Here is a 112500-nt window from a genome sequence, read left to right on the forward strand (position 1 = left end):
GGCCCTCGGCGGAGTCGAGCGTGCGGTCGCCGGGGACGGTCGGCCGGGCGCCGCACTTGGTGCTGATCACGACCCGGTCGCGGTTCCCCCGTGCGGCCAGCCAGCGGCCGATGGCCAGCTCGCTCTCGTCGCCGGTCGCCCCCTCGTACCAGAAGGGGTAGTTGTTGGAGGTGTCCAGCAGCGCGCCGCCCGCCTCGGCGAAGCGGTCCATGATCGCGAAAGCCGTGGCGTCGTCGACGGTGGTGCCGAACGGGATGGTGCCCAGGGCGAGGGGGATGTGCGTCATACGGCCCAGGGTGGAAGCTGGAGCGCGCTCCATGTCAAGCCGCCCGCGGCGGCGGCCGGAGAGCTTGACCTGGAGCCCGCTCCAGGTGCCATGCTTCCGGGCATGAGCGTGTACACACCGGGACAGGTCGCCGAGGAGACCGGGTTCAGCCTCGACACCCTGCGGTACTACGAGCGGATCGGGCTGCTGGAGCCGATCGGCCGCAACGCCGCCGGTCAGCGCCGCTTCACGCAGAAGGACATCGGCTGGCTGGGCATGATCAGGTGCCTGCGGGACACCGGCATGCCGATCGCGGAGATGCTCCGTTTCGCGGAGCTGACCCGGCAGGGCGAGCACACGATCCGCGACCGGATCGCGCTGCTGGAGGCCCACGACCGCCGGGTGGAGGCCCAGGTGGACAACCTGCGGGAGAAGCAGACCGCGATCCGCAACAAGATCGGTTACTACCGCGGGGTGGTCGGGGCGGGCCGCGGGCGGCGGTGACGCGGTCTCCCCGCGGTACGGCGGGCTGCGCGCACGGGGGACGCGGGCGGTCGTGACGCGGGCGGTCGTGACGCGGGCCGTACGGGGCTTTTGCCGTGCGGCGGGGGGCCCTTTCCGGGCCGGCTGTTAGACCGGAAGCCGGACCTCGGGGAGGGGACCCGCCATGGCCGCACCGCGCGCGCGACGGATGGACATCCCGCTGAGGCACGTCGCCGCGGCGTGCGGGGTGATGCTGTTCGCGCTGCTCGGGAAGGCGACCTGGATCCAGGTGTTCGACGCCGCCGGGCTGCGGGAGAGCCCGTACAACCAGCGGACGCTGACCGCGCGGTTCGAACGGCCCCGGGGGGAGATCCGGCTGCGCGACGGCACCGTCGTCGCGACCAGCCGCCTGGAGCGCGGGGACGGGGGCCGCCCCCGGTACCGGCGGTTCTATCCCGGCGGCTCCGTCTACGCGCCGGTCACCGGGCACCTGTCGTTCTACGCCGCCACCGGGATCGAGCGGGCCGAGGACGCGCTGCTCTCCGGGACCGACTCCCGGGTGAGGATCCGCTCGATCGTGGACGGGACCGCGGCGGTGGGCGCGGCGGTCGGGCTCACGATCGACGGGCGGGCGCAGCGGGCCGCCTACGAGGGACTGCGCGCCACCGGCCGGCCCGGGGCGGCCGTCGCGATCGACCCGGCCACCGGCGCGATCCTGGCGATGGCCTCCTACCCGTCCTACGACCCGAACCTCTACACCACGTCCGACCTCGCCGTACTCGACCGGACCGACCGGCGGCTGCAGGCCGATCCGGGCCGCCCGCTGCTGAACCGGGCGATCCGGCAGACCTACCCGCCCGGCTCCGCCTTCAAGATCGTGACAGCCGCGGCCGCGCTCGCCTCGGGCGACTACCGGCCGGGAACGCGCGTCGCCGCCCCCGCCGTGTTCCGCCTCCCCGGCGCCTCCGTCCGCCTGCGCAACTACCGGGGGACGGCCTGCGGCGACGGCCTCCCGTCCCTGGCCCACGCGTTCAAGGTGTCCTGCAACACCCCGTTCGCGAGGATCGGGGTCGGTCTCGGTCAGGACGTGCTGCGCGAGCGGGCCGAGGCGTTCGGGTTCAACGACGGCGGCCTCGCGGTGCCGCTGCCCGCGGCCCGGAGCGTCTACCCGGCCGGGATGGACCGGGCGCAGACCGCGATGTCCGCGCTGGGCCAGTTCGACGACCGCGCCACCCCGCTCGTGCTCGCCATGCTCTCGGCGGCGGTCGCGGGCGACGGCTCGCTCATGCGCCCCCACCTGGTGCGGGAGGCGCGGCTCGGGGACGGGACGGTGATCGCCGAGGCGGAGCCGTCCCGCTACCGCCGCGCGCTGAGCATCCGCGACGCCCGGCGGCTCACCGCCATGATGACCGGGGTCACCCGGCAGGGCGGCACCGGCAGCGCCGCCGCCCTGCCGGGTGTCGAGGTGGCGGCCAAGACCGGGACGGCCGAGAACGCCGGCCGGGACCACGCCGTCTTCACCGGCTTCGCCCCGGCGGACTCCCCCCGGGTGGCCGTGGGGGTCGTCGTCGAGGGGGGCGGCTCCGGCGGCCGGGTGGCCGGTCCCGTCGCGAGGGCGATCATGCGGGCCGTACTGCGGTGACCCCCGCCGGCCGGCGCGGGCAAAGGGCGGTTCACGGATCGTCGACGGAACCGCGTATCCGATGGGGCGGCGCGGCGGGGGGAGCCAGGATTCATCCGTGGCGGGCCTGATCGGGTGACGGGGTGAATCGTGGATGCGACGGAGATGCGCCGGGCGGTCCTGCCCGACGACGGGGACCGGGCGGTCCTGCCCGACGACCGGGACCGGTGGGACGACGGGCGGGCGGCGCGGGGTCTCACCTCCGTGGAGATCGTCATCCCCGTCCTGAACGAGGAGCGCGCCCTGCCCGGGTGCATCCGGACCGTGCACCGCTTCCTGACGGACTTCTTCCCGCCGGCCTGGACGGTCACCATCGTCGACAACGGCAGCACCGACGCCACCTGGGAGACGGCCCAGCGGCTCTCCCGGACGATGACGGGGGTGCGGGCCCGCAGGCTGGAGCGGCGCGGCAAGGGGATCGCCGTCAAGGAGGCCTGGAGGGACAGCGGCGCCGACATCGTCGCGTTCATGGACGTCGACCTGTCCACCGGCCTGCACGCTCTGCTCCCCCTGGTCAGCGCGGTCGCCTCGGGGCACTGCGAGATCGCCATCGGCACGCGGCTGGCCGGGGGGTCGCGCATCGAGCGGGGGGTGCGGCGGGAACTGATATCCCGCCTGTACAACGGGATGCTCCGGATCGGCTTCGCGGCGGACTTCACCGACGCGACCTGCGGGTTCAAGGCCGCCCGGACGGACGTCGTCCGGCCGATCCTGGACCGGGTCGAAGACGACGGGTGGTTCTTCGACACGGAGCTGCTGCTGGTCGCCCAGTACAACGGGGCCCGCATCGTGGAGATCCCGGTCGACTGGGTGGAGGACGCCGATTCGCGGGTCGACGTGTGGAGGACGGCCGCGGCCGACTTCCGGGGGCTCGCCCGGGTGTCGCGCGCGATCTCGCGCGGCCGGGCCCGGGTGGAGATCCCGCCGGTCCCCGCGCTGCGCCCGGCGCATCCGGACGCGGTGCTCCGCGCGCCCCGCATGGAGAGGTCCTGGGACGTCCTGCTGTTCTCCGCGGTCGGGCTGGTCTCCACCGCGCTGCACGTGCTCCTCTACCGGGCGCTGCGCGACGTCTTCTCGCCCGAGGCGGCGAACCTGGTCGCGCTGTCGGTCACCTCGCTGGCGAACACCGAGGCGAACCGGCGGTGGACCTTCAACCGGGCCTGCGGGCCGGATCTGCGGACGCACGCGCGGGCCGGGACGCTCTTCGTCCTCACCTACCTGGTGACGACCGCGGCGATCCGCCTCTCCGCGGTCCTGCATCCGGATCTCCACCGCGGCGGGGAGAGCCTCGTCCTGGTGGCGGCGGCCATGACGGTGGTGTTCCTCCGGTTCACGCTGCTGAAGAGGTGGGTGTTCGGGACGGCCCGCGACGGCCGCGACGGAGGGCGGCGGGCGGGATGAGGGGCCCGGACCCGGAAGCGGCCGGCGGCTCCGGCGCACCCGGCCCCCGACCGCCCCGGCCCTGCGCGCCGCCGCTCGCCGTCCGGTCCGTACGGCGGGCGCGGGCCGTCGCCCGGTGGTCCATGCGGCGGGCGCGGGCCGCCGTCCGGCCCGTACAGCGGGCGCGGACGGCCGCCCGGCCCGTAGGGCAGGCGTGGGCCGTCATCCTGCCGATGCTCGGACTGGGCGGCGCGATCGCGTTCCTCGGCTCCCGCGTACGGCCGGCGTCGGACGACTACCGTCTGATCGTCTTCACCCGTGAAGGCGGGATCCCGGGCATCGTGGCCGAGTTCCGCGACCGCCTCACCGGGCGGGTGGGGAACGCGTTCCTGGCCGGGATCGCCTACACCGACCCCGGCCTCGGGATGCGCGTCTGCGGGGCGGCGACCTACGTCCTGCTCTCCGCGGCCGTGGCCCTGGCCTGCCACGGGGCGCTGAGGCGGCTGGGGTTCGCCCCGACGCGGACGGTCCTGCTCCTGACGGGCCCCGGTCTGGCGGGGATCGCCCTGCTGACCCAGCCCCGCGCCTACCAGACGCTCTTCTGGATCCCGGGCGTCGTCTCGCACGTGGTGCCCCCCGCGGTGATCACGGCGCTGGCCGGGATCGCCGTGCGGGCGCGGAGGCGGGGTCAGCGGGTCGCGGTCTGTGCCGCCGCGCTGCCCGTCGGCTGCTTCCTGGGCACGACGAGCGAGGCGGTCACCCTGGTGTGGCTGGCCCTGACCGGTCTCGCCCTGGTGACCGCCGCGGTCCTGCGCGGGAGGGCGGGCTCGGGCCAGGCGGTCTCCTTCGCGCTGGCGCTGGCGGCGGGGCTGCTCGGCGGCCTGGCTCTGCTGGCGCTGTCTCCCGGCGGGAGCCGGCGGCGTCCCCCGGGCGTCGGCGTCCTGGACCCGCGGCTCCTCCAGGACGCCCTCGCGATGTCCGGGGCGGCGCTGTACCGGGCGTTCCTCGGCGCCGCGCCGTTCGCGGCCCTGGCGATCGGGGTGCTGGCGGCCCTGCTGACCGGCGGCGGGCGGCGGTGGGCCCGGCGGCCGCGGTGGTCGTCCCGGTCCCGCGCGGAGCGGGCCTGGATCCTGGCGCTCCCCGCCGCGGCGGCCCTGTCGTCCGTCTTCGCCGTGCAGTACGCGCTCAGGTACGGCTACGGCCCGCCCGGCGCCTGGGTGGCCTACCGGGCCTGGTTCAACGCCAACCTCGTGCTCGTCCTCGCGGCGGCCTGCTACGGGTTCCTCGCCGCCGGACCGCTCTCCGCGGCCCTGCGGCGCCGCGGCCCGCTGCCGCCGGGCGTCCTGGGCACCGGTGCGTGCCTCGTCGCGCTGGCGGTCGTCGCGGCGTGCGCGGCCGACCTCGGGCACCTCGGCCGGCGGATGGCCGAGCGGGCGGTCGCCTGGGACGTGCGGGCCGCGGCGGTCGAGGAGGCGCGGGCACGGGGCGAGACGGTGATCCCCTACCGGCGCCTGCGCATCGCGGGGCTCCGGGAGGTCTCCCGGCATCCGGGCAGCTGGATCAACGTCTCGATCGCCCGCTTCCACCGGGTGGGCGGGGTCGTCGTCCGGCGGGCGGCCGGTCAGCGGGAGTAGGCGCGGGCCTGCAGGCCGTACAGCTCGGCGTAGAGGCCGCCGAGCTCCATCAGCTCGGCGTGGGTGCCCTCCTCGGTGACCTTGCCGTGGTCGAGGACGTAGATCCGGTCGGCGTAGCGGACGCTGGCCAGCCGGTGGGTGATCAGCAGGACGGTACGGCCGTCGGCGTGCTCGCGGACGCGTTCGAAGAGCGCGTGCTCGGCCCGGGCGTCGAGGGCGGCGGTGGGCTCGTCGCAGATCAGCAGCGGGGCGTCCCGGTGGAAGCCCCGGGCGACCGCGATCCGCTGCCACTGCCCGCCCGACAGCTCCTGGCCGTCCTTGAACCGCCGGTCCAGCAGCGTGTCGTAACCGTGCGGCAGGTCGGCCACGACCTGGTCGGCCCCGGCCACCTCGGCCGCCGCGACCAGCGCGGCCTCCCCCTTGTCCGTGCCCATCGTGATGTTCTGCCGGGCGGTCAGCGGCCAGCGGGTGTGGTCCTGGGCGATGACCGCGATGCGCCGCCGGAGCCCGTCGGGGTCCACCTCGGACAGGTCGGTGCCGTCCCAGCGGACGCGCCCGCCGTCGGGCTCGTAGAGACCGGACAGGATCTTCGCCAGGGTGGTCTTGCCGGAGCCGTTCTCGCCCACCAGCGCGACCACCTCGCCCCGGTCGAGGCGGACCGAGACCCCCTGCAGGGCGGGAGAGTCCGACCCCGGGTAGGTGAAGACGACGTCCTCGGCGGTGATCCGCTCGAAGCCCTCCGGGACGGGCCCGGAGGTCCGGGAGGTCAGCCGCGCCTCGGCGTCGGCGCAGAAGCCGAGGAAGTCGGTGAAGTAGAGCCCCTCCTCGTACAGGCGGTTGGTGGCGTACATCAGGTTGGCGAGGTAGGTCTGCCCGGAGCGGATCGCCAGCACGGCGGTGCCCGCCACGGCCAGCGGGACCGCCCCGGCGGCCAGCAGCAGGCCGAGGGCGACGTAGACCAGGGCGGTGCCCACGCCGCTCAGTCCCTCGCCGAGCACCCGCGTGACCGTCTGCCGCCGCGCCAGGTCCAGCAGGACGGCCTGCTCGGCCCGGGAGACCGCGTCGTACATCCGCATCAGGAAGCCGCGCATCGTGAACGAGCGCACCTCGGCCGCCGGCTCGCGGTCCGCCAGGAGCTGGGCGGTGATCCACTTGCGCCGGGCGGCGGGGATCAGCCGGTACATCGTGGTGTAGCGCATGCGGGCCGCCCGGACGGCGGCCCAGGCGTCGGGCAGCACCGCGAGCACCAGCAGCGGCAGCAGCACGGGGTGCAGGACGCCCAGCACGCCCGCGGCCGCGACGATGCCGATCGCCGCGGTCAGCACGTCGATGGCCGTGCGGACCACCTCGTCGGCCATGGACACGCCCCGCGCCCTGGCGCGCTGCAGTGCGTCGTGGAAGTCGGGGTCGTCGAAGGCGGCCAGGCCGACCCGGCTGGTCAGCCCGTAGAGGCGCTCCTCGGCGATCCGGCTGACCTGGGGGTCCAGCCGGGACTGCGCCCAGCCCGCGCCCGCCTGGGCGAGCGTGCGGAAGGTGGCGGCCACGCCCACCAGGACCAGGCCGGGCAGGGCCGCCCTGACCCGCTCCGGGGTGGGGCCCGCCTCGAACAGGGCCGTCAGCACCCCGGTGGTGGCGAGCAGGCCGAACGCGGTGAAGACGCCGCTGAGCAGGCTCAGCGCGATCGTGACGGCGGTGTCGCGGGGGCTGGCCAGCCAGGCCAGCCGTACGGCCTGGGCCACCAGGGCGGGCAGCCGCCGGGCGACGGTCAGGAACCCGACGCCGACCAGCTCGTCCGCGTGGGCGTACCACTCGGTGAGGTTGATCTCACCGAGCTCCGGGGCGCCGGGGCCGGTGCCGTCGGTCTCCTCGGTGCCGTCTCCGGGGGCGTCAGGCTCTGGAGCAGGGGATTCCGGGAGAGGGTCCTGAGAGGTGTCCGCCATGTCCGCAGTCTGAATCGTCGCGAGCGGGGCCGCCATGGTTCGGGGCTGTCCATCATGGGACAGCTCCGGCGGACCGGGGAGAAGATCCGGCGGCCGGGGCGGGCGGATCCGGCGGCCGGGGTGGGCGAGGCCGTCATCCGCTCTCCCGCCGGGGCCCGCCGTGCTCGCCCCGATCCCCGCGGCGGCGGCTTACGTCCTGCCCGCCCGGTCCCGCACGTCCTGCCCGGCCAGCGCGTCACCGAGTGCGGTCCGGTGGTAGAGCACGCTGCGGCCGGTGCGGGCCCGGGCGACCAGCCCGGCCTCGCGCAACGCCGCGAGGTGGCCGCCGACGGTACCCGGTCCCAGGCCGAGCAGGACGGCCAGTCGGCTGGTGGTCGCCGGTACGGCCAGCTCCAGCAGGATGCGGGTCCGGCTCCGGCCGATCAGCCCGGCCAGCCCGGCCGCGCCGCCCCCGGGTTCGGGCGGGATCCCGGTGCCGCGCGCCGGGTAGGAGAGCGCGTACGGCCAGGCGTGCTCGAAGTAGGAGCCGATCCCGACGGGGAAGACCGACGGCAGGAAGAGCACGCCCCGGCCGTCCAGCCGTAGCGTCTCGCCGGAGCCGGAGCCGGAGCCGGAGCCGGAGCCGGAGCCGGAGCCGGATTGGACCTCGATGACGCCGTCCGGCAGCCAGCGGGCCTTGGGCGCCAGGTCGTCGAGGGCCGCGGCCCAGCCGTACGTCGCCAGGCGGCCCGCCCGCTGGACCACGTCCCGCTCCAGGATGGCGTGGAAGCGCGGCCAGACGGGGGCGACGATCTCCTCCCAGGCGTGCCGGAGCGCGTCGGCGAACAGCGTCACCACGTCCGGCGAGAACAGGACCCGGAGGACCTCCTCCGGCGGGCGCGCCATGCCCTCCAGGTTGCGGGCGATCTCCTCGTGCGCCTGGGCGACGGGCGTGGCGCGCACGACCGCGAGCTCCTCCTCGACGGGCGTGTTCACGCCGACCGGCGGAGGGGCGGGGAAGTCGGCGTTGTAGGCGTGGTCGCGAAAGAGCGCGGTCATCGGTCCCAGCCCCGGCTCTGCGGCCAGCAGCCGGCCGTACGGCTCCCGCATCCGGTCGGTCCAGGCCCGCCACGGACCGGCGTCCTTCTTGCCGGACAGGACCCAGAGCGCCTGCTTGGTCGTGACGAGCGGGGAGATCGCGAACCGGCTCGCCACCAGGTCACCGGGGCTGACCTCGATCCGGTAGACCACGGGTGCGCCTCCTGCCGCCGCCCCGGGACACGTCCCGTCGCGGCCTTTCGGGGATATCCGAAACATTAGCCTCCCGGTGGCGCTCCCCCCGATCATCGGGCGCATGACGAGCACACGAGAGCGCGGCGCGACCTACGGCGAGGTCTTCGCCGCGGACGGATTCCGGGTGCTGTTCGGGGGCTTCGCGCTCCTGGTCGTCGGCGACCAGGTCAAGATGCTGGCCCTGGCGGCGCTGGTGCACGCGCGGACCGGTTCCGCGGGGCTGTCGGCGGCGGCGTACATGCTCGGCTTCCTGCCCTACATCGTGGGCGGCACCCTCCTGATCTCGCTGGCCGACCGGATCCGGCCGCGCCCGCTGATGATCGCCGGAGAACTGGTCAGGGCGGCGACCTGCCTGCTGCTGGCCCTCGCCGGGATGCCCGTCTGGGCGATGCTCGCGCTGGTCCTGGCCACCGGCGTGCTCTCCCCGGTGTTCGGGGCGGCCCGCACCGCGCTCCTGCCCGACCTGCTGGTGGGGGACGCGTTCGTGCTCGCCAGGTCGGTGCTGAGCATGACGGCGGCCGGGGCCCAGATCGGCGGGCTCGCCCTGGGCGGCGGGCTGCTCGCCGCCACCGGGTCGGAGGGGGCCCTGCTGGTCACCGCCGGGCTCTCCGCCGTCGCGGCGGTCGTCCTGCGGGCGGGGCTGCCGGACCTGCCCGGCCGGGACCGGGACGGGGGCCGGGGCGGCCGGGGCCGGGGCGGCGCCGTACGGGAGACGCTGCGGGTCAACCGGGCTCTGCTGGCCGACGCGCGGGTGCGCGGACTGCTGCTGGCGCAGTGGCTCCCGGTCTCGTTCGTGACGGGCGCCGAGGCCGTGTTCGTCCCCTACCTGGGCGGCACGGCCGGGATCGGGCTCACCGCCGCGTCCGCGGGCCTGGCGCTCGGCAGCTTCGCCGTCGGCCGGTTCGCCTCCCCGGAGGACCGGGAGCGGCTGGCCCTGCCCCTCGCGGCGGCGGCGGGCGTGCCCCTGCTCGGGTTCGCCCTCGGGCCGGGGCTCGCCGGGACCGCGCTGCTCGCCCTGCTCGCCACGGCGGCCGCCGGCTCCTACGCGCTGGGGCTGCAGCGGCGGTTCGTGGACGCGACGCCGGAGCCGGTCAGGGGCCAGGCCTTCGGCCTGCTCAGCGCGGGTGCGATGACCGGCCAGGCGGCGGGCGCCGCACTGGTGGGTCTGGCCGCGGAGTGGACCGCCCCCCACCTGGCGATCGCCCTCGCCGGAGCCGCGACCATCGCCTGCTCGGCGGCCCTGCACCGGTCCCTGCGGCCGGAGGCCATGGGCGGATGATCGATGCCGTCTGGAATTTTCTCTCATATATGAGATAAAGTCTCTCATGTGAGATACGTGGACCCGCGGCCCGCCCAGGAGGCCGCCCCGGAGACCGGGACGGAGCGGATGGAGGCCCGGCTCGCGGCCCGGCTGGCCGGGCTCCGGACGGAGCGCGGCTGGTCGCTGGAGGAGCTCGCGGGCCGGACCGGGGTGAGCCGCTCGACCCTGTCGCGGCTGGAGCGCGGGGAGATCAGCCCGACGGCGGCCCTGCTCGGCAGGCTGTGCACCGCCTACGAGCGGACGATGTCCAGGCTCCTGGCCGAGGTGGAGTCCGAGCCGCCGCAGCTGGTGCGCGCCGCGGAGCAGCCGGTGTGGCGGGACGAGGCGTCGGGCTTCACCCGCCGGTCGGTCTCCCCGCCCCACGCCGGCCTGCGCGGCGAGGTCGTCGAGGGCGTGCTGCGCCCCGGAGCGGACATCTCCTACGACGGGTCGCCCGTGCCGGGGCTGGAGCAGCACATCTGGGTGCTGGAGGGAGAGCTGGAGGTCACCGCCGACGGTCACGCGCACGAGATCCGGGCGGGGGACTGCCTGCGGTTCCGGCTCTGGGGCCGCTCGCGCTTCCGCTGCACCGGTTCCGGACCGGTCCGCTACGCCCTGATGCTCGTCCTGCCCTGAACCCGTACGGACCGGTCGTACGCCGGACCCGACAGGAGGCCCGCATGACGCACACGATCACGCGCCTGTCCGCCGAGGAGTTCCGCGACAGCGTGCGGGAGCTCGCCGGACTACTCGCCGACGCCGTCGACGGCGGCTCCTCCCTGGGCTTCCTCGCCCCCCTCGACCGGGACGCGGCGGCGGTCTGGTGGCGGGACCGGGAGCCCGCCGTGGCCGACGGCAGCCTCGCCGTCTGGGTCTCCCGCGGCGCCGGAGGCGTCGACGGCACGGTCGGCCTCGCCTTCGAGGGCAGGGCCAACGGCAGGAACCGGGCCGAGGTCGTCAAGCTGATGGTCCACCGCCGCGCCCGGGGCCGAGGGCTGGGCCGCGGGCTGCTCGCCGCCGCCGAGCGGGCCGCCGCCGAGGCGGGAGCCACCCTCCTGCTCCTGGACACCGAGACCGGCAGCGCCGCGGACCACCTGTACGGCGCCGCCGGCTGGACCCGCTACGGCGTCGTCCCCGACTACGCCGCCGACCCGGCCGGCTCCCTGCGGGACTGCAGTTTCTACTACAAGCGGATCGGCTGATCCGGCTCCGGGACCCCGGATCGCCCGGCCGGTGCCCGCCGCGGTCCCCGGGAAGTCTCCTCCTCCGGAGACGGGACCGCCGCGAAGACTGGGTAGGACCGTTGGATGACCGGGAATCCGCGAGAGAGGGGCGGGCCCGGCCGGGGACGGGGGAGTGAGGGGACGGCCCCCGAGAATCGGCGAGCGGTGGAGCGATGACCGGGGAACGGTGGAGCGATGGCCGGGGTTTTGGTCGTGGACGACGATCCGGACGTGAAGTTCGTGGTGAGTCTCGTGCTCAAGCGGTCCGGGCACGACGTCGTGACGGCCGGCACCGGGCAGGCGGCCCTGGAGATCGCCGCCCGGGAGATGCCCGACGCCGTGATCCTGGACTGGGTGATGCCGGGGCTGTTCGGTCCCGAGGTGTGCCGCAGGCTGCGGGCGATGCCCGGAGGCGACCGGGTGGCGGTGATGATGCTGACGGTCCGGGTGGGAGAGGGGGACATGGAGGCCGCCTTCCGGGCCGGGGCCGACGACTACATGATCAAGCCGTTCGGCCACGAGGAGTTCGTGGCGCGGGTCGAGGGCATGCTCGCCCGGGCGGCGCGGCCCGGCTCCGACCCGGACCGATGGCCCTGACCGGTGCGGCTCCGGGGACCGATGGCCCTGACCGGTGCGGCTCCGGGAACCGGCGGCCCTGACCGGTGCGGGTCAGGGCCGCCGCTCCCCGGAGCCACGTGGGACGAGCCGGGCCGGCAGCTCGATGCGCTCGGCGGGACCGGTGTCGCCGGCCAGGCGGCGGAAGAGCAGCTCGGCGGCCGTCCGGCCCAGGTCGGCGGGGTCCTGGGCGACCACGCTCACCCCGGGCGTCAGCAGGTCGGCCAGCTCGAAGTCGTCGAAGCCGACCAGCGGCGGGCGGTGGCCGGAACGCAGCAGCGCCACGGTGATCCGGCCGTTGCCGGTGAACACGGCCGTGGGCGGGTCCGGCTCGGCCAGCATCCGCTCCAGCGCGGCCCCGGCCCGCCCCGGCGGGCCCGTCGCGATCAGCGCCCCGTCGGCGGGCAGGCCCGCGTCGCCGAGCGCCCGGCGGTAGCCGCGCAGGCGCTCGGCGGCGGTGAAGATGGTGGTGCGGTCGCCGAGGAAGGCGATCCGGCGGTGGCCGTGGCGGATCAGATGGGTGACCCCGGCGTGCGCGCCGCCGGCGTTGTCGCAGAGCACGGTGTCGACGTCCAGCCCGCCGGGGCGGTCGGCGAAGACGGCGGCGACGTCCGCGGCCAGCTCGGGCCGCAGGTAGTCGTGATCGGTCCCGGCGGGCACGATGACCAGCCCGTCCACCCGGCGGGCGCAGAAGGCGAGCACGAGTTCCCGCTCGCGCCGCGGATCCTCCCCGGAGGAACCACTGAGCACCAGTGAGCCGTGGCGCAGCGCCACGTCCTCGACCGCCCGGCTGATCTCCGAGTAGAACGGGTCGGCGACGTCCTCGATCACCAGCCCGATGGTCGCGGTCCGGCCCCGCCGGAGCACCCGGGCGCTCTCGTTGCGCCGGTAGCCGAGCCGTTCGATGGCCGCGGCGACCCTCTCGGCGGTGGCGGGGCTGACCCCGGGCTCCGCGTTGACGACCCGGGAGACCGTCTTGAGCGCCACGCCGGCCGTCGCCGCGACGTCCTTCATCGTGGGCCGCCCCCGGATGCTCTCCGTCACGCTCCGATCATCGCCCGGGCCGCACCGGTGGACGACGTCGTCACGGCGTTCCGGTCCCGGGGCCGCCTCCGGCACCTCCCGGCGCCCGTGCTCCCTCTCCCCGCTCTCCACGTCCGGCGTCGCGGTCGGCCGGGCCGCGTCCGTCACCTCGGCGGCGGCCCCGCCCCGTGCGGACATCCCGGAGAGCAGCCCGTCCGGCCCGGACGGACCCGGCGCCCCTGCCGACATCGCGGCCACCTTCCCTCGCCTCCCTCCAGCGTGTCACGGAGCCTGCCGGGCTTCGGGGCCGGGCTTCGGGGCCGGGCGCCGGGCTCCTCGTCGCCGTCCGCGCGGGAGGGGTCCGGCGCAGGCCGCCTCCCGCAGGTGTGCGAAAGTAGAGCGATGTCCGAACGCCGGGTCCGTCTGTCATGGTTCCTGCTGGTCGCCGGGTTCGTGCTCGCCTCGTTCAACCTCCGGCCGGCCCTGGCCGGGATCTCGCCGGTGCTCGACGAGATCATGGAGGATCTCGGGCTGAGCCCGGCCGAGGGCGGCGCGATCACCACCGTGATGGTGGTCTGCCTGGGGGTGCTGGCGCCGCTCGCCCCTCCGCTGGCCCGCCGCTTCGGCCTGGACCGCACGCTGCTGGCCGGGCTGCTGGTGCTGGCCGCCGGACTGCTGCTGCGCAGCGCCGGAAGCGTCCCCGCGCTGTACGCGGGCGCGGCCGTGGCCGGCACCGCCATAGCGATCATGAACGTGGTGATGCCGGGCATCGTCAAGCAGCACTTCCCCGCGCGGGTCGGCCTGTTCACCGGCGTCTACGTCTCCGGCCTGGTCCTCGGCGCCGCCGCGGCCTCCGGGCTGACGGTCCCGCTCGAACGCGTCACCGGCTACGACTGGCGCGGGGCCACCGCACTGGCCGCGCTCCCCGCCGTGGCGGCCGCCCTGCTCTGGCTGCCCCAGGCACTGCGCCGTCCGGCGGGCGGACCGGTGGAGCCCGTACCGTTCCGCGCGCTGCTGCGCTCCCCGGTGACCTGGTCCGTCACGGCGTTCATGGGGGTGCAGTCGCTGACCTTCTACGTCACGCTCGCCTGGCTGCCGACGATCTTCCAGGAGGCCGGGCTCCCCGCCGACCAGGCCGGCTACCTGCTGGGTCTGTCCAACCTCGTCCAGGTGGCGGTCACGCTCGTGGTGCCCGTGCACGCCGGGAGGGCGCGCTCGCAGGCGCCGCACGTGACGGTGGCGACCCTGCTCACCGCCGCCGGGTACGCCGGGGTGCTGGCGGCCCCCGCCACCGTGCCCTGGCTCTGGATGCTCGTCCTCGGAATCGGCCAGGGCGCCGCGATCGCGCTGGCGATGCTGATCATCACCCTGCGCGCCCCCGACCCGGCGGCGGTGACCGCGCTGTCGGCCGTCGCCCAGTCGGCGGGGTACGTCATGGCGGCGCTCGGCCCGTTCCTGTTCGGGCTGCTGAGGGAGGTCTCCGGCGGCTGGACGGTGCCGCTGCTGGCCGGACTCGGCGCGTGCGGGCTCCAACTCGTCGCGGGCCTCCCCGCCGGGCGCCCCGCCCGCGCCGGGTGACGGTCCGGGTGCCGGACCCGTACCGGGTGACGGTCCGGGTGCCGGACCCGTACCGGGTGACGGCCCGGGGTCCGGCCCGCGCCGGATGCCGTTCCCGGCGCCGGGGCGTGGCGCGGCCGTCGTGTCCCGGGCACCCGGCGGCCATCCGGCGGCCATCCGGGATCCCTACGGTCCTTCCATGATCCGTAGGTTCCTCGCCGTGGCGCTGACCGTCCTCGCGACCGGTACCGTCACCGTTGTGCTGCACCGACCCGAACCCGCCGCCGCCGAGCGCCGCGGCGACGAGCCCATCGTCATCGGCCACCGGGGCGCGAGCGCCCACCGGCCCGAGCACACCCTGCTCTCCTACGAGGCCGCGATCGCGCTGGGCGCCGACTACATCGAGCCCGACCTGGTCTCCACCAGGGACGGCGTCCTCGTGGCGCGCCACGAGAACGAGATCTCCGGCACCACGGACGTGGCGGACCACCCGGAGTTCGCGGCCCGCCGTACCACGAAGACCATCGACGGCCGGCCGGTCACCGGCTGGTTCACCGAGGACTTCACGCTCGCCGAGCTGAAGACCCTCCGGGCGGTGGAGCGCGTGCCCGACCTGCGGCCGGGCAACACCGTCTTCAACGGGCTGGCGGAGATCCCGACCTTCGAGGAGGTCCTGCGGCTGGCCGGTGACCACGGGGTCGGCGTCTACCCCGAGACCAAGCACCCGACCTACTTCGACTCCGTCGGCCTCTCCCTGGAGGAGCCGCTGCTGGAGACCCTCCGCAGGAACGGCTGGGACGGGAGGCGCTCCCCCGTCTTCATCCAGTCCTTCGAGACCGCCAACCTGCGCGAGCTGCGGAAGAGGACCCGGCTCCCGCTGATCCAGCTGATCGGCGCGAGCGGCGCGCCGTACGACTGGACCGCCGCGGGGGACGCGCGCACCTACGACGCGATGGTCACCCCCGAGGGCCTGCGCGAGGTCGCGCGGTACGCCGACGGCATCGGCGTGGACACCCGGCGGATCGTGCCGACCGGACCCGACGGCCGCCTGCTCGCGCCCACCGCGCTGATCGGCGACGCGCACCGGGCCCGGCTGAAGGTCCACACCTGGACGGTGCGGAACGAGAACTCCCAGCTCCCGGTGGACTTCCGGCGCGGTGACCCGGCCAACCCGGCCTTCCCGCGGGCCACCGGCGACGTGATGGGCTGGCTGGAGAAGCTCTACCGGCTCGGCCTGGACGGCGTCTTCGCCGACGACCCGGGCATCGCGCGCGCCGTCAGGGAACGGGTCCTCTGAGCCGCGAGCGGTCGCCGGGCGGTGACGCTGCTCCTCCCGCGGTCCCCGTGGTCCCGCGGTCCTACGGCCCCGTGGTCCGCCGGACGACGGGCCGGGCGTCACCGGGAGGCGTTCGCCTGCATCCTCACCGTCGGACGACGTCGTCCAGCGGGCGCAGCTCGTCGGCGTAGCTCACCGAGACGCGGCGCATCACGCCGGTCCCGCTGATGGAGTACTGGCCCAGCCGCCACAGCGGCGGCGAGTAGGCGTGGATCGACACGCTGCCGTGCACCGCGCCGGTCAGCCGGTGGATGTGGTCCGGGCCGAAGGAGAACGACTCACCCGCCGAGACGACGGTCTCCAGGTGTTCGCCGCCGATGCGGGGATTGCACTCCAGGAGCGCCCCGGCCACCACCCGGACGGCTCCGGAGGAGACGTCGTGGTCGTGCCAGCCGGTGTCGTCCTCGGGCCGCCAGCACAGCAGCCAGACGTCGACGTGGGAGTCCCGGTAGAGGGAGGCGTAGTGCCGTCCGCCCTCTTCCGGGAAGAGGACGTGCTCCTGCCACCGGACCGGGTCGGCGGCCAGTCCGTCGACCAGCTCGCGCAGCTCGCGCCGGTCGAGGTCGCGGGCGGGCAGGCTCGCGAAGTCCGCCTCGGGGGACGCCGCCGGGGGCGCTTCCGGGTGGGCCGCCGGGGACGCCGAGGCCATTGCGGGAGGCACCGCGGGAGACGCCGCGGGAGACGCCGCGGGAGGCGCGGTCAGGGCCGCCGAGGTCATGGACGGCCTCCCGCGGGTGTCCGGCGCGCACGGCCCTGGGGCTGGTTCATGGACGAGGCTCCTTCCGGTGGAGCAGACGGGCGGGGTTGGCGACGGAGACCGCGTGCCAGGCGGCGGCGCCGAGGGCGGGGGAGAGGTCCGGGGCGGTGGCGTAGGGCAGGTCGGAACCGCTGACCACGACGTCGACGCCGAGCTCGCGGACGACCGCGTCGACGGCCCGGGGGCCGTAGGAGGAGGTCTCCACGAACATTCCGGTGTCCACCACCCCTCTGGCCCCGCCGCCCCGCCGGGCCAGCCGCTCGGAGTGGAGCGGCGCCAGCCCGGCCAGCAGGGCGAAGCAGACCCGGAGCCGGGGATGTCGGGGGCGGCCGAACGCGGCGAACGCGAACCAGGCGGCGTGCATCTGCTGCACGTACGGCACGACGGCGGACCACCAGCCGGGACCGTCGCCGGAGCCGCTCCCCGATCCGCCGCCCGGTCCTCCGGCGGGCCCGCCCCCGGCGCCTGCGGTGGAGCGGTCACCGGGTCCTCCGACGGGACCGGGGTGGATGAAGAGCGGGAGGCCCCGTTCCGACAGCACGTCCAGCAGCGGGGCCACCGCGCGCAGGCCGTCCGCGGTCCGTACGGCCGTCGCCGGGAGCTGGAGCCCGGCGAGACCGCGGTCGAGGACCGCCGTCAGGCGTACCGGGTCGGGGTCGGTGAGGCAGGTCGCGGCCCAGGCGCCGAAGGGGGCCGGGAGCGCGAGCGCGTCCTCGTGGTAGGCGTCGATGACCGGCCAGGACTCGTCGGGCGGTAGCGACTCGACGCCGAGCGGGCTCGAGAGCGAGACCAGGGCCAGGTCGAGGCCGGCGTTCAGCGCGAGGCGGCCGGCGAGGTCGTGGTCGCGCGGATCCACCTCGTAGGGGGGTTCGCCGTCCAGGTGGAGGGTCCAGCCGTCCAGGAACGGCGGGGCCGTCCGGGACCGGAGGGCGGCGAGGAACGCGGGCGTCCACAGATGCTGGTGCACGTCGACGGCCATCACCCCTCCATTCTTGTATTACCTACCTAGAATACATGCAATAGGCGGCGTGTCGTCACGGGAGGCGTGCGGGTGCGCGCGGACGCCTCCCGTTCGGGCGGTCGGGAGGGTGCCGGTCCGCTGGGGCCGGTCAGGTCGGGGGGTGCCCGGTCCGCTGGGGCCGGTCAGGTCGGGAGGGTGCCGGTCGGCCGGTCGGCCGGTCAGGTCGGGAGGGTGCCGGTCGGCCGGTCGGATCGGCCCGCCGGGTCGAGGGGTGTCGGGTCGGACGGCCTGTCGGCCGCCGCGTCAGTCGTCGCGGCCCAGGACCAGGTCGAGCAGCCAGCTCACCACGCCGATGATGATCGCGCCCCAGAGGGCGGCCCAGAAGCCCGTCACGTTGAACGACAGGTCGAGCCGGTTGGAGATCCAGCTCGTGAGCAGGAGCAGCCCGGCGTTCACGATGAGGGCGAACAGCCCGAGGGTCAGGACGTAGAAGGCGCAGCCGACGGTCTTGATGATCGGCTTGAGGACCGCGTTGACGAGACCGAAGACGAAGGCGACCGCGATCAGCGTGCCGATCTTCTTCGGTGTCGTCTCGCCGGAGACGGTGATCCCGTCCACGAGGAGCTCGGCCACCCACAGGGAGGCCGCCACGATGAGGACCTTGATGATTATCTTCACGTTCGGGGATCCTCGCACGGTCGAACGGACGGCCGGTAGGCCCGAAGGTCGTAGATCTTTGCGCCGACCGGTATACCCCGGCACCGGCCGCTCCGGTGCCGCCCATGACGTGGACCTGGCCCGATCTCCCGGAGCGGGACCCGCGGTGAGGCGCCGTTGACCGGGGTCGGACCGTCCGCTGACCGTTCGATCGACGACGGGCGCGCATGGTCGCCCACATCTGGGGGCAGATGGGGCATAAGGGGGTGGGATCGTTGGAAACGGATGAGCTGGATGCGTTGTCGGCCCGGGAGCTCCACGACCGGGCAGTGGGGTACGCGGTGCACCACGGAGACTTCGGCTTCCTCTGGGAACTGCTCAAGATGATCCCGCCGGCCGAGGCCGCGAGCGGGAACGGCGACGAGACGGCCAACGACCTCACCCGGGTCTCGGCTCTGCTCAGCGACGCCATGGTGGCGGGTGAGGGCGAGCTCGGTGAGGCGCTGCGGCCGTTCTACATCGCCTACCTGTCCAAGCACCCGGACGCCATGGCGGCGCCCGAACCCTGATCCCCGCTCCGCGGTGGAACACGGCCGCCGGGTGCGGCCCGGCGCCTCCGCCCGGCCGCACCGCACCCTTGGATAGGGTGATCGGCAGGCGACCGGGGAGGACGGATCATGGCATCGGTGCATGTGGAGCGGACCGAGGACGGATACATCGCGCGCAACGAGCGCGGAGCCGAGGTGTCCATGGGCGGCGGTGACGAGCCGGGCGTCTTCACCCCGGTCGAGCTGCTGCTGGCCGCCCTCGGCGGCTGCAACATCGTCACGGTGGAGCCGCTCACCGCCAAGCGCGGCCACCGGCTGGTCCGCCTGGCGATGACCGTCGACAGCGAGAAGGTCGAGCCGACCCGGCTCGGACCGATCACCGTGACCTACGACGTCGAACTGCCCGAAGGCGATGAGAAGGCGGCCGAGGTCTTCCGCGCGGTCGCGCACCGCGTCGAGGAGAACCACTGCACGGTGAGCAACGCCCTGCGCAACCGCACCGAGGTCGTCCTCGAACTGCCGGTGTGACGGCCCTCCCGGGATCCGGGGCGTCGGCCCGGGGCAATACCGGGTCACTCTGGGTGTAGAGGCAAAACCAACCTGTGTATGACGTTCCCGTTGCCTTCGCCTCGCTAGTGTGGAAGCAGGTCAAGGAGGTCCGCACAGGCCACCGGGGCCGAACGGAGACTTTTACCGGAAAAGGACGCGGGGGGATCGCGTCCACGAGCGGAGCCGCCGTCGTCTTGGGGGAGGCGACGGCAGAGCCCGCCAGGTGAAGACGGGGCCGGACGGTTGGGGGAACCGTCCGGCCCCGCATCTGTGCGCCGGAGTGCTCCGGGTGGATGCGTGCTCTGTACGGGTGTCTCTGTACGGGTGTGCGTTGTCCTCCGCCGGGCTGCTAGAGTTGGGCCATCGCAAGCGCCGCTAGCTCAGTTGGTTAGAGCAGCTGACTCTTAATCAGCGGGTCCGGGGTTCGAGTCCCTGGCGGCGCACCGAGGTGAAAACCCGGGCCGGTCTCACCGGCCCGGGTTTTCTCGTCCCGGCCCCGCCCCGGCCCTCAGCCCCGGTCGCCCCGGCCTCGCCCCGTTCCGGTCGCCCGGTCGTCTCAGCCCGTGGTCGTCTCAGCCCATGGTCTTCGCGCCGTCGAGCGCCTCGCGGATGATGTCGGCGTGGCCGGCGTGCTGGGAGGTCTCGGCGATGACGTGCAGCAGCACCCGCCGCACCGACCAGGAGGCGCCCTGCTCGAACCACGGCGCCTGCGGGAGCGGGTGGGCGGCGTCCAGGTCGGGCAGGGTCGCCACCAGCTCGTCCGTCCGGCGGGCCACCTGCTCGTAGGCGTCGAGCAGCCCGGCCAGCGTCTCGCCCTCCAGCATGCGGAACTGGCCCTCCCAGTCGACCGGCACGCTCTGCATCGCCTCGGCCCCGCCGACCGCGAACCGCATCCACCCCTCCTCGACCCCGGCCACGTGCTTGATCAGGCCGCCCAGGCAGAGCTCGCTCACCGTGGTGCGCCGCGCGGCCTGCTCGTCGCTCAGCCCCTCGACGGTCTGGTGCAGGAAGCCCCGGTGCCTGGCCAGCGTCTGCAGCAGATCGGCCCGCTCGCCGGTGATGGGCTTCTCGCCGGTGATGGTCTTCTCCTGGGTGGTCATGGGACCTGCCTTCCGTGGCCTTCGCGCGATCCGACGGGTTCACGTTACCGATCGGCACCGACACTTTCCGGGTGCGGAGCCGCCGGTGCGGTCGCCGCGGGAGGGGCGGGTTCGATGGGAGGCAGGGCCGTGCGGATCGGGAGGGCCGCGGCGAGTGCGGGCCGCGGCGAGTGCGGGCCGCGGCGAGTGCGGGCCGTTGTCAGACCATGCGAGATCTTGTAGCTTGCTGGTCGATCCGCTCGTGTCCGTCGACCCGGGGAGCGACCCCATGGGTGTTGCGCCCAGTGATGTGATCACCTCGGTTCCGAGCGTCTGGGGGGCGGCGAACGCCTCCAGCGCCGCGGTCGTCTTCCCGCCCGCCGTCCCCGTCGCGCTCGCGCTGGGCACGCTCGTCTCCGACCCGGCCCAGATCTGGCACGCCGGAGACCGGTACGGGAGCGTCGCCGAGCGCGTCCGGTCCGCGAACGCCCTGGTCGGGGAGGCGGTGAACGGCCGCGCGGACGCCGACCGGTGGACGGAAGGCGGCCGGGACGCCTTCATGGCCGCCCGGGTCCGGCCCTACCAGGAGACCCTCACCCAGGCCGCCGACATGTACGACGGCATGGACGCCGCGTTGAAGGCGACCGCGCTGGCCTACACGTTCGTCGGGCTGTCGTCCGCGGTCGTCGGGGCGGCGCTCGTGCGCTACGTGGCGCCGCTCCTGGCCGCCGCGGTGGTGCCCCCGCTGAAGGCTCAGGCGACCTACGTGGCCAACGCCAGGATGGTGGAGGCGAGGGCGGCCGTGCGGACGCTCATCGCGGGCCTGGCCAAGACGAACGGCTCGGCGGCGGCGCTGCTGTCCGCGGCCGCGGTCCGGCTCGGCGCCTCCCGCGACGTGCTGGCGGGCCTGGGCGTGCTCGGTACGGCCGGGCTGGCCGGTCTGGGCGGCTACCACATCGGGGGGCGCGCCGCCCCGGCGTTGGGTGCGGCCGCGACGCCGCTGGCGTGGCCGAGGCGGATCGAGGGAGGCGCGGCGCCTGACGGGTTCGGGGTGCCCACGGCGGCCCAGCGCGCCGGGATGAGGAGCATCCATCCGGACTCCGTCAAGGCCCTGGGCGAGGACCTCGACACCGGCCCCGGCCGGATCCTCGACGCCGCCTACGAGGACGCGCGCGGCGTCGAGGTGGGGTTCCCCGGGTTCGGGGTGGCCGGGATCCACCTCTTCCACGCCCACGGCGAGATGCGGGACGGCGCGGTCCGGCAGCTCGCCGCCGGGCGCGACGTGCCCGGCGCGTGGCTGCCCGGGCTGAGGACGACCGCCGACAACTGGGCCTTCGCCGAGCGGGCGAACACCGAGGGGAACGGGCGCGGGCCCCGCCGGTGAGACGGCGGGGCCGCGGGAGGGCGCGCGTCCCGCGACCGGAGCCGGGGAGTGCGGGGTCGGTCAGCCCGCGAGGGCCTTGACCAGGTCGTCCAGGACGACCTGGGCGGCGAGCGGCGCGCCGCGGGTGCTCCAGACCGAGCCGTCGACGGACACGACATGGTCGGCCTTGACGGCTTTGAGCTCCTTGAAGGCGGGGGTCTCCTTGACCTCGGCGAGGGCCTTCTCCCCGTCGGAGGTGAGGGTGGACAGGAACAGCCAGTCGCCGTCGATGTCGGACAGCGCCTCCAGGCTCAGCGGCATGGAGTGGGCGGTGCCGTCCTTGTCCTGCGCCTTGGGCCGGGTGAGGCCGAGGTCGGTGGCGACGAAGCCGGCGAACTGCCGCTTCTCCATCCAGCTCGGGCCCTGCGGGTTCCACCGGACGATGCTCACCTCGGCGGGCTTGACCCTGGTCTTCGCCTCGGCGACCTTGGCGTCGTAGTCGGCGAGGACCTTCTTGGCCGCGTCGAGCCTGTTCAGGGTGTTGCCGATGCCCATGAACGACAGTTTCCAGTCGTCGGTGGGGGCCATCGTGACCACCGTCGCAGGGGTGATCTTGCGGAGCTGGTCGAGTATCTGCTGGTCCTGCATGTCCCCGGCGAGGATCAGGTCGGGCTGGACCTCGACGACCTTGTCGATCACCGGCTGGAGCAGGTTCCCGACGACGGGGATGCCCTGGACCTTGTCGGCGAGGTACGCCGGGGGCTTGTCGATGCCCTGGCCGTTGGTGATGCCGACCGGGGTGACGCCGAGGGCGAGGGCGGCGTCGAGGTCCTCCTGGGTGAGGGTGACCACGCGCTTCGGCTCCGCGGGGACCTTGATCAGGGTGCCGGTGGCGTCCTTCACCTCGCGGGTGGCGGCCGAGGCCGGTGCGGCGGCGGAGGCCGAGGCCGCGGGCGCCGCTGACGTGTCCGGGGAGGACGTGCCGCACGCCGCGACGGCCAGGACGGCGAGAGCGGCGGCGAACAGGCCGCCGGCCCTACGGAGGGGGGTCATGCGAACTCCAGACCAGATGAGGTAAGACTTACCTACTTTAGGTTAGCCTTACCTTATGTTTACGCAACCCCGGGCCCCCCTCCCGGTGTTCACCCTCTGCCTGACGGCACTGCTGGGGCTCGCCGCGGCCTCCGTGCTGACCGGCGCCGGCCGGGTCGCGCCGGAACAGGTCCTCGACTACCTGATGGGCGCCCGCGGCGACCACCACCTGGAGATGGTCGTCACCACGCTCCGGCTGCCCCGCACCCTGGCCGCCCTCGTCGTGGGCGCCGCCCTCGGCGTCTCCGGCATGCTGCTGCAGGCGGTCACCCGCAACCCGCTCGCCGAGACCGGCCTGCTCGGGGTCAACTCGGGCGCGGCCCTCGGCGTGGTCGTCGGGATCGTGTACGCGGGCGCGCAGACCGGCGGGGCCTACCTGGTCTGGGCGCTCGGCGGCGCGCTGCTGGCCACCGGGGTCGTGCTGCTGATCGGCTCCCGCTTCTCCCCGCTCAAACTCGTCCTGGCGGGTGCGGCGCTGTCGGCCACGCTCACCGGCATCACCTCGGCCCTGCTGGTCGCCGACCCCGTCACCTTCGACCAGTACCGGTTCTGGGTGCTCGGCTCGCTCGCGGGCGTCCCGCTGGAGCGGGTCCTGTCGGTCTCCCCGGCGATCCTGGCCGGGCTCGGCCTGGCCGCGCTGGCGGCCCGGCCGCTGGCCGCGCTCTCCCTCGGCGACGACATGGCCGTGGCCCTCGGCCACCGGCCCGGCCGTACCCGGGTCGCGGTGACCGTGGCGGTGACGCTGCTCAGCGCCGCCGCGGTCGCGGTCGCCGGGCCGATCGGCTTCCTCGGGCTGCTGGCCGGCTACCTGGCCAGGACCCTGCTCGGCGGCCGGGTCGGCCCGCAGATCGTGCTGTCGGGCCTGGCCGGCGCCCTGGTGCTGCTCGGCGCGGACGTGCTCGCCCGGGTGGTCATGCGGCCGTACGAGGCGCCGGTCTCCCTGCTGATCGCCGTCCTCGGCGGACCCGTGCTGATCGTGGTGGCGCGCTCCCGCGCGGTGGCCGCCGGGGCCGGGGACCTGATCTCGGGCGGGGCCGCGCGCCGCGGGGCCGGTCTCCTCCGGCCTCCGCTGGAGGGGGTCCGCCGGATCCTGCGGCGGCGGGCCGGAGCGGACCGCGCGGGCGGGACGCGGCCGGACGGAGCCCGCGCGGCCGGCCTCTCCGCGCCCGCCGTACGGCGCCGCGCCGCAGGGTCCGGGCCGGGGCGGGGACCGCTGCCGTCCGACACGCTGCCGGTACGGCTCGGCGCCCTGTCGGTCCTGCTCCCCGTGCGCTCCTCCTTCGCCGCCGTGGCGCTGGCCGCGCTCGCGGTGGCGGCGGGGGTGGCCGCGCTGGTGGCCGGGCAGTCCGCGATGTCCGCCGGCCAGGCGCTGGACGCGCTGCGCGGGACCGGGACGGGCGGGCAGATCCTGCTCGTCCAGGAGATCCGGCTGCCCCGGATCGTCGCCGGGCTGGTGGCGGGGGCCGCGCTCGGCCTGTCCGGCTGCCTGACCCAGGCGCTGGCCCGCAACCGGCTGGCCACCCCCGACATGCTCGGCATCAACCAGGGCGCCGTCATCGCCATCATGCTGGCCGGGCTGGTGTCGTCCGCGGAGATGCTCTTCGAGCACTGGTGGACCGGCCCGCTCGGCGCGCTCGCCGCCACCGCCGTGGTCTTCGCGATCTCCGGCGGCGTCGGCACCCAGGGCTACCGGTTCATCGTCACGGGTCTGGCGGTCACCACCCTGGGCGGGGCGCTGACCCAGTCGGCCCTGGCCTGGAACGGGCTCAGCTCGGCCACGGCCATCCACTCCTGGAGCGTCGGCAGCCTCGCCGGACGCGGCTACCCGGTGGCGCTCCCGGTGGCCGCCGGGCTGGCCCTGCTGCTGCCCGCCGCGCTGGCCGTCTCCCGGAGGCTGGACGTGATGCGGTTCAGCGAGGACGTCGGCGCCGGGCTCGGGGCGGACCCCCGCAGGACCCGGTCGGCCGTCCTGGCCCTGGCCGTGGCCCTGGCCGGGCTGGCGATCGGCATCGGCGGGCCCATCGCCTTCGTCGCGCTGGCCGCCCCCGTCATCGCCGCCCGCCTGTCCGGGCCCGCCCGGCTCCCGCTCGTCGGCGCGCCCCTCACCGGGGCCGCGCTCGTCGTGGCCGCCGACACGATCGGCCGCGTCGTCGCCTCCGGGGCGGAGATCCCCGCGGGCGTCGTGACGAGCATCCTGGGCGGCCCCTTCCTGCTGTGGACCCTGCTCTCCGACCGGAGGTCGTGACATGCCGCCGTACTCCCCCGAATCCGGTTCCCCGGGCGTGGCCGCGCCGGACGGCCGGGCCACCCCGCTGGTCGAGCCGTCCGGGACGCCGGGCCGGTACCGGGTGACCTTCCTGTGGCGGGCCCGGTCGGCGGACGAGCGGGCGGTCGTCCTGATCAACACGCTGACCGACCGGGACCGGCACGCGGGCGACATCGGCGGTCACGTGATGACCCGGGAACCGGGCGGCGACCGGCTCCGCCTGACCTACGAGCTCGACGGGGACCTGCGGGCGAGCTACCAGATCCTGCCGTGTACGGAGGTCCCCGGCACCGACCGGGACTCCTGGCTGCGCGTCATGATGACGGCCCTCCCCGACCCGGGCAATCCCCTCCGGATCCCCGGCGGCCACGGCCGCAACGCCTCCTCCCTGCTGGAACTGCCGGAGGCCCCCGCGCAGCCGTACCGGGACCGGCGTCCGGGCGTGCCCGCCGGGCGGGTGCACGAGAGCGCGGTCGCCGGACGGCGGGTCTGGGTCTACACGCCGCCGGGGCACGAGGCCTCCATCGCGGAGGGCTCTGCGCCGGGTTCGCCGGGGGTCTCAGCGCATCCGGCGGCTCCGGAGGCCCCCGCGGCGGAGCGGGACGGCGGGGCGGCGGGGCGCGGGGGCGGCGGGCCGTACCCGGTGCTGGTCCTGCTCGACGGGGACGTGTGGGCCGGGCGGATCGCGCCGACGATGGACAACCTGATCGCCGAGGGCCGGATCCCGCCGACGGTCGTGCTGCTGCCCGACGCGGTGGACCGGCCGACCCGGCTGCGCGAGATGGCCTGCCACGAGCCGTTCGTCCGGCACCTGGCCGGCGAGGTGCTGCCGTGGGCGGAGCGGGCGTGGGGGGTCACCGGCGACCCCGGGCTGACCGTGGTCGCGGGCCAGAGCTTCGGCGGGCTCACCGCCTCCTACGCGGCGTTCACCGCACCCGAACGCTTCGGCAACGTGCTCTCGCAGTCCGGCTCCTACTGGTGGAGCGACGACGACCCCGAATGGCTGACCCGGCGCTACGAGCGGGCGCCCCGGCTCCCGGTCCGCTTCCACGTGGAGGCCGGACGGCTGGAGTGGATGCTGCTGGCCGAGAACCGGCGGTTCGCCGAGGTCCTGGCGGCCAAGGGGTACGAGGTGACGCTCACCGAGTACAACGGCGGCCACGACCCGGCCTGCTGGCTGGGCGGACTCGCCTCCGGGCTCTCCGGCCTGGCCGCGGGGTGGCTGTGACGGGCGCGGAGGACGGAGCGGACGTGATGGGCGCGGAGGGGACGGGAGCGGACGTGATGGGCGCGGAGGGGACGGGTGCGGACGGAGCGGGGGGCGACCCGGTGAAGGCCGCGATCCGGGAACGGGTGCTGGCGCACGCCGAGGCGCTGGTCGGACTGAGCCACCGCATCCACGCGCACCCCGAGACCGCTTTCGCCGAGCACCGGGCGGCGGAGTGGACGGCGCGGGAGCTGCGGGCGGCCGGGTTCGAGGTGACCGCCGGGGCGGGCGGCCTGCCGACCGCCTTCTCCGCGTCGTACGGCTCCGGCCCCGTGACGGTGGCGTTCTGCGCCGAGTACGACGCGCTGCCCGGCCTCGGCCACGCCTGCGGGCACAACGTGATCGCCGCCGCGGCCGTCGGCGCGGGCCTGGCGCTCGCCCCGGCCGCCGCGGCGCTCGGCCTGACCGTGAAGGTGGTGGGCACCCCCGCCGAGGAGCGCGGCGGGGGCAAGGCGCTGCTGCTGGAGGCGGGCGTCTTCGACGGCGTGGACGCGGCCATGATGGTGCATCCGGGGCCGTTCGAGACCGTCAGGTTCCGCTCGTTCGCGCTCGGCACCCTCGACGCCGAGTACCTCGGCCGCCCGGCCCACGCCACCCTGGCCCCGCACGAGGCCCGCAACGCCGCCGACGCGATGACCCTGGCCCAGGTCGCGATCGGGCTGCTGCGCCAGCAGCTCCCGCGCGACTGGCACGTGCACGGCGTGGTGACGGCCGCGGGGGAGGCGCCCAACGTCATCCCGGCCCGCGCCACGGCGAGTTACGAGATCAGGACCGCCAGGGCCGAGGACCTCGCGGCGCTCCGCGCCCGGGTGGAGGACTGCTTCCGGGGAGCCGCCACGGCGGCCGGCTGCGAGCTGCACCTGACCCGCCCGGAACCGGACTACCTGGACTTCCGCGACGACGCGGGCCTGGCGGAGCTGTACGCGGCCAACGCCGCCGCGCTCGGGCGGCCCGCCCCGGTCGAGCGGGAGCCGTTCGCGATGACCGACATGGCCAACGTCTCGCACGCGGTCCGCGCCATCCACCCGATGCTCGACATCGGCGCCGGCGGGGCCGTGCCGCACGACGCCGCCTTCGCCGCCGCCGCCGCGGCCCCGGCCGCCGACCGCGCGCTGCTCGACGCCGCCGTGCTGCTCGCCTGGACGGCGGCCGACCTGGCGCGGCGGTGACGGCCGACGGCGCGGTCGTGACGGGCGGCCGGGTGCTCGGGCTCGGCGGTGGCGGCCGGTCGGGTGCGGTGGCGGCCGTCCGGCGCGGCGGGGGCGGGGGCGGTCCGGCCGTGACGGGCGGCCGGGTGCGGCCTCCGGTCCCGGAACGCCACCCCCGTTCGCTCTTCAGGAAACGTTCAGGCTATGGTAAGCCGGTCCTAAGTTAGGTAAGGCTTACGAGTGGAGGCCACCGTGCTCGCGAGTTACCTCATCGGCCTCCGTGAAGGTCTGGAGGCGGCGCTCGTCGTCTCCATCCTGGTGGCCTTCCTCGTCAAGAGCGACCGCCGCGACCGGCTGCCGCTGGTCTGGGCGGGCGTCGGGGCCGCGGCCGTGCTCTCGATGGTGTTCGGCGCGCTGCTCACCTTCACCGCCGCCCACCTCGACCTGCAGCAGCAGGAGCTGTTCGAGGCGGTCGTCTCGATAGCGGCGACCGTGTTCGTCACGTCCATGATCTTCTGGATGCGGACGGCCGCCCGGCGGATGTCCGGCGAGCTGCGGGAGAAGCTCGGCGAGGCGCTGCGGCTGGGCCCCGTGGCCGTCGTCGTGGTGGCGTTCCTCGCGGTGGCGCGCGAGGGGCTGGAGACCACGCTGCTGTGGTTCGCCGCCGTGCAGGGCGCCACCACCACCGCCAGCCCGCTGATCGGCATCTCCCTCGGCCTGCTGACCGCGGTCGCGCTCGGCTGGGGGCTGTACCGCAGCGCCCTGCGGATCAACCTCACCACGTTCTTCACCTGGACCGGCCTGCTGCTGATCCTCGTCGCCGCCGGCATCCTCAAGTACGGCGTGCACGACCTGCAGGAGGCCGGGTTCCTGCCGGGGCTGAACACCCACGCCTTCGACATCAGCGGCGTCCTCGACCCCGGAGCCTGGTACTCGATGGTGCTGGGCGGCATGTTCAACGTCACCGCCCAGCCGAGCGTCCTGGAGACCGTCGCCTGGGTCGCCTACGCGGTCCCCGTCCTCGTCCTCTTCCTGTGGCCCGGCGGCAGGACGCCCGCGGGTCCCGCCCCCCAGCCGGCCCAGACCGCTTCCTGACCGGAGTCAACGCAATGCGCACCCCCACCGCCCTGCCCGCCGCCGTACCCGCCGTGGCGGCCGCCGTCCTCGCCCTCGCCGGTCTCGCCGGCTGCTCGTCGGCCGATCCCGGCTCCGGCACGGGGGCCACGGCCGCCGCCGGGGCGAAGGACGGCCCGATCGCCGTCGCCGCCACCGACACCGAGTGCAGGGTCGCCGCCGCCGAGGTGGCCGCGGGCACCTCGACGTTCTCCGTGACCAACGGCGGCGCCAAGGTGACGGAGTTCTACGTCTTCGCCGCGGGCGACCGGGTGATGGGCGAGGTGGAGAACATCGTCCCCGGCCTGACCCGCGAGCTCGTCGTGGAGCTTCCGGCGGGCACCTACGAGACGGCCTGCAAGCCCGGGATGACCGGCAAGGGCATCCGCAACGCCCTCAAGGTCACCGGGGAGCACAAGCCGCTGACGGACGACGCGAAGCTCGCCGAGGCCGTCGCCGGCTACAAGCGGTACGTCAAGTCCCAGTCGGACACCCTGCTGGTCAAGACCAAGGAGTTCGTGGACGCCGTCAAGGCCGAGGACATCGACAAGGCCAAGGAGCTGTTCCCCGTCTCCCGCACCTACTGGGAGCGCATCGAGCCGGTGGCGGAGATCTTCGGCGACCTCGACCCGGCGATCGACGCCCGGGAGAACGACGTGGCCGAGGGCGAGGAGTGGACCGGCTTCCACAAGATCGAGAAGGATCTGTGGGTCGCCGAGGACGTCTCGGGCGACGACGAGCTGGCCGACAAGCTGATGACCGACGTCACCACGATCGTGGAGAAGGCCAACGCGGCCGAGCTCTCCCCCGTGCAGCTCGCCAACGGCGCCAAGGAGCTGCTCGACGAGGTGGCCACCGGGAAGATCACTGGCGAGGAGGACCGCTACTCCCACACGGACCTGTGGGACTTCGCCGCCAACCTCCAGGGCTCCAGGGCCGCGGTCCAGGCGCTCCGCCCGGTCCTGGAGGAGCGCGACCCGGCGCTGGTGAAGACCCTGGACGAGAGGTTCGCCGCCGCCGAGGCCGCGCTGGAGGCGCACCGCAGCGGCGACGGCTGGAAGCTGCACACCGAGCTGTCGAAGGAGGACCTGCGCGTGCTGTCGGACGCCATCAACAGCCTCTCCGAGCCGATCAGCAAGGTCGCGGCGGTGGTGGTCCGGTGAGCGGGCTCAGCCGCCGGTCGCTGTTCGGGCTGGGCGCCGCGGGCGTCGCCGCCGTCGGGGCCGGCGCGGTCACCGCCCGGGTGCTCGCGGACGAGCCGCCCGCCGCCCGCACGGTGTCGTCGTCCTCGGCGGCCGACGCGGTGCCGTTCTACGGCGAGCACCAGGCGGGGATCACGACCCCCGCCCAGGACCGGCTGCACTTCGTCGCCTTCGACGTGACCACCACCGAGCGGGCCGAGCTGGTCGACCTGCTGCAGGAGTGGACGGCCGCCGCCGCGCGGATGACCCAGGGCAAGGAGGCCGGCGCGCTCGGCGCGGTCGGCGGGGCCCCGGAGGCCCCGCCGGACGACACCGGCGAGGCCCTCGGCCTGCCCGCCTCCGGCCTCACGCTGACGGTCGGCTTCGGGCCGTCGCTGTTCGACGGGCGGTTCGGGCTGGCCGGCCGGAGGCCGCCCGCGCTCGCCGACCTGCCCGCCTTCCCCGGCGACGGGCTGCTGCCCGAGATCTCCGGGGGGGACGTCTGCGTCCAGGCGTGCGCGCACGACCCGCAGGTGGCCGTGCACGCGATCCGCAACCTCGCGCGGCTCGGGTTCGGCAGGGTGAGCGTGCGCTACTCGCAGCTGGGCTTCGGCCGTACGTCGTCCACCTCCCGGGCGCAGGCCACCCCGCGCAACCTGATGGGCTTCAAGGACGGCACGAACAACCTCAAGCTCGAGGACACCGCGATGCTCCGCGACCACCTGTGGGCGGCCCCGGGCGACGGCCCTGCCTGGATGGACGGCGGCGCCTACCTGGTCACCCGCAAGATCCGGATGCACATCGAGACCTGGGACCGCGCCCCGCTGGCCGAGCAGGAGGCGATCTTCGGCCGGGACAAGGGCGAGGGCGCCCCGCTGTCCGGGAAGGCGGAGTTCGACGAGCCGGACTTCGCCGCGACCGGTTCCGGCGGCGAGCCGGTGATCCCCCGGGACGCCCACATCCGGCTCGCGCACCCCACCGCGCACGGCGGGGCACGCCTGCTGCGCCGCGGCTACAACTACGTCGACGGCTCCGACGGCCTGGGCCGGCTCGACGCGGGCCTGTTCTTCATGGCCTACCAGCGCGACCCGCGCAAGCAGTTCGTCCCGGTGCAGAAGGCGCTGGCCGCCACCGACCCGCTCAACGAGTACATCAAGCACGTCTCCAGCGGCCTGTTCGCCTGCCCGCCCGGCGTGGTGGACGCGGGCGACCACTGGGGCAGGGCGCTCTTCGCCTGAGGGGCCGCGGCCCGGCCGGAGCTGGCGGCCTTGGCGGTCATGGTGCACGGCCGCGAGCGCAAGGTCGTCGAGGCGTTCGCCGCGGCGCTCGCGGAACTGCCCGACGATCACGCTCCGAAGTACTATGAACACGCTTACAGCATGTCCGCACCCGAGGTGCGGCGCCTTCTGGAGGAGATCATGACGTCCACCACCTGGCCGGTCTACAGCCCCTTCGCCCGTGAGCACTACGGCCGCGGCCTGGAAGAGGGCAAGCTCGAAGGCAAGGCGGAGGGCAAGGCGGAGGGCAAGGCGGAGGGCAAGGCGGAGGGCAAGGCGGAAGGCAGAGCCGAGGAGGCGGCCCGGCTGGTGCTGCTGGTGCTGGCCGCCCGCGGTCTGCAGGTGCCGGACGACGTCCGGGCCCGGATCGCCGCCTGCGCCGACCTCGCCCGGCTAGAGTCCTGGGCGACCCGCGCGGTGACCGTCCCGACCGTGCACGACCTGTTCGGCGAGACGGACGAAGCGGACCGCTGACGGGCATCCGTCACATGGCTCCGGTGAGCCGTCTCCGGCCTGCGACCGGCCTGCGACCGGAACGTTCGGGTCCGCCGGTCCACCCCGCCGCGCGAGGACGAGCCTGCGGTGCCGGCGCCGAAGGGGCGGGCGCGGGGCGACGCCCGCCGGTGCCCGGGGGCTCCGGCGGGCGCCTGGACGGCGTCGGCCGTTACGGGGCGTCGTAGCCGAGGGTGTAGTTACCGCTGCCGCTGTAGGAGTGGACGCGGTAGCGGTAGGTGCCGGCGGTGCCGTTGTAGGTCAGGCTCTCATCGGGGCCGTCGGAGGTGCTGCGGGCCACGGTGCTCCAGCCCAGGGAGCCCCGCTTCTGCAGGTACAGGTCGAAGTCGGCGCCGTCGGGGCCGTCGAGGCAGGCGCGGTGCGTCCCGGTGGCGGTGGTCGGGAAGGAGCCGCCGTCGGGCTGGTACTGGCTGGCGCCGGAGCTCAGGGTCCCGGTCCTGGTGGTCTCGAAGCCCTGGCAGGCGCCGCCGCCCGGACCGCCCACGGTCAGCGTGAAGGCGGCGGTGCGGGTGGCGGTGGCGCCGGTGCCGGTGACGGTGACGGGGTAGGTGCCCGCGGGGGTGGTGGCGGAGGTGGCCACGGTCAGTCTCGCGGTGCCGCCGGCCTGTACGGAGGCGGGGGTGAAGGAGGCGGTGGCGCCCGCGGGCAGGCCGGAGGCGGACAGGGCCACGGTCTGCGCGGAGCCACCGGTGACCTGGGTGGAGACGGTCGCCTCGACGGAGCCGCCGGGGTCGGTGGAGGCCGAGGCCGGGGCGACCGCGACCGAGAAGTCGTTCCCGGACGAGCACGGGGCGTCGTTGCCCGCCACGTTGACCGCGGTCCAGGCCGCCTGGACGGTCCGGTACTCGGCCGAGCAGCTGCCGTACAGGTCGGTGGCGGCGCGGAGCGTGTAGGCGCGGGCGGTGTTGGCCGGGTTGCCGCTGTTGACGTAGCGGGTGCTGGAGGTGAAGTAGGAGTCCAGCGCCCGGAACCAGATCTTCTCCGCCTTCGCCCGGCCGATGCCGGTCACCGCCGGGGCCGAGCCGCACACCGGCGAGGTGCCGTACGGGGTCGCCCCGGTCCCCTCGGCGAGGTCGAAGAAGAAGTGGTTGCCGACGCCGGAGGAGTAGTGGACGTCGACGCTCGCGGTGGAGGTCGACCAGCAGGAGTGCGAGCTGCCGTCCAGCGCGGGGTTGTACATGTAGCGGAGCGGGGCGCCGTTGCCCCTGATGTCGATCTTCTCGCCGACCTGGTAGTCGCCGGGGTCGGCGCTGTTGCCGGCGTAGAACTCGACCATGTTCCCGAAGATGTCGCTGGTGGCCTCGTTCAGGCCGCCGGACTCGCCGGAGTAGGTCAGGCCGGCGGTGTTCTCGGTCACGCCGTGGGACATCTCGTGCCCGGCCACGTCGATGGCGACCAGCGGCTTGGCGTTGCCCGAACCGTCGCCGTAGGTCATCTGGGAGCCGTCCCAGAAGGCGTTGACGTAGTTGCTGCCGTAGTGGACCCGGCTCGGCACGCCGCTGCCGTTGCCGAAGATGCCGTTGCGGCCGTGCACGTTCTTGAAGTAGTCGAACGTCGTGGCGGCGCCGTGGTGGGCGTCCACTCCGGCCGACTGGCGGTTGCCGTTGGAACCGGTGCCCCAGGCGTTGTCGGGGTCGCTGAACGTCGTGCACGTGCCGCTGGTGCGGTTGTTCATGTCACACGTTCTGCCGTTGCCGCGGTCCGGGTCGACCATGGTGTACGAGCTCCCGGACTGCGTCGTGGAGATCGTGACGGTGCCGGAGTAGATCGAGTTCCCGGTCCCGTCGACCAGGGTGTTCGCGCTGCCCCCGGTGTGCGCCGGGACGCCCTCGACGGCCGACCGGATCTCGTCGTAGGAGTCGGTGACCTCCCCGGAGGAGGCGTCGACGATCACGTGCAGCCGCGAGGGCGTCTGCCCGTCGGCGGCCCAGCCGCCGACCACGGTCTCCCAGGCCAGGCGCCCCTGTCCGGAGGAGGCGTCGACGAACAGCTCTGGATCGCCGACCTCGGTGATCTTCCCGGTGAACGCGGCCTTGGCCTTCCCCGCGGCGGTGGCGGCCGACGCCTTCGGGGTGGTGCCGAGCGTCAGCGCCTCGGTGAGTCCGACCGAGGCGTCGGTGAAGGCGCCGTCGGACCCGAGGTGGACGACGAAGTCGCCGCCGCGGACCCGCAGGCCCCGGTAGGTGCGGTGGTAGCGGACGTGCGACGCGCCGTCGGCGTCCACCCGGACGTTCTGGACCTTGTAGTCGTCCTGGCCGGCCCCGCGGATCGCGTCGCGGTGCCGCTCGATGGCCTGTTCGGCCCTGGCCACGGCGGCCGCGTCGGCGGGCGCGGGGGGCGGATCCGCCCAGGCGGGTACGGCGAGCACGGTGGCCGCCGTCAGGGCGGTGGCGATACCGACCGGAGTCAGTACCCGGAGGAACCCTCTCATGCTGTTCTCGCTCTCTGGCGATGTGGGGGGACCGCGGTGGCGGCGTACGGCCGCCGCCGCGGACATCGACGCGAGACCTGCCATGGCGGGCGGGGCCCGTCAGGATCTGCCGGCAGGGATCGCCGCGAACAACGCGGACGAACGGTCCCACTCCGGACGGAAATGGGTCAATATTTTCAACTCCTGCTGCAAACTTCTGTCGATCGACTGCCGGGGTGATCGCTCAGTGCGCCGGGTTCTGCACGGAGAGCGAGGGAAGGCGCTTGCTGCGCCGGGAACCGGCAAGCGGATCGGCAAGTGCGTCGTCGGGCGGGATCGCGGGTGGCCGGTGGGCGGGGAGCGCCCATGGGCCGATGGGTCGCTGGGCGGAGGGGCCTGGCTCCGCCGGAAGGCGCTCGGTGGGCGGGAGCGCCCATGGGCCGATGGGTCGCTGGGCGGAGGGCGGCGGGCGGGCGGAGGGGCCTGGCTCCGCCGGAAGGCGCCCGGTGGGGGACCGGGCGGTCCGCTCGCGGTCAGGGGAGGTCGCGGCCGAACCGGTCGGTGAAATCGCGCACATCCGGCCGGCCGCTCCAGCGGGCCGCCAGCCTGCCGCGCAGCCCGCGCAGTTCCCTGCCGATCAGCGCACTCGGTACGGAGACCGCCTCCGCCAGCACCGGGGCGGCGACGGCCAGCGCCGCTTCCGGATCCCCGGCGCACGCGTGGCAGTCGGCCAGCCGCAGCGTGAGCAGCAGCCGGGCGGGACGCATCCGCTCCGCGAGACCGCCCAGCGACCGCTCCATCGCCTCGGCCGCCAGGCAGGCCACCGACCGGTCCGCCGTCAGGGCGGCGATGTCGCGCAGGGCACCACCCGTCCCCGACTCCAGATGGACCTCTCCGGAGGCCCCGCACAGCCACGGTGCCTCGGTCAGATCGCGTTCCCCCAGGCGGGACAGGCCCGTCCGGGCCCGCACCAGGTGCCGCCGGGACTCCAGCGCGTCACCGCCGAGGGCGTGCGCCCGCGCCTCGCAGAGATCGGCCGCGACGGCCGTCCAGCGCAGGCCGGGATCGGCGGTTCTGATCGCGCGTGCGTATGCCAGGGCCGAGGGAGCGTCGTTCTCCAGGCGGGCGACCGTGCTCATGTCGTAGAGGATGGTGGCGCACGCCCCGATGTCGTCGGATGCGGCGGCCCAGCCCAGCCCTTTGTGGAGCCAGGCCATCGCCATCCCGTTCTGGCCGCGCTGCATCCGCAGCTCGCCGGCGAGCTGCGCGTAACCGGTGGCGAGCCGCCAGAGCACCCGCCGGGCCGGCCCCGCGAGCCCCTCCACGCGTCGCGCGATCGCGTGGAGCGCCTGTTCGACCACCGTGATCGTCTCCGGCGACGTCCGCTCGGTGCCGGCGCGCCAGCAGGCCACCAGGAGCCCGGAGAGCACGTGGACGGTGTCGGAACCGGTATCCGCCGGGAGATCGGAGGCGCAGAACGCGAGATACGCCGGGAGCGCGTCCACCGGCGCGGGAACCGTACAGCCCGCGTCGTCGTGGAGGGGGCACTCGAAGCCGCGGCCGGGCAGGCGGCACGGCCAGCCGAACACGTCCGGGAAGACCAGGCCGGCGGCTCCGGCGTCCCTGCCGTCTCCGCTGCCCGCGCCGTCCCCGCCGTCGCCGGGCAGTGGGCCGAATCTGCTTCCGGCGGCCCCGGGCGGTGGGCCGAGTCCGCTTCTGCCGATGGCCCCGGGCGCACCTTCCGTCTCCTCGTGCCGGGATGCCGTATAGACCGCCAGCAGCTCCCCGCCGGCTCCGAGGACCTCGTCGAGGCGGCGGGCCAACTGCGGCGACGGCTCGCGCCTGCCGCCCTCCAGCTTGCTGATGGCGCTGTGATCGTAACCGACCCTGGTACCGACCTGTGCCTGGGTGAGACCGGCCCGCTGCCGCCAACGGCGGAGCTGACGGCCGAACTCGGCCCAAGGCGTCAGCGCTCCGGGTGCGTCCGCCCGAGTGTCGACGACGTCCACCAGACCTCCCGCGCGCACGGAGCACACCGCGTGGCGCGATATGTCACCACTCGGTCACCGAGGTGCCGGGATCGTAACACCCGCCGTCCGCCACTGATATAAGCCTTCCGCGCAGACCGGCCATCCGGCTTTGAGGGAATGTGATCCCCTCAAGCTCCTGGCTCATGTCCGGTGTCCAGTGAATGATCTGGTTCTGTGGGAAGTTCTGGGAAGTCCGCGGTTCGGCAGCGGATCGTCGGTCCATCACCGATGTGATTACTCAATGTGATTCATGTGTGACAATAAGCGACGTGCCATCTCCCCGACATGACTCTCTGATCAACCTCTTCCGCGACCGCCCCGAGCTGGCCGTGGAGATCCTGCGCGACCTGCTGGGGCAGGACCTGCCCGTCACCCCGCTGGTCCGGCTGGAGAACACGACGTTCAACACCCGGCCCTCCGACGACATCGAGGCCGACCTGGTCCTCGCCCTGGGGCCGCCGGCCGCTCCGGCGCACGCGATCATCGTCGAGATCCAGCAGGACAAATCCAAGAATCCCCGGCAGCTCGCCCGCTACGCCGCCGCGCTCTGGCTGCTGCTGGGCTGCGACGTCACGGTCCTGGTGGTCTGCCCCGACGCCAGGACCGCCGAGTACTACGCCCGGCCGATCGATTCGGGCCTGTCCGGTTACCGGCTGCAGGCCTGCGTGCTGGGGCCGGACGGCATCCCCGCCATCACCGACCCGCAGCAGGCCGCGGCCCGGCCGGAGCTGGCGGCGATGGCGGTCATGGTGCACGGCCGCCAGCGCAAGGTCGTCGAGGCGTTCGCCGCGGCGCTCGCGGAACTGCCCGACGATCACGCTCCGAAGTACTATGAACACGCATACAGCATGTCCGCACCCGAGGTGCGGCGCCTCCTGGAGGAGATCATGACGTCCACCACCTGGCCGGTCTACAGCCCCTTCGCCCGTGAGCACTACAGCCGCGGCCTGGAGGAAGGGAAGGCCAAGGGCAGAGCGGAAGGGAAAGCGGAGGGCAAGGCGGAGGGCAAGGCGGAGGGTAAGGCGGAGGGCAAGGCGGAGGGCAAGGCGGAGGGCAAGGCGGAGGAGGCGGCCCGGCTGGTGCTGCTGGTGCTGGCCGCCCGCGGTCTGGAAGTGCCGGACGACGTCCGCGCCCGGATCGCCTCCTGCGCCGACCTCGGTCGGCTGGAATCCTGGGCGACCCGCGCGGTGACCGTCCCGACCGTGCACGACCTGTTCGGCGAGACGGACGAAGCGGACCGCTGACGGGCATCCGTCACATGGCTCCGGTGAGCCGTCTCCGCCTTCGGCGTGGCCGGGGGCGGAGACGGACCGGTCATCCGGCTCGGGCCACGACCGCCGCCGGTGTCAGGAGCACCGCGGCCAGGAACGCCGCCGCGAGGAAGGCGGCGGAGACCAGCAGCGCGGCCGGGTAGCCGGCGGCGACCGCGAGGGCGCAGACGCCCACGCCCAGCGCGCCGCCGAGCATGCGCAGCGACTGGAACAGGGTCATGGCCCGGCCCATCACCTCCGGGCCGACGCCGTCGAACGCCGAGATCTGGACCGCCGTCACCGCGTGCCCGAGCACCAGGCCCACCGAGAACATGATCGCTCTCAGGGCCCAGGGGCCGGGGGCGGCCAGGGCGAGCACCGTGAACAGCGCCGCACCGCCGAGCAGGCCGAGCGCCGTCACCCGCCGTTCGCCCCACCGGGCGCAGACCCGGTCGACGGCGAACCCGGCGGCCATCAGTCCCAGCGCCTCGGGGAAGACCACCAGCCCGGCCTCCGAGGCCGAGGCGCCCAGCGCGTCCTGGTACATCAGCGGGAAGACGAAGAGCATGCCCATCAGGCCCGCCGCCGCCAGGGACGCCGCCGCGGCGCCGCGCAGGAAGCCGCGGTCGGCGAGCGGCCGCAGGTCCAGCAGCGGAGAGGCGGCCGTCCGCTCGGCCGGGACCAGCAGGGCGGTGAGCACCGCCCCGGCCGCCAGCGCCGCGATCACCCACGGGGATGCCCAGCCGCCCGCGGCGGCCTCGCCCAGCCCGTACATCAGCAGGCCGAAGCCGGAGGCGGCCAGCAGCAGGCCGCGCAGGTCGAACCGGCCCGCCGCCCCCGCTCCGGGGGAGGGGACACGGACGGCCGCGAGTCCGAGGAGCACCGCGGCGACGCCGAAGGGCACGTTGAGATGGAACGCCCACCGCCAGGAGAGGTGGTCGGCCAGCAGCCCGCCGAGGACCGGGCCCAGCGCGGGGGCCAGCGCCGTCGGCACGACGATGTACCGCGACAGCCGCATCCGCTCCTCGGGGGCGTAGGCGGTGAACAGCATCGTCATGCCGGCCGGGGTCAGCACCCCGCCGCCGACGCCCTGCAGCACCCGGAAGCCCACCAGGGAGTCCAGGTTCCAGGCCAGCCCGCACAGCGCCGACGCCGCGGTGAACAGCGCCAGCGCGGCGAGGAACACCCGCGCCGCGCCGTACCGGTCGCACAGCCACCCGGCGACCGGCATGGACACCGCCAGGCTGGCCAGGAAGGAGCCCTCCACCAGGTTCGCGGCGGCCGGGCCCACGCCGAGGTCGGCGGCGATGGAGAACAGCGCCGGGTTGACGATCGTCGCGTCCAGGCCGTTCATGCACATGGCCGTCACGTAGACGGTCAGTACGGCCCCGCGCGCGGCCCGGCCCGCCTCCGCCGGACGGTCCCGCGCCGGGGTGGACGATCCACTCACCGGGTCAGGCTCCGGGGACGCAGGTCGGTCCAGTGCGCGGCGACGTAGGCCAGGCAGGCGGCGCGCGCCTCGGGGCCGAAGCGGACCGCCCAGCCGTCGGGGACGGCGGCGAAGGACGGCCAGATGGAGTGCTGCTCCTCGCCGTTGGCCAGGACGAGGAACTCGCCGTCGGGGTCGTCGAAGGGGTTCATCGGTTCCGCTCCCGGAGTCGGGCCGCGACGATCGCGCCGATCTCGGCGATCGGTCCCGGCCGGGTCATGTCCTTGTGGCTGCAGGCCACGTCGTGGGCGTCGATCATGCCGCTGACGTGGGGCCGCCAGGTGTTCGGGGTGAGGGTGTCGTCGATGGTGTCGACGGTGGCGCGGAAGAACAGCACGTCGCCGTCGAACACCCGGGTGTCGAGCCCCCGCACCAGGCGGTTGGTGTTCAGGTAGAGGTCCCGCAGCGAGCGGAGCGTCTCCACCGGCAGGCCCGCCAGCGGACTGCCCTCCCGGCGCAGCACCGCGATCGCGCCCTCCAGGGTGGACGCGGCGTCCGGCGCGAAGCCGCCCATGGTGAGCAGCGCCTCCAGCGCCTCGGCCTCGTCGGAGGGCGGCAGGTCCCGCATGCCCTCGGCCGGGTAGGCGTCCAGGATCGCCAGCGGCGCGACGCCGTGGCCGGCCAGCCGGAGCTGCACGGCCATCTCCTGGGCGATGATGCCGCCGGTGGACCAGCCCAGCAGGTGGTAGGGCCCCTCCGGCTGGACCGTGCGGATCTGCGCCACGTAGTCGGCCGCGAGGTCCCGCAGCGAACCGGGCAGCGGGTCCCGGCGGGCCTGCAGGCCGTAGATCGGCCGGTCCGGCAGGTGCCGGATCAGACCGCTGTAGCACCAGCTCAGCCCGCCCGCCGGATGGACGCAGAACAGCGGCGGGGCCGAGCCCGTCTCGCGCAGCGGCAGCAGCACCGCCAGCGGGTCGACGCCGCCGTCCCCTCCGCCCTGGACGAGGGCGGCGAGCCCGGCCGGGGTGGGCGCCTCGAAGAGCGCGCCGATGGTCACCTCGGTGCCGAGGACCTCCCGGATCCGGGAGACCAGCCGTACGGCGAGCAGCGAGTGCCCGCCCAGCTCGAAGAAGCCGTCGTCGGCGCCCGCCCGGGGCAGGTCGAGCACCTCGGCGAAGAGCCCGCAGAGCGTCTCCTCCAGGGGCGTGGCCGGAGGCCGTCCCCCGGCGGCGGGCGCGGCGGGCGCGGGCAGCGCCCGGCGGTCGAGCTTGCCGTTGACGGTGAGCGGGAGCGCGGGGATCTCCACGACCGCCGAGGGCACCATGTAGTCCGGCAGCGCCTGCGCCGCGAACCTGCGCAGCTCGGCGGTGTCGAGCACCGTGCCGTGGGCTGTGTCGTGCGCTGTGTCGGGTTCGGTGCCGTGGGCTGTGTCGTGCGCTGTGTCGTGCGGTGTGCCGGGTTCTGTGCCGTGCGGTGTGCCGGGTTCTGTGCCGGGTGCTGTGCCGTGCGCTGTGTCCGGTACGGCGTAGGCGACCAGGCGGCGATCGCCCGGCCGGTCCTCGCGGACGATCACCGCGGCCTGTCCGACCGCGGGGTGGCGCAGCAGCGCCGCCTCGATCTCACCGAGCTCGATCCGGAAACCGCGCACCTTGACCTGCTGGTCGGCGCGGCCGACGTAGTCGAGGGTGCCGTCCGGCTTCCAGCGGGCCAGGTCGCCCGAGCGGTACATGCGCGAGCCGGGCGCGCCGTACGGGTCGGCGACGAACCGTTCGGCGGTCAGCCCCGGTCGGCCGAGGTAGCCGCGGGCCAGGCCGTCGCCGGCCACGTACATCTCGCCCACCACGCCCGGCGGCACCGGCTGCAGCCGGTCGTCCAGCAGGTAGACCCGCAGGTCGGGGATGCCCCGGCCGATGAGGCTGCCCTCCCGGTGGTCCGGGGAGAGCGGCATGTGCGTGACGTGCACGGTCGTCTCGGTGATGCCGTACATGTTGACCAGGAGCGGGCCGCCGCCGGCCGGGCCCGGCTCGTCCCGCGGGCCGGACGGGCCGGGTCTGCGGGCGTACCAGTCGGACAGCCGGGCCAGTTCCAGCGCCTCCCCGCCGAACACCACGTACCGCAGCGCCAGCTCGCGCCCGTCGTCGGCCGCGACGAGCTGGTAGAACGCCGACGGGGTCTGGTTGAGCACGGTGACCCGCTCGCGCTCCAGCAGGGCGAGGAAGTCCTCGGGGGACCGGCTCACCTCGTAGGGGACCACGACCAGGCGCCCGCCGTACAGCAGCGCGCCCCACAGCTCCCACACCGAGAAGTCGAAGGCGTAGGAGTGGAAGAGCGTCCACACGTCGTCGGGGCCGAAGCCGAACCAGTGGTCGGTGGCCGACATCAGCCGGACCACGTTGTGGTGGGTGACGAGCACGCCCTTGGGCCGGCCGGTCGAGCCGGAGGTGTAGATCACGTACGCGGCGCCGCCCGGCGACAGGGACCGCTCGGGGTCGTGGTCGAGCCAGTCGTCCAGGTCCTCCAGCCAGCCGGGGTCGACCACGCAGACCGGTGCGGCGTCGGAGATCATGTAGTCGAGCCGGTCGACCGGGTAGGTCGGGTCCAGCGGCAGGTAGGCGGCCCCGGTCTTCACGACCGCGAGCAGCGCGACGACCAGGTCCGCCGACCGGGGCAGCGCGAGCGCGACGATGCGCTCCGGCCCCGCGCCGTGCGCGGCGAGCTTGTGCGCCAGCCGGTTGGCCCGCGCGTTCAGCTCGGCGTAGGTGAGCTCCGTCCCGGCGGCGGTGACGGCCACGGCGTCCGGGGTGCGGCGGGCCTGCGCCTCGAACAGCTCGGGCAGGGTGGCGCCCGGTTCGCTGACCCGGTCGCCGTTCCAGTCCTCGATCACCGCCCGCCGCTCGGCCCCGCTGAGGATGCCGAGCCCGCTGACGGGCCGCTCCGGGTCGGCGACGGCCGCCTCCAGCAGGCGCACCAGCCGGTCGGCGACGGAACGGGCCGTTCCGGCGTCGAACAGGTCGGCGCTGTACTCCAGGAAGCCGGAGCCGGACCGGTCGAGGTTGAGGGTCAGGTCGAACTTGGCGGTGCCGGTGTGCACCACCTCCACACCCGGGGCCGGGGCGTCCTGGTGCACCAGCATCACCTGGAACAGCGGGTGCCGGTTGCGGGCCCGGGGCGGGTTGAGGACCTCGACCAGCCGGTCGAACGGCGTCTCGGCGTGGTCGAAGGCGGCCAGGTCGGCCTCCTTCACCCGCCGGAGCAGTTCGGTGAAGGTCGGGTCGCCGGAGGTGTCGGTGCGCAGCACGAGCGTGTTGACGAAGAAGCCGACGGCGTCGTCCAGCGCGCTGTCGCCCCGGCCCGCCACCGGCGTGCCGATCGGGATGTCCGTGCCGGCGCCGAGCCGGGTGAGCAGGGCCGCGAGGGCGGCGTGCAGCACCATGAAGACGCTCGCGCGGTTCGCCCGGGCGAGCGCCTCGATCCCGGCGGTCAGGCCGGGGCCGAACCGGACGGGGACCGTGCCGCCCGCGCCGCTGGAGACGGCCGGGCGGGGCCGGTCGGCGGGCAGCTCCAGCCGGTCGGGCAGGCCCGCGAGGGCACCGGTCCAGTAGGACAGGTCGGTGTCGGGCAGGTCGCGCTGCCAGAGCGCGTAGTCGGCGTACTGCACCGGCAGCGGCGCGAAGGCGGGCGCGGTGCGCGCCTTGCGGGCCTCGTAGGCGGCCAGCAGGTCGCGGACCAGCGGCTCCGTCGACCAGCCGTCGCCGGCGATGTGGTGCAGGACCAGCACCAGCACGTGCTCCGTGCCGTCCCCGTCGCCGCCTCGGCCGCCGTCGCCGCCCCGGAGCAGGTGGGCCCGGAACGGGGGCTCGACCGCCAGGTCGAACCCGCGGCGCGCGACGGTCCGGACGGCCTCGGCCAGGTGCTCGCCGGGCTGCCAGACGGGCAGCGGCACCGGGCCGGGCTCCAGGATCCGCTGGCAGGGCACGCCGTCGCGCTCGGGGAAGACCGTGCGCAGCACCTCGTGGCGGGCGACCAGGTCGCCGAGCGCGGCCTCCAGCGCGGTACGGTCCACCGGGCCGGGCAGGCTCAGCGCGATGGGGATGTTGTAGGTCGGGTTCGGCCCCTCGATCCGGTACAGGAACCAGAGCCTGGCCTGCGCGGACGAGAGCGGGACCGGGTCGGGCCGGTGCCGGGGCCGCAGCGGCGGCCGGGCGGCGTGGCCGGCGGGCAGCCGGGTGACGAGCTCGGCGGCGGTGGGCGCCTCGAAGATCGTCGCGATCGGCGTCCGGACGCCGAAGGTCTCCCGGATCCGCACGGCCAGCCGCGCGGCGAGCAGCGAATGGCCGCCGAGCTCGAAGAAGCCGTCCTCCACCCCGGCCCCGGGCACGCCCAGGACCTCGCGGAAGAGGTCGCGCATGGCGTGCTCGGAGGCGTTCTCCGGCTCCCGGCTCCGCCGCGTCGCGGCGTCGACGTCGGGCAGTGCCGCCCGGTCCAGCTTCCCGCTGGGGCTGCGGGGCAGCGCGTCCAGCCAGGCGAAGGCCGAGGGCACCATCCCGGCCGGGAGCCGGGCGGCGGCGAACGCGCGCAGCCCGTCGGCGTCCAGGGCGGTGTCGGTGGCCGGGGCGTCCGGCGATCCGGCGGCGTCCGGGAGGACCGGTGCGTCCGGGGCGGCGGGCTCTCCGGCGGGCTCTCCGGCGGGCACCGCGTAGGCGACCAGCCTGCCGCCGCGGACGGCCACGGCGGCGGCGGAGACCCCGGGGTGCTCCTCCAGCACGGCCTCGATCTCGCCGGGCTCGATCCGGACGCCGCGCACCTTGATCTGGTCGTCGGTGCGGCCGAGCAGTTCGAGTCGCCCGTCGGCGGTCCAGCGGGCCCGGTCGCCGGTCCGGTACAGGCGCGAGCCGCCCGGCCCGGCCACGAACCGCTCGGCGGTCAGCTCCGGGCGGCGGAGGTAGCCGCGGGCCAGGCCGTCTCCGGACAGGTACAGCTCGCCCGCGACCCCGGCGGGAGCCGGCTGCAGCGCGTGGTCGAGCACGTGGGCGCGGGTGCCGAGGGTGGGGCCCTCGGTGCCGTCGCCGAGCCGGGTGTAGGCGTCGACGGTCGCCTCGGTGGGACCGTAGTGGTCGACCGCGAGCGTCCCGCTCTCCCGCAGCCGCCGCCAGAGCGGTTCGGGCACGGCCTCGCCGCCGACCACGACGATCCGCGGCGGCGCCGCCAGCAGCGCGGGCATCTCCTTCAGATGGGACGGGGTCAGGTCGAGGTAGTCGATCGCGTGCTCGCGGACGTGGGCGGTCAGCGCCTCGGGGTCCCGGTAGGTGTCGTCGTCGAGCAGGTGCAGCTCGTGTCCGCCGACCATCCACAGGACGGGGTCGAGGGAGGCGTCGAACGAGAACGACGCGGTGTGCGCCACCCGGAGCCGCTCGCCGGAGGGGAACAGCCGCTCGCGGTGGCTGGCGAACAGGGCCGCCAGGCCCCGGTGGGTCGCGACCACGCCCTTGGGCCGTCCGGTCGACCCCGACGTGTAGATCACGTACGCGGCGTCGTCGGGCCGGGGGAGGGGGAGCCCGGCGCCGGACGGGGGCTCCGCGGGTTCCGGGGAGGCCGGGAAACCCAGGGTCTCCGGGGAGGCCGGGGAGGCCGGGGAGTTCGGGAAGGCCGGGGGACTCAGGGTCTCCGGGGACTCGGGGGGCTCGGAGGACTCGGGGGACGCGGCCAGCCAGTCCGGGGTGACCACGATCGACGGCCGCGCGTCGGCGAGCATGAACTCCCGCCGGTCGGCCGGGTAGGACGGGTCGACCGGGAGGAACGCGGCGCCGCTCTTCAGTACGGCGAGCAGCGCCACCACCAGGTCGGCCGAGCGCGGCAGCGCCAGCGCCACGATCCGCTCGGGCCCGGCCCCTTCCCGGACCAGTCGCCGGGCCAGCCGGTCGGCCCGCGCACCCAGTTCGCCGAAGGTCAGCTCCTCGCCCGAGCAGACGAGCGCCCGCTCGCCGGGCGTCAGCCGTACCCGCTCGTCGAAGACCTCGACGACGCCGCGCGGCGCGGCGGACCCGGCGGAAGACCCGGGGGACCCGGGGGACGATCCGACGGCGGACCCCGGGACGGACCCGGACGGTCCGGTGGAGGACGCGGCGGACCCGGACGGTCCGGCGGGGGACGCGGCGGGCAGGAGCGCGGCGGCGGGCAGGGCCGCCTCGTCCTCCGCGGTGAGCAGCGGCAGGCGGCCGACCGGGGTGCCGGGCGGGACGTCGGCCAGGGCCGACAGGAGCCGGGCCAGCCGCCGGGCGTGGACGGCGAGGTCCCGCTCCGTGTACAGGGCGGCGTTCCCGTCGAGTTCGAGGGTGAGGCGGTCGCCGTCGAGCAGGAGCGCCACCGCCAGGTCGTCGACGGGTCCGGCGGCGAGGTTGCGCACGGTGGCGGGGAACGGACCGAACTTCACGTCGGAGGCGAACGGCTTGATGTTGAGCAGCGGGCCGAACAGCGCGCGCGAGGAGCCGGACAGGCCGAGGTCGCGGCGGAGCTCCTCGATCCGGTAGCGGGAGTGGCGGCGGGCCTCGGCCATCCGCCGGGCCGTCTGGCGGACCAGGTCGCCGAGCGGGACGCCGGGGCGCACGTCGAGCCGGAGCGGGAGCACGTTGACGGTCAGGCACGGCACCCGCAGGGCGGCGCCGGACCGGTTCATCAGCGGCAGGCCGACCAGGACGTCGGTGCTCCCGGTGAGCCGCCCGAGGTAGACGGCGACCCCGGCGGCGGTCACCTCGGCCCAGGTCGTCCGGGTCTCGCGGGCCAGCGCCTCCCAGTGCCCGGTGGCGGGCAGCTCCTCGCGGTGCCGGACGACCTCGCGGGCCGAGAGCGCGGGCGCGCCCGCCAGGCCCGCGGGCTCGGGGGCGCCGTCCAGCAGGCCGAGCCAGTAGGCGCGGTCCTTGGCGTGGCGCTCGGAGCCGAGGTAGGCGGCCTCCTCCTCCAGCACGGGCGCCAGCCCGCCGAACGGGCTCGGGCCGCTCGGCAGGCCGTCGGCCAGCGCGCCGTAGATCTCCGCGACCCGGCCGACGAGCATCGCCATCGCGTAGGCGTCGATCAGCAGGTGGTGCACGCGCAGGTACCAGGTGAACCGGTCGTCGGCCAGGCGGAGCAGGGCGTGGCGGGACAGGGAGCCGTCGGCGCCGCCGTCCACCGGGTCCACCGGGGTGCGCACGTCGGCGCGCATCCACGCCTCGGCGGCGGCCTCCGGGTCGTCCTCGCCGCGCAGGTCGAGGACGGTGATGGAGTCGCGCAGCGAGTCGCACTCCGGCAGGTACTGGGCGGGCTCCTCGGTGAAGCGCAGGCGCAGCGGCTCGGCCTCGGCCAGGCCGCGCCGGAGCGCCCGCTCGAACAGCGCCGGGTCGAGCGCGCCGTGGACGTCGACCCGGTCGGCGGTGTTGTAGACGGGGTTGCCGGGGTCCAGCCGCTGGGCGAACCAGATGCCCGCCTGCGCCCCGGTGAGCGGGAAGGTCTCGGCGCCCGGTCCGAGAGCGCCCGGTCCGAGAGCGCCCGGTCCGAGAGCGCCCGGCCCGGCGGTGTTCAGTCCGGCGGTGTTCGACGCGGAAGCGCTCAACTCAGCAGCTCCGCCCAGGCCGCGACGGTGGGCTTCTCCGCCAGGTCGGCGAAGGTCAGCTCGACGCCCTCGCGGCGCCACCGCTCGATCAGGGTCATCACCCGGATGGAGTCCAGCCCGGCGTCCATGAGGTTCTCGTCGAACTCCAGCTCCTCGGGGTCCACGTAGAGCAGCTCGGCGATCTCGGCGCGGAGCCGTACGGCGGTCTCAGACACCGGCCACCTCCCGGGTGAGGGCGCGGCTGAGCTGACGGGTGGTGACGGTGACGGCGCAGCGCTGGGCGGCGTAGTCGAGGGCCATCCGGTGGTGCTCGGCGGAGAAGTCGGCGACCGCGTCGGCCACCACGAACGGCTGCACGTCCCGCATGAACGCCTCGCAGGCGGTCATCAGCACGCCGATGTGCGCGTAGATCCCGCAGACGATGAGCTGGTCGCGGCCGAGGGAGTCCATCAGCTCGGCCAGGCCGGTCCGCTGGTAGGCGCTGTAGCGCCACTTGGTGAGCAGCACGTCGCCCTCGCGCGGCGCCAGCTCCTCGACGATCCGGGCGTCGTGCGGGTCGGGGCCGATGCCGTCGCCCCAGAAGTCGAGGAGCAGGCCGCGCTGCTCGGCGCTCTGGCCGCCGGGCTGCGCCGAGTAGACGACGGGCACGCCCAGCGCCGCGCAGTGCTCGCGCAGCGCCAGGACGTTGGACATCAGCTCGACCAGCGGCGACCGCCCGGGGGTGAAGGCGCGCACGAAGTGGTTCTGCATGTCGTGGACGAGCAGGACGGCGCGGCGGGCGTCGGGCCGCCACGCGACCCGGTTGGCGGGCAGGGTGTCCGGCATCGGGTACGGCTGGATCGGGGGGATCGCCATGGTCTGTCAGGTCCTTTCGCGGAGGTGGCGCTTGCTGACCTTGCCCACCGCGGTCTGCGGGAAGGCGTCGACGAACTCGAACCGGTCGGGGATCTTGAAGGCGGCGATGCCGCGGTCCCGCAGGAAGGCCCGGAGCTCGGCCTTCTTCGGCGCCTCGCCGCGGCAGATCAGGTAGGCGCAGGTGCGCTCGCCCAGGTAGGGGTCGGGGACGGCGACCACGCTGGCGTCGCGGACCGCCGGGTGGGCCAGGAGGTGGTTCTCGACCTCCTCCGCGGCGATCTTCTCGCCGCCCCGGTTGATCTGGTCCTTGGCCCGGCCCTCGACGACGAGGTACCCGCCGGGGGTGCGCCGGACGATGTCGCCGGTCCGGTAGAAGCCGTCCTCGGTGAACGCCGTCCTGTTGTGCTCGTCGGCGCGCCAGTAGCCGCGGATCGTGTACGGCCCGCGGGTCAGCAGGTGGCCGTGGTCGCTCTCGTTCCCCTCGTCGTCCAGGATGAGGATCTCGTCGTCCGGAGAGATGGGGCGGCCCTGGGTGGAGACGATCACGTCCTCGGGGTCGTCGAGCCGGGTGTAGTTGACCAGCCCCTCGGCCATGCCGAAGACCTGCTGGAGGGTGCAGCCCAGTTCGGGCCCGACCCGCTTGGCGGCCTCCTCGCTGAACTTGGCCCCGCCGACCTGGAGCACCTCCAGGCTCGACAGGTCGTGCGCGGTGGTCGCGGCGGCGTCCATCCAGACCAGCGCGAGCGGCGGGACCAGCGCGGCGATGGTGACCCTCTCCCGCTCGACGAGCGGGAAGCAGGTGCCGGGGCTCGGGTCGGGCGCCAGCACGCTGGCCGCTCCGGCGCTGAGCGCGCCGAAGACGCCCGGGGAGCTCATCGGGAAGTTGTGCGCGGCCGGCAGCGCGCACAGGTAGACGCTGTCGGGGGTCAGCCCGCAGATCTCCGCGCTGGCCCGGAAGCTGTAGACGTAGTCGTCGTGGGTCCGCGGGATCAGCTTGGGCAGGCCGGTGCTGCCGCCGGACAGCTGGAGGAACGCCACGTCCCCGGGGTCGGCGTCGGGCAGGTCGAGGGGGCCGGTCCCCGAGGGCGCCTCCAGCCCGGCCAGGTCGGCCAGGGTGAACGCGCGGGTGCCGGGGGCGTACGCCTTGTGCTCCTCGTCCGGGCAGACGTAGGCGGCGGCCTCGGTGAACGCGCAGAAGTAGGAGATCTCCGCGGAGCGGTGCGCGGGCAGCGCGAACACCGGCCAGGCGCCGATCCGGAAGAGCGCGAAGCAGACCTGGTGGAACTCGGGCACGTTCGGCAGCTGCAGGACGACCCGGTCGCCGCGCCGGATCCCGGCGGCGTGCAGCCCGGCGGCGAGCCGGTCGGCCCGCTCGTCCAGGTCCCGGAAGGTCCACCGGGCGGCGGGTGCGCCCGGGGAGCCGGGGGAGATCAGCGCGGGGCGGTCGCCGTACCGGGCCGCCAGGTCGCGCAGCAGGCCGCCGAAGGTCTCACCCCGCCAGTATCCGGCGGCGCGGTAGCGGGCGGCGGTGTCGTCAGGCCAGTGCATCGGTGCTCACTCCCAGGGCGCGCAGCATGGTCCGGAACTTGGCGGAGGTCTCGGCGAGCTCCCGCTCGGGGTCGGAGCCGGGGACGATCCCGGCGCCGGCGAAGAGCCGCAGGGTCCGCTCCGCCACCTCGGCGCAGCGGATGGTCACCGCCCACTCGCCGTCGCCGGCCGCGTCGGTCCAGCCGACCAGGCCGGTGTAGGCGCCGCGGTCGAACGGCTCCAGCTCCCCGATCACCCGCCGGGCCTCGGCGCGCGGCGTCCCGCACACGGCCGGGGTGGGGTGCAGGGCGGCGGCGAGCGCGAGGACGGGGGTGCCGGGGTCGCGCAGCACGCCGGTGACCCGCGTGGACAGGTGCCACATCGTCTCGGTGGAGGTCAGCTCGGGGGACTGCGGCACCTCCAGGCGCGCGCAGTACGGCTGGAGCGCGTCGGCGACCGCCTCCACCACCAGGCGGTGCTCGTACAGGTCCTTGGCGGAGGCGGTCAGGGCCTCGGCGCGGCGGCGGTCCTCGGCGGGGTCGGCGCTGCGGGCCGCGGAGCCGGCGAGGGGGTTGGAGAGCACGGCCCGGCCGCGGCGCGAGACGAGTAGCTCGGGGCTGGCGCCGATGAGGGTGCGTCCGCCGGGCAGCGGCGCGGCGAAGGACAGGTCCCGCCCGGCCAGGGGGCGCAGCAGGTCGCGCAGGTCGAGGGGGCCGTCGCCGTCGAGTTCCAGGGTCCGGGCCAGGACCACCTTGCGCAGGCCGTCCGGGTCGTCCGCGGCGCTCTCCATGATCTCCACCGCGCGCCGTACGGCCTTGCGGTAGTCGGCGGGACCGGGGACCGGCCGGACCCGCCAGCCGCCGCGCGGGGCCGCCGCGACCGGCGCCAGCGGACCCGACCAGGTCGCGGCATCCGGGACGATCAGGTGCGCCGCGCCGTCGAACCCGATCGCCCCGGCCGCCACCCCGCTCGCGGCCCCGTCCGTCACCTCGGCGGTGATCCCGTTCGCGCTTCCGTTCGCGCTTGTGTTCGCGGTTCCGTTCGCCGTACCGCTCGCCGCGCCGTCCGCGCCGAGCACGGCCGCCACCCGTTCGGGCAGGGAGCCGAGCCCACCGCCGACGACGGTGCGCACGCCGCGGGTGAGCAGCGTGCCGCCCGGCGAGGAGAAGAGCACCGACGCGCCGGGTGCGTATCCCGCCAGCGGATCCGCGGCGGTTGTCAGCGAATGCATCGAGGTCCAATCTGGTCGGGCGCGGAAGGCCGCGCCGCCGTCGGCGAGGGGGTCCCGTCCGGTCGGGCGCGGAGGCCGCGCCGTCGCCGGAGAGGGGTGCTGTCCGGTCACGTGCGGAGGGTCGCGCCGCCGTCGACGAGGAGGTCGTGCATGGTGATGTGCCGGGCCCGGTCGGAGGCGAGGAAGAGGACGGCGTCGGCGACGTCCGCGGGCTCGGCGACGCGGCCGAGCGGGATGCCGACCCGGAAGGCGGCGGGGTCGCCGTCGAGCACGGCGCTGCGCGCGTCCTCGGGCTCCCGGTCCCCGGCGAGCGCGCGCAGCATGGCGGTGTCGGTCGAGCCGGGGGAGACGACGTTGCAGCGGATGCCGTGCCGGGCCAGCTCCAGGCCCAGGCAGCGGGTGAACATGGCGGCGGCGGCCTTGGAGGCGGCGTAGGCGGCCATGCCGATCCGCGGCACCGAGGCGGCGTTGGAGCCGACGGTGACGATCACGCCGCGCCGCCGGGGGGTCATCCGGGCGGCGACCGCGCGGGAGGCGTGGAAGACGCCGTCGGCGTTGACGGCGAAGGTCCGCCGCCACCGCTCGTCGTCGGTCTCCGCGGCCTGGCCGGGCAGGAGCACGCCCGCGACGTTGACCAGGATGTCGATCGGGCCCAGGTCCCGCTCGACGGCCGCGACGGTCTCCTCGACCGCGCGCGGGTCGCACACGTCCAGCCGGTACGGCGTCGCGCCCTTGAGCTCCTCCGCCGGGGCGGCGTCCGGACCGCCCGCGGCCCCCGCCGCGGGCACGGCGTCCAGGTCGGCCGCGGCGACCCGCGCTCCCGCCCCGGCCAGGGCGGTGCAGACGGCCCTGCCGATGCCGCCGGCCGCCCCGGTCACCAAGGCGACCCGGTTCCCGATCCCGTCCACTCCACGACCTTCCGCTTAGGTTAGGCATGCCTTATTAAGGCAAGCCTTGCCTAATTTGATACTTTCGTGGTGATCTGTCAAGTCGCGTCGGATCCTGCGATGGTCGGGCGGCATCGGGTCGACCTGACCGCATCGTCGGAGTCCGGAGTCGCGCGCGAGTCGTAAGGCTCTCGTCCTGCTGTCCCGCTCCGATCCCTGTGGCAACTCCGGAGCGTCGCGCTGCCGTCGCTGTGGGGTGGTGCAGTCGGTTGCGGTGGACCGATATGCGTGATGTGGGTGTAAATCCACCACCCTGCCTAGATCATTATCGGTCGATCTTGATATACGTGATCGCCTTTATCCCCTCTTTATACGAATGGAGTCTTGGTGGGTTCTCCGCCTAGGGCGTGTATTTGGTTGTGATCAAGAGGTGGTCCGGGCGAGGTCTTTGACCTAGATCATCGCGGCGCGAAGGTGGAGGCCGGCGAGGTAGCTCGCAGGGGTCTTGTCATAGCGGGTGGCGATGCCTCGCCAGGCCTTCAGCTTGTTGATCAACAAGACGCCCGCGTCCCTCCACTGCCGGAAGCGGTTGTGGACGGTCGGCCAGGCACCGAACTCCTTCGGCATCTCCCGCCACTGCCCACCCGTCCGAAACCGCCAGATCACGCCCTCGAACTGCTGTCGCAGCCGCTCGGGGTACGGGCCGTACCTGCCGATCGGCAGGTACGGCTCGATGAACTCCCACTCCTCGTCCGTCAGTTGCGCGCGTGTCACGTCCGACGGTCTACCGGATCAGGCCTCGGCATGAGGACGAATCCCCGCAATTGATCACAACCCGATACGCGCCCTAGGGTCGTCCAGCATGATTCTCCGAGCAGTCTTTCTTGCCTTTGGCGCCACAACCCTGTTTCTAGGGGGTTTGGTCAGCTTCTTCTCTACCGGCGTCCCTCGCGAGGGAGGCATCGGGTTAGCGATCGTTGGGGTCGGGTTCATGATCGGAGCACATGCTCAAGCTGTCGCGGCCTTGAAGGCGAATAAATGAGTGTTTGATCCTGGAAGTTCTGCCTGATTCGGTTTCAGGCACTGCGCCAGATCGGAATGGTTTCGCCAATTAGGTGGCAGCTCATGAGATCGATCATCGTGATGTGGATCATGACTTTAGAGCTGGCCGGCAGGGTCTCGTAGTCGCGGGCCATGTCAATCGACGTTGATCTGCTTTAGAAGACCAGTCGTCGTACCTCTTCGGTGAAGCCGCTCACTCCGGCCCGATCCAGCCGGGTGAGCAGTCCCCCGAGATCCGTCGGCGGTCGGCGATAGGCGGTCGCACGTTCGCGGAGGATGTTCACGACCAGGCCGGGAAAGGCGTCAAGGAGGTCCATGAGGAAGGTGTCGGGATGGATCGCCTGAACATCGTAGAAATTTACGGTCTTGTCGGGGAAGTCGTCCAGATTGGCGGTGACGATCACCTGGGCTGAACTCGCCAGCGCTGCTGCCAGAACGTGCCGGTCATCCGGATCGGGAAGCGTCAGGGCGTCGACGTACTCCTCCCATCCTTCTACCTCGGCCCCCTCGAATGCCATGGACATGAGCCGTAGGGTGCGGTCGAAAGCGGCGGGGGCGACCCGCCGCTTGGCGAGGACGTTGCGGCGGACCTCCTCCAGGATCGCCGACGACCAGACGGGCCGGTACAGCTCGTTCTCCGCGAGAGTGAGCAGGACGTCGCGCAGCGTGTTGGGGAAAAGGACTGAGCTGTCAAGGACTACGACGAGCACGGGGAGGATCCTTCAGGTGGGGAGGTCCTCATCCTCGTACAGGCCGAGGTCCTCTGTCCGGCGGATCATCTCGTTCAGGAGTTCCCGGCGTTCGCTGCGGCGGCGCCGCTGGTAGTCGAGCACGTCTTCCAGGCGTATCCGGCGATGCCTGCCCGGTTGCTCGAAAGGTATCTCGCCCTCCTCCAGCAGTCTGACCAAGGTCGGCCGGCTGATCCCGAGCAGATCGGCGGCCTCCTGGGTGGTCAGTCGCTGTGCGGACGGCACGATCGTGATGGCGCGGCCTGCCGCCATGGCCTCCACAACCTGGACCAGCACTTCGTAGACCTGGTGCGGAAGCTGGACCTGCTCACCGCCGGGGCCTACCAGCACCGCATCCTCCGCAGAGTGCTCGACCAGTGCCGCGAGCATCGCGACCCGCCCCTGATCGAGCGGATCGCTCGGTGGCAGCACCGTCCGATCGGCCAGCACCGTCATGTGACCTCCCTGTCTCGCCTCTCTCCTCAGCATGACCAGAAAACGAAAAATTCGCAAGCGGGGGATCTCGGGAAGCCTTCATGCGGACGGCCCCGGGGGAGAAGGTCAGGGGCGCGAAGCTCCGTGCTGGTCGCCAATGCCGTACGGCATAGCGGCCGGGCGCGTGGTCTGGTTCCAGCTCACGGAGGACGCCGACCTCCCCGGCTCCCGGCCGGGGCACTCGGTCGGTGAAGCGCACCGATGGCATCAGCCTTCGGATTCCACCTGCTGACTCTGATCATGTTCGAAGCGGGCGACAAAAGAGGCGCTGAACCGTTTCGTCACCCGGCGTCCGAAGACGGCATGCCGTAGAGGCCCGTGTCAACGGCGTCGGCGGTCATCTCGTCCAGCAGGGCCTTGCGCCGGCGACTGCGTCGTTCCTTGTAGTCGAGCACCTCGTGCAGGGGAATGCGCCGGCTGTCGTTCGGGCGGGTGAAGCCGATCTCGCCGTCGTCGAGGAGCTTGATCAGCGTCGGCCGCGAGACACCGAGCAGGTCTGCGGCCTCTCTGGTGGTCAGCTCCCGGTCCATGGGCACGATGGCCACGCCACGGCCCGCGGACATCAACTCTGCGATCCGGATCAGAGCCGAGGCGAGAGAAGGAGGGAGCTCGGTTTCGGCGTCTCCTCGGACGAGCCGGAGCCGCGGGTTTCCCTGCCGGTGCAATGTGCGTTTCACTTTCTCAAGGGCACCGGACTCCTCCGGGTCGGGCATCAGGGCATCAGCTGTGACTGTCATGCCGCGCTTCTCCTTCCCGGGGCTCCTCGCCAGGATCGCAGGCCGAGTGCAAAAAGTGCAAGCATGGTGTCGCGCTCCCCGGCAGGGCCGCGCCGCCCCCGGGACCGCCGGGCCAGGGCGCGTCGCCCGCCGATTCCCACGGCGGGGGCGCCGGGTCCGGGCCGGGCATCGCTAGCGGACCCCGTTCCGCTGGAAGGACTCGAGAACCGCCTCGGTGACCGGGACGAGGCTCGCGATCACCTCCTTCTGCGGCATGAGGACGGACTTCGGATCGTTGATCTCGGCGCCCTTCGGGCGGTCGGAGCCGCCGAAGGAGACCTCGACCACGGCCGGGCCGGAGAGCACGACGGCCTCGGCGACCCCGACGTGCGCGCTCGGGGTCCGGTTCTTGCGGTACTGGTGGAACGCCCGCTCGCCCCAGTCCTCGGGCTCGGTCACCTCGTACCAGAACGACTCCTGGAAGCCGCTGCCCTCCCACTCCTTCGCGTCGGCCCGCCGGTCGATGTAGTACTGCTCGGCCGCCCAGGGATCGGGTTTCCCGACGCGGTCGACGAAGGCGGTGAAGGTGACGAAGACGCTGCGCAGGCGGTGCTTGTCCCCGGCCGGGATCTCCCGGTTGTTCCAGCGGCAGGTGACGGTCGTCCGGTCGCCGCTCTGCGCGCGCTCCGACTTGAGCGCCGCGCCGGGGACCAGCGGCTCCGCGACCGGCGTCACCTCGGCGCAGACCCCGGGGAAGGCGATCGCCGTCGGCGTCGGCGTCGGCGTCGGTGACGGCGACGGGGAGGACGTCGGCCCGGGCGTCGAGCGGGCGTACGGCCGGCCCTGCCGCCAGGCCGCGACGGCCTCGGAGACCTGCCGGAGCACGAGCCCGGCCTCGCGCAGCGCGTTCTCCTCGGTGACGGACTGCCTGCCCTCGGCGGAGAAGAGGGGGGCGTCCTTGCGCTGCTGGTCGGCCTGGTACTGCACCTCGACGGTCACGTCGCCGACCCGGCTGAACCCCGCCCCGAAGGCGTACCTCGTCTTCCCCTTGGCCCAGGTGTACTGGAGGTGCGCCTCGTCGCCCACGCCCTCCGCCTTGCGGACGGGGGAGCGGTAGTAGTCCTTCTGGGGGTGGCTCTCGGCGAACCGGGCCGCCTCCAGGTCGTAGCCGTAGTCCCGCCGGGCGATGGTGTCGGCGGTCTCCGTCTTCTGCCCCTCGTGCCGGGTGACCTTGACGCTGATCTGGCGGCTCCGGCGGTACTCGCCGTGCGAGAAGTCGAGGTTCTGCCAGGAGCAGCCCCAGGTCACGTAGGCCGGCGAGGAGTCCCGGCGGTCGTCGGTGGAGTCGCTCACCTTCGCCTGGGGGACGAGGCGGCCGACGTCGACCGGGTCGAGCATGGTGCAGACGTCCGGCGGAGCGGCGGGTCCCTGGGAGACGGGGACCGCCGGGGACGCGGCGGGGGCCGGGGGATCGGCGGCGTTCAACCGGCTCACCAGCAGGTAGGAGCCTCCGCCCGCGGCCACGGCGAGCGCGGTCACGCCCGCCACGGGCGGCAGCCACCGCAGGGGTCCCCGCGCCGGGAGCGGGGAGGGTGCGGTCGGCCCCGACCCGGCCGGTGCGGTGGCCGGTGCGGTGGGGCGCTCGGGATTGCCGGAACTCACGGGAACCTCCTGCGGGGACGGGGTGCGGCTCAACCGCCGGACGAGCCGGACGAGCCGGACGGCCCGGACGAGCCGGACGCGCGGAGTCCGGCCGCCACCCGCTCGGCGGCGCGCAGAGCGGTCCGCTGGTCGGCCGGGCGGACCCCGCCGTCCTCGGCGCGGGTCCACTCCACCCTGACGATCAGGTTGCTGACGCGGAGCCAGACGGTGCAGACGGTGCGGGAGATGTTCGCGCCCTCCCTCGCGTAGTCCCGGGCGAACGCCTCCTCGCCGATGCCGGGCAGCGCGCGGATCGGGGACCGGGTCTGGCGGCCGAACAGGGTGTCACCGCCCGCCTCCTCCCCGGTCTCCCGCCGCATGCGGTCGAAGAGCAGCCGCGCGGCCTCGGGCGCGGGGGTCTCCCCCTGCGGGGGTACGGCCTGCGTCCGCACGCTCACCCAGCGGTAGGGGACGCCGCCCTTCAGGTAGTTCCATGTGCACTCGTCCACCTTGGTCATCCTCGGATCGGTGACCTGGCCGACCAGCACGCGGACCTGTTCGACGGTGAGCAGGTCGCAGGCCTCGGGAGCGGCGGCGAACCGCCCCCGGTCCGGCCCGTCGCCCGGTGACGCGACCAGGGTCCAGGCGACCGCCGCACCGGCGAGCGCGGCGGCCGGCACCGCGACGGCGGCGGCCCGGAACCGGCGCCGCCCCGGCCGCGCGGGAGCGGGCCGGACGGACGGCGCGCCCGGCGTGCCCGGTGCTCCCGGCGTGCCCGGTGCTCCCGGCGCGGCCGACACGACCGGTGTTCCCGAGACGGCCGACACGCCCGGCGCGACCGGCACCGTGGGGACCGAGCGGTAGGAGGTCGTGCCGGCGATCCGGTCGAGGACCTCCCGGACCGCCGCGGGCGCCGGGCGCCGGGCCGGGTCCTTGGCGAGCACGGCGAGCAGGAGCCCGCCGAGCTCGGGCCCGGCCAGGACCGGGGCGGGCGGCTCGTGCATCAGCACCGCGGCGGCGACGGCGGCGGGGTGGTCGCGGCGGAAGGGGGCGCGCCCCTCCACCGCCGTGTACAGCGTCGCCCCCAGCGCCCACAGGTCGGACTCCGGTCCCGCGGGCTCCTCCCGGAGGCGTTCGGGGGCCGTGTACCCGGCGGAGCCGGCCCGGTCGGCCAGGCTCTGCTCACCGGTCATCGGGGCCGCGATGCCGAAGTCGGCGAGCACCGCCGTACCGTCCCGCTCGACCAGCACGTTGCCCGGTTTGACGTCGCGGTGCAGCATGCCGTGCGCGTGCGCGGCCTGCAGCGCGTCCAGGATCCGCAGGCCGATCGCGGCGACCCGGGGCTCGGGGAGCGGCCCCCGCTCGATCAGCCGGTCCAGGGAGACGCCGTCGATCAGGTCCATCACGATCCACGGCAGGCCGCCGTCGGTCACCACGTCGTGGACCATGACGATGGCCGGGTGGTTCACCCGGGCGGCGGCCCGTGCCTCGGCGATCGCGCGCTCGGCGAACCCGGCGCCGCCGCGCAGCTCCTTGACCGCGACGTCGCGGCGGAGCGTCTCGTCGTGCGCCCGCCAGACCGTGCCCGCGCCCCCCTCGCCGAGCCGCTCCAGCAGCCGGTACCGGCCGGCCAGGGTGCGTCCGGTCATCTCAGGCTCCGCAGGGCCGCCTCGCCCTGCCGCGCCACCGCCAGCGCGCCGTTCCTGATGTCGGCGTCGGTGGGCCGGGAGGAGAGCGAAGAGTACCGGGCCTCGACGACCAGGTCGAGGAGCCGGAAGGTCACCACGCCGGTGTGCGTCCGGCCGCTGGGGGAGTTCACGTCGTGGGCGAAGGCCTCCTCGCCCAGGCCCGGCACCGTACGGCGGGCGGTCCGGTCGGCGGGCACCCCGTCGACGCCGAGCTCCTTCCACGCCCAGGTGACCCGGGCGGCCTCGGCGTGCTCCCGGCCCAGGGCGGCGAAGAGCTTGCGCGCCGACTCCCCGGTCAGCCCCCACGGCTGCGGGGTGTCGCTGTCGGTGACGGGGACCAGGGCGATCCCGCTCTTGTCCGCGGTCCAGGCGCAGCCGTCGCCGACCGGCCGCCCGGCCGGAGGCGTGGCGAGGCCCATGATCCGGCGGACCTGCTCGGCGGTGAGCAGCGCGCAGAAGTCCACCGGCTCGTCGAACGAGGTCCGCTCGCCGGGCCCGGAGGCGAACGCCAGCGCCGCTCCCGCCGCCGCTCCCGCGACGCAGGCGACGGCCGCCACGGCCGCCCAACGGCGGAGCCCGCCCCGGCGCCCCGTCGGAGCCGCCCCGGGCCCGTCCGGCCCGGCGCCGGGGTCGCGGGGGGAGCCGGCGGCTCCGTGCGGGACGTGCGGGCCGTACTCCTGCGGGGCCGCGGCGGCTCCGTGCGGGACGTGCGGGCCGTACCCGTGGGGGGGCGGCGGGCCGGGGGGCGACGGGGTGGGCGGGCCGTACCCGGGGAAGGGACGCGGGCCCGGTGCGGGGGCGTGCGGCACCGGGAGGCCGTGCACCTGCTCGTGCGGGCGCGGCGGCGGGGGGAGGACGGGCGGCGGGGGCGGGACCTCGGGGGCGTGCCCGGCGGCGACCTGGGCGAGCAGCCCGCGCAGGGCCGGCGCGTCCGGGCGCTGCGCGGGGTGGCGGGCCATCATCGCGGTCAGGACCGGGCCGAGCGCCCCGGCCCGCCGCGGCGGCCTGATCCGGCCGGCGAGCGTCGCGCTCAGCCGCGCCAGGGGCTCGCCCTCGATGGCCGGGACGCCCTCGACCCCGAGGTACAGGGTGGCGCCGAGCGACCACAGGTCGGAGGCGGGCCCGCCCGGCTCGCCGTCGAGCCGCTCCGGGGCGATGAACCCGGGCGACCCGATGAGCAGGTCCGCCTGGGTCAGCGTCGCGTCGCCGGCGAGCCGGGCGATGCCGAAGTCGGTCAGGACGACCCGTCCCGCGTCGGTCAGGAAGACGTTGCCGGGTTTGACGTCGCGGTGCTGGATGCCGCGGGCGTGCGCGGCGTCCAGTCCGTCGAGGAGCTGCGCGCCGAGTGCGGCCGCCTGCTCGGGCGGGAGCGGGCCCCGCTCCGCGACGAACTCGGCGAGGGTACGGCCGCGCAGCAGTTCCATGACGATCCACGGCCTGCCGTCGTGCACCGCCACGTCGTGCACGGCGACGACCGCCGGATGGCGCAGCCGCGCGGTGGCCTGCGCCTCCCGTACGGCGCGCGCGACCGCCTCGGCGCGCTGGGCCTCGCTCAGCCCGGGGGGCGGCGTCAGCTCCTTGACCGCCACCTCGCGGTCGAGCATCTCGTCCTTGGCCAGCCAGACGGTGCCCATCCCGCCGCTGCCCAGTCGGCGCAGCAGTCGGTAGCGCGTCGTGAAATCGTCCCCGTCCGGCATAGCCGGAGGATACCGGACGTACTTCTTGTGTCACTTTGATCACTCCATGTGGGCCGCCGGGACCGTGAACATCGTGGGCCGCCGGGACCGTGAACGCCCGGAATTGACCTCGACCATGGTCGAGGTCGCAGAGTGGGAGCGACACGGGCGAGACGTGAGGAGTCTGGGATGAAGGTTGCGGCGTTCTCCGAGTTCGGCGGCCCCGAGGTGCTGCGGATCATGGAGGTGGAGACCCCCGAGGCGGGCCGCGGCCAGGTGCGGGTCCGGGTGCGGACCGCGGGCGTGCAGCCCTTCGACGTGGCGGTGCGGCAGGGCTGGACCCCGCCGGGGGTCTCCGGCGGCCTGCCCCGGGTGCCGGGGAACGAGTTCGCCGGGGTGGTCGACCAGGTGGGCGCCGGGGTGGTCGGGATCGCGCCGGGCGACGAGGTGCTCGGCTTCGACCTGCTGGGCTGCTACGCCGAGTACGTCGTGGTCCCGGCGGAGCACGTCGCCCCCAAGCCCGCGGGCATGTCGTGGGAGGTGGCGGGCGGCTTCACCGCCGGGACCCAGACCGCGCACATCGCGCTGGAGCAGCTGGACCCGGGCGAGGGCGACACGCTCCTGGTCCACGCCGCCGCCGGCGCGGTGGGCACCGCCGCGGTGCAGCTCGCCCGGTCGCGCGGCGCCGTGGTCATCGGCACCGCGCGCGAGGAGAACCACGACTACCTGCGCTCCCTCGGCGCCGTCCCGGTGGCGTACGGCGCGGGCCTGGAGGAGCGGGTCCGCGCGGCGGCCCCCGGCGGGGTGGACGCGGTCCTGGACGGGGCGGGCGGCGAGGCGCTCGACGTCTCGCTGCGCCTGGTGGAGCCCGACCGGATCGTCACCCTGGTCGAGCACGGCAGGGCCGCGGAGCTGGGCGTGCAGACGACCCGGGGCGTGCGCCTGGCCTCGCGGCTGGCCGGGCTCGCCGAACTGCACGTCCGGGGCGGCCTGGCCTGGCACGTCCGCCGGGTCCACCCGCTGGAGCGGGCCGCCGACGCCCACCGCGAGGTCGAGGCCCGCCACGGGCGGGGCAAGGTGGTCCTGTCCGCGGACTGACGGGAGGCTGGTCCCCGGGAGGAATTCTTAGTAAGGTTTCTTGTTAATAACGTGCTATCCGTCGGCCGTTGGACACGCCTTACCTCCATTCCCCCCAATCAGGAGGCGTCCACGTGTACGTGCGACCCAAGGCGGCCACCGGGGCCGCCGCCCTCATGCTCGGATCCCTGCTGGCCGTGGTCCCCACCACCCCCGCGCAGGCCCACGGATCCATGTCGAACCCGCCCAGCCGCGCCTACGTCTGCAAGACCGAGGGCCCGGACAACCCCAGGTCCGCCGCGTGCAAGGCCGCCGTCGCGGCCGGCGGGACCCAGGCGTTCTACGACTGGCACGAGGTGTCCCGGCTCGACGCCGGCGGACGGCACCGCCAGATCATCCCGGACGGCCGGCTCTGCGGCGCCGGGCGGGACAAGTACCGCGGGCTGGACCTCGCCCGCGCCGACTGGCCCGCCACCCGGGTCGCCCCCGGGCCGCTGACGATCACCTACCACGCGACCGCGCCGCACGCGAACAGCGACTTCGAGTTCTACATCACCAAGCCGGGCTGGAACCCGACCCAGCCGCTGCGCTGGTCGGACCTGGAGCACATCAGGACCTTCACCAACCAGAACCCCACCACCTACACCAACTGGACGATCAACCTCCCGCAGCGGAGCGGCCGGGCCCTGATCTACTCGATCTGGCAGCGGGTGGTGGGCAGCGAGGAGGCCTTCTACACCTGCAGCGACGTCGACTTCGGCGGCGGCACGAACCCCTCCCCGACGCCCACCCCGACCGCGACCCCCACCCCGACCCCCACGGTCACGCCCACCCCCACGCCGACGCCCACCCCGACCTCGCAGCCGGGCGGCTCCTGGGCCCCGAACACCGCCTACGCGGTGGGCGCGCGGGTGACCTATGGCGGGGCGGCCTACCAGTGCCGCCAGGCGCACACCTCGCTGACGGGCTGGGAACCGCCGAACGTCCCGGCCCTCTGGCAGCGCCTCTGACCCGGCCGCCATGACGCGACGCCGTGCGGAGCACGGAGCGCGGCGCGTCCCGCCGGCCCTCCCGGTGGTCCCGCTCGCCCTCGCGGTCCTCGTGGCCGCGGTGGGCTGCGGCACCCCCGAGGGCCGGTGGGCGCGGGAGGCGGCGGCCGAGCGGGCGGCGGCGGCCGGCGCCGCCCGGGGCTTCAACCCCGCCGACGTGATGTTCCTGCAGATGATGGTGGTCCACAACGGACAGGGCGTCGAGCTGGCCCGGCTGGCACGCGGTCGCGGGGTCCGCGAGGAGGTCGGGACCCTGGCGGCGGCGATCGCCGCGACGCAGGAGGCCGAGACGGCCGCCATGGCGGGCAGGCTGCGCGACTGGGGCCAGCCGCCGACCGCCCCGCCCGACGGGCACGCCGCGCACGGCGGGATGCCGGAGACGGCCGACCGGGAGATCGCCTCGGTCGCGGACGCCGCCCCCGCCGACTTCGAGCGGGCGTTCCTCAACATGATGATCGCCCACCAGGACGACGCGGCGCAGCTGGCCAGGGGGGAGGCCGCCATGGGGCTGCATCCCGAGGTCAGGGCGCTGGCCGGGCGGATCGAGGCCTCCCGCGCGGCGCAGATCGAGCGGATGCTGACGCTGCTCGGCGGCTGACGCCGTACGGCCGGCGGTCCCGGCCGCGGGTGCGGAGGATCCACGGGAAGGCGGATCCGCGGGGAAGGCGGCGGCTCGCCGACGGCGGCGGTCACCGGCGGGCGGGGCGGCGGTCACCGGCGGGCGGGCGGGGCGGCGGTCACCGGTCGGCGAGCGACGCGAGCACCGAGGCGGCCACCTCCCGGGGCCCGGTCGCCGACACGTCGAAGGTCAGGTCCGCCACCTCGGCGAAGAACGGCCCCCTGCGGGCGCGCTGCTTGGTGAGCATCGCGTCGAGGTCGGGTTCGAAGTGCGGGCGGTGCCCGCCGGAGAGCATCCGCTCGGCGAGGACCTCCGCGGGGGCGTCCAGCCAGACCACCACGGCGGAGGCCAGCGCCGCCCGGCAGTCCGGGTCCTCCACCGTGCTCGCCGCCGCGGCGATCACCGGGGGCGGCTGCTCGGCGAGGGCCGCGCGCAGGTGCTCGGCCTCCCGGCGGTGCAGCTCCTCCACGCCCTCGCGCTCGGCGACCTGGGCCGCGGTGGCGCCGCCGTACCGGGCGGAGAGGTCGGGGTCGCTGTCGCGCAGCCCGCGTCCCAGCTCGGCGGCCAGGATGCGGGCCACGGAGGACTTCCCGGAGCCCATCAGGCCCGTCACGACGATCGGACGGTCGAATTTCACGGCTGCCTCCGAGGTCAACGTTTGAGATCCGTGTGGGGGATAGGTGAAGGGGCGTTGGCACGAAGGAGGGACATCCCATGACCATCGCAGGCGGCATCATCCTCATCATGCTCGGCGCCATCTTCACATGGGCGGTCGAATTCGATCTCGCGGGGTTCGACATCAACATCCTCGGCGTCATCCTGATGCTGGGCGGCCTGGTCTGGCTGCTGATCGCCATCTACCGGATGAACGTCGCCCGCAGGGCCATCGCGCCCACCACGGTGGTCGTCGAGGAGGACCCGGTGACCCACCGGCGCGTCTACGAGGAGCGCCGCTACGACGACCCGCCGGTCGTGTGAGATTCCCGCAACGTGAGACGGAGGACGGACAGTGAGCACGCTCGTATCCCGAGGCGTGGGAACCGCAGGCGGAATGCTCGGCGGTCTCGTCGCCGGAGCCATCTTCAAGCAGGTCTGGAAACTGGCCGCGGGCAAGGAGGACGCGCCGCAGGCCACGTCGGAGGAGTACGGCTGGGGCGAGATCCTCGTCGCGGCGGCCGTGCAGGGCGCGATCTACGGCATGGTCAAGGCGGCGATCGACCGCTCCACGTCCCGGAGCCTGCACCAGGCCACCGGCGCGTAGGGCCGCCGAGGCGACCCGCGCGAGGACCCCGGTCCCCCGGAAGGGCCGGGGCCTTCGCGTGTCCGGGACCGGCCCGGTGCGGTCTGCGGTCGGTCTCCGGTCCCGTTTGCCCTCCGGCATCGCGGGAAGGCGATCTGTTCTGAGGGCGAAAGGAGTTCGATCATGGAGGCTCCGCAGTACGTCGCCGCACGGGTGCAACAGGCGCTGGCGGAGGACGAACGCACCACCGAACTCGGCATCCGGGTGGACGTCCGGGGAGAGCAGCTCTTCCTGCGCGGAGAGGTGACCTCCGAGGAGCGCCGCGATCTGATCGCCGGCGTGGCGGAGGAGGCGGCTCCCGGACTGGCGGTCCGCAACGAGCTCACCGTGGCGGACATCCGGGAACCGGGAGGGGAGGAGAAGCTGTGAGCAAGCTGCGCATCGCGGCGGTCGGTGACGTGCACCTGGGCGAGGACGTCCGGGGCCGCTACCGCGAGCATCTCGCCGGCATCGAGGAGAAGGCCGACGTGCTGCTCCTGGCCGGGGACCTGACCCGGCACGGCACGCTGGAGGAGGGGCAGGTGGTGGCGGACGAGTTCCGCGACCTGCCCGTCCCGGTGGTCGCCGTGCTCGGCAACCACGACCACCACTCCGACCGGCCCGCGGAGATCGCGGCTCTGCTGCGCGACGCCGGGATCATGGTGCTCCACGACGACGCGGTCGTCCTCGACATCGACGGGACACGGCTCGGCGTGGTCGGGGGCAAGGGGTTCGGCGGCGGTTTCGCCGGCAAGTGCGCCAGCGAGTTCGGCGAGCCGGAGATCAAGGCGTTCGTGAACCACACCAAGCGGATCGCGGACCGCTGGCGCCGCGCGCTCAAGGAGACCGAGGCCGACGTGCGCGTCGTCCTGTCGCACTACTCGCCGGTCAACGACACGCTGCAAGGCGAGCCGCTGGAGATCTACCCGTTCCTGGGCAGCTACCTGCTGGCCGAGGCCGCGGACGCCGAGGGCGCCGACCTGATCGTGCACGGCCACGCGCACAAGGGGACCGAGAAGGGCATGACGCCCGGCGGGATCCGCGTGCGCAACGTGGCGCTGCCGGTGCTGGGCCGGGCGTATGCGGTCTACTGCCACGACGGTGACGGCCACTGCTGAGGCCGTCCCGCCGCCGCGACCGTCCGTCGGCGGCCGGCCCCCCGCCGGGGCCGGCCGCCGAACGCGCTTTCGGGACCGTAGGGCAGGGCGGGATCCGCGGTGCGGGGACCTGTGGTGTGGCGACGGCACCGGGGATCTCCGTGGCGGGCGGGAGGCGGACATGCGAGCGGGCCGGGTGGGAACCCGGCCCGCTAGGTCGTGTGAGCGGAATTTTCCGACGGGACTTCGACGTGGCGGTCTCGGCGGGCCATGGCCCGCGTCAGACGTTGAAGATGCTCACACCCCCCGGACCCACCAGGAAGCCGAGCACGATGAGGACGATCCCCCAGAGGAGGTCGCGACGGGCCAGGATCACATAGATCCCGGAGATGACCAGTACGACTGCGATGATCCAGAGCAAGGTAGCCATGTAGGGCGACTGCCCCAAGGAATCGTCATTTAACGCCCTTCTCCCGGTAAAGGTCGATCAATGGCTGGACGAGCCACAGCCAGGCGCTGAGCAGCCCCACCGCCCCGCCGAAGACCGCCGCCGGCCAGCCGGGGATCACCGTCTCCGTGACGAGTGCGACCGCGCTGGTCATCGCCACGGCGAGCGCGATCGCGCCGATGATGCCGAGTTCGTTGGCGCGGTGCAGCATCTTCTCCTTCAGTCCCGTGCGGAACAGCAGGCGGTGCTGGGCCGCCGGCGTGATGAAGCAGACGGAGGCGAAGGCCGAACTGAGCAGCGAGATGAAGAACAGCCAGCGGCCGAGGGTGTCCACCTTGCCGAAGCCGGCGGAGAACGGCAGCGTCAGCAGGAAGGCGAAGAGGACCTGCACCCCGGTGACCGCGACGCGCAGGCCCTGGAGCAGCTCCGTCAACTCGCGGTCAACGCGTTCCTTGTGACTCTCACCCGGCGCGGGGGGTTCTGTCCGGACTTCTTCAGGTTGAATCATCAAAGTCCATTACCCTGGCTTGCCCAGGTCATACCTGGGGACTACGGGCCGGTCCAGGGGGTAGCCCCTCGTCTATGGGAAGCCACAGCCACGAGGTCACCGACGCGATCCTGGAGACGTTGAAGCGGTCGAGCAGCGCGCTCAAAGACGCCGGCGTCCGCTTCGCGCTCGCGGGCGGATGCGCCGCCTATGCACGCGGGGCCGCCCCCTCGCTGCACGACGTCGACTTCGTCCTGCCGCAGGAGGACGTGCCGTCCGCCCTGGAGGCGCTGCGCGAACTGGGCTTCACCACGGCCAAACCGCCGGAGGACTGGCTGGTCAAGGCCTACGACGAGGGCCGCCTGGTGGACCTGATCTTCCGGATCGCCGACAACGCGGTCACGCCCGCGCTGCTGGAGCGGGCCGAGCCGCTGAAGGCCTCCGCGGTGATCGTGCCCGTCCTGGAGGCGACCGATCTGGTCATCTCGTGGCTGCTGCCGCTCTCGGAGCACGCCTGCGACTACGGATCCCTGCTTCCCCAGGTCCGGGCACTGCGCGAGCAGGTCGACTGGGACCGGGTGGCGGCGGTCGTCCGCGACTCGCCGTACGCGTCCACGTTCCTGATCCTGCTGGAGCGGCTGGGCGTGATATCCGACCCCGTGGACGCGGCGGGCGATGCGGCCTGGCCCTGAACGGCGGGAGCGCCCGGACCGCCGGGCGCCCGGACTGCCGGGCGCCCGGACCGCCGAGCGGCGGGAACATCTGGAGCGGCGGCAGTGCCGTACTCCGTACATGTCAGGCGATGTACGGACCACCGGGCGGAGTCCTGTATGATGTTCCAGGTCAGGCGCCGCTAGCTCAGTTGGTTAGAGCAGCTGACTCTTAATCAGCGGGTCCGGGGTTCGAGTCCCTGGCGGCGCACCGGCGAAGGGCCCGGGTCACCTGTGACCCGGGCCCTTCTTCGTGCGCCGCGGACCGCCCGGTTCCCCCGGGCGGCTCGCGGGCGCCCTCGATCAGGCGTTGACGTCGTCCTCGTCCCACTGCAGATCGTCGACCACGCCGACCACGCCGTTGACCCGGAGCACCGCGCCGGGCAGGATCCGCGTGTCGCTGCGCTGCCGCATCCGGCCGCTCAGCCTCACGACCCCCTGGTGCACCGTGACCTCCACGGCGGAGGTGTCCACCCAGGCGGAGTGGTCCAGGACGTCCTTGCGGATCTCGCGGGCGATCTCCTCGTCGCTGCGCAGGAAGACCTTCAGCAGGTCCTGGCGGCTGACGATCCCCTCGATCCGGCCGTCCCCGTCCACGACGGGCAGGCGCTTGACGCCGTGCTCGTCCATCAGCCGCATCGCGTACACCACCGCCGCCTGCGGCCTGATGGTGACGGCGGGGGAGGTCATCAGCTCGGCGGCCGTGTCGCCCCGCACCTTGGTCCCGACGCCTCCGGAGCCCCCGGCCCCGCCCCCCGCCCGGCCGAGCCGGTGGCGGAGCCGGACGCGCAGCGGCGGCCGGTAGCCCTCGCGGTGGTACTGCTCCTTGAACTCCTCCTTCAGCAGCAGGTCCGCCTCCGATACGACGCCGATGACGCGGTTCTCGGCGTCGACGACCGGAACCGCGCTCACACCGCGGGCGAGGAGCACCTCGGCGACCTCCTTGAACGGTGTCGCGGCGGCGACCGACACCACCTCGCTGGTCATGACTTCGCCGACCTGGACGCGCATCGTCTCCTCCTCGGGAGCGCGGGGGCTTGCCTTCCTCCCTCATCCCACCCCACGGCCGCCCTCGGATGGAGGGTCGCAAGTCCTTCGTCACCAGGTCATTGCGCCTCTTCTCCCGGTTTCCGGCTACCTGGGCAATGCGCGGAGTTTTCCGGGATGAGACCTGGCTCGGGTTACTCTGGGCCGGGGGTCGCGATATGAGAGCGTTCGTCTGTGTGCTGGCGTTGACCGCGGCGGCAGCCGGCTGCGGTTCCGGGCCCGAGAGGACCCCGGCTCAGGCGCCGCCGGTCCCGGCGGCGGGGACGGCGGTGAACCCGGCGCGGCCGGACGAGGCGCGGCCGGACGAGACCGGCGCGGCTCCCGGCGGGTCCACCCCGTCCGGGTCCCCCGCGGGCCGGACCGAGGTGAGCCCGGACCAGCACCGCGTCCTGACCGGCCAGTGCCGCTACGCCGACTCGGCCGGGCTGCGGGAGAAGTGCCTCGCGGAGGTCCGGCGCGGATACCGGGTGGGGCGGGAGAACCGCGACCTGGACTGCCGGACGTACTCCGGCGTCACCGTGTGCGGCCGGCTCCTGCTCAGCGACCGGGAGCGCCGGTGCGTCGAGAAGTGGGTGACGGGCGGGCTGACGCGGCGCAGAGCCGAGGTGGAGTGCTACGTCTTCTCCTGACCGGGCCGCCGGAACGTGCCGTCCCGGCGGGGACCCGGACGGTGGCCGCGATTCCGATAGGAAGGGCCGCTGCGGGGCAGTTGACCGTGAACGCTGATCGCCCACCCCGGAGGGATCACGATATGACGATCAATCCACTGCCCCTGTGCCGGACCTGCGGGGCCATGGTGGAACACCCCGGCCGCCACCGGGAGTGGCACGAGGCCCTCGAACGCCTGGTTCCCGGACTGGAGGCCGAGCTGTCGCACGGGGCCGAGGACCCGGGCCACGGCCACACCTTCTGACGCCCCCTTCCCCTGACTCCTTCAGCCGGGACGGCTGCGACGGCTGCGGAAGCCGGGACGGCCGCGACGTCCGCCGCGGCTTCCGCGGCCGTGCTCAGACCCCGGCCCAGCCGGTCGAGACGGACACCGTGTCGTCGGTCCGCCAGGAGAGCTCGTCGACCACGTCGACGACCCCGTCGAGGTTGCGGGTCACGCGGACGGCCGCGACGGCCTGGCTGCGCGTCTCCAGCTCGCCGGAGAGCGTCACGACCCCCTCCCGCGCGGTGATCCGTACGGTCTCCGGATCGGCCCAGAGGTTCCGCACGATGACGTCGTCGCGGACGCGCCGCTCGATCTCGGCGTCGCTGCGCACGAACACGCGGATCACGTCGCGGCGGCTGACGATGCCGACCAGGGTCCCGTCGGAGGTGACCACGGGGAGCCGCTTGACGCCGTGCCGGTCCATCATGCGGGCGACCAGCACGATGGAGGAGTCGGGGGTGGTGACGACGGCGGGGGAGGTCATCAGCTCCTCGGCCGTGTCCCCGGCCGCCCGGCGCTCGACGTCGCCGTCCTCGGTCAGGCGGTGGCGGAGCCGGGTGCGCAGCGGCGGACGGTACGCCTCGCCGTAGTAGCGCTCCTTGAACTCCTCCTTGCGGAGCAGGTCGGCCTCGGACACGACGCCGACCACCCGCTGCTCGGCGTCCACGACCGGGACGCCGCTCACGCCCCTGTCGATGAGGAGCTCGGCGATCGCGTAGAAGGGCGCGTTCGCCCGTACGGCCGCGACCTCGGCGGTCATGACGTCCTTGACGGTCAGCTTCATGGTGAACCTCCGGTTGGGGGGCGTTGAGGGAAACGGGGTGGTGCCGGTCTCCCACCGGGGGCAGGAGGGGCCGGGGCGCGTGCGCCGGGCGGAGATCCCGGGGAAGGGGCCGGGCGCACGTGCCGGTCGGGGGTCCGGTCAGGGACCGGAGTGCGTGACCCGGACGATCCCGGGGACGGTGCGGGCCAGCAGGTCGGCGATCCGGTCGGCCGGATCGCCCGCGTGCCCCCGCAGTTCGGCGACGCCGTCGCGGACGGAGACCTCCCAGTGCGGGCCGGCGGGGTACTGCTCGCGCAGCGCGGCGCGCACGTCGGCGCGCAGGTCCTCGTCGGTCCGGGCCAGGACGGCCAGCAGGTCGCGGCGGCTGACGATGCCGGCGAGGCGGCCGTCCGCGACCACCGGCAGGCTCTTGATCCGCTTGCCGACCATGAGGTCGACCAGCTCCACCACGTCGGTCGTCGGGGTCACGGACACCACCTCGGGCGTCATGACCTCCTCGACCAGCAGCGGCAGTCGCGCGCCGTGCCCGAGCACGGTGCGGGCGCTCGCCCGGGGGTCGCGCTCGAACTCCCCGCGCAGCAGGTCCATCTCACTGACGATGCCGATCAGCCCTCCGTCCTCGCCGAGGACGGGGGCGGCGGTGATGTCGGCGGCGTGCAGCACCCGGACGGCCCGCCGTACCGGGTCCGTGGAGCGGACCGTGACGACCGCTTCGGTCATGACCTCGCGGACCAGCATGACTGCGACCCCTTCCTCAGGCGGTGCCGTCGCCCCGGCCGGATTCGCCTCCCTGCCGGGGATCTCCCACTCCCCCATTCCACCGCCCGGCGGGGCCGGAGCGGAGGGGGCGGAGGTCCCCGGTGGCAGGGCCTTTCGGCCACGGTCCGGCGGAGGCCGCAGAGATAGGGGAGGTCGCAGGGGGAGAGGAGGCCGCAGAGGTCAGAGCGCGAAGACGGGACGGCGCATTCCAGGGGGCGGGCCCGCGGAAGGACGCCTCGGCCCGCCGCGGCGGGCGCGGTCTCAGAACGGCGTCGGAGCGGTCCTCGCGTGGGCGGCCGTCTCGCCCTCCCAGTCGACGGCCACCTTCTCCGGGTCCTCCGCGGCGATCCGGACGGGCAGCCGGGTGCCGGGCACCGTACGGTGCAGGTGCGCCGGGGGCACGCGGTGGCCGAGCCGCACCTGGTACGGCGCGCGCCCGTCGCCGGGGGCCACCTGCAGCACGAACCCCACGATCGGATCGCCGTTGTCGGCGGTCATGCCGTTCAGGTCGAAGGTGCCCGTCACCGTGGCGGTGCCGGGCAGGCCCCGGGCCAGCAGGTCGGCCGCGGACAGGTGCTCGGCGACCACCGGCTCCTGCCGGCCGGGCGGGCGGCTCCAGTCGACGGCCAGCCGCCGCGGGTCCGCCGGGTCGATCCGCACGGACAGCGCGGAGCCGGGCAGCACCGCGCCGACGAGCAGCCGGGGCAGGGTCTCGCGGTGCGCGACCCGGTAGGGGGCCGCGCCCTCGGGGCGGACCTCCAGCTCGAAGCCGACCAGGGGCTGGTCGTTCACGGTCATGCCGGTGTCCCGCATGGAGAGCACGACGGCGGCGGCGGGCACCCCGCCGGCGAGCAGGTCGTCGTTGCCCCGGGTCATGTCCCGGATCATCTCGAAGAGCCCGCCGGCCTTCTCCGCGCCGAGCCGATCCTCGAACACCGACATCCCCCGGCGGAAGGCCGCCGTGTGGAACGACCAGGCCGCGGTGAAGACCCCGGCGAAGGTCGTCATCATCCCGGCGACGAAGGCGGGGGCCGCCCAGGCGGGCGTCGGCCACATGGCCATCCCGGTGACCCCCACCGCGAGGAGGACGCCCCCGCAGATCCCGACTCCCGCACCCAGCTTTCCCATGCCTGCCATCGACGTTCCCTCGTCCTCTCCGAGATGCCGCTGCGGGACACCGCTCCGGAACACCGCTCCGGGCCGTCGTTCCGCGCCGTCGTTCCGGGACGACCGTCCCGGAACGCCGCGTCCGTGCTGCCGCCGTGAGGTAACCGCGTGCCGCTTACACGCCGGTTGCAGGGGGATTGCCGTGCTCCGTCCATGCCACGCCTGAAGCGGTGACGGTCCGTGCGCGACGGGGTATGGGCCCCGCCATGGAACATGTGGTGGTGGGGGTCGACGGATCGGCGAGCAGCCTCCGCGCGGTGGAGTGGGCGGTGCGGGAGGCGGGACGCCGCCGTCTTCCCGTCCGGGTGGTGCACGTGGTGCACGAGTGGCTGCACTCCCGGGCGGAGGGCGAGATCGAGGAGGTGCGGCAGTGGATGTGGCACAACGGCCGCGAGATCGTCGACCAGGCGGTGGCCCACGCGCACGCGTCCGCTCCGGGAGTGGAGGTCGCCGACGTGATGGCCTTCGGCGAGCCCGCGCACGCCCTGGCCGCCGAGGCGGGGTCGGGGGACCTGCTCGTGGTCGCCTCGCGCGGGGAGGGCCGGATCTCCAGCCTGCTGCTCGGGTCCGTCGCGCTGAAGGTCGTCTCCCAGGCGTCCTGCCCGGTGGCGGTCGTCCGCGGCCCGGTGGAGCCGGGGCGGGAGTTCGGCGAGGTCGTCGTCGGCGTGGACGGGTCCCCCGCCGGAGCCGAGGCGCTCCGGTTCGCGGCGCAGGAGGCGTCGGTCCGCGGGGTGCGCCTGCGGGCGCTCCTGGCGTGGAACCTTCCCGTCGCGGCGTCCACCCTGCTCCCGCCGTCGCTCTTCGACCTCACCGAGATCGAGGGCGTCTGGGCGCGCGTCCTGCAGGAGACGGTGCGGCCGGTCGCGGAGGCCCATCCGGAGCTCGAGATCGTGCACGAGCAGGTGATGGGCCATCCGGTCCAGGCGCTCGTCGACGCCTCGGAGGCGGCCGACCTGCTCGTCATGGGATCGCACGGCAAGGGGGCGCTCGCCGGGCTCTTCCTGGGGTCGGTGAGCCACGGCGTACTGCACCACGCCTGCTGTCCGGTGACGGTGATCGGCCCCCGGGCGGTCGCCGCCCGCGCGGGCGACCCCGTCGGCGAGGGGACCGGTTAGCGGGGCGGTACGGCGGGGCGCGGCGGGGGACGGGGGACGGGGGACGGGGGAGCATCGCCCGGGGCGGTCTGGAGTGCCGCCGACTGGGTAGCCGTGGAGACCATGACGACCTACGGCTTCCACTCATCACACGAGCAGATCCACCCGGCCGAGCTGCTGAAGGCGGTGACCCGGGCCGAGCAGGCGGGTTTCACGGCGGCGATGTCGTCGGACCACTTCTCGCCGTGGAGCGGGCGGCAGGGCCAGTCCGGCTTCGCCTGGTCCTGGCTGGGCGCGGCGCTCCAGGCCACCGGCCTGCCGTTCGGCGTGGTCAACGCACCGGGGCAGCGCTACCATCCGGCGATCATCGCCCAGGCGATCGGCACTCTCGGCGCGATGTTCCCGGGCCGGTTCTGGGCCGCGCTGGGCACCGGGGAGGCGAGCAACGAGCACATCACCGGGGAGCGCTGGCCGCGCAAGGCGGTGCGCACCGCGCGGCTGCGCGAGTGCGTCGACGTCATCCGGGCGCTGCTGGCGGGCGAGGAGGTGAGCCACGACGGGCTGGTGACCGTGGACCGGGCCCGGCTGTGGACCCGGCCGGAGACCCCGCCGAAGCTGGTGGGGGCCGCGGTGAGCGCGGAGACCGCCCGGTGGTGCGCCGAGTGGGCCGACGGGCTGATCACCGTGAACGCCCCGCTGGAGACGCTGCGCGAGCTCGCGGCGGCCTACCGGGACGCGGGGGGCCGCGGGAAACTGGCCCTCCAGGTCCACCTGAGCTGGGCGGAGAGCCGGGAGGAGGCCGAGGCGATCGCCCACGAGCAGTGGCGCAGCAACGTCTTCCGTCCCCCCGTCTGCTGGGACCTCGACACGGCCGAGCTGTTCGACGTGGTGGCGGAGGAGGTCACGCCGGCCCGGGTCGCCGAGGTGGTCAACGTCTCGTCCGACCTGGGATGGCACGCGGCCCGCATCAACGAGTACGCCGAACTGGGCTTCGAGGAGGTCTACCTGCACCACGTCGGCCAGGAGCAGGCGGCGTTCATCGACGCCTTCGGCGCCGAGGTGCTCCCGCAGCTCAGGTGACATGTCGACATATTGCCGAAACGAGAGTGTCGCGATCGGTTCACATGGACGGGGTGGATGTCCTACATTGAGATGGGAGCGCTCCCATAGGTGAGGAGAAGCCAGTGTCCCCCCTGAACGGCTCGCTCATGGCGCCATCGGACCGCGCCCACACCGTCGAAGGCCTCCTGGCCGCGGCCCCCACGAGCGTGCGCGAGGCCCGCTCCCTGGTCCGCCGCGCGCTTCCCGGCTGGGGCGCCGAGGACCTGGTGGACGACTGCATGCTCATCGTGAGCGAGCTGGTCACCAACGCCGTCCGCCACGGGGGCGCGGCCTGCGCGCTGCGCCTCGGCGGCGACGGGATCCGCGTGTACGGCGAGCTCTTCGACCCGGGCGCGGGCGCGCCGCGGATGTGCGAGGCGGACATGGAGGCCACCGGGGGCAGGGGCCTGCAGATCGTCGACGCCCTCGCCGCCGGCTGGGGCGTGTCCTGGCCGGAGTCCGGCGGGAAGATCGTCTGGTTCGTGCTCGGCGGCGGAGGCGCGCCGTACGGGGCGTTCGGCGCCCTCGCCTGATCCGCTTCCCCGTCCGGTCCGCGCCCTCGGGTGGAAGCGGAACCGGGCTGTAAGAAAGCCTTCCTTCGGGCCACATGCTCTACGACCGACGTGTCCCGACCGAAGGAACCGGCTTGCTCAACCCACACGAGCGCTTCACCGCGCTCTACACCACCTACCAGGCGCGGGTGTACGGCTACGCGGTGAGCCGCGCCGGACACCGGCTCGCAGAGGACGTGGTCAGCGAGACCTTCCTGGTGGCCTGGCGGCGGCTGGACGACATCCCCGACCACGCGCAGCTGCCCTGGCTCCTCCGCGTCGCCCGCAACCTCCTGCGCGACGGCTTCCGGCAGGCCGCCCGGCGCGAATCCCTGGAAGCCGAACTGAGGACCTGGCTGGAGGAGGCCGCCGACGCGGGCGAACACGCCACCGAGCGCGTCACCGTACTCCGCGCGCTGGCCGCCCTGTCCGAAGCCGACAAAGAGATCCTGACCCTGACCACCTGGCACGGGCTGTCCACCGCGGAAGCGGCCGAGGTGCTCGGCTGCACCAGGGCCGCCTTCTTCGTCCGGCTGCACCGAGCGCGCCGACGGCTGCAGGCGGCGATCGACACCACCGAGACCGGCACGTCCCGAAAGTCCGTGACCGTTTCAGGAAGGAAACCCCGATGAGCCGTAAGCCCGACGCGATGGACCGGCTCGCCATGGCCCGTCCGGCTTCGCTGGATCGCGGATCGCGCGTCTCCGCCGCCGACATGCTGGTCACGGCCACCACCGGGAGCGCGGGAGAACCGTCGCCCGGCCCGTCGCGCCCGGGACGGCTCCGCCCGGCCGCCGCCCCGGCCCGGTCCCGCCGGTGGACGCCGCTGTGGGCGCCGCTGGCCACGACCGCGATCGTGGTCCTGGTCTTCACGCTGGTGACGAACCTGGCACCGGCCCCCGCCGTGCTCACGCCGCCGAGGGCCAACCAGGAGCTGTTCGACCTGGCCGACAGGATCGAGAGACTCCCCGCGGGCGGCGGCGCCTACTGGCGCGAGGTGGCGGTCGACGGCGGTCACCTGTTCAGCGGCGGCTACACGCTCCTGGTGGTCGACCGGAGGGAGACCTGGCAGCCGCGCGACCCCGCCGATCCGGTGCTCACGCAGCGATGGCGGGGCAGCGCCCGACCGGCCACCGCCGCGGACGAGCGCCGCTGGCGGGCGGCGGGATCCCCCGCCCGGGTCAAGGGGCACTGCGAGACGGGGGAGTCGTGCGGTTCGGTGCCGGTCGCCGCCGCGCCGGAGGACTGCAGGTACACCCTGCGGACGGACCCCGCGGGGATCTATCCCGACAGGACGGTCGGCGAATTCACCATGGCGGATCTGGCGGCGCTGCCCACCGAGCCGGCCGAGCTCAGGAAGCGGCTCCGTGCCTACCACGCGATCTGGTACAGCCGCGGTTTCACCCGGTCTTTCGAGGAGTTCCTCCCCTCCACCGTGAATCTCCTGGGCATGCCGCTCAGTCCCGCCCAGCGCGCCGCGATCATCCGGGTCCTGGCCGGTCTGCCGACCACCAAGGTCGTGGGCGCGGTGACGGACCCCTTGGGAAGAAGGGGCATCTCCGTGGACTTCGGCGGGCCGGAGGGCTTCGTGGTGTACTCCGAGAAGCCACGCGAGGAGTTGCCGGTCCGTTACCGGCAGATCCTCGACCCGGAGACCGGGGAGAAGCTCTCCTCCGTCTCCTACGCGGCCCGCACGGCGCTGGGAGCGACCGAGGGCCAGATCATGGCCTACCAGGCCCGCGGTTCCGAATCGGGCTGGACCGGGCCGCCGGCTTCCCCCGTGAAGGGGTGCGAGAAGGGCCGGTGAAAGGGCTCCTCGTCCTCCGGCGAGCCGTACGCGCATCCCTGGGAGGACGACGGGCCGCGAGGTGCCCCGGGGCCGGCGGTCACCGGGCCCGGAGGAGCTCCTGACGGCGGCGCTGCAGGAAGGCGCGTTCGGCCGCGTTCTGCGTGCGGGCCGCCGCGGCCTCGTAGGCCCGGGCCGCCTCGGCGTCGCGGCCCAGGCGGCGCAGCAGGTCGGCGCGGACGGCGTGGTAGACGTGGTAGCGGTCCATCACCCGGTTCGGCGCGCGGTCCCCGCCCAGCGCGTCCACGAGGGACAGCGCCGCCTGCGGCCCGTCGACCTCGGCGACGGCGACCGCGCGGTTGAGCGCCACGACCGGGCTCGGGTCCAGAGCCAGGAGCAGGTCGTACAGCTGCAGGATCTGCCGCCAGTCGGTGCCGGCGGCGTCCGGCGCGTCACCGTGCACGGCGTTGATCGCCGCCTGGACCTGGTACGGCCCCGGCCGTCCGCGCCGCAGGCACCTGCGCACCAGGTCCTGGCCCTCGGCGACCAGGCCGCGGTCCCAGTGAGTGCGGTCCTGGTCGGCGAGCGGGACCGGGCCGCCGTCCGGGCCGGTCCGGGCGGCCCGCCGGGACTCGGTGAGCAGCAGGAGCGCCAGCAGCCCCAGGACCTCCGGCTCGTCGGGCATCAGCCCGACCAGCAGGCGGGCCAGGCGGATCGCCTCGGCGCACAGGTCCTCGCGGCCCAGCCGGTCGCCCGAACTGGCCGTGTGGCCCTCGGTGAAGATCAGATAGACCACCGCCAGCACCGAGCGCAGGCGGTCCGGCAGGTCGGCCTCGCGCGGGACCCGGTAGGGGATCCGGGCGTCGCGGATCTTGTTCTTGGCCCGGACCAGCCGCTGGGCCATCGTCGGCTCGGGTACCAGGAACGCGCGCGCGATCTGCGCGGTGGTCAGCCCGCCCAGCAGCCGCAGCGTCAGCGCGACGCGGGCGGCGGGGGCCAGCGCGGGGTGGCAGCAGGTGAACAGCAGGCGCAACCGGTCGTCGCGCACGGGACCCTCCTCGGCGGGTTCGTCGCGGGTGTGCAGCAGGGCGGCCCGGGCGTGCCGGTCGTCGCGCGAGGACTCCCGGCGGTGGCGGTCGACGGCCCGGTTGACGGCCGTGGTGATGATCCAGCCCGCCGGGCCGGGCGGCGGCCCCTCGACCGGCCAGCGCCGCAGCGCCGCGGTGAACGCCTCCTGGACCGCCTCCTCGGCGGCGTCGATGTCGCCGAAGCGGCGGACCAGGACGGCGACCGCGCGGCCGTACTCCTCACGGAAGACGCGCTCGATCTCCGCGCGGGCGTTCACGGGGCGTCCTACGACAGGTGGTCGCCGGGCTCGCCCTGGAACGGGCGCACCTCGACCGGGAGCGTGGTCGCCCGGGCGAGCTTGCGCCCCCACTCCAGCGCGGCGTCCAGATCGGGCGCGGCGATGATCGACAGGCCGCCGACGTGCTCCTTGCCCTCGGCGTACGGGCCGTCGGTGACGAGCACCTCGTCGCCGCGGACCCGCACCACGGTGGCCGAGGCGGGGTCGTGCAGCCCGCCGGCGAAGACCCACGCCCCGGCGGCGCGGAGCTCGTCGTTGAAGGCCTCCACATCCCGCATGATCGGCTCCAGGACCTCGGGCGCGGCCGGGCCGCCGCCGGGCTGCTGGATGCTGAGCAGGTAGTGCTTCATCTTCGCGGTCTCCTCGACGTGTCGGGCGTCGCCGCCGGTGTTCCCGGCCGCTCACTTCCTACACGAACGGCCCGCCGCCGGATCGACACGACGCCCACCGGTTCTCCCCGCGGCGGCCGGCGGCCTTCCGGGCCGGGCTCCCCGCTCAGGCCGACGGCCGTCCGGACGGGCCCCTCGGTCCGGACGGCCGTCTTCCGGTCCGGGCCGGATGACGGGCGGGACGGGTCGTCGGGCGGATGCGGGTCCGGGCCGGACGGCCCGCGTGATCGGTGCGACGGTATGACCTGCGGATACTGGAGATGCCTGAAATTTCTATCATTAACATCATTAAGTATTAGTGTCGATACCTTGACGGACGATATCCGTAATCCATATCTTCGGCACGTGGGAGCGTTCCCACGGGTGGTGGGAGCGCTCCCACGACGTGTGCCGGTCGCCACCCCGACCGCGCGGTCGGTGGAGTCCACGGGTTTCCGACGACCTCGGAGTCCTGCTGCGACTTCCACGGGAGATCCCGGAAAACGAGGTCCGGGCGCTCCGGTGTCCTGGTCCGATGCTCGTTGAGCTGGTTGTTTTCGATGTCCTCCGGCGCCGCGTCCGCAAAGCCGCGGACCGGGGACTCCGCGTGCCGGGAGTCCGCAGGAGCGCCGCGCCGTCGCGGCGCGGCCCGCGAACCGCCGGACGGGATTTCCCTCTACCGGGAGAGTGTCGTGACGTACGCCTTTAATTCGCTAAATGACCGTTTCTGGATCGATGTCCGTATTAAACGTTTTTCTGTCCGGTGGTCGCCGCCTGGCGGCGGACGGGCACGGGCGGCGGGCGGCGGGACGGGAGACGGGCGCGGGCGGGAGTCCGGGGCGGGCGGCCCGAGACGCCGAGGGCGTCCGGCGGAGGCCCCCGGAGCCGCGGCATGACCCCGTACCGCTGGCACGACGAATCGGTGGAGACCAGATGACGGACGACGATCTTTCCCGACCCGCGCCGCACGGGAGCACCGGGTCCGGACCGGCAGGGCCGCGCGCCGCGATCGTGGGCGCGGGGCTGTCCGGGTCCCTGCTCGCCCTGTTCCTGGCCCGGCGGGGCTACCGGGTGGAGGTCTACGAGCACCGCGACGACCCGCGCCTGAGCAAGGACGAGGGCGACGGGCGCTCCATCAACCTGGGGCTGTCCGCGCGCGGCATCCGGGCCCTGCGCCGGGCGGGGCTGCTGGAGGAGCTGTGGCCGCACACCGTGCCGATGCGGGGCCGCATGATCCACGCCCCGTCGGGCGAGCCGACGTTCCAGCCGTACGGCACGGCCGACCACGAGATCCTCTACTCGATCCGCCGCGGCGTGCTCAACGCGCTGCTCATCGAGCACGCCGAGGCCTGCGACGGGGTGGCATTCAACTACGGGCTGCGCTGCGTCGACCTCGACGCGGACACCGGCACGCTGACGCTGTCCGACACGATCTCGGGAGAGACGCGGAAGGTGGAGGCCGACCTCGTGGTCGGCGCGGACGGGGCCTTCTCCGCCGTGCGCCGGTTCATGCAGCGCGGCAGATCCGCCGACCTGCACCAGGAGTTCCTCGAATGGGGGTACAAGGAGCTCACGATCCCGCCGGCGCCGGACGGCGGCCCGCGGACCCCGATCGAGGCCCTGCACCTCTGGCCGGCCCACCGCGCGCTGATCGTCGCGCACCCCAACACCGACAACTCGCTGACCTGCACGCTCTTCCTGCCGCACGAGGGCGGGTCGAGCTTCGCCTCGATCCGTTCGGGCGCCGAGGCCGAACGGTTCTTCCGCAGCAGGTTCCCCGACGCCCTGGAGCTCATCCCGGACCTGGCCGGGGAGTTCGAGGCCAACCCGGTCGGGCGCCTGGTCAGCGTGCGGACCTCGGCCTGGCACGCGGGGGAGCGGGTGGTGCTCGTCGGAGACGCCTGCCACGCCGTCTACCCCTTCTACGGCCAGGGCATGAACGCCTCCTTCGAGGACTGCCTCGTGCTCGACGAGTGCCTGGCCCGGCACCCCGCGGACCGGGGCGCCGCGCTGCGGGAGTACCAGGACCGGAGACGGCCGCACACCGACGTCCTGGCGGAGCTGTCGAAGGAGAACTTCCTGGAGCTGCGCGACGGCCTGCGCTCCCCCGCGCGCCTGCTCCGGGCGCGCGCCGACCTGACGCTCAACCGGATCTTCCCCCGAGGATGGCAGCCGTTGTACACCATGATCTCGCACACCTCGATGCCGTACGGCGAGGCGCTGCACCGCGCCCGCCGGCAGAACGCGCTGCTCGGCGCGGCCGCGGCGGTGCTGTCCGCGGGAACCGCCCTGGGGGCGGCCGCGGCCGTACGGCACCTGCGGCGGCGGGCCGGATCCCCCGCGAGGAGGACCGGATGATCCGCCACCCCGACCGCGACGACCTGGTCCTCTTCGAGATGGGCGACCTCGACCTGGTCCCGCCGCCGCCGGGCGTCGCCGAGCACCTGACCGCCCTGCGCACCGTGCGGGAGTGGATGGGCGACTACCTGTGCCGGCCGCTGCCCGAACTGGGCCGCAGGGGAGCCGTGTGCCCGTACACGTCGACGTCGCTGGACAAGGGCCGGGCCTTCCTCGCGGTGCAGCCGGGCCGCCCGGACGACGCGGCGGAGGTGGCGCGCTCCGTCGGGCCGTACCGCGAATGGTTCATGCGGCTGGCCCCGGCCGGGGAGACCCTCTCCACCTACACCACCCTGATGATCCTCTTCCCGGACGCGCGCAGGGAGGACCTGCCGGTCATCGACGCGGTCCAGGCGGCGCTGAAGGCGGCGTACGTCGCGGAGGGGCTCATGATCGGCGAGTTCCACGAGGGGCCGCCCGACAAGCCGGGCCTGTGGAACCCCGACCTGCGCCCGCTGTCCAGCCCGGTGCCGATGCTGGTGATCAGGCGGATGGTGGCGACCGACTTCCCCTTCCTGCGGGACGACGACGACCAGGTGCGCGCCTACCTGTCGTGGTTCGGGGACGAGGTGCCCGCGCACCTGAGGGCGTCGGTGCGCGCCGCCGCCGAGAGCCTGGGCTGACGGGGCCGCCGGGTCCCCGGGCCGATGGAACCGCCGGGAGCCCGGGAGCCCGGAACCGCCGGGGCCGCCGGGGACCCGGGGCACGGACTGACGAGACCGCCGGGGACCCGGACCGCCGGGACCCGGGCCGACGAACCGACCGAGGAGCGACGTGCCACTCGACCTGCCGCCCGACGAGGCCGCGACCCTGCGCCGAGGAGAGGGACCGGCCGTCCAGATCGACCTGGTCCAGACGATGATCTTCCATGCCGCGGTGGCCGCGCTGCGGCTCGGCGTGTTCGGCGCCCTGGAACGGGGGCCGCGTGAGCTCGGCGCCCTCGCCCGCGAGCTGGCCGTGGACGAGGCGAACCTCCGCGCGCTGCTGCGCCTGCTGGTCACCGGCGGCTACCTCGCCGAGGGCGGGGACGGCTACGAGCGGACCCCGGCCGGGGCCTGGCTGGCCGGGCCGGACGACGGGTTCGGGGCCGTGCTGGACTTCTGGCACTCCCTGATCGGCGGGCTCTGGCAGGGACTGGAGGAGACCGTGCGCACCGGCAAGCCGCAGCGGGACTTCTACGCCTGGCTCCAGGAGCGTCCCGACGTGCTCACCCGGTTCCAGGGGATCCAGCTCCGCATCGCCGAATGGGTGAAGGAGGAGGTGCTGGAGCTCGCCGGGCTGCCCGGTGAGCCGGTCCGCCTGCTCGACCTCGGCGGAGGGCACGCCACGTACAGCATCGCCTACTGCCGCCGCCATCCGGGGCTGTCGGCGACCGTCCTCGACCTGCCCGGGGCCCTGGAGCCGGGACGCGCGACGGTGGAGGCCGAGGGGATGACCGGCCGCTTCACCTTCCTGCCCGGGGACCTGCGCACGGCGGAACCGCCCGGAGGACAGGACGTCGTGCTGCTCTTCAACGTGCTGCACGGGTTCCCCGCCGACACCGCCCGGACCCTGGTGGACCGGGCGGTGGGGGCGCTGCGCCCCGGGGGGAGGCTGATCGTGATGGAGACCCTCGCCGACCCGGTCGGCAGCGTCCGCGAGGAGGCGTTCACCCGCGGCTTCGACCTCAACCTGATCCACACCCAGGGCGGACGGCTCCATCCGGTGGAGGAGATCGCCGCGTGGACGACGGCGGCGGGCTGCGCCCCGCCCGCGCGCCGCGACCTCGTCCGGGCGGCCGGGTTCTCCCTACTCGTCGCCGACCGCCAGGGCTGAGGCGCCGCCTCCTCGCCGCGCCCCGGGCCCTCGCGCGCCGTCCTCCGGGCCCTCCGCGTCCCCGCCGGCCCCGCCGGCCCCGCCGTCCCCGGCCGCACCGCCGGCCCCGCCGGCCCCGCCGTCCCCGGCCGCACCGCCGGCCGGGGCGGCGTCGGGGAGGGCATCGGGGACGTCGTGCTCCAGCCGCCGGAGTGCGGGGACCAGCATCACGACGGCCGCCAGCAGGACCAGCAGGATCCCGTCCGCCAGCACCACCGCGGCGAGGCCGCGGTCCTCGCCGACCCCGACGACCGCCCCCAGCGAGCCCGCGAGCGGTCCGCCGGGCCGCAGGGCCGGGCCCACGACGTCCTCGGCCAGCGGGGCCGCCAGCAGGTAGGCGGCGGGCATCGCGAGCTGGCCGAGGGTGTGCGAGGTGCCCATGACCCGGCCCAGCGCGGCCGGCCCGACCTTGCTCTGCAGGACCGTGACGACGGTGCCCTGGACCACCGGCAGGGTGAACAGGAACACGGCCGCGGCGGCCCCGACGACCACCGCCGACGTCCAGGGCGCGTGCAGGACCAGGGCCGCCCCGCCGAGCGCGGTGAACACCGCGATCCCGGGCACCCGCCGCTTCGGCCCGCCCCACGCGCCCATGAGCAGGCCGCCCGCGAAGAGGCCGGACCCGCCCGCGAACATCAGCACGCCGAGGACGGCCGCCGAGGAGAAGGAGAGGATGAGCGGCTGGACCAGCACTCCGGCGACCCCGAAGAGGAAGTTGTAGGCGGTCAGCGTGAGGACGAACGCGAGCAGCGGGGGCCGGGCCCGCAGGTACCGCAGGCCGAAGGAGAGGTCCGCGCCGAGGGAGGGCCGCTCGGCCCGCTCCGCCGGGTGCAGGACCGGCGCGGGCAGGCTCACCACCACCAGCGTGCCCATCGCGACGGCGAACGACGCCAGGTCGATGACGAGCACGCCGACCATCCCCACGGCCCCGAGCAGCGACGCGGCCAGGAGCGGAGCGGCGATCTGGACCGCCGAGGCGGTCTGCATGAGCCCGTTGGCCCGGCCCAGGTGCCGCTTGGGGATCAGCAGGGGCGTCATCGCCTGGTAGGCGGTCAGGTGGAAGACCCCGCAGGCGGAGCTCACCATCGCGCCGACGTACACGTGCCACACCGCGAGCGCGTCCAGGTGCAGCAGGACCGCGATCGCGGCGGTGGACAGCGCCGCCAGGCTGTCGGTGACCACCATGACCGTCCGCCGGTTGAAGCGGTCGATCGCCACCCCGGCGAACGGCCCGGCGATCAGCCCGGGAAGCATGGAGCTCAGCATCACGAAGGCGAACAGGGTGGCCGACCCGGTCGTCTGGAACACCCACACGCCCAGGACGAAGGAGGTGATGCTGGACCCCACCCCGGACACCAGCGAGGCCAGCCACACCCCGCCGAACCTGACCAGGTCCCCCCGCGCGGTCACGACCGGCTCCCGGCGGCCGGCGGCAGGCCCGAGGCGGCGAGCGCGTCCAGGTAGCGGCCGAGCAGCCGCGGCGCGTCGGGCGCGTCCGGCACCCCCGCCCCGCTCAGCCACTTCTCGGTCCGCGTGCAGTCGAACAGCGGCCGGTCGAAGCGCGGCTCGGCCTCGGCCAGCCCGGCGGCGAACGGTTCGAACGCGACCGGCTCCCCGGCGGCCAGCCGGTCCAGTACGGCGGCGCGCCACCGGGACCAGGGCACCGGGTCGGCGGGATGCCCGCGTTCGGTCAGGGCCGCGGCGATCTGCCGGTAGCCGACCGTCGCCGGGTTGAAGTAGTGCAGGTCGTGCGGGGGAGACTCGGCCGAGGCGACCGCCGCGGCCACCCCGCCGGCCACCTGGTCCACCGGGGACAGGTCCTCCTCGTAGCCCAGGTCGGGCACCATGCCGACCTGCGCGCAGGTGATCAGCAGCCGGCCGAAGTAGTCGTCGGGGGCCCCGATCCCGGTGCGGCTGTCGCCGCCGACCCGGGCGGGCCGGTGCACGGTCACCGGGATGCCGCGCCGCCGCGCGGGCTCGGCCAGCCGGTCGGCCACCCACTTGCTCTGGTTGTACCCGCCGCCCAGCCCGCCGGGGTCCTCCGGCGGATCGAGCTCGGTCACCGGCCGCCCCCGGTAGGCGTCGCCGAGGTACACCCCCAGGGTCGAGAGCAGGTGCACCGGCACCCCGCCGCCCGCCGCCGCGAGCCGCAGCACCTCCACCGTGCCCGCCACGTTCGGCGGGCGCAGCAGGGCGTACGGCTGGGCGAAGTTGACCAGCCCGCCGCTGTGGCAGACGGCGTCCACCTCCAGGGCCAGGTCGCCGAACGCCCCGGCGCCCAGCCCGAGGCGCGGCGCGGCCAGGTCGCCGGGCAGCCCCACCAGCCGGGGGCCGCCGGACGCCCGGTCGAGCCCGTACCGGGCCAGGTTCTCCCGCACCCGCCGCAGGGCGTGCTCCGGGGAGTCGGCGCGCACCAGGCAGACCACCCGGGCCGTCGTGCGCGCCAGCAGCTCGGCCACGAGATGCGCGCCGAGGAAGCCGGTGGCGCCGGTCAGCAGGATCGTTTCGGGACGGCGCCGGACGGAGGCCGGGGCGGCCACCGCGATCTCGTCCGGCAGCCGCACCTCGGCCCGCAGGTCGGGTGCGTCGTCGCCGGCGTCGCCGCGGGAGCCGTCGGCGCGGGCGGTGACCAGCGCGGCGAACTCGGCCAGGTCGGCGGCCTCGAACAGGTCGCGGACGGAGGGGCGCACGCCGAGCTCGTCGTGCACCCGGGTCACCACCTCGGCGATCCGCAGGGAGTGCCCGCCGAGGGCGAAGAAGCCGTCGTGGCGGCCCACCCGCTCCATGTCGAGCACGCGGGCCCAGACCCGGGCGACCGCCTCCTCCACGGGGCCGCGCGGCGGGACGAACTCGTCCGCGCCCGAGCCGCCGGGATCGGGCACGGGCAGCGCCGCGTAATCGGTCTTGCCGTGCGCGGTGCGGGGGAGGGCGTCCAGCCGGACGAAGCGCGCGGGCACGAGGTAGTCCGGCAGCCGGTCCCGCAGGTGGCGCCGGAGGTCGCCGGGCTCGCCGCCGGTCACGTAGGCGACCAGCCGGTGGTGGCCGGCCGGGTCGGGCACGGCCGCGACCGCCGCCTCGCCGACCGCCGGGTGCGTCACCAGCGCGGCCTCCACCTCGGCGGGTTCGACGAGGTGACCGTGGATCTTCACCTGCCGGTCGACCCGGCCGAGGAACTCCAGGGACCCGTCGGCCAGCCGCCGGACCAGGTCGCCGGTGCGGTACATGCGGGAGCCCGGCACGGCGGCGAACGGATCGGGCACGAACCGGTCCGCGGTCAGCGCCGGGTTCCCGAGGTATCCGCGGGCCAGGCAGTCGCCGCCCAGGTACAGCTCGCCGGGCGTGCCCACCGGGGCCCGCCCGCCGTACCGGTCGCAGACGTACGCGCGGACGTGCGGGAGGGGGCGGCCGATCGGCAGGTGGACGGCGCCCGCGGCCACCGCGCCGGCCGCGCCGTTCCCCGCCGTGTCTCCCGCCGTGTCTCCCGCCGTGCCGTCCGCCGTGTCTCCCGCCGTGTCTCCCGCCGTGCCCCTTGCTGGGACCTCCGCCGTGCCGTCCACCGTGACGTGGACGGTGGCGCAGACCGTGGCCTCGGTCGGGCCGTAGTGGTTGACGAGCCGCACCCGGCCGCCGGTGGCCCGCGCCCAGGCGCGCACCGCGTCCATGGGCACGCGCTCCCCGCCGATCATCATGATCTCCACCGGCCAGTCGCCGGGCACGCCCGTCCCGTCCAGCTCTCCGGCCCAGCGCCGCCACAGGGCGGCGGCGGTGTCCACGGCGGTCACCCCCCGTGCGGCGCAGAACCGCACGAGCTCCGCCCCGTCGAGCAGGGCGGGTTCGGGATGGAACACCAGGGCCGCCCCCGAGGTCAGCGCGGGGAACACGTCGCCCACCGACGCGTCGAAGGTCAGCGGCGGGAGTACGAGCAGCCGCTGCCCCGGGCCGAACCCGTGGACGCGGGTGAAGGACTCCGTCAGCCGGGAGAGCGTCGCGTGCGTGACCATGACGCCCTTCGGGCGGCCGGTGGAGCCCGAGGTGTAGATCACGTACGCCAGGTCGCCCGGACCGGGGCGGCCGGAGGGGGCCTCGGGCGCCGTGCCGTCGCCGTGCGTCGTGCCGTTGCTGTGCGCCGCGCCGCCGTCGGCCGCCGGGGCGGAGACCTCGATGCCGCCGCCGCCCGCCGACAGGGTCACGCGGGCTCCGGACTCCCGCAGGATGTCCCGCAGGCGGGCCGGCGGGTGGGAGGGATCGAGCGGCAGGTACGCGCCGCCCGCCTTGAGCACGCCGAGGATCGCCACCACGGCCTCCGGGCCGGGGGGCAGGACCACGCCGGCGAGCGCCCCCGGGCCCACGCCCGCGTCGGCCAGCTCGCGGGCCAGATCGTCGGTGCGCCGGTCCAGCTCCCGGTAGGACAGGACGCGCCCGTCCCCCGCGACGACGGCCGGCGCCTCGGGCGTCTCCGCGGCCCGCAGCGCGACCAGCTCGTGCACCCGCCGCTCCGCGTCGCGTACGACGGCCGGGTCGCGCAGGGCCGGGTCGCGCAGGGCCGGGTCGTGTACGGCTGCGTCGTGTAGGGTCGCGTCGCCTGCGGCGCCCGCCTGCGGGTGGAGCCGCCGGTAGGGACCGTCGAGGACAGCGAGGCCGTCGAGGACCGCGGGGCCGTCGGGTTCGTCGCCGGTGAGGTCGACGTCCCACACCCGGGTCTCCGGCCGCGTCGCCAGCTCGGTGAGCATCCGCACGACGTGATCCCTCATGCGCTCGGCGGTCCCGGCGTCGAAGAGGGCGGTGGAGTAGTCGATGCTGACGTCGATGTCGGGGCCCACGACGGCGTACATGGTGAGGTCGAACCGGGCGCTCGGGGACGGCGTCTCCCACTCGCGCATGGACCAGCCGGGCACCCCGTGGTCGGACGGGTCGGCCCCCTGGACGACCAGCATGACCTGGAAGACGGGGTTGTGGGCGAGGTCCCGGGGCGCGTTCACCAGCTCGACCACCTGGTCGAACGGGAACCTCTGGTGCTTGAAGGCGCCGAGGAACGCCGCGCGCGTGCGCCGGAGCAGCTCGGTGAGCGGGGGATTGCCGCGCACGTCGGCGCGCATCGCCAGGGTGTTGACGTACATGCCCACCGACCGGGCCAGCGAAGGCCGGTCGCGGTTGGCCACCGGCGTCCCGATGACCAGGTCCTCCACGTCGCACACCCGGGCCAGCGCCGCCGCGAAGGCGGTCTGCAGCACGATGTACGGCGTGCACCTCTCGCGCCGCAGCAGCGCGCGCAACCCCTGGGCGACCTCGTCGGGCAACCGCGCGGAGCAGCGTCCGGAGTCCGTCTCCTGCGCGGCGGTGCGCGGCCGGTCGGTGGGCAGCGGCAGCAGGGGCGGGGCGCCGTCGAGCCGGTCGCGCCAGTAGTCGCGGTCGGCGCGGAGCGATTCGGGATCCTGGCCGGCCAGCCAGACCGCGTAGTCGGGGAACTGCGCGACCCCGTCGGGGGAGCCGCCGAGGGAGCCGTCGGGGGCGGCGGCCTCCGGCTCGCCGATCGCGGCGGCGGCGACGGCGGCGCGGTAGCCGGCGAACAGCTCGTCCGAGACGACCCCCAGGGAGGGGCCGTCGGCGACGATGTGGTGCACGCTCATCAGGAGCACGTGCTCGTCCTCGGCCAGGCGCAGCAGCGCGACCCGCAGCAGCGGCGGGCGGCCGAGGTCGAACGGCGCGGTCAGGATCTCCCGGGTGCGCCGCCGCGCGAGCGCCTCCCGCTCTCCGATCGCCGAGCCCGGTGCGGGGAGCGCGCTGAGATCCTCGACGTGCAGCAGCCCGGCGAGGTCGTCCTCGGACAGGTCGTGGACGACCTGCCGCGGCCCGGCCTCCGTCTCCACGACGGCGGTGCGCAGCGCCTCGTGCCGCCGGACCAGCGCGCCCAGGGACCCGCGCAGCGCCGCCAGGTCGATCGTCCCGGTGATCCGGAGCCCCATCCACAGCAGGTAGGCGGCGCCGTCGAACCCGACGCGGTCCAGGAACCACAGGCGCTGCTGGGCCGGGGTGAGCGGGATGTCACCGGAGGGATCGCGGCGCGGGATCTCCGAGTCCGGCCCGGACCCGGTCGCGGACCGCCGCGCGTCCTCGCGGGGGAGCCCGGCCTTCGGGGCCATGTCACTCGGCATGTGTTTCGACTCCTCCGACGGACCGGCTGGGGGCATGCGGCGTCTACGGGATGTTCGATCTTTGGGAGCGCTCCCAAAGCTAGCGACGCCCTCCGCCGGGCGTCAAGGAAACCGCAGCCGGGCTCTCTTCCGAAGAGGGTGCCGAGGCGGCCCCGGCGACGGCGGGAGCGGCTCCCGCTGACCCGGCAGATCGCCGCCGCACGCGCCGCGTACCCGCAGGGCGCGATCGGGGCGGTACGGCCCGCGGCCGAGCCCGGCGCGACCACCCGGGTCCTGCTGGACGTGGACGGCCTGCCGGAGTCCACCCGGCTGGCGGTCTTCGTCGACCCGTACACGGGCGAGGTACGGGGCGCGCTGGAGAGCTACGGCAGTTCGGGCGCGCTCCCGGTGCGCGCCTGGATCTCCACCCTCCACCGCCACCTGCACCTGGGGGAGGCGGGCCGCCTCTACAGCGAGCTGGCCGCCGGCTGGCTCTGGGCGGTCGCGCTCGGCGGCGTCGTGCTCTGGCTGAGCCACCGCCGCCGCGCGCTGAAGCCCGACCTCACGGCCGTGGGCCTGCGGCGGACCCTGTCCTGGCACGGCTCGGTCGGCCTGTGGATCACCGTCGGCCTGCTCTTCCTGTCGGCCACCGGGCTGACCTGGTCGGCGTACGCGGGCGCGAACGTCGACAAGCCGCAGGCCGCCCTGGGCTGGACGACCCCGGCGGTGCTCCTGCCGGTCGGGGCGGCGGCGGTCGCGGTGGGCGTGTTCGTCCCGCTGCTCGGGATCTCCCTGCTCGCCTTCCTGGTCGTCGACGCGGTGCTCGGCAGGGGCGGGACGGCCCGCTGACCCGCACCGGCGCCGTCCGGACGGTGATCGATCGCGGCCTTCGCCGTAGTCCGAAGAGCATGATCGATCACCGTCCGGGCGGAGCCCGCTAGAGGACGTACCCGGCGATCATGTGGCTGAGGCGGATGATGTCGGAGCTGCCCTTGAACTCGAAGCGGACCTTGCCCAGGCCGCTGAACCAGAGTTCCAGCTCGGCGTCGAGGTCGAAGGTCCCGGCGGTCTCGACCGACCACGCCTGGACCTTGGCGTAGGGCAGGGAGGAGAAGTCGCGCTTCTTGCCGGTGAGTCCCTGGACGTTGACCGCGATGATGCGCTTGTCGGTGAAGACGACGAAGTCCCGGACGGTTTTGTAGCAGGAGACGATCTGCTCGCCGTGGAGCATGAGAGGGGCCACGGCCGGGCCGACCTCCTCCGGTCGGCACGGATTCAGTTTGAAGAAGGAACCGCTGCTGAAGTCAATCACTTCGCCGAGGTTACCTGCGGGAAGAGGGTCGGCGGCCCTCACCGCTTCCGGGCCCTGCACCGCGTGACGGGAGCGGTCGTCCTCTCGGGGTCCTGCGCGCCGTTCAGTCCGGCTCGCGGGCCCGCCGCGGGTCGAGCGCCTCCGCGCCGGACTTCTGCTACGACTCGGCCAGCCGGGTCCATCCGGGCCGGCGTACCGCGTTGATCGACTCCGGAGGGGGTTCCGGCTAGGGTTGGGCGCTCTCTTCGGTTGATCCTTCTCTGTTCCAGGGGATACGAGTGCGTCTTCCTCGTCTCGGCCGCCGGTACCGCCTCGGGTGGCCGGCGGCACTGATCGCGGGCGGTTACACGGCCGCGGTCGCCGTGTCCGGCGTCGTCGCGGCGGCGGGCGGTGACGGGGCCCTCTCCGGGGTGCTGTTCCTCGGCGCCTGGTGGGGACAGGATGCGGAGGACCTGACGGGGTGGTCCCTGCTTCCGCTGCTCCTGGCCGGAGCGGTGCAGGGATGGGCGCTCTGGCAGATCCTCCGCGGCCCGGTGGTCGGCGACCGCACCGGGCCTTCCGGGTCGTCTGCAGGGCCTTCCGGGTCGTCTGCAGGGCCTGCCGGGTCGTCTGCAGGGCCTGCCGGGTCGTCTGCAGGGCCTGCCGGGTCGGCGGGGTCGACCGTGCGCTGGTTGCGCCGGGCGCTCTACGCGGACCTGGGCCTGCACCTGGTCTTCCACCGGTTCACCGGGCTCTCGTCCCCGTGGTGGGCGGACATCGGCTGGGGCCTGGTGGAGGCGGCCCTCGTGCTGCTGTTCCACCGGGTGCTGACCGGCGCGTCCCGGGGGGTGAGGCTCACCGCGCTCGCGGCCGGGACGCTGTCCGCGGCGGCGCTGACCGGCGCGAGGGTGTGCGACGCCCTCGACCTGCGCGCCGCCGGGGAGGTCTTCCAACTCGGGAGCCTGAACGGGATGTCCTGGACGGTGTGGACGGTGCTGGTCCTCGTGATGCAGGCGCGAGACGGCCGGTGGGGCAGGACCACGGTGTGGGTGGGGATCGCGGACCTGGCGATGTCACTCGTCATCGGGCCCGTCCTCCTCACCCTCCGTCTCCCGGGGGAGGGCTTCGAGGCTACGGGGCTGACCGGTTTCATCCTCGTGTCCCACACCCTCGTCCCGATCTGGCTGGCCCGGTCCGCGCACGACCTCGGCGGCCCGCGGGCGGAGGCCGTACCGGGCGGGGATCGGCCGGTTCCGGATCGGGCGCCGCTCGGGTGGTGGCCGCTGCCGGCGGCGGCGGTCGTGCTGCCGCTGCTGCCCGTGCTCGCCGGCCTCGCCCGCGGCGTCCCCTTCTGGCTCGGACCGGAGGGACCGATCGGCGGGACCCTCACCGGCGACCTCCACCCCCGGCTCGCCCTGCTCTGGTTCCACACCGACCTCCTCGTCGGGGTCGGCGGCCTGGCCCTCCTGGCCCTGGTCGCGGTGGTGCGCCGGACCCGCCGCCAGGTGCGGACGGCCGCGGGCGTCCTGCTCCTGGCCGCCGCGGCCGGGGCGGTCACCGCGGTCGCCACCGTGTCCGACCCCTGGAACGAGCCGGGGCACATCGGCGAGGGCGGCGGCCCGGCCTTCAGCCAGGTGTCGTTCGGGTACGGAGGCCCGGAGCTCTACCCCGACTGGGTGTTCGCCTCGGGAGAGGGCGGCGAGGCGGTCTTCCTCGGCGTCCCGCCGCTCTGGCACGCCACCGCCTGCGCCGCGTCCGCGCTGATCCTGCTGCTGCGGTACGGCCGGCGCCCGGCCCGGCGCTCGCCGTACCGGACGGCCGCGGTGTGCGCGGTCTCGGCGGCGGCGCTCTGCCTGCTGCCGTCGGCGGACCTCGCGCGCGGCCCGTTCACCACGGAGGGCGACTGCGGGCGGCTCGGCCCCGCGACCGACGGGTACGGGCGGCCCCTGGTCGTGGCCGACGGGTACGGGCGGCGCGCAGAGGCGCCTCCGCCGAGCGACGAGCTGGCCTTCGTGTGCGCGGTGCGCGCCGCCGGGAGGGCGCTGCCGTCCTGGCAGGACCTGTCCGATCCGGAGCTGGTGGCCTACGGCCGCCGGCTGTGCGGTGTCTACACGCGGAACGACCCCGGGGAGATCGCGCGCGTCCGCGCGGTGAGCGGTGTGGACGTGCGCGAGTTCACGTACGTCATCGACGAGATCTGCCCGTCCGCCGACGCGGTGGTCAGGGCGGAGGCGGCGGCGGAGGAGCGGGAGATGCGGGAGTGGGCGGCGGAGCGGCAGCGCATGTGCGATGAGGCGCCCCGCCACCGCCCTCTGATCAGACCGGCCTCGGTGACGAGGGTCAGGGAACCGGTGATGACGGACTACGGGGTGCTGGAGGCGTACGAGGAGACCGCCGAGAGCGACCCCTTCGAGGACGGCCTGCTCGACCGCGCGCAGAAGAACGGGCTGGTGGCCGCGCTCCCCGGTCATCTGATGGTCCGGATCCACTCCGACGCGCCGACCTGCCTCACGCTCGAGACCTACCCGCGCCGCCCTCCCGTGGAGACCAGGGGCTGGCAGCACGTCGTCGAGGTGGGCTACCGCAGTCCGGGCGGGAGGATCGAGCTCGGCGACCCGATGAGCGGTCCCGAGTATCCGGACCTCGCCCTGCGCGGCAGGAGCGGCCACTACCGGATCCGGGTGCACTACGCCTGGCTCCCGTGGAAGGGCGAGGAGCGCGCCGGTCCGCAGCGGCTGCTGATCATGGCCTATCCCGGTCGCGGGGACAACGTCGTCGTCCACCGGAAGCGCACCGGGCACTGACCGCGGTGTCCCCGCCGCGGTGTCCCCGGACCGGCGGACGCTCCCGGAGAGGGCGCGCCATCGGAAGGAGGGGAGGTCAGCCGCGGAGGGCGCGCCCGCCCTCGGGATCACCGGGTGCGGGGGCCGTGCCGGCCGGGACTTCCCCGTCCAGCAGGGTGTCGATCATCCCCTGGAGCTCGGCGCGCCCGGTGGCGCCGAGCGCTCCGGTCAACGCCAGGGCGAGCTTGTCGAAGGGGTCGTCCATCGGCAGCTCCTTGATCTTCCCGGCCAGCTCCTCGACGCTCCACCGCCCGTCTTTGCGGATGTGGCCGCCGAGGGACCAGCCCTGCCCGACCGCGACCGTGCCGCCCCGCACCGACAGCACCTGCCCGGTGAACGGGCAGGACGGACCGGCCAGGTAGGCGGCGACGGGCGCGACGGCGGCCGGGTGGAGGGGGTCGAAGCGGTCCGCGGGCGGTTCTGCGCCCATGCCGGGGACGGCGAGGGTGAGCCGGGTGCGGGCCATCGAGGGCGAGACGCAGTTGACCCGCACGCCGTAGCGGCCCAGTTCGAGGGCGGCCACGGCGGTCAGCGCGGCGACCCCGGCGTTGCCCGCCGCGTAGGAGGCCTGTGCGGGCAGCGGGTTGAGCAGCCCGGAGCCGGAGGAGGTGGTGACGACGGCGCGGTCGGTGCGGACCCCCGCCCGGAACCGGTCGCGCCAGTGGCGGGCGGCCCAGCGGGTCACCGCGAAGGTGCCCTTCAGCTTGACGGCCAGGACGTCGTCGAAGTCCTCCTCCGACAGGTCGGTCAGACCCGCGTTCCGCTCGATGGTCGCGTTGTTGACCACGGCGTGCAGGTCGCCGAAGGCCCGCAGGGCGGTCTCCACCATGCGGCGGGCGCCGTCCCAGTCGGCGACGCTGTCGGTGCTGGCCACGGCCCGCCCGCCGCGTGCGGTGATCTCCTCGACGACCTCCGCCGCCACCTCCGCGTCGCCGCCCGTGCCGTCGACGGCGACGCCGGGGTCGTTGACGACGACCGCGGCGCCCTCGGCGGCGAAGAACAGCGCCTCCTCCCGCCCGATGCCGCGCCCCGCGCCGGTGATGAGGACGACGCGCCCGTCCAGGCTTCCCATGGCGACCACCTTCCAATCGGTGCAGTCTCTGTATTAGTGCAGTCTATGCACCAATACAGAGGATGCAATAGGCTGGCCCGCATGGTGGAGAGACCCGGACTCCGGGAACTCAAGAAGCGGCGGACCCGGCAGGCGCTGATCGAGGCGGCGGTGCGCCTGTTCGAGGACAGGGGCTACGACGACGTGACCGTGGCCGAGATCGCCGACGCCGCGGAGGTGTCCCCCCGCACCTTCTTCCTGCACTTCCCGGCCAAGGAGGACGTGCTCCTGGCCGGCGCCGACGTGCGCGTCGATCTGGCGCTGCAGGCGATCGCCGGGCGCCGCGCCGGGGAAGGGCTGCCCGAGGTGCTCGTCCGGGCGATGGAGCAGATGGTCGCCGACGCGGGGGACCGCGATCTGCCCAGCGGGCTCGCGGCGCTCCGGGCCCGGCTGGCGGCCTCGGTGCCTGCGCTGCAGGCCCGGCTGCTGCAGCGGTATCTCGCCGCGCAGGCCGAGCTGGCCCGGGCGCTGCAGCGGGAGTTCCCCGACCGGCTCGACGCGGTCGCCGCCTCCGCCCTGGTCGGCGCGATGGTCGGCGCGGTCGGCGCGTCCGCGCTGACGGCGCTGCAGCGCGGCGACGGGCCCGACGGGGTACGGGACGCCATGCGGCGGGCCGTGGCCCTGGTGGCGCGGTCCGTCGCCTGACCGGCGGTCGCCTCACGGGCGCCACCGGCACCGTGTGAAGCGATCCCGCGAGAGCGCCCCGCACTGTGTGAAGACGGCGGGATGCCGTTCCAGGTGGCCACAGCCGGCGGGCGGCGGGCGGCGGAGGGGGGTCCGAGCCCCGCCGTGGCTCACCGCTTCAGCTTGAGCTTCTTCCTCGACGCGCCCGGGAACACGACGACCAGGTGCTCCTCCCCCGCGCCGCCGACCCGCACGTACACCCGGACCCGGTAGCGGCCCTCGCCCGCGATCGCCAGGTTCGGCATCGGGGCGCCCGCGCCCACGTCTCCGCCGTCCTTCTCCGGCACGGTGAGCAGGCCGCTGCGGCTGACGACCGGCACCTCGGTGACCTGGTCCCACCCGGCCGTCCGCGGTGGCGGCGCGGTGCGGAAGGCCTTCACGGTGAGGCACAGCTCGATGACGTCCTCGACGTGCCCGACGAGGACGGTGCTGCCGACCGCCCCGATGAGGGAGCCGTCCTCGTAGAGCTCGTCGACCGCCTGCTCCGCCGCCTCGCCGCCCGTCTCGTCGTCGGGGTCGTGGACCAGATAGCCGTGGTCGCCGTCGGCGAACAGGAAGTAGTTGGCCGTGGCCTGGACGACGCCCCTCGTCCGGGGCCACGGGTCGCGGCACCTGGCGTTCGCCTCGGCGATGAAGGCGGTGTTCGCCGCCTTCCGCTGCGCGGCCGACCACAGCAGCTCGGGATGGGTCGCGCCGACGACCTCCGGGCAGACGTAGACGAGGTCCCACGGGTCCGCGCCCCAGCCGGGCCGCGTGCTCCCCGCCCGCTTCAGGAGCGCCTCCTGCTCGGTGCGGTCCTTGGCCCGGCACAGCGCCCGCCCGTAGGCGAGGATCTGCTGGTCCGACAGGTCGTCGGGGAACATGGGCGGGACTCCGCCGTCCGTGCCCCGCGCCCGGCACAGGAACGCGGCGTCGCGTTCCGCGGGTTTCAGATCGCCGAAGTCGGGCCGGTCGTAGCAGTCCATCGACCAGCCGGTATAGGTGAGGTGCGGGGTCTGCTCCGGGTGGATCAGCGCGATGACCGGCAGTACGGCCGCGGCCGCCACCGCGACGCGGACCACGCGCCGCCGCGCGGGCGAAGGGTCCGCCGGGCGGTCCTCGGCGATCAGCTCGCGGGCGGTCGCCGCGATCCACACGGTGTTGACGAGCCCCGCCGCGTCCATCGCGACGAGTACCGCCAGATCGCCGCTGAAGATCCTCTCGAAGAGGAGGGGAAGCGGGATCGTCAGCGCGCAGACGCCCGCCGACAACCATCCGGCGGCCTGCGTGCCGCGGCTCCAGCGGCCGTCGCGCCGCTGGCCGACGACCGTGATGACGATCGCCGCCACCGCGCCCAGCGTCAGGACCAGCTCGGCGACGTCGCCCGATCCGAGCTCGGGGAGGTCGAGTTCGTCGAGCAGCTCGTCGGCGATCGCGGCCAGCTCGACCGCGAACGCCGCTCCGGCCGCCGCGCGCAGCAGGCGGGACCGCCAGCGGATGACGAGCAGGTACAGGACGTCGATCGCGGTCCACAGCGCGAGCGAGATCGCCGCGCCGACCGCGTCGGGGAGCAGCGCGATCGGATACCAGAGCACCAGGGCGTAGGCCGCCGCCAGATACAGCAACCACCGCAGCGCCCTGGCCCGGCGGTCCAGCGGTCCCGGCGCGGGGGTGCGCAGGATCAGCCACAGGAGCGCGGCCTTCACCGGGGCGGCCACGAGCAGCGCCACGGTCGTCGGGGTGTCGAACCCGTCGTCCGGGTGGAACCAGGCCGGCGGAGACCACTCGACGGCCGCCCAGAGCCAGACGTCGCCGAGCGCCAGGCCCGCGGCCGTCGCCGCGAGGACCAGACCTACCGATCCGATCCTGATGATCCGCCACAAGCCATCCGAAAGCACGGGATGTGATCTTAGTGCGGCGCCGCCGTACGGCCGGGCACGGCGGTCCGGCTCCCCGCCGCCGCACCCGCGGTGGGGACGCGGTTCCCGCCGGCCGCCGGTCACAATGGGGCGATGGGAACAGGACCCGTAACGGAGACGGCCGGCGACGAGATCGGCTGCTGGCTCGATCGGATCCACGACACGTACGACGAGTTCGCCTACCGGTACGTCTACGCCGCCTATCTGGCCGTGCGGCCGCCCCGCCGGGACGGGCGGAGTGGCGAGGTCACCCTGACCGCCGAACCGGGCGGCGGGCTCCTGCTGCGCGCCGGGAGCGGGGATCCGGGCCTGCGCCTGCGCGACGACGCCGCGTGCGAGGCGTTCCTGGCGCATCTGGTCGGCCGGTACTGCCGCGGAAGGCACTCCTCCATGGAGGAGTGGGAGGCCGCGGCGCATGACCGCTACGTGGCGGACCTGCGTGGATGGGAGTAGGCGCGGGACCGGCGCCCCGCCCCCGGCGCCCTCGGCGCGCTGAAGGCCTCCACGAGCCGGATCGAGGCCCACCGCAAGACCTCGGGGAAGACGGGGAAGCGAGAGGACGCGGTCCGGAGCCCGCGCCCTCGGGGACGGCTTCCCCGGTCAAGCCTGTGCCCGCTTTCGCGGCTCCCCGACCGGACCATCCCCGCGTGCGCGGGGAGCACCACGTGGCACCAGAAGGGTTGCCTCCCGAGTGGGGACCATCCCCGCGTGCGCGGGGAGCACGGGCGCGGCTCGTAGTCCTTGACGCCGTCCGCGGGACCATCCCCGCGCGGGGATGGTCCCGTCTGCAAGACCTCCGGCTCGACGCTCTTGGCGTGCTCCCCGCGCACGCGGGGATGGTCCCCGCTGCGGCATCAGATCCGGCCGCCGAGGCTGACCGGGCGGTGCGCTCCAGTGTGCGGAGGCCTCGTCCGGAGCCGTCCGCACACCGGGCTGCGAACTCGTGGCGCCTCCGGGCCGTCCGGCGCATTGGGCTCGTGCGCAGATCTGTCGGTGGACTGTGGCAGGATGCGGCGGAATCACTGCAAGATCATTGGAGGTCGGTCATGTCGTCAGGTACGTCCGCGCCGCTGCACTTCGTGGAGCACGGGACCGGCACTCCGGTGCTGGCGCTGCACGGCTGGACGCCGGACCACCGGCTGATGCTCGGCTGCCTGGAGCCGGTCTTCGCCCGGCGTGACGGATACCGGCGGCTCTATCCCGACCTGCCGGGCATGGGCAAGTCGGAGGCCCCGCCGTCCGTGACGAGCGCCGGCGACCTGCTCGACGCCGTGCTGGCCTTCGTGGACGACGTCCTCGGCGACGAGCCGTTCCTGCTGGCCGGCGAGTCCTATGGCGGTTACCTGGCCCGTGCCCTGGTGGGGCTGCGGCCGGAGCGGGTGCTGGGGCTGGCGCTGATCTGCCCGGTCGCCGACCGGCTGGGCGCCACCGAGCGCACGCTCCCGGAGCGCCGGGTGCTGCGGCCCGACCCCGGACTGCTCGCCTCGGCGGACCCGCGGCTCGCCGCGGAGTTCGCGGAGATGGCGGTGGTGCAGACCCCGGAGACCCTGCGCCGGTTCCGCGACGAGATCATGGTCGGCCTCGACTGCGCCGACGCCGCGGCGCTGGAGCGCATCGGGTCCAACCGGTGGCTGGACCCGGAGCCGTCGGAGAGCCGGAGCTTCGACCGGCCGACCGTGGTCATCGCCGGCAGGCAGGACCACGTGGTCGGCTACGAGGACGCGTTCGCGCTGCTCGCCCACTATCCGCGGGCGAGCTACGCGGTGCTCGACGTGGCCGGGCACAACGCCCAGTTCGAGCAGCCGGAGCTCTTCGACGCGCTGATGCTGGAGTGGCTCGACCGGGTCGCCGCCGAGCCGTTTCGCTGACCATGGCCCTGACGGCACAGTCTGTTACCCGACCGGCGATCGCCGCGAAGGCGCCGCGGCGCCGTGTGAAGATGGCGGGATGTCGTTCCAGGTAGCCATGGCCGCCGCGACGGCCGCCGTCGCGTTCACGGCCGGTCTTTCCGCCGCGGCCCCGGTCGGCACCCTCGCCGGGACCGCGCCGGCCACACCGGTGATCCGCCACGCCGGCCTCGGCGTCTGCCGGAACGGCGCCGGCCGGCGCCCGTGCGGTCCGTGGAGGCTCTGGCTGAGCGACGGCCGCGTCCGCGCGCTCCCCGACGCGCACCGGCCTGACGGCGACCACCCGGCCATGGGGGTCATGGCGGTCGCCCCGGACGGCGGCCGGGCCGCGTACTTCCGCAAGAGCGACGGCGTGCTCATGATCTGGGAGGCCGCCACCGGGAAGGCGCGCCGGACCGCGGTGAGGCGGCCGGACTCCGTCGCCGTGACCGAGCTGACCCTCTCCCCGCGTGGGCGGTTCGCCGCCATCGAGGGAGAAGGCCTCTCGGGAAGGCCGGTCGACCGGATCGTGGACACGGCCACCGGGAAGGCCTTCGACCTGCCCAGAGGGTACGACTCCGCGCGGTTCAGCCCGGACGAGAAGCACCTGATGGCCACCCACGTGCGCGGGGCGGTGGTCTACTCGACCGGGACGTGGTCGGTGCGGCTGCGGCGGTCGGCCTACATGATGGGTGACCTCGGCCCCGACGGCGTCACCGTGGCCAAGGCCCGGTGGAACGACGCCCGTCCCGCCGAGAACGCGGTCACCGTCCGCAACCTGGCCACCGGCAAGAAGCGTACGTACCCGGTCCGGCTCCGCCGGGGCGAGGCCCCCTACCGGGCGCGCTGGGACAGGGCGGGCCGCCTCGACCTCCTGACCGACTCCTACCGCGGACCGAGCGGCGAGGAGTACCACGTCTACACCTGGTACCGGCTGGACCGCACGACGGGCCGGCTGCGGCGGCTCGACTCCTTCACCGTCACCTCCGCCGTGGGTGACGTCATCCTCGCCGGCTGACGGCGCGACTCCGCCTTCGGCGACCCTCCGTACTCTGTCCGGGGGTGCGCCGCCGGAAGGCGCGAGTCCGGACGCGGGCGCCGCCGCGGCGGTGGTCGTGCACCTCGTCTCTCTCGTACGGCGGGCGAAGACCTGAGGAGGCTCCGGACCGGCGGCGGGGTGCACCGCCCGTGACGCGCCTCAGAGCACGAAGACCGCCAGGAGGGTGAGGCCGATGCTCAGCGCCGTGAAGGGGAGCGTTCTGGGCCGCCGGGCCGCCTCCCGCCGGGAGGAGAGCACCAGCGCCGCTCCCACGGCCAGAGCCAACAGCAGGTGCAGGCCGTACCAGAGGGGGATGGGCACCCGGCCCAGGGCGGTCCCGGACAGCAGGTCGTCGGCGGCTCCGTGGCCGGCGATCCCGCCGGCGATGATCAGGCCCAGCATCGCGAACGCGTACCGGAACCGGCCGAGCAGCGCCCAGAAGGCGGTGCCCACGCCGAGCAGGAGCGAGGCGCTGTGGTGCAGCCGCCGCACGAACAGCCCGGTGCCCTCTTCGAAGCTCATGTCCAGGACCGAGTGGTAGGCGGCGCTCATGGGGACGCCCCGGAGCGGCTCGTAGGCTCCGCTGTAGGGAATGATCTCGCCGCTGGGCGTGTAGAAGAACGCCAGGAAGCCGCCGCTGATCAGGACGATCACGAAGCAGCAGACCAGCATCTCGCCCAGCAGCTGCCTCGCCCGCGCCTGATCCACCGGATCATTCCACCACAGAGATCGACTCGCCCGTACGGCGTGCGGGTCCGGCCCGACCGCGGCGGCCGCGGTCCGCGCGTTCCCGTAGGTCCGCGCGTTCCCGTAGGTCCGCGCGTTCCTGTAGGCCCATGCGTTCCCGTAGGCCCGCGCGGCGGCGCACCACCGGGATCCGATGGACCTTCGCCCCTGACCGGTCCGCGCGGCCGGGCGTAGCGTGGGTTCGGCGGGGATTCCGACCGGACCTCTGGAGGCCGCCATGAGAGCCACCGCACCGGTGATCGCGCCCGTCGCCGCCGCGCGCCGATTCGGCTACAGCGTCGCCGTCGTCGTCGACACGGTGCTGCTGTACATGATCAACGTCGCGCCGGGCTGGCAGACCGTGCCGTTCCTCACCGAGGAGACCTGGCAGGTGCTGCCGATGGTCAACCTCTCGCTGGCGGCAGGGGCCGTCGCGAACCTGGTCTACATGATCTGCGACCCGAGGTGGCTGAGGTCCCTCGGCGACCTGGTGACCACGGCGATCAGCCTGATCGCGCTCGTCGGGATCCTGCGGGTCTTCCCGTTCGCCTTCGGCGACCCCTCCGTCGACTGGGCGCTCGTCGCGCGCTCGGTGCTGGTCGTGTCCGTCGCGGGCACCGCCGTGGCGGTGGTCGTGCACCTCGTGTCGTTCGTACGGCGAGCGGCCGGCGGGCGGTACCGATCGGACCCGCACCGGTGACTCCGGCCCGGCAGGGGCGACGGGCGGCACATCCAGGAGCGGATCGCCGGTTCACGGGGACACGTCGATGTCTTTCGGGGTTTGATGTCACTGTCAGTCGAGGTTGTTCTGCCGACGGACAAGGTTGGCGATCGCCAGGATCTTCGGGCGGCCCGTGGCCTTGAACGAGAGGCCGTGCCGGAAGATCTCGGGAATCCAGTACTGGTCCTCCTCCCGGAAGACGACCCCGTTACCGGCGAGGACCTCCAACTCCTGGCTTGACAGACCGACGGTCTCAGGGCTGAACGGAATCCTCTTCTTGTCCGCGGGGAGGCTGCCGAGGCGCCTGAGAAGTTCTCCGACCTGCGGGCTCTCCTCGGTGATGGCACGGATCTTGCCCAAGCTGCACTGCACGAGCGCTTTCCTCATCGCGGCGGGCGTGAGCAGCCGGGTCGGCCAGTTCCTGTCCTCCACGGACAGAGCGGCGGACTCCTTGAGGAAGGTCACGATGTCACGGGCCTGGATCTGCTCGTTGAAGTCGGACAGAGCGGCGAGGAACCAGCCGTCCGAACGAGCCTCCCGGGATTTGGAAGATCCCATCTTCTCGCCCCAGAGCGGGTGGAGCGCCGTGCTGAGATGCTGGCTCAGCACCGAGGCCGCCGCTCCGGACGCGTCCTGGGGGAGGGCTCCGGAGCGCTGCGCGACCCACAGGGCGAGTCGCAGCGCCTCAGAGTGGTTCCACTTGAGCTCGTAGTCGCTGTAGCGGGCCAGGAACTGCCCGTGGTTCTGCCGGATGGCCGACTGCACGAGGTCGCGCCTGACGAAGATCACCAGCCCGAGCGGCCGACCGCGGAGGCTGCGCAGCCAGTCGAGACAGTCGACCAGGAGGACCCGGAGCGCCTGCCGTTGGACCTCGCTGTCGAGGAGGTCCTGAAGAAGGTCCTCAAGCCCGTCGAACAGGAAGATCCGCATATTCGCGGAGGCGAATTCGGCGAGTTCCCGTTCGACGTTCTCCGGGGAGGCGTTGAGGCCCAGTGCTCTGGCCATGCAGGTGAGCCAGACCCGGCGCCACTGCATGTCGGTCAGCTGCGAACGCAGAGCCTCGTCGATCAGATCGCGCAGTTCGAGTTGGGTCGCGGGCTCGACGCCCGCGGGGGTGGCGGCGTTCCGCTGGATCTCACCGACCCGTTCGAGGGCGGACTCGCTGAGGTTCTTGGAGACGAGCACCGGCGCCAGCGGGGCGTCCAGGGCCACGCTCTCAACGCCGACGGCGTGCGCGTAGTCCCGCCAGGTCCCCCGGAAGCACATCTGGAGCTGGGTGAAGGTCTTCCCCGAGCCCTTGGCCCCGGTGACCACGCACAGGGGCGGTTCGGTCCGGTGGGAGGCGAGCATGTTCCGGAGCGACTCGGTCGGAAGGAAGTCCGTGTCATCCGCGGTCTCGGCGTACGCGAGCCGTCCGGCGAACTCGCTCAGGACTCCCCGGAGGTGGGTCACGTCGCCTCCGTCCACTGTGACGTGGAGCGGCCCCGCGGCCGATCCCCGGCCGGGGAGAGCCGGCTCCTCCGGAATCGCGAGCCCCTCGACGAGCGGGACGAGCGGTTCGGCGAGGCGCTGACGCCGTACCAGGTCCACCACGGCGTCCCAGGAGGCGGGCAGCGCCAGCAGCCGATCCTGGAACACGCTGAAGATCGGTTCCAGTGCGACGTCGCGGTCGACGGTGCGGTCCTCGCCTTCGTGGTCGTTCGGCTCCAAGGTCCCGGAGATCGCATCGCGGAGCCGGGTCGCGGCGGAGACGGCCAGTTCCCGGTGCCCGTCCTCGCGGAACTGTGTGATCACAGCCACGCTCGCCGGGTCGTCGGTACGGCTCGGCGCGCGGCGGGCGAGTTCCTGGATGGTCCGGAGCGTGCCGTACAGCGACTGGTCGCTGACGGTGGTGACGAAGATCCGCTGGACACGGGGGTCGAGCAGGACGGGGGCGGCGAGCTCGCTGCTGCCCGCCCGCAGGTCGATCAGGACCGTCCGTGCGCCGAGCCGGTCGGCGAGTGCGGCGAGGGACTCGGTCAGGTAGTAGATCGACCGGTCGGGAGTGAGCAGATCGGTGGGTTCGAGCCGCGGCGGGGCGATGTCGAGCAGGGAGCGCCGGGTAGGCATGACGATCACATTGCCGATCAGCTGGTTCGGCAGGTAGGCCGCTCCCAGCCGCACCGCGTCGTCGGGGCGGCCGTCGTCGGAGGAGTGGAGCAGCGCGAGGAAGTCCTCGTAGCCGAAGTCGACACGCCTGCCCTGGGCGCTGAACATCCAGGTGATGCCGGGTGCTTCGAGGTCGGCGTCGACCAGGAGCACCCGGTCGCCGCGCTGGGCGACGGCGTCGGCGAGCGCCACCCCGTGGAGAGTGCGTCCCACACCGCCCTTGAAGGAGTGCAGGGCGGCGATCCGCACACCGCCCGGGAACGAGGACTCCGGACAGGGGAGCGGCTCGCCGAGGCTGCGGACGATGCGCCGCTCCCGCCACCGCGGTTCGCGCCGGGGCGTCTCGGGCTCCCGCTGTCGTACCGAGACCGGCAGCAGCCTGGCGGACGGACGGCCGGGGACATCGTCGAGCCGGAGGACGGTCTCCCCGTCGTGGGAAGCCGTCGAGCTCACCCCGAAGACCTTCTCCAGCCAGGCCAGGGCTTCCTCGGGCGAAGCCTGAGGGCTGATCGTCATCTCGAGGCCGTCCCAGAAGGCGTCGCACTCCTGCAGCCAGCTCGGCCACCGGTTGTCCGCCGCGAGGGCCGCCAGGTACGCGTCCACATCGACCCAGGTGTAGATGTGCTCGGGAACCCTGATCTCCTGATCCGGCATGATCATGCCCTCAATTCTCGCTGACACCAGGCCAGAAGCTCGCGCAACACGGCAAGGGCCGCCTTCTCGTGATCTTTTTTGAGAGTGTGGCCGTACCTCCAGGCCTGGTGGAGGTCGGCGAAGGCCACTTTCTCGTTCTCCTGCTTGTGGCTCGCGCACGGCTGCATCCGGCCGCAAAGCTGCGGGGGGAGCCGCAGTTCCTTGGCGAGACGGTGCAGATCGTGACTCCTGAACTGCGGTGGTAGCTGAGCGGTGGATTTCAGCGCCTGGCGGTCGAGGAGGGCCGCCTTCAGGCCGCACTCCACGCCGTAGAAGAGGAGCAACGCCGCCGGCGCCCCCTCGTCCATGGCCTGTACGGCTTCTTGCTGGGAGAGGAAACCGGCGCGGAGTTGGTTTCTACCGACATCTACGGGCACGCTGGGTGACTTTACCATCACTTTATGATTCTTCGATGGTTGCTCGGGCTCCCGGAAAGGGAGGGGGCGGGGCCCGAAGACGGTGGCGGAACGGCGGGATCACCGGTTGGGGGTTCGGGTTTTCGGGGTCCGATGGCGATTGGGACGGCGTCGCCGCCAGCGCGAGCGCCCAGGGGACCCTCAACTTCGGCGGCGGGGAAGGACTCCGGCGGGCGGGTGGCCGACGCCCTGCCGTACCCCGACAGCGAGCACGGCCGCAGGATCCGCGGCCGGTAGCGCGGTCATCGCGAGACGGCCGGATCGCACCCATCGCGGTACGGCCCGGCGGCTCTACCCGACCTGCCGGGTACGGGGAAGTCGGTGGCTCCGCCGTCCATGTTCGAGCAGCCGAGGCTCTTCGACGCGCCGATACTGGCATGGTTCGACTGGGTCGCTGCCGAGGCGTCCGGGCCGTCAGAGGTCGTCGGGCAGCAGTCTGAAACACTCGTGGCCGGTCAGGGGGCGAAGCGCCCGGAAGTGCTGACGATTCAGGGTGAACACGGTGTCCGTACGGAACTCGGCAGCGAGGGCGGCGTTCATGGCGTCCGTCAGACCGATGTCCATCGTCCGGTAGCGAGCCATCAGGGCTCGGGCGGTGCGCAGGTGCGGTGAGACCTCGGGCACCTCGTACCGCTTCACATCGATCCGGTCCATGATGTGGTCGAGGACGGCGAAGGCGGCGTGCTGCCCGATCCTGCTGGTGATGAGGTAGTCGAGTTCGGCCAGCACCAATGGAGAGATGACCAGGTGACCGATCTGGGCGCGAGCCTTGGCGCATGCCGCGTGCTCGGTGTCCTGACGGTTGAACAGTGCCAGAAGCGCCGAGGTGTCCGCGATGGCCACCGGTGCGCTCACAGGCCGAACCCCTCGGCCAGGAGCGTGTCGGCGCGGGCTGAGAGATCGGGCGGACCGTCGAACAGAGGAAGATCGTCCTCGTCTCCCATGGGATCGGTGGGGAAGGGAGACGGCGGCTCCGCTCGATGGGCGGGTACCAGCGTGGCGATGTGACGGCCGTTCTTCGTCACCGCAATGGTCTCGCCCCCCTCTGCCGCGGCGAGGATGCGGGCGGACTGCTGGTTGAACTCACGTGCGGTGGTCTCCATATCGCGATTGTACTACTTATGTACTACACGGTGAAGGCGGTTCCGGCGGTGTATGCGTCGACTTCGGCGACCTGGCCGGATACCGGCGGTGGATCACGCCACCGGCTCGCCGCCGGTCACCGGGACCGTCCACACCGTGCCGAGTACGGAGCCGGTGATGCACAGCCGGTCGGTGCGCTCGTCCAGCGCCGGCCCGTCAGCGTGGACGGCGCCCGTGCGTGGTCATCGGGTGAGGACGGTCGGTTTCAGGGGAGACCCGCGTCTTCCCGCCGCCGCGGGGCGGCCGGCCCTGGACGGGCGGGGGCCGCCCACGGAGGCCGAAGAGGACTCTCCGCGGACGGCGGGGGTACGGCATGCCGTACCCCCGCCGTGAAAGGGCCCGCCCGCGCAGGGTCGGCCGGCGATGCAGGCCGTGCCGTTGAGGGTGAAGGAGGCCGGCTTGCCGGTGTTCCCGGTGTGGTCGGCCTGGAAGCCGAACTCGGCCGAGCCGCCCGGCGCGATGGTTCCGTTGTAGGAGACGTTCCTCGCGGTCACCTGGCCGCCGTTCGGCGAGACGGCGGCGCTCCAGGCGTTGGTGACCGCCTGCCCGCCCGGCAGGGCGAAGGCCAGGGACCAGCCGCTGACCGCGGCGGAGCCGGAATCGGTGATCTTCGCCGCGGCGGTGAACCCGGTGTTCCAGGAGGAGCCGTCGGTGGTGGCGAAGCAGCCGTCGCGCCACAGGGCCTGGGGCGAGGAGACGCCGAAGCAGGAGCCGCTCCTCGTCGCGGACGGGTGGACGACGATGAAGCCGTACCGGTCGGCGAGGGAGGCGAACGAGGGCGGGCGCGGAGAGGATGAAACCTTCCTGTGCGGACGTCCCCGCGGACGTCTCAGGGCCGGGGGAGGCGCTCGGTGATCCAGTCCGTCACGAGGGAGAGGAGACCGGGGTCGGTGGGCCTGCGGATCTGCTGCTTGTAGGTGCGCAGGCCGCCGCCGTCCGGGTCGCGGCGGAGCAGGTGGCTCAGCTCGGGCACGCGCACGGTCGTCACGTCGCGGCCCGCCGCGTCGCCGCCGGTTCCGGTCCCGTTGTCCGTTCCGGCGTCCGTTCCGGCGTCCGTTCGGGCGCCGCCCGCCGCGGCGGCGATGGCGTCGAGGTCGGCGGGGTCCACCTGGACGTCGGCGGCGCCGGTGACGGCGAGGACCGGGGCGCGCAGCGCGCGCAGCGCCGGTCCGGGGTCGAAGGCGATGAACTCGCGGTGCCAGCGCGCGTTCGTCTTCCGGCCCTGGACCCGGGCGACGTCGGTCGTCGTGGCCTTGAGCCGGGCGACGGCCTCGGCCTGCTTGGCGACCACGTCGGTGCGGAGCAGGCGCAGGATCACCCGGACCGGCGCGGGCAGGTCCCCGGCGACCTGCCGCGTCTGCCAGGTCAGGGTCTCCTCGCCCGTCTTCGCCATGGGGGACAGCAGCACGATCCCGGCCAGGTCCGCCGCACCCCCGGTGTCCGCCGCACCCCCGGCGCTCCCGGCCGGCTCGGCGCTCCCGGCGTTCCCGGCCGGCTCGGCGCTCCCGGCGTTCCCGGCCGGCTCGACGCCCCCAGCCGGCTCGGCTCCCAGGGCGGTGGCGATGACGGCGCCCTCGCTGTGGCCGATGACGAACACCGCCGCCGGGTCGATCTCCGGGCGGGCCCGGAGCCAGGCCAGCGCGGCGCGCGCGTCGTCGATGTTGTCGGTCAGGCCCGCGGCGAGGAAGGAGCCCTGCGACTCCCCGGCGCCGCGCTTGTCGTAGCGGAAGGACGCGATCCCGGCCCGGGCCAGCGCGTGCGCCAGGTCGCGGCTGATCCGCAGGGGCATCCGCGGGTGGTTCGCGTCCCGGTCCAGCGGGCCCGACCCGGTGATGATCAGCGCCGCCGGGTACGGCCTCCGCCTGCCGGGAACCGTACCCGCGGAGGCCGCATCCACGGAGGCCGTACCCGTGGAGCCGGGGGCGGCGGGGACCGTACCGGCAGGAGCCGTGCCCGGGGAGGCCGGGTCGGCGGGCGGGAGGGCGAGCGTGCCGCCGAGGGTGAGGCCGCCGGAGGAGAACGTGGCGCGCTCCTCGGCGACCGGCGCGGGCAGTCCGGCCGACTCGCGGATGCGCGCGGCGAGCTCCGCCGCGGCCGTGTGGCTGACCAGCAGCTCGTCGTAGCGGGCGCCGCTCAGCGCCACCCGCACGGCGGGCACGTCCCGGCGGGCGACCACGAACGACCGTCCGCCCGCCCTCCGCCAGGTCCCGATCTTCGTCCGCCCGGGGACGGCCAGGCCGGGGGCGCGCAGGCCGCGGACCTCCGCCACCGGGTTCCGCACGACGGCGACCTCGCGGACCGCGGAGAGCGGCACCCGGACGTCCCCGTGCAGTCCCGCGGTCCGCTCGCCCCGGCCGAGCGCCAGCACCAGCTCGCCACCGACCACCGTCATCGTCGCCATCATGCATCCTTTCCGCCATGTCCATTCATGAGTATTCTCATCTTTGAGATTGATGTCAACTATGAGAGTGTTCACCCATGAAGACGACGGCCGATCTCCTTCTCCACCCGATCCGCCTGCGCATCGTCCAGACGCTGCTCGGCGACCGCCGCATGACCACCGCCGCCCTCGCCGCGGAGCTCTCCGACGTCTCGACCGCCACGCTGTACCGCCACGTCGCGCTGCTGGCCGACGCGGGCGTGCTGGAGGTCGTCGGCGAGCAGCGGGTGCGCGGCGCGGTGGAGCGCACCTACGCGCTGCGCCTGGCGGCGGCGCAGGTCTCCGAGGAGGACCTGGCGGCGATGTCCCCCGAAGACCACCGGCGGGCGTTCATGGCCTTCGCCGCGGGGCTGCTGGCCGACTACGACCGCTACCTCGACCGGGGCGACGTCGACCTGCGCCGTGACGGCGTCGGCTACCGGCAGGCCGCCCTGTGGCTCTCCGACGACGAGTTCGCCGCGTTCACGGCCGACCTGCGGGCCGTGTTCCAGGCCAGGGCGGGCAACGGGCCGGGGGAGGGGCGGACGAGGCGGACGGTCACCACCGTCCTGATGCCGTCCGCGCCCTGACGGCCCGGCCCCGCCCGCCCTCGGCGGTCACCGCCCCCCGTCCTGTCGCACCGCGTAGCGGCGCAGGTCGTCCAGGTATCCCTCGGCCGCCAGGGAGCGGGGGGCGGCCACGGCGAGCAGGAACGACCTGAGCTCGGATCCCTCGACGTCCTTCGGCACCAGGGAGTGCGTGGCGTCGGGGTAGTGCCGTACCTGCAGCTGGCCGGGCCGGCGCAGCAGCCGGCGATAGACGTCCTCGGTCTCGGCGACGTCGACGTTGACGTCGTGGCCGCCGAGCATCAGCAGGACGGGGGTCCGCATCCTCTCCAGGTCCGCGGTCGCGTCGGAGGTGTGGTTGGCCAGGACGAAACGCCAGCGGTCGGGGGTCATCCCCTGCGCGCCGCCGAGCGCCGCCCGGTACCGCTCGAAGGACGCGCCCGCGGCCAGCAGCTCCCGGGTCCTGTCGCTGCGGGCCACCGCGGCCCGGACCTCCCGCGGCGAGGCGCCGGCCTCCTCCAGCTCGGCCAGCAGGTTGTAGCGTCCCTGCCGCAGCCAGTTGACCGCAGGCGAGACGGCGATGACGAACCTGAGCTCGGGCATGCGCACGGCGACCTTGGGCATCACCCAGCCGGCCTGGCTGGCGCCCCACAGCCCGATCCGCGCGGGATCGACGTCCGGCCGGGTCTTGGCCCAGGCGATGGCGTCGAGGGTCTCCCGGGCGCGGTCGTCCATGCTCTGGTGCAGCCATTGGCCCGGGGCGCCCCCCACGCCCGGCTTGTTCCACGACAGGGAGGCGTATCCGGCCTCGGCGAGCGCCTCCCAGGCCGGGCGGTAGAAGGTTTCGTGCGTGGCGTCGATCGGGCCGTCGCCGTGCACGAAGACCACCAGCCCGAACGGCCCGCGGCCGGTGGGGGGCAGGGCGAGCACGCCCTTCAGGGGGTGCTCGCCGCCGGTGATGGTCACCTGCTCCTCCCTGAGGTCGTAGGTGTGCTGGTACACCACCCAGCCTCCGCACGCGAGGATCAGCGCGATCACGCCGGCCGTGAACGACAGCAGCCGGCGCCGCCACCGGCGGCCCCCGCCGGCGGCAGGGGAGGCGGCCGGGGAGACGGCCGGAGTGGATGAGGATGGGGATGGGTCGGGGCTCATCGCGGTCTCTGTTCTCTCAAATGCAAAACTATCGATTACTGTACGAACGTATCAGCAATGATAGATAGGAGATGTGAGGAGATGTCGGACGACCGCGAGCAGGAGGGCGGGGGAGCGGGCGCGGAGGTCCCCACCCGGGTCCTGGTGGAGGGCATGGTCCGCGAGGACGGGACCATCGACGCCGGCGAGCTCTACGCCGTCGCCACCGCGCTGGGCATGTCCGACCAGCAGGTGAGGCTGTGCGTGAAGCGGCTCGTCGCCGAGGGGCGGCTCACGCAGGAGGGGCGGGGCCGCCGGGCGCTGCTGCGGGCGACCGACGAAACCCGCAGGTCGATGGCTCCGCACGCCGAGTTCATGCGCCACATGTACCGCCAGGACCGCGGGCAGGCCCCGTGGGACGGCACCTGGCGCCTGGTGGCGTTCGCGGTGCCGGAGACGGCCCGTCCCGCCCGCGACGCGCTGCGCGAGGCCATCGTCGGACTCGGCGGCGCACCCGTGCACGGCGGCCTGTACGTCTCGCCGAACGACTGGGAGGAACTGGTCGAGGCCGAGGCCGCCCGGCTGGGTCTCGCCGAGCACGTCGCCTTCCTCACCAGCGGTGACCTGCGCCTGGGCGGCGAGCGCGATCCGCGCGCACTGGCGGCCCGGCTCTGGCCGCTGGAACGCTTCGCCCGGGCGCACGAGCGGCTCGCGGGCATCGCCGGGACGCGCCTGGCCCGGCTGCGCGGTACGGCTCCGCTGACGCGGGAGGAGGTCGTCGGCATCGCGATCGAGCTCGCCGCCGAGTTCACCCGCGCCGTCGAGCCCGACCCGCTGCTCCCGCCCGAGCTGCTGCCCCGGCCCTGGCCGGGCGTACGGGCCCGCGACCTGGTCGCCCGGTGCTGGGCGGAACTGCTGCGGCGGGAGGAGGGCGCCCCGGGGCCCCGGCTGTTCCGCCTCTACGGCGACGCGGTCCGGGAGATCGTGGGAGCGGGAACCGGGCGGACGGGCTGAAGGGCCGGCGGGTGCTCCGGCCGCCGGTCCCGGTGTCCTCGTGCGGCGGGGTCGGGGCGGTGCGTCCGGCGGCGCCGTCGAAATCCGTCAGGGCCTGCCCCGGTCGCGCTCCACCGAATCCGTCAGGGCCTGCCCCAGCCGCGCTCCACCGACCGGCGGCAGGCGTCGGGGCCGTCCCCCGCGCCGATGAAGAGCGCGGTCAGCAGGGGAACGGCGTGGGCGAGCGCCTCGTGCGGCAGGGGGCCCGTGGCGACGAGCGAGGCGAGCCCGTGGCCGACCGTCCAGCTCTGCGTCGCCAGCTCCAGCGGGGAGACGTCGTCGCGGAAGCGGCCGGCCGCCTTGGCCCGGTCGACGGCCCGGACGAGGTGGTCCAGGGTCGCGTCCGCCGCCTCGGCGTCTTCGAGCTCGAAGTCCGCGTCGAACATGACGCGGTAGAGGTCGGGGTTCTCCAGGGCGTTGGCCAGGTAGGCGGCGGCCAGGGCGGTGAGGTCCCGCACCGGGTCCGCGGAGACCGGGACGGCTGCGAGTTTGGCCGCCAGCCGGGTGAAGCCCTCCTGGCGCAGTGACCGCCACAGCCCGTCCATGCCGCCGAAGTAGGTGTAGACGGCCATCGTCGAGACGCCGGTCCCGGCGACCAGCGTGCGCAGCGTGACCGGCCGCCGGGCCCGGAGCATCTGTGCGGCCCGCTCCAGCAGCAGGGAGCGGACCGTCGGATCTTTCGTCCTCGCCATGACTCAAGAATACATAGCATAGCTATGCTATGTTTCGAGGAAACGCCGATCCGCCCCTGACATGAAGGAGAAGCCATGGCCGTCACATTGATCAACCCCGAAGGACTGCCGAAGCCCGAGGCCTACCGGCAGTTGTCGATCGCCACCGGGTCGAAGCTGGTGTTCGTCGCGGGCCAGGTCGCCCGGGACGCCGACGGCGGACGGGTCGGCGAAGGAGATCTCGCCGCGCAGGTCGAGCAGGCCTATCTCAACATCGGCACCGCTCTGGCCGAGGCCGGCGGCTCCTTCGACGACGTCGCGAAGCTCACCGCCTACGTCGTCGATTGGAGCCCCGAGAAGATGCCGCTGCTGGGCGAGGGGGTGAGCCGGGCGGCGGCGAAGCTGGGCGTCGACCCGGTCAAGCCGATCACGCTGCTGGGCGTCGCGGCGCTGGCGGAGCCGGACCTCCTGGTCGAGGTCGAGGCCATCGCGGTGATCGACTAGTCCTCCCGGGCGGGTCCTCCCGGACGCCGCTCGGCGGCGGCGCCGTACCGGGTGCGGGCCGTATCGGGTGCGGGGCCGTACCCGGTGCGGCGCTAGTCGGGGTGGTGCTGGTGCTGCAGGTAGGCGGCGGTCTCGGGGTTGGCCGGGAAGTAGGCCTCGATGGCCAGCTCGGCCACGGTGATGTCGAGCGGCGTGCCGAAGGTCGTCATCGTGCTGAAGAAGACCAGCTCGCGGTAGCCGCGGCGGAGCCGGAGCGGGATCACCAGCTGCCCGGGACCGGTGCCGAGCTCGGGCTCCGGCTGGTCGCAGGGGTAGTCGACGAGCTCCCGCCAGAGCTCGGTCAGCTCGGGGTCGGCGGTCAGGCTGATCTGGCGGCGCAGCCGGTGCAGCAGGTGGGCGCGCCACTCGCCCAGGTTGAGGATCCGGTGCGCGATGCCCCTCGGGTGCAGGCTCAGCCGCAGCACGTTGACCGGCGGTTCGAGCAGCTCCGGGGCGACGCCGCGCAGCAGCAGCCCGGTGGCGGGGTTGCGGTCCACCAGGTTCCAGCGCTGGTCCACGACCACCGCCGGGTACGGCTGGTGCCCGCTCAGCACCTGCCCCAGCGCCTCGCGGACCGAGGCCATCTCGGGGGAGTTCAGCGGGGTCTCGGCGAAGACCGGGGCGAAGCCGCCGGCGAGCAGCAGGTGGTTGCGCTCGCGCAGCGGCAGGTCCAGCTCCTCGGCGAGGTGGAGGATCATGTCCCGGCTGGGCTTGGAGCGGCCGGTCTCCACGAAGCTCAGGTGCCGGGTGGAGATGTCGGCCTGGATGGCCAGGTCCAGCTGGCTCATCCTCCGGCGCTCCCGCCACTGGCGCAGCAGCTCGCCGACCGGCCGGTTCGCGCTGGTGGTGGTCACGAACCACACGATATCCAGCAATGATCTGCCAGACCATTACCGGTGGTGTAACGGTGATCGCGACATCCCGGAGACGGGCGCGGGCGCGGCGTGTGCCAGGATCAGGCGGCGTGGGCCATCGAAATCTCCGGGCGACGGCACTGGCCGTGCTGGCGCTCCTGGCCGGCTCCGCCGGGTGCTCCTCCTCCGAGGGCGCGGAGCGGACCGTCACCGTGTTCGCCGCCGCCTCGCTGACCGAGGTGTTCACCGGGCTCGGAGCGGACTTCGAGGCGGCGAATCCCGGGACGGACGTCAGGTTCAACTTCGGCTCCAGCGCCACGCTGGCGCAGCAGATCGTCCAGGGCGCGCCCGCCGACGTGTTCGCCGCCGCCAGCCCGGCCACCATGAAGACCGTCACCGACGCGTCCCTGGCGGACGCGCCCGCGGTCTTCGCCCGCAACCGGCTGCAGATCGCGGTCCCGGCGGGCGACCCCGGGCGGATCGGCGGTCTGGCGGACCTCGCCGACCCCCGCACGAAGGTCGCCCTCTGCGCGCCCCAGGTGCCCTGCGGGGCGGCGGCGGCCAAGGCCCTGGCCGCCGCCGGGGTGAAGGTCACCCCGGTCACCCTGGAGCAGGACGTCAAGGCCACCCTGACCAAGCTCGTCCTCGGCGAGGTCGACGCCGCGCTGGTCTACCGGACCGACGTGCGGGCCGCGAAGGGCCGTTCGGGGAGGCCGTCCGGGAGCCCCGCCGCGGATTCCTCGGCGGGCCCGTCGGCGGGCGGGGTCGAGGGCGTCGACTTCCCCGAGGCGGGACAGGCGGTCAACGACTACCCGATCGCGGTCCTGCGGCCGGCGCCCGCCGGAGACCTCGCCCGGCGCTTCACCGACCTCGTCCTCTCCCGCCGGGGCCGGGACGCGCTGGCCGCGGCGGGCTTCGAGGTCCCGTAGGCGCGGGGAGACCGGTCCGGGAGGAACGCCGCGCCTCCCGCGGGCGCGGGCGGAGGGAACGGGAGAGGAGGGGACGGCCGGATGCGAGGACGGATGCCGTGGCCGCTGGTGGTCCCGGCGGTCGCGGGGCTGGTCTTCCTGGTCCTGCCCCTGCTCGGCCTGCTGGTCAGAGCCCCCTGGGCGGGGATGGGCGAACGGCTGGCCGAACCGCTGGTGCTGGAGGCGCTGCGCCTGTCGCTGGTCACCGCCACCCTCGCCACCGCGATCTGCCTGCTGCTCGGGGTCCCGCTGGCCTGGCTGCTGGCCCGGGGGGACCTCCGCGGGCGGCGGCTGATCCGGGCCCTGGTGACGGTCCCGCTGGTGCTGCCGCCCGTGGTCGGCGGCGTCGCGCTGCTGCTCGTCCTCGGCCGGAACGGGCTGGCCGGGCGGTGGCTGTACGAGGCGTTCGGGATCTCGTTCCCGTTCACCACGGCCGGGGTGGTGCTCGCCGAGGCGTTCGTGGCCATGCCGTTCCTGGTGATCAGTGTGGAGGGCGCGCTCAGGGCGGCGGACCCGCGCTACGAGGAGGCCGCGGCCACCCTCGGGGCGTCCCGGTGGCGGGTGTTCACCCGGGTCACGCTGCCGCTCGTCGCGCCCGGCGTCTCGGCGGGAGCGGTGCTGTGCTGGGCGCGGGCGCTGGGGGAGTTCGGGGCCACCATCACCTTCGCCGGGAACTTCCCGGGGCGGACGCAGACCATGCCGCTCGCGGTGTACCTCGCGCTGGAGACCGATCCCGAGGCCGCGATCGTGCTGAGCCTGGTCCTGCTCGCGGTCTCCGTGCTCGTGCTGGCCAGCCTCCGCGACCGGTGGGCGGGGACGCCGTGAGCGCCGCGGACGTGACGGAGACCGCGAGTGCCGGGAGCGCGACGGAGACCGTGCCGGGGACGGAGACCGTGCCGGG

At 74.2% G+C, this 112500-nt stretch carries 101 protein-coding genes, 2 tRNA genes and 1 pseudogene (1 of these 104 running past the window's edge); 54 read left to right on the plus strand and 50 right to left on the minus strand.

Going from position 1 to position 112500, the window contains the following annotated elements; all coding sequences use genetic code 11:
- Positions 1 to 286: the beginning of an aldo/keto reductase gene (locus HS045_RS14820; RefSeq protein WP_196451938.1), read on the minus strand. The gene continues 653 nt to the left of window position 1, outside the view; 286 of the gene's 939 nt are visible here — the first part of the coding sequence; the start codon lies at positions 284 to 286; its stop codon lies beyond the left edge, outside the window.
- 102 nt (positions 287 to 388) lie between these two features.
- Here HS045_RS14820 and HS045_RS14825 point away from each other — a divergent pair, with 102 nt between their 5' ends.
- The 4 genes from HS045_RS14825 (at position 389) to HS045_RS14840 (ending at position 5443) form a co-directional block, all read left to right on the plus strand.
- Positions 389 to 769, plus strand: a complete 381-nt coding sequence (locus tag HS045_RS14825) for a MerR family transcriptional regulator (RefSeq protein ID WP_230884041.1) — start codon at positions 389 to 391, stop codon at positions 767 to 769.
- A gap of 163 nt (positions 770 to 932) precedes the next feature.
- Positions 933 to 2390 (plus strand): penicillin-binding protein 2, encoded by a 1458-nt coding sequence (locus HS045_RS14830; RefSeq protein ID WP_196451940.1) that lies wholly within the window; start codon positions 933 to 935, stop codon positions 2388 to 2390.
- Between the two features lie 129 nt (positions 2391 to 2519).
- Positions 2520 to 3830: a glycosyltransferase gene (locus tag HS045_RS14835; protein ID WP_307827527.1), complete on the plus strand. Its 1311-nt coding sequence runs from the start codon at positions 2520 to 2522 to the stop codon at positions 3828 to 3830.
- Positions 3827 to 5443 (plus strand): DUF6056 family protein, encoded by a 1617-nt coding sequence (locus HS045_RS14840; protein ID WP_230884042.1) that lies wholly within the window; start codon positions 3827 to 3829, stop codon positions 5441 to 5443. Before HS045_RS14835 ends, HS045_RS14840 begins: the two co-directional genes overlap by 4 nt.
- Here HS045_RS14840 and HS045_RS14845 read toward each other — a convergent pair.
- Both HS045_RS14845 and HS045_RS14850 read right to left on the minus strand, forming a co-directional pair.
- A complete protein-coding gene (locus HS045_RS14845) occupies positions 5431 to 7383 on the minus strand; it encodes an ABC transporter ATP-binding protein (RefSeq protein WP_196451942.1) in 1953 nt (650 codons plus the stop codon). The two genes, HS045_RS14840 and HS045_RS14845, sit on opposite strands and share 13 nt — an antisense overlap.
- Positions 7384 to 7572: 189 nt before the next feature.
- Positions 7573 to 8613 (minus strand): helix-turn-helix transcriptional regulator, encoded by a 1041-nt coding sequence (locus HS045_RS14850; protein WP_196451943.1) that lies wholly within the window; start codon positions 8611 to 8613, stop codon positions 7573 to 7575.
- A 103-nt stretch (positions 8614 to 8716) separates the two neighbouring features.
- Between HS045_RS14850 and HS045_RS14855 the strand changes: the two genes are divergently transcribed.
- The 4 genes from HS045_RS14855 to HS045_RS14870 all read left to right on the plus strand — a co-directional run bounded on the left by HS045_RS14855 (position 8717) and on the right by HS045_RS14870 (position 11775).
- Positions 8717 to 9934: an MFS transporter gene (locus HS045_RS14855; RefSeq protein WP_196451944.1), complete on the plus strand. Its 1218-nt coding sequence runs from the start codon at positions 8717 to 8719 to the stop codon at positions 9932 to 9934.
- A gap of 48 nt (positions 9935 to 9982) precedes the next feature.
- Positions 9983 to 10591 carry an XRE family transcriptional regulator gene (locus tag HS045_RS14860; protein ID WP_307827528.1) on the plus strand — a complete coding sequence of 203 codons (609 nt, stop codon included), beginning with the start codon at positions 9983 to 9985 and terminating at the stop codon, positions 10589 to 10591.
- A gap of 44 nt (positions 10592 to 10635) precedes the next feature.
- Positions 10636 to 11157, plus strand: coding sequence for a GNAT family N-acetyltransferase (locus tag HS045_RS14865; protein WP_196451945.1), 522 nt, complete (start codon positions 10636 to 10638; stop codon positions 11155 to 11157).
- A 216-nt stretch (positions 11158 to 11373) separates the two neighbouring features.
- On the plus strand, positions 11374 to 11775 hold the full coding sequence (locus HS045_RS14870) for a response regulator transcription factor (protein ID WP_196451946.1): 402 nt from the start codon (positions 11374 to 11376) through the stop codon (positions 11773 to 11775).
- A 72-nt stretch (positions 11776 to 11847) separates the two neighbouring features.
- Here the strand turns inward: HS045_RS14870 and HS045_RS14875 are convergent, their stop codons facing one another.
- The gene (locus HS045_RS14875) at positions 11848 to 13065 is read right to left on the minus strand and encodes a LacI family DNA-binding transcriptional regulator (RefSeq protein ID WP_230884043.1); all 1218 of its coding nucleotides are present in this window, start codon (positions 13063 to 13065) and stop codon (positions 11848 to 11850) included.
- Positions 13066 to 13218: 153 nt separating this feature from the next.
- On the opposite strand from HS045_RS14875, the gene HS045_RS14880 reads away from it, so the two are divergent.
- On the plus strand, positions 13219 to 14394 hold the full coding sequence (locus HS045_RS14880; RefSeq protein ID WP_196451947.1) for an MFS transporter: 1176 nt from the start codon (positions 13219 to 13221) through the stop codon (positions 14392 to 14394).
- Between the two features lie 178 nt (positions 14395 to 14572).
- Positions 14573 to 15670, plus strand: coding sequence for a glycerophosphodiester phosphodiesterase (locus HS045_RS14885; protein WP_196451948.1), 1098 nt, complete (start codon positions 14573 to 14575; stop codon positions 15668 to 15670).
- Positions 15671 to 15794: 124 nt separating this feature from the next.
- On the opposite strand, the gene HS045_RS14890 is transcribed toward HS045_RS14885, so the two are convergent.
- From HS045_RS14890 to HS045_RS14900, 3 genes are all read right to left on the minus strand, one after another.
- Positions 15795 to 16358 (minus strand): cysteine dioxygenase family protein, encoded by a 564-nt coding sequence (locus tag HS045_RS14890; RefSeq protein ID WP_196451949.1) that lies wholly within the window; start codon positions 16356 to 16358, stop codon positions 15795 to 15797.
- A gap of 115 nt (positions 16359 to 16473) precedes the next feature.
- Positions 16474 to 17445 (minus strand): amidohydrolase family protein, encoded by a 972-nt coding sequence (locus HS045_RS14895; RefSeq protein WP_196451950.1) that lies wholly within the window; start codon positions 17443 to 17445, stop codon positions 16474 to 16476.
- 285 nt (positions 17446 to 17730) lie between these two features.
- Complete coding sequence (locus HS045_RS14900; RefSeq protein ID WP_196451951.1) at positions 17731 to 18105, minus strand: phage holin family protein; 375 nt, start codon at positions 18103 to 18105, stop codon at positions 17731 to 17733.
- 245 nt (positions 18106 to 18350) lie between these two features.
- On the opposite strand from HS045_RS14900, the gene HS045_RS14905 reads away from it, so the two are divergent.
- The 3 genes from HS045_RS14905 to HS045_RS14915 all read left to right on the plus strand — a co-directional run bounded on the left by HS045_RS14905 (position 18351) and on the right by HS045_RS14915 (position 19624).
- On the plus strand, positions 18351 to 18653 hold the full coding sequence (locus tag HS045_RS14905; protein ID WP_307827529.1) for a hypothetical protein: 303 nt from the start codon (positions 18351 to 18353) through the stop codon (positions 18651 to 18653).
- A 108-nt stretch (positions 18654 to 18761) separates the two neighbouring features.
- On the plus strand, positions 18762 to 19160 hold the full coding sequence (locus HS045_RS14910; RefSeq protein ID WP_196451953.1) for an OsmC family protein: 399 nt from the start codon (positions 18762 to 18764) through the stop codon (positions 19158 to 19160).
- Positions 19161 to 19550: 390 nt separating this feature from the next.
- Positions 19551 to 19624: transfer RNA gene (locus tag HS045_RS14915), tRNA-Lys, on the plus strand.
- Positions 19625 to 19753: 129 nt separating this feature from the next.
- On the opposite strand, the gene HS045_RS14920 is transcribed toward HS045_RS14915, so the two are convergent.
- Positions 19754 to 20281, minus strand: a complete 528-nt coding sequence (locus tag HS045_RS14920) for a DinB family protein (RefSeq protein WP_196451954.1) — start codon at positions 20279 to 20281, stop codon at positions 19754 to 19756.
- Positions 20282 to 20549: 268 nt separating this feature from the next.
- Here HS045_RS14920 and HS045_RS14925 point away from each other — a divergent pair, with 268 nt between their 5' ends.
- On the plus strand, positions 20550 to 21644 hold the full coding sequence (locus tag HS045_RS14925; RefSeq protein ID WP_196451955.1) for a hypothetical protein: 1095 nt from the start codon (positions 20550 to 20552) through the stop codon (positions 21642 to 21644).
- Positions 21645 to 21704: 60 nt separating this feature from the next.
- Here HS045_RS14925 and HS045_RS14930 read toward each other — a convergent pair whose 3' ends face one another.
- Positions 21705 to 22676, minus strand: coding sequence for an ABC transporter substrate-binding protein (locus HS045_RS14930; RefSeq protein WP_196451956.1), 972 nt, complete (start codon positions 22674 to 22676; stop codon positions 21705 to 21707).
- A gap of 55 nt (positions 22677 to 22731) precedes the next feature.
- Here HS045_RS14930 and HS045_RS14935 point away from each other — a divergent pair, with 55 nt between their 5' ends.
- The 7 genes from HS045_RS14935 (at position 22732) to HS045_RS14965 (ending at position 31441) form a co-directional block, all read left to right on the plus strand.
- Positions 22732 to 24960 carry an iron chelate uptake ABC transporter family permease subunit gene (locus HS045_RS14935; RefSeq protein ID WP_196451957.1) on the plus strand — a complete coding sequence of 743 codons (2229 nt, stop codon included), beginning with the start codon at positions 22732 to 22734 and terminating at the stop codon, positions 24958 to 24960.
- A gap of 1 nt (position 24961) precedes the next feature.
- Positions 24962 to 26209 carry an alpha/beta hydrolase-fold protein gene (locus HS045_RS14940; RefSeq protein ID WP_196451958.1) on the plus strand — a complete coding sequence of 416 codons (1248 nt, stop codon included), beginning with the start codon at positions 24962 to 24964 and terminating at the stop codon, positions 26207 to 26209.
- A 26-nt stretch (positions 26210 to 26235) separates the two neighbouring features.
- Positions 26236 to 27417, plus strand: a complete 1182-nt coding sequence (locus HS045_RS14945) for an amidohydrolase (protein ID WP_196451959.1) — start codon at positions 26236 to 26238, stop codon at positions 27415 to 27417.
- Between the two features lie 231 nt (positions 27418 to 27648).
- On the plus strand, positions 27649 to 28491 hold the full coding sequence (gene efeU, locus HS045_RS14950) for an iron uptake transporter permease EfeU (RefSeq protein ID WP_307827530.1): 843 nt from the start codon (positions 27649 to 27651) through the stop codon (positions 28489 to 28491).
- A 14-nt stretch (positions 28492 to 28505) separates the two neighbouring features.
- The gene (gene efeO / locus HS045_RS14955; RefSeq protein WP_196451961.1) at positions 28506 to 29672 is read left to right on the plus strand and encodes an iron uptake system protein EfeO; all 1167 of its coding nucleotides are present in this window, start codon (positions 28506 to 28508) and stop codon (positions 29670 to 29672) included.
- Entirely contained in the window at positions 29669 to 30928 is a 1260-nt protein-coding gene (gene efeB, locus HS045_RS14960; protein ID WP_196451962.1) for an iron uptake transporter deferrochelatase/peroxidase subunit, read from the plus strand. The genes efeO and efeB overlap by 4 nt, the downstream gene beginning before the upstream one ends.
- Positions 30929 to 30967: 39 nt before the next feature.
- Positions 30968 to 31441, plus strand: coding sequence for a hypothetical protein (locus HS045_RS14965; protein ID WP_374191392.1), 474 nt, complete (start codon positions 30968 to 30970; stop codon positions 31439 to 31441).
- Between the two features lie 190 nt (positions 31442 to 31631).
- Here the strand turns inward: HS045_RS14965 and HS045_RS14970 are convergent, their stop codons facing one another.
- Positions 31632 to 33911 (minus strand): M4 family metallopeptidase, encoded by a 2280-nt coding sequence (locus tag HS045_RS14970; RefSeq protein WP_196451964.1) that lies wholly within the window; start codon positions 33909 to 33911, stop codon positions 31632 to 31634.
- Positions 33912 to 34423: 512 nt separating this feature from the next.
- On the minus strand, positions 34424 to 35899 hold the full coding sequence (locus tag HS045_RS14975; RefSeq protein WP_196451965.1) for a helix-turn-helix transcriptional regulator: 1476 nt from the start codon (positions 35897 to 35899) through the stop codon (positions 34424 to 34426).
- Positions 35900 to 36189: 290 nt separating this feature from the next.
- Between HS045_RS14975 and HS045_RS14980 the strand changes: the two genes are divergently transcribed.
- Positions 36190 to 37164 carry a hypothetical protein gene (locus HS045_RS14980; protein WP_307827531.1) on the plus strand — a complete coding sequence of 325 codons (975 nt, stop codon included), beginning with the start codon at positions 36190 to 36192 and terminating at the stop codon, positions 37162 to 37164.
- 70 nt (positions 37165 to 37234) lie between these two features.
- On the opposite strand, the gene HS045_RS14985 is transcribed toward HS045_RS14980, so the two are convergent.
- The 15 genes and pseudogenes from HS045_RS14985 to HS045_RS15055 form a co-directional block, all read right to left on the minus strand.
- Positions 37235 to 38620, minus strand: a complete 1386-nt coding sequence (locus HS045_RS14985; protein WP_196451966.1) for a DHA2 family efflux MFS transporter permease subunit — start codon at positions 38618 to 38620, stop codon at positions 37235 to 37237.
- On the minus strand, positions 38617 to 38811 hold the full coding sequence (locus HS045_RS14990; protein ID WP_196451967.1) for an MbtH family protein: 195 nt from the start codon (positions 38809 to 38811) through the stop codon (positions 38617 to 38619). Before HS045_RS14990 ends, HS045_RS14985 begins: the two co-directional genes overlap by 4 nt.
- Positions 38808 to 46184, minus strand: coding sequence for a non-ribosomal peptide synthetase (locus HS045_RS14995; RefSeq protein ID WP_196451968.1), 7377 nt, complete (start codon positions 46182 to 46184; stop codon positions 38808 to 38810). The genes HS045_RS14990 and HS045_RS14995 overlap by 4 nt, the downstream gene beginning before the upstream one ends.
- Complete coding sequence (locus HS045_RS15000; RefSeq protein WP_068897513.1) at positions 46181 to 46399, minus strand: phosphopantetheine-binding protein; 219 nt, start codon at positions 46397 to 46399, stop codon at positions 46181 to 46183. The genes HS045_RS14995 and HS045_RS15000 overlap by 4 nt, the downstream gene beginning before the upstream one ends.
- A complete protein-coding gene (locus HS045_RS15005; RefSeq protein ID WP_196451969.1) occupies positions 46392 to 47039 on the minus strand; it encodes an isochorismatase family protein in 648 nt (215 codons plus the stop codon). The genes HS045_RS15000 and HS045_RS15005 overlap by 8 nt, the downstream gene beginning before the upstream one ends.
- Before the next feature lie 6 nt (positions 47040 to 47045).
- On the minus strand, positions 47046 to 48587 hold the full coding sequence (locus HS045_RS15010) for a (2,3-dihydroxybenzoyl)adenylate synthase (protein WP_196451970.1): 1542 nt from the start codon (positions 48585 to 48587) through the stop codon (positions 47046 to 47048).
- Positions 48574 to 49797 (minus strand): isochorismate synthase, encoded by a 1224-nt coding sequence (locus HS045_RS15015; protein WP_196451971.1) that lies wholly within the window; start codon positions 49795 to 49797, stop codon positions 48574 to 48576. The genes HS045_RS15010 and HS045_RS15015 overlap by 14 nt, the downstream gene beginning before the upstream one ends.
- A gap of 107 nt (positions 49798 to 49904) precedes the next feature.
- A complete protein-coding gene (locus HS045_RS15020) occupies positions 49905 to 50705 on the minus strand; it encodes a 2,3-dihydro-2,3-dihydroxybenzoate dehydrogenase (RefSeq protein WP_196451972.1) in 801 nt (266 codons plus the stop codon).
- Between the two features lie 537 nt (positions 50706 to 51242).
- A pseudogene (locus HS045_RS15025) lies at positions 51243 to 51458 on the minus strand (transposase); the annotation flags it as partial.
- Positions 51459 to 51901: 443 nt separating this feature from the next.
- On the minus strand, positions 51902 to 52456 hold the full coding sequence (locus HS045_RS15030; RefSeq protein WP_196451973.1) for a PIN domain-containing protein: 555 nt from the start codon (positions 52454 to 52456) through the stop codon (positions 51902 to 51904).
- A 12-nt stretch (positions 52457 to 52468) separates the two neighbouring features.
- The gene (locus HS045_RS15035; RefSeq protein WP_196451974.1) at positions 52469 to 52930 is read right to left on the minus strand and encodes a helix-turn-helix domain-containing protein; all 462 of its coding nucleotides are present in this window, start codon (positions 52928 to 52930) and stop codon (positions 52469 to 52471) included.
- 320 nt (positions 52931 to 53250) lie between these two features.
- The gene (locus HS045_RS15040; RefSeq protein WP_196451975.1) at positions 53251 to 53706 is read right to left on the minus strand and encodes a helix-turn-helix domain-containing protein; all 456 of its coding nucleotides are present in this window, start codon (positions 53704 to 53706) and stop codon (positions 53251 to 53253) included.
- A gap of 171 nt (positions 53707 to 53877) precedes the next feature.
- Complete coding sequence (locus tag HS045_RS15045) at positions 53878 to 55347, minus strand: hypothetical protein (RefSeq protein WP_196451976.1); 1470 nt, start codon at positions 55345 to 55347, stop codon at positions 53878 to 53880.
- Positions 55348 to 55376: 29 nt separating this feature from the next.
- The gene (locus HS045_RS15050; RefSeq protein ID WP_196451977.1) at positions 55377 to 56975 is read right to left on the minus strand and encodes a serine/threonine-protein kinase; all 1599 of its coding nucleotides are present in this window, start codon (positions 56973 to 56975) and stop codon (positions 55377 to 55379) included.
- Positions 56972 to 58711 carry a serine/threonine-protein kinase gene (locus HS045_RS15055; RefSeq protein ID WP_196451978.1) on the minus strand — a complete coding sequence of 580 codons (1740 nt, stop codon included), beginning with the start codon at positions 58709 to 58711 and terminating at the stop codon, positions 56972 to 56974. The genes HS045_RS15050 and HS045_RS15055 overlap by 4 nt, the downstream gene beginning before the upstream one ends.
- 168 nt (positions 58712 to 58879) lie before the next feature.
- Here HS045_RS15055 and HS045_RS15060 point away from each other — a divergent pair, with 168 nt between their 5' ends.
- The 3 genes from HS045_RS15060 (at position 58880) to HS045_RS15070 (ending at position 61414) form a co-directional block, all read left to right on the plus strand.
- Positions 58880 to 59788: an NADP-dependent oxidoreductase gene (locus HS045_RS15060; protein ID WP_196451979.1), complete on the plus strand. Its 909-nt coding sequence runs from the start codon at positions 58880 to 58882 to the stop codon at positions 59786 to 59788.
- 113 nt (positions 59789 to 59901) lie between these two features.
- Positions 59902 to 60777: a lytic polysaccharide monooxygenase gene (locus HS045_RS15065; RefSeq protein ID WP_307827532.1), complete on the plus strand. Its 876-nt coding sequence runs from the start codon at positions 59902 to 59904 to the stop codon at positions 60775 to 60777.
- A 10-nt stretch (positions 60778 to 60787) separates the two neighbouring features.
- Positions 60788 to 61414 (plus strand): DUF305 domain-containing protein, encoded by a 627-nt coding sequence (locus HS045_RS15070; protein ID WP_196451980.1) that lies wholly within the window; start codon positions 60788 to 60790, stop codon positions 61412 to 61414.
- A 139-nt stretch (positions 61415 to 61553) separates the two neighbouring features.
- Here HS045_RS15070 and HS045_RS15075 read toward each other — a convergent pair whose 3' ends face one another.
- The gene (locus HS045_RS15075) at positions 61554 to 62072 is read right to left on the minus strand and encodes a shikimate kinase (RefSeq protein WP_196451981.1); all 519 of its coding nucleotides are present in this window, start codon (positions 62070 to 62072) and stop codon (positions 61554 to 61556) included.
- A gap of 77 nt (positions 62073 to 62149) precedes the next feature.
- On the opposite strand from HS045_RS15075, the gene HS045_RS15080 reads away from it, so the two are divergent.
- The 4 genes from HS045_RS15080 (at position 62150) to HS045_RS15095 (ending at position 63832) form a co-directional block, all read left to right on the plus strand.
- Complete coding sequence (locus tag HS045_RS15080) at positions 62150 to 62413, plus strand: DUF6458 family protein (protein WP_196451982.1); 264 nt, start codon at positions 62150 to 62152, stop codon at positions 62411 to 62413.
- Positions 62414 to 62444: 31 nt separating this feature from the next.
- Complete coding sequence (locus HS045_RS15085; protein ID WP_307827533.1) at positions 62445 to 62696, plus strand: DUF4235 domain-containing protein; 252 nt, start codon at positions 62445 to 62447, stop codon at positions 62694 to 62696.
- A gap of 162 nt (positions 62697 to 62858) precedes the next feature.
- A complete protein-coding gene (locus tag HS045_RS15090) occupies positions 62859 to 63104 on the plus strand; it encodes a BON domain-containing protein (RefSeq protein WP_196451983.1) in 246 nt (81 codons plus the stop codon).
- On the plus strand, positions 63101 to 63832 hold the full coding sequence (locus HS045_RS15095; protein ID WP_196451984.1) for a metallophosphoesterase: 732 nt from the start codon (positions 63101 to 63103) through the stop codon (positions 63830 to 63832). The genes HS045_RS15090 and HS045_RS15095 overlap by 4 nt, the downstream gene beginning before the upstream one ends.
- A 259-nt stretch (positions 63833 to 64091) precedes the next feature.
- Here the strand turns inward: HS045_RS15095 and HS045_RS15100 are convergent, their stop codons facing one another.
- Both HS045_RS15100 and HS045_RS15105 read right to left on the minus strand, forming a co-directional pair.
- The gene (locus HS045_RS15100; protein WP_184719841.1) at positions 64092 to 64241 is read right to left on the minus strand and encodes a GPGG-motif small membrane protein; all 150 of its coding nucleotides are present in this window, start codon (positions 64239 to 64241) and stop codon (positions 64092 to 64094) included.
- A 25-nt stretch (positions 64242 to 64266) separates the two neighbouring features.
- Positions 64267 to 64767: a DUF6328 family protein gene (locus HS045_RS15105; protein ID WP_196451985.1), complete on the minus strand. Its 501-nt coding sequence runs from the start codon at positions 64765 to 64767 to the stop codon at positions 64267 to 64269.
- Positions 64768 to 64841: 74 nt separating this feature from the next.
- Between HS045_RS15105 and HS045_RS15110 the strand changes: the two genes are divergently transcribed.
- Both HS045_RS15110 and HS045_RS15115 read left to right on the plus strand, forming a co-directional pair.
- Complete coding sequence (locus HS045_RS15110) at positions 64842 to 65438, plus strand: nucleotidyltransferase family protein (RefSeq protein ID WP_196451986.1); 597 nt, start codon at positions 64842 to 64844, stop codon at positions 65436 to 65438.
- 155 nt (positions 65439 to 65593) lie between these two features.
- Positions 65594 to 65667, plus strand: a tRNA-Lys gene (locus HS045_RS15115).
- A gap of 92 nt (positions 65668 to 65759) precedes the next feature.
- Here the strand turns inward: HS045_RS15115 and HS045_RS15120 are convergent.
- Entirely contained in the window at positions 65760 to 66467 is a 708-nt protein-coding gene (locus HS045_RS15120) for a CBS domain-containing protein (RefSeq protein WP_196451987.1), read from the minus strand.
- A gap of 194 nt (positions 66468 to 66661) precedes the next feature.
- Between HS045_RS15120 and HS045_RS34545 the strand changes: the two genes are divergently transcribed.
- On the plus strand, positions 66662 to 67132 hold the full coding sequence (locus tag HS045_RS34545; RefSeq protein WP_230884491.1) for a hypothetical protein: 471 nt from the start codon (positions 66662 to 66664) through the stop codon (positions 67130 to 67132).
- A 122-nt stretch (positions 67133 to 67254) separates the two neighbouring features.
- Complete coding sequence (locus HS045_RS15130; protein WP_196451988.1) at positions 67255 to 67416, plus strand: hypothetical protein; 162 nt, start codon at positions 67255 to 67257, stop codon at positions 67414 to 67416.
- A 94-nt stretch (positions 67417 to 67510) separates the two neighbouring features.
- Here the strand turns inward: HS045_RS15130 and HS045_RS15135 are convergent, their stop codons facing one another.
- From HS045_RS15135 to HS045_RS15145, 3 genes are all read right to left on the minus strand, one after another.
- On the minus strand, positions 67511 to 68221 hold the full coding sequence (locus tag HS045_RS15135; protein ID WP_196451989.1) for a CBS domain-containing protein: 711 nt from the start codon (positions 68219 to 68221) through the stop codon (positions 67511 to 67513).
- Between the two features lie 138 nt (positions 68222 to 68359).
- Positions 68360 to 68959 carry a CBS domain-containing protein gene (locus tag HS045_RS15140; RefSeq protein ID WP_196451990.1) on the minus strand — a complete coding sequence of 200 codons (600 nt, stop codon included), beginning with the start codon at positions 68957 to 68959 and terminating at the stop codon, positions 68360 to 68362.
- A 282-nt stretch (positions 68960 to 69241) separates the two neighbouring features.
- Positions 69242 to 70117, minus strand: a complete 876-nt coding sequence (locus HS045_RS15145; protein WP_196451991.1) for a hypothetical protein — start codon at positions 70115 to 70117, stop codon at positions 69242 to 69244.
- Positions 70118 to 70353: 236 nt separating this feature from the next.
- Between HS045_RS15145 and HS045_RS15150 the strand changes: the two genes are divergently transcribed.
- The 5 genes from HS045_RS15150 to HS045_RS15170 all read left to right on the plus strand — a co-directional run bounded on the left by HS045_RS15150 (position 70354) and on the right by HS045_RS15170 (position 74700).
- Entirely contained in the window at positions 70354 to 71262 is a 909-nt protein-coding gene (locus HS045_RS15150) for a universal stress protein (RefSeq protein WP_196451992.1), read from the plus strand.
- Positions 71263 to 71364: 102 nt separating this feature from the next.
- Positions 71365 to 72321: a TIGR03885 family FMN-dependent LLM class oxidoreductase gene (locus HS045_RS15155; RefSeq protein ID WP_196451993.1), complete on the plus strand. Its 957-nt coding sequence runs from the start codon at positions 71365 to 71367 to the stop codon at positions 72319 to 72321.
- Between the two features lie 104 nt (positions 72322 to 72425).
- A complete protein-coding gene (locus tag HS045_RS15160; protein WP_196451994.1) occupies positions 72426 to 72875 on the plus strand; it encodes an ATP-binding protein in 450 nt (149 codons plus the stop codon).
- A gap of 113 nt (positions 72876 to 72988) precedes the next feature.
- Positions 72989 to 73525: an RNA polymerase sigma factor gene (locus tag HS045_RS15165; RefSeq protein WP_230884046.1), complete on the plus strand. Its 537-nt coding sequence runs from the start codon at positions 72989 to 72991 to the stop codon at positions 73523 to 73525.
- Positions 73522 to 74700, plus strand: a complete 1179-nt coding sequence (locus HS045_RS15170) for a CU044_5270 family protein (RefSeq protein WP_196451996.1) — start codon at positions 73522 to 73524, stop codon at positions 74698 to 74700. Before HS045_RS15165 ends, HS045_RS15170 begins: the two co-directional genes overlap by 4 nt.
- A gap of 79 nt (positions 74701 to 74779) precedes the next feature.
- Here HS045_RS15170 and HS045_RS15175 read toward each other — a convergent pair whose 3' ends face one another.
- Positions 74780 to 76024: an RNA polymerase sigma factor gene (locus HS045_RS15175; RefSeq protein ID WP_196451997.1), complete on the minus strand. Its 1245-nt coding sequence runs from the start codon at positions 76022 to 76024 to the stop codon at positions 74780 to 74782.
- An 8-nt stretch (positions 76025 to 76032) separates the two neighbouring features.
- On the minus strand, positions 76033 to 76395 hold the full coding sequence (locus HS045_RS15180; RefSeq protein WP_196451998.1) for a YciI family protein: 363 nt from the start codon (positions 76393 to 76395) through the stop codon (positions 76033 to 76035).
- A gap of 951 nt (positions 76396 to 77346) precedes the next feature.
- Between HS045_RS15180 and HS045_RS15185 the strand changes: the two genes are divergently transcribed.
- From HS045_RS15185 to HS045_RS15195, 3 genes are all read left to right on the plus strand, one after another.
- On the plus strand, positions 77347 to 78771 hold the full coding sequence (locus HS045_RS15185) for an NAD(P)/FAD-dependent oxidoreductase (RefSeq protein ID WP_196451999.1): 1425 nt from the start codon (positions 77347 to 77349) through the stop codon (positions 78769 to 78771).
- A complete protein-coding gene (locus tag HS045_RS15190) occupies positions 78768 to 79433 on the plus strand; it encodes a DUF6875 domain-containing protein (protein ID WP_196452000.1) in 666 nt (221 codons plus the stop codon). The genes HS045_RS15185 and HS045_RS15190 overlap by 4 nt, the downstream gene beginning before the upstream one ends.
- Positions 79434 to 79584: 151 nt before the next feature.
- Positions 79585 to 80625, plus strand: coding sequence for a methyltransferase (locus HS045_RS15195; RefSeq protein WP_196452001.1), 1041 nt, complete (start codon positions 79585 to 79587; stop codon positions 80623 to 80625).
- On the opposite strand, the gene HS045_RS15200 is transcribed toward HS045_RS15195, so the two are convergent.
- Both HS045_RS15200 and HS045_RS15205 read right to left on the minus strand, forming a co-directional pair.
- A complete protein-coding gene (locus HS045_RS15200; protein WP_196452002.1) occupies positions 80599 to 82074 on the minus strand; it encodes an MFS transporter in 1476 nt (491 codons plus the stop codon). The two genes, HS045_RS15195 and HS045_RS15200, sit on opposite strands and share 27 nt — an antisense overlap.
- Positions 82071 to 86816 carry a thioester reductase domain-containing protein gene (locus tag HS045_RS15205; RefSeq protein ID WP_196452003.1) on the minus strand — a complete coding sequence of 1582 codons (4746 nt, stop codon included), beginning with the start codon at positions 86814 to 86816 and terminating at the stop codon, positions 82071 to 82073. Before HS045_RS15205 ends, HS045_RS15200 begins: the two co-directional genes overlap by 4 nt.
- A 138-nt stretch (positions 86817 to 86954) precedes the next feature.
- Between HS045_RS15205 and HS045_RS34550 the strand changes: the two genes are divergently transcribed.
- Positions 86955 to 87644, plus strand: coding sequence for a PepSY domain-containing protein (locus HS045_RS34550; protein WP_307827534.1), 690 nt, complete (start codon positions 86955 to 86957; stop codon positions 87642 to 87644).
- An 88-nt stretch (positions 87645 to 87732) separates the two neighbouring features.
- Here the strand turns inward: HS045_RS34550 and HS045_RS36410 are convergent, their stop codons facing one another.
- On the minus strand, positions 87733 to 88437 hold the full coding sequence (locus HS045_RS36410) for a PH domain-containing protein (RefSeq protein WP_374191381.1): 705 nt from the start codon (positions 88435 to 88437) through the stop codon (positions 87733 to 87735).
- Here HS045_RS36410 and HS045_RS36150 point away from each other — a divergent pair.
- A complete protein-coding gene (locus HS045_RS36150; protein ID WP_196452006.1) occupies positions 88386 to 90890 on the plus strand; it encodes a hypothetical protein in 2505 nt (834 codons plus the stop codon). The genes HS045_RS36410 and HS045_RS36150 overlap by 52 nt on opposite strands.
- A gap of 76 nt (positions 90891 to 90966) precedes the next feature.
- Here HS045_RS36150 and HS045_RS15225 read toward each other — a convergent pair whose 3' ends face one another.
- Positions 90967 to 92001 (minus strand): SDR family NAD(P)-dependent oxidoreductase, encoded by a 1035-nt coding sequence (locus HS045_RS15225; protein ID WP_196452007.1) that lies wholly within the window; start codon positions 91999 to 92001, stop codon positions 90967 to 90969.
- 81 nt (positions 92002 to 92082) lie between these two features.
- On the opposite strand from HS045_RS15225, the gene HS045_RS15230 reads away from it, so the two are divergent.
- Positions 92083 to 92685: a TetR/AcrR family transcriptional regulator gene (locus HS045_RS15230; protein ID WP_196452008.1), complete on the plus strand. Its 603-nt coding sequence runs from the start codon at positions 92083 to 92085 to the stop codon at positions 92683 to 92685.
- 149 nt (positions 92686 to 92834) lie between these two features.
- On the opposite strand, the gene HS045_RS15235 is transcribed toward HS045_RS15230, so the two are convergent.
- Positions 92835 to 94601 (minus strand): hypothetical protein, encoded by a 1767-nt coding sequence (locus tag HS045_RS15235; RefSeq protein ID WP_196452009.1) that lies wholly within the window; start codon positions 94599 to 94601, stop codon positions 92835 to 92837.
- A gap of 114 nt (positions 94602 to 94715) precedes the next feature.
- On the opposite strand from HS045_RS15235, the gene HS045_RS15240 reads away from it, so the two are divergent.
- The 3 genes from HS045_RS15240 to HS045_RS15250 all read left to right on the plus strand — a co-directional run bounded on the left by HS045_RS15240 (position 94716) and on the right by HS045_RS15250 (position 97526).
- Entirely contained in the window at positions 94716 to 95075 is a 360-nt protein-coding gene (locus HS045_RS15240) for a hypothetical protein (RefSeq protein ID WP_196452010.1), read from the plus strand.
- A 593-nt stretch (positions 95076 to 95668) separates the two neighbouring features.
- Entirely contained in the window at positions 95669 to 96490 is an 822-nt protein-coding gene (locus HS045_RS15245) for an alpha/beta fold hydrolase (protein WP_196452011.1), read from the plus strand.
- A gap of 79 nt (positions 96491 to 96569) precedes the next feature.
- Positions 96570 to 97526 carry a hypothetical protein gene (locus HS045_RS15250; RefSeq protein ID WP_196452012.1) on the plus strand — a complete coding sequence of 319 codons (957 nt, stop codon included), beginning with the start codon at positions 96570 to 96572 and terminating at the stop codon, positions 97524 to 97526.
- Positions 97527 to 97706: 180 nt separating this feature from the next.
- Here the strand turns inward: HS045_RS15250 and HS045_RS15255 are convergent, their stop codons facing one another.
- A complete protein-coding gene (locus tag HS045_RS15255) occupies positions 97707 to 98255 on the minus strand; it encodes a hypothetical protein (RefSeq protein WP_196452013.1) in 549 nt (182 codons plus the stop codon).
- 256 nt (positions 98256 to 98511) lie between these two features.
- Between HS045_RS15255 and HS045_RS15260 the strand changes: the two genes are divergently transcribed.
- Positions 98512 to 98973 carry a hypothetical protein gene (locus HS045_RS15260; RefSeq protein WP_196452014.1) on the plus strand — a complete coding sequence of 154 codons (462 nt, stop codon included), beginning with the start codon at positions 98512 to 98514 and terminating at the stop codon, positions 98971 to 98973.
- 93 nt (positions 98974 to 99066) lie between these two features.
- On the opposite strand, the gene HS045_RS15265 is transcribed toward HS045_RS15260, so the two are convergent.
- The 5 genes from HS045_RS15265 to HS045_RS36155 all read right to left on the minus strand — a co-directional run bounded on the left by HS045_RS15265 (position 99067) and on the right by HS045_RS36155 (position 104002).
- On the minus strand, positions 99067 to 101802 hold the full coding sequence (locus HS045_RS15265; RefSeq protein WP_196452015.1) for a KGGVGR-motif variant AAA ATPase: 2736 nt from the start codon (positions 101800 to 101802) through the stop codon (positions 99067 to 99069).
- Complete coding sequence (locus HS045_RS15270; protein ID WP_196452016.1) at positions 101799 to 102212, minus strand: hypothetical protein; 414 nt, start codon at positions 102210 to 102212, stop codon at positions 101799 to 101801. Before HS045_RS15270 ends, HS045_RS15265 begins: the two co-directional genes overlap by 4 nt.
- Positions 102213 to 102665: 453 nt before the next feature.
- The gene (locus tag HS045_RS15275; protein WP_196452017.1) at positions 102666 to 103106 is read right to left on the minus strand and encodes a PIN domain-containing protein; all 441 of its coding nucleotides are present in this window, start codon (positions 103104 to 103106) and stop codon (positions 102666 to 102668) included.
- A complete protein-coding gene (locus HS045_RS15280) occupies positions 103103 to 103354 on the minus strand; it encodes a type II toxin-antitoxin system Phd/YefM family antitoxin (protein WP_196452018.1) in 252 nt (83 codons plus the stop codon). Before HS045_RS15280 ends, HS045_RS15275 begins: the two co-directional genes overlap by 4 nt.
- Positions 103355 to 103576: 222 nt before the next feature.
- Positions 103577 to 104002 carry a cellulose binding domain-containing protein gene (locus HS045_RS36155; protein ID WP_307827602.1) on the minus strand — a complete coding sequence of 142 codons (426 nt, stop codon included), beginning with the start codon at positions 104000 to 104002 and terminating at the stop codon, positions 103577 to 103579.
- Here HS045_RS36155 and HS045_RS36160 point away from each other — a divergent pair.
- On the plus strand, positions 103929 to 104249 hold the full coding sequence (locus tag HS045_RS36160) for a hypothetical protein (protein ID WP_307827536.1): 321 nt from the start codon (positions 103929 to 103931) through the stop codon (positions 104247 to 104249). The genes HS045_RS36155 and HS045_RS36160 overlap by 74 nt on opposite strands.
- Here HS045_RS36160 and HS045_RS34560 read toward each other — a convergent pair.
- Positions 104224 to 105795 carry a serine aminopeptidase domain-containing protein gene (locus HS045_RS34560; protein WP_230884047.1) on the minus strand — a complete coding sequence of 524 codons (1572 nt, stop codon included), beginning with the start codon at positions 105793 to 105795 and terminating at the stop codon, positions 104224 to 104226. The genes HS045_RS36160 and HS045_RS34560 overlap by 26 nt on opposite strands.
- Before the next feature lie 77 nt (positions 105796 to 105872).
- Between HS045_RS34560 and HS045_RS15290 the strand changes: the two genes are divergently transcribed.
- Entirely contained in the window at positions 105873 to 106403 is a 531-nt protein-coding gene (locus HS045_RS15290; RefSeq protein WP_196452019.1) for a helix-turn-helix domain-containing protein, read from the plus strand.
- Positions 106404 to 106430: 27 nt separating this feature from the next.
- Here the strand turns inward: HS045_RS15290 and HS045_RS15295 are convergent, their stop codons facing one another.
- The gene (locus HS045_RS15295; RefSeq protein ID WP_230884048.1) at positions 106431 to 107531 is read right to left on the minus strand and encodes a S9 family peptidase; all 1101 of its coding nucleotides are present in this window, start codon (positions 107529 to 107531) and stop codon (positions 106431 to 106433) included.
- Positions 107532 to 107612: 81 nt separating this feature from the next.
- Between HS045_RS15295 and HS045_RS15300 the strand changes: the two genes are divergently transcribed.
- Complete coding sequence (locus HS045_RS15300; RefSeq protein ID WP_196452020.1) at positions 107613 to 108524, plus strand: PaaX family transcriptional regulator C-terminal domain-containing protein; 912 nt, start codon at positions 107613 to 107615, stop codon at positions 108522 to 108524.
- Between the two features lie 122 nt (positions 108525 to 108646).
- Here HS045_RS15300 and HS045_RS15305 read toward each other — a convergent pair whose 3' ends face one another.
- The gene (locus HS045_RS15305) at positions 108647 to 109255 is read right to left on the minus strand and encodes a TetR/AcrR family transcriptional regulator (protein WP_196452021.1); all 609 of its coding nucleotides are present in this window, start codon (positions 109253 to 109255) and stop codon (positions 108647 to 108649) included.
- Positions 109256 to 109330: 75 nt separating this feature from the next.
- On the opposite strand from HS045_RS15305, the gene HS045_RS15310 reads away from it, so the two are divergent.
- On the plus strand, positions 109331 to 109738 hold the full coding sequence (locus HS045_RS15310) for a RidA family protein (protein WP_196452022.1): 408 nt from the start codon (positions 109331 to 109333) through the stop codon (positions 109736 to 109738).
- Positions 109739 to 109830: 92 nt separating this feature from the next.
- Here HS045_RS15310 and HS045_RS15315 read toward each other — a convergent pair whose 3' ends face one another.
- Complete coding sequence (locus HS045_RS15315; protein WP_307827537.1) at positions 109831 to 110631, minus strand: helix-turn-helix transcriptional regulator; 801 nt, start codon at positions 110629 to 110631, stop codon at positions 109831 to 109833.
- Positions 110632 to 110741: 110 nt separating this feature from the next.
- Here HS045_RS15315 and modA point away from each other — a divergent pair, with 110 nt between their 5' ends.
- Positions 110742 to 111560, plus strand: coding sequence for a molybdate ABC transporter substrate-binding protein (modA, locus tag HS045_RS15320; RefSeq protein WP_307827538.1), 819 nt, complete (start codon positions 110742 to 110744; stop codon positions 111558 to 111560).
- A gap of 81 nt (positions 111561 to 111641) precedes the next feature.
- Entirely contained in the window at positions 111642 to 112424 is a 783-nt protein-coding gene (gene modB / locus HS045_RS15325; RefSeq protein ID WP_196452024.1) for a molybdate ABC transporter permease subunit, read from the plus strand.
- Positions 112425 to 112500 lie beyond the last annotated feature (76 nt).

The sequence above is a fragment of the Planomonospora sp. ID82291 genome (genome assembly GCF_015711645.1).
In the GTDB taxonomy this organism is placed as follows: Bacteria; Actinomycetota; Actinomycetes; order Streptosporangiales; family Streptosporangiaceae; genus Planomonospora.

What these genes read in the sequence shown, in the direction of transcription:
- HS045_RS14825 (WP_230884041.1), top strand. Translation starts at nt 389, where the DNA reads ATGAGCGTGTACACACCGGGACAGGTCGCCGAGGAGACCGGGTTCAGC.
- HS045_RS14830 (WP_196451940.1), top strand. Translation starts at nt 933, where the DNA reads ATGGCCGCACCGCGCGCGCGACGGATGGACATCCCGCTGAGGCACGTC.
- HS045_RS14840 (WP_230884042.1), top strand. Translation starts at nt 3,827, where the DNA reads ATGAGGGGCCCGGACCCGGAAGCGGCCGGCGGCTCCGGCGCACCCGGC.
- HS045_RS14845 (WP_196451942.1), bottom strand. Translation starts at nt 7,383, where the DNA reads ATGGCGGACACCTCTCAGGACCCTCTCCCGGAATCCCCTGCTCCAGAG.
- HS045_RS14855 (WP_196451944.1), top strand. Translation starts at nt 8,717, where the DNA reads ATGACGAGCACACGAGAGCGCGGCGCGACCTACGGCGAGGTCTTCGCC.
- HS045_RS14865 (WP_196451945.1), top strand. Translation starts at nt 10,636, where the DNA reads ATGACGCACACGATCACGCGCCTGTCCGCCGAGGAGTTCCGCGACAGC.
- HS045_RS14870 (WP_196451946.1), top strand. Translation starts at nt 11,374, where the DNA reads ATGGCCGGGGTTTTGGTCGTGGACGACGATCCGGACGTGAAGTTCGTG.
- HS045_RS14875 (WP_230884043.1), bottom strand. Translation starts at nt 13,065, where the DNA reads ATGTCGGCAGGGGCGCCGGGTCCGTCCGGGCCGGACGGGCTGCTCTCC.
- HS045_RS14880 (WP_196451947.1), top strand. Translation starts at nt 13,219, where the DNA reads ATGTCCGAACGCCGGGTCCGTCTGTCATGGTTCCTGCTGGTCGCCGGG.
- HS045_RS14885 (WP_196451948.1), top strand. Translation starts at nt 14,573, where the DNA reads ATGATCCGTAGGTTCCTCGCCGTGGCGCTGACCGTCCTCGCGACCGGT.
- HS045_RS14890 (WP_196451949.1), bottom strand. Translation starts at nt 16,358, where the DNA reads ATGGCCTCGGCGTCCCCGGCGGCCCACCCGGAAGCGCCCCCGGCGGCG.
- HS045_RS14895 (WP_196451950.1), bottom strand. Translation starts at nt 17,445, where the DNA reads ATGGCCGTCGACGTGCACCAGCATCTGTGGACGCCCGCGTTCCTCGCC.
- HS045_RS14910 (WP_196451953.1), top strand. Translation starts at nt 18,762, where the DNA reads ATGGCATCGGTGCATGTGGAGCGGACCGAGGACGGATACATCGCGCGC.
- HS045_RS14920 (WP_196451954.1), bottom strand. Translation starts at nt 20,281, where the DNA reads ATGACCACCCAGGAGAAGACCATCACCGGCGAGAAGCCCATCACCGGC.
- HS045_RS14925 (WP_196451955.1), top strand. Translation starts at nt 20,550, where the DNA reads ATGGGTGTTGCGCCCAGTGATGTGATCACCTCGGTTCCGAGCGTCTGG.
- HS045_RS14930 (WP_196451956.1), bottom strand. Translation starts at nt 22,676, where the DNA reads ATGACCCCCCTCCGTAGGGCCGGCGGCCTGTTCGCCGCCGCTCTCGCC.
- HS045_RS14935 (WP_196451957.1), top strand. Translation starts at nt 22,732, where the DNA reads ATGTTTACGCAACCCCGGGCCCCCCTCCCGGTGTTCACCCTCTGCCTG.
- HS045_RS14940 (WP_196451958.1), top strand. Translation starts at nt 24,962, where the DNA reads ATGCCGCCGTACTCCCCCGAATCCGGTTCCCCGGGCGTGGCCGCGCCG.
- HS045_RS14945 (WP_196451959.1), top strand. Translation starts at nt 26,236, where the DNA reads ATGGGCGCGGAGGGGACGGGAGCGGACGTGATGGGCGCGGAGGGGACG.
- efeO (WP_196451961.1), top strand. Translation starts at nt 28,506, where the DNA reads ATGCGCACCCCCACCGCCCTGCCCGCCGCCGTACCCGCCGTGGCGGCC.
- HS045_RS14965 (WP_374191392.1), top strand. Translation starts at nt 30,968, where the DNA reads ATGGTGCACGGCCGCGAGCGCAAGGTCGTCGAGGCGTTCGCCGCGGCG.
- HS045_RS14970 (WP_196451964.1), bottom strand. Translation starts at nt 33,911, where the DNA reads ATGAGAGGGTTCCTCCGGGTACTGACTCCGGTCGGTATCGCCACCGCC.
- HS045_RS14990 (WP_196451967.1), bottom strand. Translation starts at nt 38,811, where the DNA reads ATGAACCCCTTCGACGACCCCGACGGCGAGTTCCTCGTCCTGGCCAAC.
- HS045_RS15005 (WP_196451969.1), bottom strand. Translation starts at nt 47,039, where the DNA reads ATGGCGATCCCCCCGATCCAGCCGTACCCGATGCCGGACACCCTGCCC.
- HS045_RS15010 (WP_196451970.1), bottom strand. Translation starts at nt 48,587, where the DNA reads ATGCACTGGCCTGACGACACCGCCGCCCGCTACCGCGCCGCCGGATAC.
- HS045_RS15015 (WP_196451971.1), bottom strand. Translation starts at nt 49,797, where the DNA reads ATGCATTCGCTGACAACCGCCGCGGATCCGCTGGCGGGATACGCACCC.
- HS045_RS15035 (WP_196451974.1), bottom strand. Translation starts at nt 52,930, where the DNA reads ATGACGGTGCTGGCCGATCGGACGGTGCTGCCACCGAGCGATCCGCTC.
- HS045_RS15040 (WP_196451975.1), bottom strand. Translation starts at nt 53,706, where the DNA reads ATGACAGTCACAGCTGATGCCCTGATGCCCGACCCGGAGGAGTCCGGT.
- HS045_RS15050 (WP_196451977.1), bottom strand. Translation starts at nt 56,975, where the DNA reads ATGACCGGACGCACCCTGGCCGGCCGGTACCGGCTGCTGGAGCGGCTC.
- HS045_RS15055 (WP_196451978.1), bottom strand. Translation starts at nt 58,711, where the DNA reads ATGCCGGACGGGGACGATTTCACGACGCGCTACCGACTGCTGCGCCGA.
- HS045_RS15060 (WP_196451979.1), top strand. Translation starts at nt 58,880, where the DNA reads ATGAAGGTTGCGGCGTTCTCCGAGTTCGGCGGCCCCGAGGTGCTGCGG.
- HS045_RS15070 (WP_196451980.1), top strand. Translation starts at nt 60,788, where the DNA reads ATGACGCGACGCCGTGCGGAGCACGGAGCGCGGCGCGTCCCGCCGGCC.
- HS045_RS15080 (WP_196451982.1), top strand. Translation starts at nt 62,150, where the DNA reads ATGACCATCGCAGGCGGCATCATCCTCATCATGCTCGGCGCCATCTTC.
- HS045_RS15090 (WP_196451983.1), top strand. Translation starts at nt 62,859, where the DNA reads ATGGAGGCTCCGCAGTACGTCGCCGCACGGGTGCAACAGGCGCTGGCG.
- HS045_RS15100 (WP_184719841.1), bottom strand. Translation starts at nt 64,241, where the DNA reads ATGGCTACCTTGCTCTGGATCATCGCAGTCGTACTGGTCATCTCCGGG.
- HS045_RS15105 (WP_196451985.1), bottom strand. Translation starts at nt 64,767, where the DNA reads ATGATTCAACCTGAAGAAGTCCGGACAGAACCCCCCGCGCCGGGTGAG.
- HS045_RS15110 (WP_196451986.1), top strand. Translation starts at nt 64,842, where the DNA reads ATGGGAAGCCACAGCCACGAGGTCACCGACGCGATCCTGGAGACGTTG.
- HS045_RS15120 (WP_196451987.1), bottom strand. Translation starts at nt 66,467, where the DNA reads ATGCGCGTCCAGGTCGGCGAAGTCATGACCAGCGAGGTGGTGTCGGTC.
- HS045_RS34545 (WP_230884491.1), top strand. Translation starts at nt 66,662, where the DNA reads ATGAGAGCGTTCGTCTGTGTGCTGGCGTTGACCGCGGCGGCAGCCGGC.
- HS045_RS15130 (WP_196451988.1), top strand. Translation starts at nt 67,255, where the DNA reads ATGACGATCAATCCACTGCCCCTGTGCCGGACCTGCGGGGCCATGGTG.
- HS045_RS15135 (WP_196451989.1), bottom strand. Translation starts at nt 68,221, where the DNA reads ATGAAGCTGACCGTCAAGGACGTCATGACCGCCGAGGTCGCGGCCGTA.
- HS045_RS15140 (WP_196451990.1), bottom strand. Translation starts at nt 68,959, where the DNA reads ATGCTGGTCCGCGAGGTCATGACCGAAGCGGTCGTCACGGTCCGCTCC.
- HS045_RS15145 (WP_196451991.1), bottom strand. Translation starts at nt 70,117, where the DNA reads ATGGCAGGCATGGGAAAGCTGGGTGCGGGAGTCGGGATCTGCGGGGGC.
- HS045_RS15150 (WP_196451992.1), top strand. Translation starts at nt 70,354, where the DNA reads ATGGAACATGTGGTGGTGGGGGTCGACGGATCGGCGAGCAGCCTCCGC.
- HS045_RS15155 (WP_196451993.1), top strand. Translation starts at nt 71,365, where the DNA reads ATGACGACCTACGGCTTCCACTCATCACACGAGCAGATCCACCCGGCC.
- HS045_RS15170 (WP_196451996.1), top strand. Translation starts at nt 73,522, where the DNA reads ATGAGCCGTAAGCCCGACGCGATGGACCGGCTCGCCATGGCCCGTCCG.
- HS045_RS15180 (WP_196451998.1), bottom strand. Translation starts at nt 76,395, where the DNA reads ATGAAGCACTACCTGCTCAGCATCCAGCAGCCCGGCGGCGGCCCGGCC.
- HS045_RS15185 (WP_196451999.1), top strand. Translation starts at nt 77,347, where the DNA reads ATGACGGACGACGATCTTTCCCGACCCGCGCCGCACGGGAGCACCGGG.
- HS045_RS15190 (WP_196452000.1), top strand. Translation starts at nt 78,768, where the DNA reads ATGATCCGCCACCCCGACCGCGACGACCTGGTCCTCTTCGAGATGGGC.
- HS045_RS15205 (WP_196452003.1), bottom strand. Translation starts at nt 86,816, where the DNA reads ATGCCGAGTGACATGGCCCCGAAGGCCGGGCTCCCCCGCGAGGACGCG.
- HS045_RS15225 (WP_196452007.1), bottom strand. Translation starts at nt 92,001, where the DNA reads ATGGGAAGCCTGGACGGGCGCGTCGTCCTCATCACCGGCGCGGGGCGC.
- HS045_RS15230 (WP_196452008.1), top strand. Translation starts at nt 92,083, where the DNA reads ATGGTGGAGAGACCCGGACTCCGGGAACTCAAGAAGCGGCGGACCCGG.
- HS045_RS15240 (WP_196452010.1), top strand. Translation starts at nt 94,716, where the DNA reads ATGGGAACAGGACCCGTAACGGAGACGGCCGGCGACGAGATCGGCTGC.
- HS045_RS15245 (WP_196452011.1), top strand. Translation starts at nt 95,669, where the DNA reads ATGTCGTCAGGTACGTCCGCGCCGCTGCACTTCGTGGAGCACGGGACC.
- HS045_RS15250 (WP_196452012.1), top strand. Translation starts at nt 96,570, where the DNA reads ATGTCGTTCCAGGTAGCCATGGCCGCCGCGACGGCCGCCGTCGCGTTC.
- HS045_RS15260 (WP_196452014.1), top strand. Translation starts at nt 98,512, where the DNA reads ATGAGAGCCACCGCACCGGTGATCGCGCCCGTCGCCGCCGCGCGCCGA.
- HS045_RS15265 (WP_196452015.1), bottom strand. Translation starts at nt 101,802, where the DNA reads ATGATCATGCCGGATCAGGAGATCAGGGTTCCCGAGCACATCTACACC.
- HS045_RS15280 (WP_196452018.1), bottom strand. Translation starts at nt 103,354, where the DNA reads ATGGAGACCACCGCACGTGAGTTCAACCAGCAGTCCGCCCGCATCCTC.
- HS045_RS34560 (WP_230884047.1), bottom strand. Translation starts at nt 105,795, where the DNA reads ATGGCGACGATGACGGTGGTCGGTGGCGAGCTGGTGCTGGCGCTCGGC.
- HS045_RS15290 (WP_196452019.1), top strand. Translation starts at nt 105,873, where the DNA reads ATGAAGACGACGGCCGATCTCCTTCTCCACCCGATCCGCCTGCGCATC.
- HS045_RS15295 (WP_230884048.1), bottom strand. Translation starts at nt 107,531, where the DNA reads ATGAGCCCCGACCCATCCCCATCCTCATCCACTCCGGCCGTCTCCCCG.
- HS045_RS15300 (WP_196452020.1), top strand. Translation starts at nt 107,613, where the DNA reads ATGTCGGACGACCGCGAGCAGGAGGGCGGGGGAGCGGGCGCGGAGGTC.
- HS045_RS15305 (WP_196452021.1), bottom strand. Translation starts at nt 109,255, where the DNA reads ATGGCGAGGACGAAAGATCCGACGGTCCGCTCCCTGCTGCTGGAGCGG.
- HS045_RS15310 (WP_196452022.1), top strand. Translation starts at nt 109,331, where the DNA reads ATGGCCGTCACATTGATCAACCCCGAAGGACTGCCGAAGCCCGAGGCC.
- modB (WP_196452024.1), top strand. Translation starts at nt 111,642, where the DNA reads ATGCGAGGACGGATGCCGTGGCCGCTGGTGGTCCCGGCGGTCGCGGGG.